The organism is Bacteroidota bacterium (assembly GCA_016721765.1).
Taxonomy (GTDB): domain Bacteria; phylum Bacteroidota; class Bacteroidia; order UBA4408; family UBA4408; genus UBA4408.
Genome location: JADKHO010000002.1, coordinates 807399 through 922741, shown reverse-complemented (window position 1 = coordinate 922741; position 115343 = coordinate 807399). Strand labels below are relative to the sequence as shown.

Here is a 115343-nt window from a genome sequence, read left to right as displayed (position 1 = left end):
TTTGAATCACTTTAAAGTGATGTTCCTCTTCGGGCGCAATAAATGAAATGGCTTCACCCGGGTTTTCTGCGCGACCGGTTCTTCCTATGCGGTGCACATAATCTTTTGGCGAACGGGGCAATTCATAATTTATAACATAGGGTAAAAAAGGAACATCAATTCCGCGTGACATAAGATCGGTTGCAACCAATACGCGCAAGCTTCCTGCTTTAAATTTGGATAAGGCATCCATACGTGCACCTTGGCTTTTTTTGCTGTGGATGGCAATTGCATCAAGCCCATTTTTTCTCAATTTATCCGCCACATTATCTGCTTTATACACAGATGAGGTAAATACCAACACCTGCTTCATTTCCTGCTTTTGAATCAGGAAGCGCAACAAGGGCCCTTTTTTTTCATCTGCAATAGCGTATGCGCTTTGCTTTATTAAATCGATGTTTTCAACAGGGACTTCTGTTTTAATGATCACCGGATTTTTTAACAGGATGTCTTTTATTGTACTTAAGTCAGGGCTCAAAGTAGCTGAAAAGAGTAGGTTTTGACGAATAACCGGAAGTAATGAAACAATGCGATTGACTTCTTTTTTAAATCCAAGATTCAGCATTTTATCCGCTTCATCCAGCACCAAAGTGCTGATTTCGGAAAGATGAACGGCATTGGAATCAACTAATTCCAGTAATCTTCCGGGCGTTGCAATTAACACATTAACACCTTGCAAGCCCATCATTTGGGGGTTGATTGATACACCACCAAATACTGCCATTGACTTAACGCGAATGGGAAGCGTTGAGCCAAAGGTTTGAAATACTTCTTTTACTTGCACTGCCAGCTCGCGCGTGGGAACAAGCACCAACACATTTATATGTCTGTTTTTAGATAAATTCCTTTTTTGAAGGCTATCTAAAATGGGTAAAACAAATGCCGCTGTCTTGCCGGAACCGGTTTGCGCAATACCCAATAAATCTTTCCCTTCTAAAATAGCCGGAATAGCAATTTGTTGGATGGGAAAGGCCTGAATAAGGTTTTTAGCTTCCAATGCCTTTAACAATGCAGAAGATAAACCTAAGGAGCTAAATGACATGGTTTGCTTGATTAGTGAAGCATGGATTTTTAAAGGAGGAACAGGAAAGTCATTTTATACTTCACTCATCCACATTAAAAATTCACCATTCAATATGAGTAAATGAATTAAGCGGCAACAGCGCTTTTGCTAACATTGCGATACAAATAGCTTGTGAATATGTGACGTCTTGCAAAACGCGCCTGTGTAGCGGAGTTTACAAGTTTGATATAAATGTTGCGTGGAATACTAAAATACTCGTACACACTGCCATCGGTGAAATTAACTTTTAAGGTTGTGCCTTTGTATTCGAAATCAGCGATACCACAGGTGTTAGTAGTGGAATTGTATTCTTCAGAATAACTAGCATGTGTTTCGGGTGAAACGCTAACTAAAAAGTGATATGCTTCGATAATGCTTTTGCTTTTGGATTCTGCTTCAGCAGCCTGCTCATCGCCTTCGCGAAATTTATCGGGATGCCATTGTTTCATTAAATTGCGATAAATCAATTTTAATTGACTTAAATCGGTTTCTTCGTTAATGTTAAATAATTTGCGCGACTCGATAATTCGTTTCATATACTGCTTTTTTAAAAGGGGCGCAAAGGTAGTATAAAAACTTGAATAATATAGAGTTGCGAAACTTTAAATCAAATTAATTTTGAAAGTAATAGCTTTCTACGCTTTAATTCTAAATGCAAGCGAGGCCTTATTACTAACTAAGGAAAGGGGTGTAAAGAGCCTATGCGATTTACCTTTCATGTTTAAATCAACTCAAAAAAATTGGAGTGTTTTAATCCAATTGAAGAATTGCAGGCTTATTCCACAATTATTTTTCGGTTGATTACAGATGTTTTATTTCTACATCGTACGAAATACATTCCCGATGAGCATGCGCTCACATCTATTTGGCTGCTATTTTCTTGTGAAACTGTTTCATTTATGAGTTTGCCGTTTAAATCAAAGAGTTGAATCGTCAACCCAGGTTCAGAAGCACGCACCGTTATAATATCTTTTGCCGGATTAGGATAAACCGCAAAATCCAACTCGTCCGTTTTTAGCGCAATATCATTTGCTATTCCAACCATATTAAATGCCCAAAGTTCACTACCGGCAGATGCATTAGTAGCGCTAAACATCAAATAGGTATTGTTAAGTATTGAGAATGAATTGGGATTTGCACTTGAAGTTCCTGGATAAATATCCAACACCATGCTTGTTCCAGCGGCAGTGCCATCACTTTTCCATATTTCGTAATTGGTATAAATTAGTGTAGCAGCTCTAAAATAGACAAATCCATTATAGCTAGCAAAGAAATAAGGATCTGAATCATTGGAAGAAACCCCGGTGAATATATCTTTTATCATCAGTGTTCCAGCTGTTGTGCCATCTGTCTTCCACAATTCCTTTCCATTAATTCCATTATCAGCGCCGAAGTAAAGCTGATTATTAAATTCGTAAAAATTACCCGGACTGCTTCCACTTGTGCCGAGGTTAATGTCTTTTAACTTGGTAGTTCCGGCGGCAGTTCCATCACTTTTCCAAATCTCATAATCGCTAGAAGAAGAACTGGTTGCAATAAAAAAGAAAAAGCCATTATGCACCCAAAATACATATAACGAATTAAGACCATCGCCGGTTCCTGCATAAATATCTTTAACAAGGGTAGTTCCTGCAGTAGTTCCATCCGTTTTCCAAAGCTCATCACCATTAGTTCCATTGTTGGCAGTAAAATAAAGCGTGTTGTTGAATTCATAAATATTGCCCGGACTGCTTCCGGTTGTACCAGGGTAAATGTCTTTTAGCTTCGTTGTTCCGGCAGTTGTTCCATCGCTTTTCCAAATTTCATAATCGCTTGCGGAGGAGCCTGTGGCTACAAAGTAGAAAAAACCATTGTGCTCCCAAATAACATATAAATTGTTTAAGCCTGTGCCGGTTCCTGATAAAATATCCTTTACAAGCGAAGTACCTGCTGCTGTACCATCTGTTTTCCAGAGCTCATCACCAATGCTTCCGTTATCGGCTGAAAAAAATAATTGGCCATTAAATTCAAAGAAAGTGTGAGGATAGCTGCCATTTGGGCCGATGCAAATATCTTTTAATTTAGAGGTTCCAAGCGCAGTTCCATCACTTTTCCAAATTTCAAAATCACTACTTGCAAGGCTTGTTGCAACAAAGTACAGATAGCCATTTTTCTGCCAACATGAAAAGAAATTGCTTAACCCATCACCGGTGCCAACAAGAATATCCCTTACTAGCGCAGTACCAGCAGTTGTTCCATCCGTTTTCCAAAGTTCCTTTCCATTTGTACCATTGTCGGCTGAAAAAAAGAGTTGATTGTTGAATTCAACAAAATTAGAGGGATAGCTACCGGCTGTTCCTGAATAAATATCATAAACCTTTGTTGTTCCCGCTGTAGTACCATCACTTTTCCATAACTCATTATCGGTTGAAAATGAACTGTAAGCAGTAAAGTAAAAAAAACCATTGTGCTGCCAGCATACCGTAAACGTATTAATTCCATTACCACTTCCTGACATAATATCTTTTACAAGCATTGTCCCAGCTGCAGTTCCATTAGTTTTCCAAAGCTCTTTTCCGTTGAGCGCTGTAGTTGCACTAAAGTAAATCTCACCATTAAATTCAAAAAAGGAACTGGGGTTACTGGAGGTGCTACCGGTATAAATATCTTTAATTAAATAAGTACCAGCTGTAGTTCCATCTGTCCGCCAAAGTTCATTGCCTGTTGCACTTTGGTTTGGAACAAAAAGATGCACTCCATTATAAAAATAAGGACTATAGCCATACGTAAGTCCATTTGCTGTACCGGGATTAGTATCCTTCACTAAATAGGGCAATTGAGCGGCGCAATTCATACATATAAAAAGCAGAAAGGATAGGCCATTTATTTTTAGATTCATATTTGAAAGCTCTAGTATTTTTTTTAAAAATAAATTAAATGTAGGAAGGAAGAGTTACCGTTAGATAGGTTTTTTTTACAATTTTGTAATGATTCGGTCTGACAAATTGTGATGGATTAAACACCTGTAAATCATTCACTTTCAAATGGAAATGAAAGGTATTTGAGATCATTTGATCGATTTTTATTTCGGTTGATTTAACTTCTTGAAATTTTGACTCGCCCTTTGAAATGAAAAACTAACAAAATAATAGAGAACAATTCTTGAACAAAATAATCTATGTTTTGTGCTTAAATTGATTTTGAAATAATGACCTGTGCTTCTCGTTTCAAGCGACTAAAAAGTTCCTCTTCAATTTTATGAAAATTTTCTTTGGAGTAATTTTTAGTAAAAATTCCATGCTCGAGATAATGAATGCTGTCGCAGAGGTGCAGCAAGGGATCAATGATGTGTGAGGAAATAAAAATTGTTTTTCCTTTTTGCTTCAAAGTTTGGATTATTATTTCGAGCACTTTATTGGTTTCCATATCCAATCCGTTAAAGGGTTCATCAAACAAGTAAATGCTTTTATCTTGTTTGAGTATGCCAAGTAAAGCCAGCTTCTTTCGCATTCCGGTTGAATAGGTTTCGATCAACTCATCAAGCGGAAGCTTAAAATATTCCTGTAGAGATACCAGATTGAATTCGGGATTGCTTTGCTTAAAAATAGTGAGGTACTCATTGCCGGTAATGCGCGAGTAAAAATAATTTACCGTTTCGAGGTAAGCGATATCCTTATAGTGCAAGGGTTTGCCGTTAAACAAAATTTGACCTTCTTGTGCCTTCACAGCAGCAGATAGCACATTAAATAAAGTTGATTTTCCGGCTCCGTTTAATCCTACAATTCCGTAAATGCGATGAAGTTCAAAGTCTTGATTAATGCTAGTTAGAACCGTTTTACCGGAATAACTCATGCTTAGGTTTTGAAGTTGAATCATGTTAAATAGGTTTGTAGGTTTGATTTGGCTCGCTGATAATAATAAAAGGTCATAAAAATGGGAATGGGTAGCAAGTACGGTAGAAGCGCGCAGAGTGAAATTAAGCTTAGCACAATGCTGCTGCCGTTTGCTTTTGTATTAGGCTGATAAAGTGCGTATTTATACACAATGGCACAGCACAGCAAAGCGACTTGGGCCACCAAAAAAAGTAAATTCAAAGTGGCGTACTCCAAATTAAATAAAGTATTTATGAGTACTATGGGTGCGCACAGCAAGAGCAACATTTTAGCATGCCGCCACATTTTTTCTTCAAGAAATAATCGTGCTCCGAGCTTTTCTACACGTAACACATGTAAATCTTCATTTTCGGTGTAGAAGCTAAGAGCGCTGCTTGTTATCAGCCACTGCAAGGCAAGCGGTACTATTCTGAACCATGAAAAACCAAGGGCAAGTGTATATAGGGGAATGAATAGATAATAGGATTTTCGAAAGCCGCTAATCCATTCAAAATCTTGTGCAGGAATTAATTTTGAAAGCTGCTTAAACCTCGTTTTAAACGGGATTGATTTTTTTAAAAAAGTAAGTAGAAATTGAGCGAAAGTTAATATGGGAAAACAATACCAATTATCGGTAACCAAGGCTGGTGCGGCAAATAAAAACGTGAAACAAATATATTCTACAAATAGCTCAAGACGCGGGTTTTGTAGGTGTGTGTAAACAAACGTTTTATCTTTTCGAATAAGTTGCAGGAGTAAACAAATCAAAAATAAAACACCTGTAAGCTGAAAGGCTTCCGGTATTTTTTGATAATTTTTGTAGGAGATGAATATCAAGAACCAAAGCAATCCAGGAAGTAATAAGGCAATGTACCCTAAATCACGAAACTCTCGTTTTAACTGATAAAATCGAATTTTCAGTAAGGTTGTCATGCTTGATGCGGAGTAATCGATTGAATTAATATTTGAAGAAAAAAGGCTTTTAAGAATTAGCACTAAGCAATTTTTAATAATAAAAGAATTGCTTTCCGGAGGGAAATTACATGTTTGTTGGTAAGCGTAACTATTAAAAAATGTAAAAAGGTGCTTGTTTAATTTTGGATGCGAAGAAAAATAACCACTAAGGACACAAGTAAAAACACAAAGGACACAAGAGTTTTTGTATACACTTTGGTAATTTAATTTGTATGCCAGGCTCCAAAGTATAAGAGGAGTGGCAAATAGTTCTTACGCTCTATTTTCCACTGCATGAATGGCTTTGTAAGTTTTAATAACACTATCTGGTGTTACCGAAATACTATCAATACCCAATTCCACTAAAAACTGTGCAAAATCAGGATAGTCAGAAGGTCCTTGTCCGCAGATGCCCACTTTCACATTGTTCTTTTTAGCAGTTTCAATGAGCATTTTAAGCATGCGTTTCACAGCAGGATTTCTTTCGTCATAGAGGTGTGCCACAAGCGAACTGTCGCGATCGAGCCCTAACGTTAATTGCGTTAAATCATTTGAGCCGATACTAAAGCCATCGATGTGTTTTCCAAATTCCTCGGCCATCATAATGTTGCTGGGGATTTCGGCCATCAAAAATAATTCTAATCCATTGTCACCTCTTTTTAATCCGTATTCGTTCATTACCTCTGTTACTTTGTGCAATTCTTCCACTGTTCTGCAAAAAGGTACCATCACCACCACATTTGTTAAACCAATTTCTTCTCTCACTTTTTTAATGGCTTTGCATTCCCAGCCAAATGCTTTTTTGTAGGCATCAGAGTAGTAGCGGGAAGCACCGCGCCAACCAATCATTGGATTTTCTTCGTGCGGTTCAAAATATTTTCCGCCTAATAAATTAAAATATTCATTGCTCTTAAAATCGGAAAAGCGCACGATGACTTTATTGGGATAAAATGCAGAGGCTATTTTACTTATGCCGTAGGATAACTTATGGATAAAAAAGTCTTCTTCATTTTCAAAGCCTTCAATTTTTTGAAGAATAGTTTTGGTGAGTTCTGCATCGTTTAACTCACGGTGTTGCATTAATGCCAAGGGATGCACTTGAATATAATTGTTGATGATAAATTCTTCGCGCGCCAATCCTACTCCTTTATTTGGTAAATGCGAAAATTGGAATGCAAGCCCAGGTGATGCAACGTTAAGCATAATGGCAGTTTTTACATCGGGTAAATTATGAAGATCGAATTCTGTTTTTTCAAACTGTATTTCACCATCGTAAACAATGCCTGCGTCACCTTCGGCGCAGCTTGCAGTAATGAGTTGATCTTGCATTAATAGTTCAGTTGCATTGCCACAACCCACAATAGCAGGAACGCCCAATTCGCGCGCTACAATTGCTGCATGACAAGTACGACCGCCTTTGTTGGTAATAATTGCAGAAGCTTTTTTCATAATAGGTTCCCAGTCGGGATCTGTCATATCGGTGACCAAAATGGAACCTGCTTGAAATTCATGCCCTTCTGAAAACACACGTTTATCTAGCGAGTACAATATATTTACCTTTCCGCTTCCGATGTTATCGCCAACAGCAATTCCTTTTAATATTTCTTTTTGATATCGATTTTCATCCGAAATTTTATATTCAATAATTTTGGAATGGTCTTTTTGAGAATGTATGGTTTCGGGTCGGGCTTGCACAATAAATAGTTCCTTACTTATCCCATCAATGGCCCATTCCACATCCATCGGTGTCCATTTGGCTCTTAAGTTGGAATAGTATTCTTCAATCGTCATTACCCATTTTGAGAGCTGCAATATTTGCTCTTTTGACAAAGCAAATTTTTGTTGTAGCGGTTTTTCAACACCAATAATTTTTACGCGTTCATTACCACCTTCTCCATACACCATTTGTTTGTCTTTGATGCCCAGTTTGCGTTCAATTATTGCAGGTTTTCCTTCTTTAAGCAGCGGTTTAAAAACAATGTACTCGTCGGGTGAGATAGTTCCTTGCACAATTAATTCGCCCAAACCATAAGAGGCATTAATCACCACCACATCTTTAAATCCACTTTCAGTATCCAATGAAAATGCCACGCCGGAAATGCCTAAATCGGAGCGCACCATTTTTTGTACACATACAGAAAGTCCAACCAAAAAATGATCGTAATGCTTGTGTTCCCGATAGCTGATAGCCCTGTCGGTGAAAGTGGAGGCAAAGCAATTTCGTACAGCGTCAATTAGTGATGCAGGACCTCTAACGTTAAGATAGGTTTCTTGTTGACCGGCAAAAGAGGCATCCGGCAAATCTTCGGCAGTAGCGCTGGAGCGGACTGCCACATCAGTTATTTCTTGGTTATAAGTGGCAGATAATTTATAATATGCTTGAATAATTTCTTCGCTGAGTTCTTTTGGAAAGCGCCCATTCTGAATCAATTGACGAATCTGTAAACCATTTCTGCGTAAGCTTTCGATGTTGTCGAAGTCGATTTCACCAATCAAAAACTTTATTTTATTTTCTAAATCATTGAATTTTAAAAATTCGCGGTAAACATTCACAGTGATTACAATTCCGTTTGGGATTTTAATTCCTAAGGAACTTAAATTTTTAAGCATCTCACCTAAAGACGCATTTTTACCACCCACCAATTCCACATCGTTCATACCCACTTGGTCAAGTTCCATTACTCTTGCTGTATTCATAGTTAAGGATTTTATTGAATTGGTTAAAATCGATTGATTGGTGTAAACGTAAGTGCTGAAGAAAGGTTTCCTTCCGGATCTTTTTTGAAACAGAAGCTATTCCAAAATTATAATAAAATCAATAATTGCACACTTATTTTATTCGGCACAATAAATAAGAAAGGTTTGATTTTTGTTTTTGACTGATTTCTTGTGCTTGAAGTATTTCCAACAATTCAATTTTGTAATATGGTGCATAATCAACCTAGTCAAAGCTTTTGCGCTGAGGGCGAAGGTGGCACCAGCAAGGTGCAGTGCTATTATTTGTCTTGATTTTTTGCTCCTGCTTATATTCTCTGCTTTTTTTGCACACCTCTTTTGCACTTTTGTATTGGTGCATTTTAGCATTTGCCAAAGCACTATTTCTAAAGCTTTCAGACACCCTATCGGTTCCCAATTTTATGGCTAACTCATTTTCGGCTATGGCTTGATTATACTGATGTAATGCAGCATTGGCAAGCCCTTTAAAATAATGTACATCCGCATTTTCAGGTTCCAAAGAAAGTGATTTATCAAAATCGGAAATGGCTTCTGTATAATTTTTTAATTTGCATTGTGCTATTCCACGGAGGTAATAATTATCGGGACTGCTACTGTCCATTCCAATTGCAGTGGTGAAATCTGCAACAGCTCCTAAATAATCTTTTGCTAAATGTTTTACCATTGCCCTATCAAAATAGGCTATAGAATCATTGGGATAGATTTTTAGTAAGTCAGTATAATTTTCAATTGCACCAACATAGTTTTTAGCATCTAAATTTTGGCGTGCTCGTTCATTCCATGCTTCTTTGCTTTGGCTTAGCGCGATAAAATGGCAAAGCAAGAAGAGTATCGAAAGAAGTAAATTCTTTGTTCGCACCTGAAGTAAGTTCATTCGGCAAATTTCAATTTTATTTTGGTTCAGAATGCAATATCTTTAGTATCAATTATAATCTACCAAATTAAAATGAAAAAATATTATCGTACACTATTTATTGGAATCGTTATCGCAACTAAGCTTCATGGTCAAGTGGAGCCTATAAAATTAGAAGGAAATGCACAAGGCACCACGTATCACATAACTTATTACGATAGTAAGCAACGAAATTTTGGTCCTGAGATTGAAAAAATTTTGCAGGATTTCGACAAGTCAGTTTCCACTTATTTACCCACTTCTATCATTTCTCGAATCAATTCTAACGAAGGGAAAGTTAAGGTGGATGCTTATTTTATGACTTGTTTTAATAAGGCCAAAGAAGTATGGTTAAATACAGATGGAGCATTTGATCCAACCGTTTACCCCTTAGTGAATGCTTGGGGATTTGGTCCTGGAAAAAAGCAAAAAATGGAGCAAGCAAAGATTGATTCTATTTTGCAATTTGTAGGTTTTGATATGATTGAATTAAAAGGAAATAGAGTGGTGAAAAAAGATCCGCGTGTAGCACTCGATTTTAATGCCTTTGCACAAGGATACTCGGTGGATGTAATTTCAGATTTTTTAAGTGCGCATACTATTGAAGCGTTTATTGTGGAGATTGGAGGAGAGGTGTATGCAAAGGGAAAAAAGCCCAACGGCGAAAACTGGACCATTGGAATTGAAAAGCCAATCGACAACCAACAAAGTGCAAATCCGCTTAAAGCGACAGTAAAACTCGAAAATTTAGCCATAGCCACATCCGGCAATTATAGAAGGTTTACTATTATTGATGGCATAAAATATGCACACCACATTGATCCAAAAACAGGATATCCAACTAAAAATAATTTGCTCAGCGCATCCATTTTTTCGAAAGAGTGTATTAGTTCAGATGCCAATGCCACTGGGGTTTTAGTTATGGGTTTGGATAGGGCAAAAATCTTTTTAAAAGCGCATCCAGAATTGCAAGCTTACTTGATTTATTCAGATGAATTTGGAAACTATCAGGTGTATGAAACACCGGGATTAAAAGCTATTTTAACGGAAACAACAGAGTAACATTATTTCAAGTTGATACAAATAAAGGCACTTAAACTCTTGTTTAATAATTAATTAGTTTCAATAAAATCGATTGAAGAATTACAAATAAAAAAGGCTGCTCCTAATTTAGGAACAGCCTTTATAGTTTGGGTTAAACTAAATTACTTATTTAAAATAACTTTTCGTTGGGTAGATTTTTCGCCGTTAAGAATGGTCACAAAATAAACTCCATTGGCAAAATTAGTTAGGTCTATTGTTTTTATTCCGGAAACGGATTCATCCACTTTTTCGTCATAAATAATCACTCCTAGCATATTTGAAACGCGAATGTTATTTGCTGTTTCATAGCTTACATTCACAATTCCTTCGTTAGCCGGATTTGGATATATTTTAATTTCCTGATTATCTACTAAACTCTGAACACCAAGTGTGTTGGGGATCCAGTCCAATACCACATTTGTAAAATAAGTATCATTTGTTGGCGTTTGATGATCGGGATTGGGTCCTTTGGTAAAGGTAAATGATTTGGTGATAGTGCCGCTGGTTCCGTGATTCCAAGTAGATTGAATCGTTACTTTATACACTCCATCGGCAACTGTTGTTCCATTTACTGCACCGTTAACCCCTTTTCCGTCCCAGGTAATGGTGCGGGTTGCGAAACTGCTTAAAGTGGCGCCGGTAGTTGCATCGGTAATGTTACAATTTGCAGAAGTAGCATTTCCTGCTGTTCCGCCTGCATTTACCGACCAAGTAGGCAAGTGATCTTTGGTAGAGCTGCCCACATTTCTTCTTTTAGTTTTGATAAAAGTACCGGCATTGGATTGAATCCAAACAGCCATTACATTTTTAGTTCCGGAATATCCGGGAGTTTTAGCAACCTGCGTAAAAGTGCAAGTTAAGGTTCCATCGGTTTGTGCGGTTAGATCCGCTGTGCATGCTGTGAGGCCAATGAGGGCAAGTAAAATTTTTTTCATCGCTTTTGGGTTATTTGTTTCTGATTGCGAAAGTATAACTAATAAATCCCATGAAAAATGATTTTTTTCCGAGTAGGATAAGTTGGAAGTTTTTAAGTGCAAGAAAAATTCATTTTTTTATTGCTTATTGTGCAAAATTCAAAGTTTAATTTATTGAAAATGCCGACCATATTTATTTACCTGTTTATTTTCAAAAATGCTAAAATTGGATTTGAATGAGAAAATGAAAAACAATATTGCAATTAAAATAGATACGGCAGCGGCAAGAAACGGAGCACCCGGAAAATAAATAGGAGTATTTTGTTTCGTGAAAAAATAAAAAAGGTTACTCATAAGCAAAGGAGATAAGATGTTGCATAAACTCATGATAGACGAAATCACACCTTGCAATTCTCCTTGTTCATTAGCAGGAATTTTTGTGCAAAGGATTGCTTGCAAGGTAGGTGATGCAATGCCGCCCAAGCAGTAAAATAAAAGTATAACATACAGCATCCAAGCTTCATTGGCAATAGAGAAAACCAGCATCCCAACAAAATAAAATACGAAGCCTGTGATGACTGATTTTTTTTCGCCTAACCGTAGCTGTGCTTGTTTTATTAAAAAGCTTTTTACTCCAGCCACCATCACTCCTACAAAAGCTAAGGAATAGCCAATGGATAAATCACTCCAATGAAAAACATATTTGGTGTAAAAAGGCCAAATGGCAGGCATTACCTGTACTCCAAGAAATAAAAAAAACAAAGAAAGTAAAAGCGGTTTTGCATTTTCGTGGTTGCGAAATTTTAGAAAAGCACCTATTGGATTTGCACGTTTAAATGAAAAACTTCTTCTGCTTTCCGCGGGAAGTGATTCCGGTAAAATAAAAAATCCATACAAAAAATTCAGAAAGGAAAGTATAGCGGCAGCAACAAATGGTACTCGGGTTCCCCATTCACTTAATACGCCTCCCAAAAATGGCCCAATAATAAAACCTAATCCAAATGCAGCGCCGAGCACTCCAAAGTGTTGCGCTCTTTTTTCAAGCGGGCTTTTATCGGCAACATAGGCGTAGGCTGTAGTTAAACTGGAGCCGCAAATTCCGGCAATAATTCTACCTATAAAAAGCAGCGTTAGTGTGTTGGCTATTGCCAGAAAAATATAGTTCACACCAAGGCCTAATAGGGAGATTAGGAGTATGGGTCTACGCCCAAATGTATCACTCAAGCTGCCAAGTATGGGCGAAAAAATAAACTGCATAATGGCGTAAGCAGCCATCATCCAACCGCTGTAAGTTACAGCCTTGTTCACGTCCATATGTCCCACTTCCGAAATCAATGTAGCAGCAACGGGATACACAATTCGAATGCCGATGCAATCGATCAAAACTGTAATAAAAATAAAGGTGAGCGGATTTTTTATCCTTTGCATCGCGCCAAATATATTGCAAAATAAATGGCACTTGCAAAACAAATGTTATCAGTGGAAAATAAATTTAGTTAAGTAGAGAAAAAGTACGCTTGCAAATTTTAGCGTTGGGCAACAAATTGGGATTAAACCACAAAGCACACAAAGTAGGCACAAAGGGCACAAGTCTATCAATAAAAATAAAATCCCCTTGAGTCCTTAGTGGTTAAATATCTTTTTATCCTTAAAATTAAAGCCAAAATTCAATTACAAAATTCAATTTACATCCTCACAATTTTACCAAGTGATATTTGCGATTTGCTTAATTTGATAAAGTAAATTCCGGGAGCAACTTCCATATCCACGTAAGTGCGTAGCGCATCAAATTTACCTGCAAGTATAGTTTCGCCAAGTGCATTTGTAATACAATAACTTTCGCCCAAAAGCGATAATGGACATTGTATGCTTATTTGTCGGGTCGTTGGATTTGGATAAAGAACTAACTCCGTCAAATTGGTTAGATCGGCTATTCCAACCGATGTAATTGCAATACAACTAGAAGTGTCGCTACATCCATTTTGTGTAACCTTCACCGCATAATTTCCATTGGCAGTTGCCGTATAATTTTGCGAAGTAGCACCCGAAATAGAAAGATTATTGCTGCAGTTCAACCATTGATAGCTAGCACCTGAAAGCGCTGCAGAAATAGTACTTCCGGCGCTTGTTACACTCACATTTGGTAGCGGATTAATGGTTGCTTGCACAGCACTTCGCGTGGAATTAGTACATCCGTTTCGACTCACTTCGGCATAATAGGTTGTTGTATTGTTTAGCAAAGGAGTGGTAAAATTGTTACCAGTATATAATGAAGTTCCAAAAATTGCTTGGTCATACCATTTAATAACAGCATTAGAAGGGCTTGGAACAGCAGTTAACGTGAGCACTCCGGCATCGCATGTTGTTGCGGGGGTGGTGCTCGATATGCTTGGTGTTGCAACCACAGTAGCGGTAACAGCAACCGGTGCAGTGCTGCAACCACTATTTATTCCTACCACATAATAGGTAGTTGTAGTGCTTATTGTAACCGCATATACCGGATTACTCCATAGCCAGGTCCCATTGGAGGTTTGCCATTGCACATTACCAGAATCGACAGAAGCACTCAATAAAATTTGAGAGTTGGCACAGCCACTTCCATCAACATGACTTAGTAAAATGGGAGTTCGGATTATTTGAAAAGTATGCACTTTTCGCGTAGCTGTTGTACACCCATTATCCGTAGCATCCAAATAAAAATTGGTTGTAACACTTGTAAAGGGAATAGAATAGCTATTTCCGGTATGCAGTAAATTGCCACCGGTAGGAGCATCATACCAATTTATCACACCTGCACTTGCAAGTGCATTAATTGTTCCTGTGCCAGGGTCGCATCTGTAATAAAGTCCTCCTGTGGTTACCGTAGGTATGGTATTAATGGTAGCGGTTACCGGTGTTCTTCCTGCTGTGCAAGCGCCCGACGGAACGGTAACATAATATGTCTTAGTAGCACTTAAGCTAGGTGTAGTAAAACTTGTTCCTGAAAACAAAACTGTCGAACTGCCGGCAGTGGAGTACCAATTTGGTGTACCCGAATTTGCACTCACCGAAAGGGTAACCGTTCCCGCACCACAGCGTGAGGCTGGAGTAACCGAAATAATTTGAGGCGCATTTAGGCAACTGAGAGTATATTTTGTCAAATAAGTGGATTCACCAATAAGAAATGTTCCACCTGCATTGTAGTCAATGTTCATGCCTTCGGAGGTTGTTATTGTTGCATAAAGCGCATCATTCACTATCGAAATGGTTTTAAAAAATTGCGAAGCAAAAACCTGTTTTGTTTTAATCCAATTTAAGTCACCATTGGCGGTATAGCTTGCAATGAAAGCATCCGGATTGGTTACGCTAAACGGAATTAAAATGTTTGTGCCGGCATTAAAATCAAAATCCACCGTATCTTTAAATTGACCTACAACATAAATGTTAGCACTTTTATCTAAAGCGAAATCAATTCCTAAATCGCCCATATTGGTGGCAGAGTATGAAGTTGCTTTAACCCAGCCGAGTATTCCGGCCGGTGAATATTTGGCTAAGAAATATTGATAGGAATTAGAATTATTATTAGTAGGAACAGCAGTAAATGCATTATTGGACGAATTGAATCCGGCATTTTTTGATGGGGTAGAACCGGAAACATAAATATTTTGAGCAGAATCTAATTGGCATTTTGCATTGCCTGCAATACCTGCAGCCCAAAGATAATTTGTTAACGAATCGTATTTGGCAATAAATCCCGAACCGTTATACATTCCTTGCGGAATTGCACTGCCCGACCCAAAATCAAAATCAACGGAACCTGAACTCACCGCTCCCGAAAGGATAATGTTTCCGGCATTGTCCACCTTGATACTTTCATAAGTTCCTGCAAAAAGCTTGGCAAAAAGGTAGTTTCCATTTAAATCGTAGGAGGCAAAAAAGCTTTTGGTGGAGGCGCTTGTTAAGTTGCTGATGGCTGCTGATGGGTCAAAATCAACAGTGCCAATGAATGTACCAGTCAAATAAATTTTATTGTGCGAGATATAAATTTTACGACCTTCTTCCACATCTGTGCTTCCAATTTGTTTTGCCCATAAAAAGTTTCCAGAAGAGTCATACTTTGCTATAAAAATATCTGAAACATTGGCGGGTGTGCTGGATAGAAATAGTGTATCCGCGCCCGGGTCAAAATCAACTTTGTACTTAAAAGAACCTGTGATGTACACATTTTGATTGTTGTCTGTTGTGATATCAAAAATTTGATTGCCATTGAATTGTTGAAAGAGCGTAAATGCCCACTTTACTTGGGAATTCGGACCATATTTGCAAATAAAGGAATTTGAAATTGCAAAAGGGGGACCTTTGTAAAAACTATTTTCTGTGTAAGGATCAAATCCAATAGCGCCATAAAAACTTCCTCCTAAGTACACATTTCCTAAAGCGTCGGTATGTTGCGCATTTATGGACTTATAAGTATATCCAATTTTATTATCTTCAATGGCGGATGCCCAGCTATAGTCGCCATTAGGTTTATAAGCTGCAACAAACGAACTGGTTGCCACGTGAGATACAATTCCGGCTGTTGTAGTAGGTGATGTATCAAAATCAACTGTTTTCTGAAAGAAGCCTCCAATAAAAACTTTTCCTGAGGGGCTCACATAAAGGGCATGCAGTTCATCGTCATAAAATCCACCATTCCCACCAAACCACTTCTCATAAATGGTAACACCCGTTTTACTTAGCTTTCGTAAAAAAATTTGTTGCCGGCCCGGAAGGGATTGATTTTCAAAAGGCCCTCCTACATAAATACTTGAATCGGCTGCAATAACTAATTTTTCGCCACCGGCATTTGTCAATGGAAGAAATGCTGATTCATAAACACCCGCAAGTGTGTATTGATAAATATAAACCGTTGCACTTGTAGTAGAGCTATTGGTTGAGAATCTTAATTTTCCGGATGCATCAATTGCTAAATCATAAACTTCCCTATCTTTCAGAAAAGCCCATATAAAATTGCCTTGATTGTCGTATTTCGCAACATAACCGGCTTGAGAATTAATAGGCATGATTAAATTATAAGTTCCAGCACCCGGATCAAAATCCACTGTTTGGTTCATGTATCCAGAAATATAAAAATTATCGTTGCTATCGAGGATTAATGCATCTACTTCATCGTACACCGAACCACCAATTTTTTTAGCCCAAACAAGCGCACCCGAGGGAGTATATTTTGTAATAAAAACATCTGAGAAATTTGTGGAAGCCGCTACAACATTAGTTGTTCCGGCACTAGGGTCAAAGTCGACTGTGCCGGCAAAATTTCCAACTAGGATAAGATCTCCATTCGAATCCAATTTCATTTTTTTGCCCCAGCCGTTGACTGTTCCACTCATCATTTTGGCCCAAATTAAATCTCCATTCGCATCATACTTTGCAAGGAAGATTCCTGTTGCATTGCTAGTACCAATAGGGGTTACAAAATTGGTATCGCCACCTCCATCAAAATCTGTCCGAGCGGAACAGAACCCTGTTAGATAAATATTTCCAGCTGCATCTAAAATCACATCATAAGGCTCGTCGTTAGTTGCACCACCCATAGTTTTTGCCCAAAGCATGGCACCTGCAGTATCATATTTCACCATATACATGTCATAGCCACCGCTGCTTGCCATGTAAAAAGTGTTGCTGCTCGGATCCGCATCCACTGTGCCTTGAAAGCTTCCAACTGAAATGATGTTTCCATTTGCATCACCTGTTATAGCAGCTGTGAAATCATCGCCACCGGTATCGCATTTTATTTTGTTTGCCCAGTTAACAGTAAGTTGAGCATAACTGAAGGAAGTGAATAAGGAAAATAAAATGACTGATTTAAGTAAAATATTTTTCATTGAATTAGTATTGATTTCTGGTAATTTAGTTTTTTATTAACTTATAATTTAGTTCTTCTTTTTCATTTTTTAGGTTTAAAAAATAAATTCCATTCGGCCACTCCAACGTTGCAATTTTTAAATTTTTACTCCCAACTGTTGTGTTTTGATTAAATATGATTTGTCCTGTTAAATCGAATATTTTTATGCTTGTGTTTTCATGCAGCTCCTGCATATTAAGTTCGATGCTATTTTGGAATGGATTTGGAAAAGCTATGTGCTGATTTTGTTGCTGCTGAGCAATTGACCAAACTCCGGATGGATTTTGTTGTAATTTCAACATAAAATTATCCTCTGTTCCAACCGGAGTCAAATTATTTACTGCGAAAGGCGAAAAATTGAAATCGAGTGTTGTGCTAAACAATCCACAAAGCACAATTCCACCATTGGCATCAATAGTTAAGGCTTCGCAATCATTAAAATCAGTATACCCAATAGTAAATCCCACGGTTGGCATTCCGGCACTGTTGTATCCACCTAAAAAAATATCAGCATTCACAAAACTATTATAAGCGCCTGCTACATATTGTCCACCGCTATAATTACCTGTGTAGTAAATGTTATCAGCGGCATCAATGGTCATGTCTTTTACGCAGGCATCAGGGAAAGTAACCATATTGTTAATTTCATTCCACCAAATGGAAGTACCTGTAGCCGGATTAATTTTTGCAATCACATATCCCTCTTCTGAAGTTAAATAATTGGCTTCGAAATCCATCCCAATTACAATTTCCCCTGTACTAAGTAACCCCATTGTTTTTATTTCGTCGTTATTTCCATACACCATATATGTTTGCGCCCAAGCAAAGCTGCCGGAAGAAGTTAATTTGAGAATATAAGCTCTTTCTCTTATTCCTGCACTTAAATAAAACGTTCCTGCACCCGGGTCAAAATCCAAATTGCTTCCAAAAAAGCCGCCGCCAATATAAATATTGGAATTGTTATCCACCACCATATCACTGGTGGAATACACAGGAATGGCATAAGCCCATGTTGCGGTTCCGGTATTATTTAATTTTGCTACAAAGCCATTAAATCCGCTTCCGCTTACGCTAATTCCCGAAAAGGAAACGGTGTCGTTATTAAAACTACCGCTTAAATAAATATTTCCGGAAGCATCTGCTATAATGTTTTCTCCATATTCATCCCCATTCCCAGCAAATCTTTTTACAATCGAAAAATTTCCGCCTACTGAAAGTCGAAGCATAAAAATATCATTAGATCCATTTGACGAAGTCAAATTTGTTGTGCCGCTGCCAGGATCAAAATCTACTGTACCGGAAAAAGAGCCGGTGATATAAATTTTTCCGGTGGCATCAATATAAATGTCACCAGCATAATCATCGCCAGGTCCTCCAATTATCCTCACCCAAAGTAAACTACCGCTGGCACTTATCTTTTCAATAAAAATATCCTGACTGCCTGAATTGGAGGTGTAATTTGCTGTACCTGCGCCCGGATCAAAATCTATCGTTCCACCAAAAAGCCCAACCGCAATATAGTCGCCGGCTGAAGTTGTTTTTATTTTCATAACCGCGGCATCGCCTCCATTATTCACCCACGAAAAGTCGGGTAGCTGACAGAAACCAAGCACAGAACTTAAAATTAAGATAGTAGTAATAATTAGTCTCATGAATTATACTTTAATTGATTGTATGATTTTAAGTTATTTTGCGCAAAGTGTGTACATCAAATGCACTTTATTAAGTAAAGCTAACACCATTAATACGCTAAGACAGCGTAGTCTCTTTCATGAATCAAAACTAAAAAATCTCAAGAAAATAGACTAACCGTTAAATAGGTTTTTAGCACAGAAATTTCTGTATTTATGAGTAATGGTTACTATCCTAAACAGCTAAATAATCTTATTTAATTGTTTGTTTTCACTGGATAAGTAAACATAAAAATAAATTTAATTGAGATTTAGAATGGAGGCGTTTTTTGTTTGCAATAGTGTTGGTTTTACTTAGGCATCGCCTTACTCTCCATCCAAAGCACAGAGTTACCGGTATCGTATTCATTTTCCTCCCAACTGCTATTTCCGGGATCAATCATCCATTTTCCGTCAACAACAAATTTGTATAAATACTTGCCGGGTTTCAAATGCACCGGAAAAACCCATTCGCCTTTTTCTTTTTGAAAATACATTTTATAACCGGGGCTCGCCCAATTATTAAAGGTGCCCGATACGAATACTTCTTTTGCATTCGGATATTTTTTCATTTTAAAAATATAATTCGGTTTCACCACACGTAAGGAATTTTGCTGATCACTTCCTCCCACCACAAAAGGATTATAAGGATCGGTAATCCAATTTCCATCTACAATAAATTTGTATTCGTAATTACCAGGAGGCAGCATGTAATCGATGTTCCAGCCATTGGATGTTTTTTCCATGGCCAGCTCAGCTGTGCGCCAATTGTTGAAATTTCCGCTTAGTATTACTTGGTGCGCATCTTTGTATTTCTTCAAGCTAAAACTTACCGTATCGCCGGTTCCTACAACCGAATTAAAATTACCTTCACCATCCGCCCTTACTCTTTTATTGGCAGGGTCATTTATCCAATTTCCATCCACAATAAATTTATAGGTATGCAAGCCATCTTGTAAAAATAAATTGGCAATCCAGCCGTCGGGTGTGGGCAACATTTTTAATTCATTTTCATCCCAATTATTAAAACTGCCGGCAATAACCACTTTGCGGGCATCTTTATTGCCTTTTAAATTGAAAGTAAAATTGGTTTGATAATAGGTCGAGTTATAGCCATCATGACCATCCTCTTCTTTTAAAGAGTTGTAACGATCTTCGGTCCAATTGCCATCCACGATAAATTTATAAAAATACTTTCCCGGATCCAGTTTTACTTGCAGCACCCAGCCGCTATCGGTGCGCTGCATAGGGTTGCCATACAAACTCCAGTCGTTGAAATTTCCGCTGAGGTAAACTTTTTTCGCGTTTTTATTATCAGGAAGCCAAAATAAAGCATAGCCGGCAACACGCTGTCGAACGGTAACTTTTTGTCCAAATTTATTTCTTCCGTATACCACTTCCGTGGGATAGCCCGGCGTTCCTTCTTTTCCGAAAGTTGAATTTATTCCCAGCGCAACCAATACCGCACTTTTCGACCATTCTTTGGTATTGTCCATGTCTTTCAACGGTCGCTCCAGCACACATAAATTGGCATCCACACTTCTTAATTTCCAGCCTTCTGTGGCAAGTTTGCCGAGTTTTTTTTGGCTGAATAAACTGTCGATAGAAAAGGAAGGTAAGGAATACAATCCGCAAATGCTTTCGGTTTGTACTTTTGAATAGCTACGCTGTAACTTAATCACCATCATGTCATTTTCGATCGAAAAAATTTCCTTGCTTTGCCCATAAACCGAGCTTATCCCGATAAGGAAAAAGGAAATCAACCGAAGTATGCTGCGCTGTGCCATCTTATTTTCCATAAAGGTACATACTAAATTCTTTCTTTTTAAAATTGATTCCAACTGTGCCGTTAAACATGAGTGGATATCCTAAAATTCCATCAAAGTAATTGTCGTAAATGCGCTGTAATTCACCTAACGGGGTGAGGTAAGTTTGCATCGTAGCAAAAGAATGCCCGCCAATTTCTGCCGCTTTAATGATTCCATTAATTACCTCAGCACGCTGGCCGCCCGAACCAACCAGCAAAGACCTGCGTTGCACAATAAAATCATCCAGCACTTTTTTATTCACTTTGGTGTTGAGCACATTTACTTCAGCTCCCGAATCAAAACAAAATCGAAGCGACTTTTCCTGAATCATTCCATCAATATAAATGATGTTGTTGGAAAGCATAAACGGAATTTTTACATCCGCCGTTTGGGGTGCATCTCCTTTGTAAAAGCGTTCCCCTTGTCGATCTAATTTATACAGTATCAAAGCGTCGCGACGAGTATCAATGAGCATTTCAAATTCCGTAAATAAATTGGTACCCATCAGTCCCAATACTTTCACCCCTTTGGAGTTTTCAATTTGGGCTAAATTGGTAATATCGGCTTCCACATTTTCGTAATACAATTCCTGCAGTTGAAATTTTTTAACTACGGTTTTTAAAACATCGCCTCCCTTACCGGTGATGCCACTGGCTACTTGATCCGTTTCGGTAAACCCTTTTCGGAAATAAGTTTTGTTTAATACTAAATAAGGCGCACCCGTATCTAAAATTAAATTCCCGCTCACCCCATTAATGCTGGCCTCAATCATTAATAAATTTTGTACGTGCTTTAATGGAATAGTAAGCTTGGTAAATTCACCTTTGGGCTGCGGACTGCTGCGGTTAAGATAGGGAGTGGGAGGGGCGTAGAATAGGGAAAATACTTCTTGCGAATACGCAGGTATTGAACACGTGCATGTAAAAATAAAAATGAAAATAGCGCGAAATATGCTCACGAAAAAGGTTTGCAGGTAAAAATAACGATAAAGCCGAGCTTGAAAAATCCTTTAACAAATTTTTGGGAGTATACCCTGTTAATTACTTTGTTTAAAGTAAGACTTTAATTCTTCTAAAGCGTCGCTCACATCCACTTACTTTTGTTACTTAAGAATATACTATACTATGCCTATCGGAATCGGAGAGATTGTTTTTGGAGCCTTTGTCCTCATTACCCTTGTTCAATTTTTGTATTACCTGGGAATTTTTGCCCGTTTTGCTTTTCGCAAAGAAAAAAATACTGCCGCTCCGCTTCATGAGGAGCCTGTTTCGGTGGTAATATGTGCCAAAAATGAAGCACAAAATCTGCAAAAAAATATTCCACTCTATTTTTCCCAAAACTATCCAAATTTTCAAGTTGTAGTCGTTAACGATTGCTCTGTTGATGAATCGGAGGACATCTTGGATGAGTTTGAAAAAAAGTATCCCGAACTTCACATCGTTAATTTAAAAGAAGACGAAATTCGCGAGCACGATAAAAAATTAGCGCTAACCTTAGGAATTAAAGGTGCCAAACACGATTTGCTTTTGCTTACCGATGCGGATTGTGTGCCGGCCAACGAAAATTGGATTCGTACCATGGTACGAAATTTTGATACCCAAACCGAAATTGTACTCGGCTTTGGAGCCTTAAAAAAATCGGATGGGTTTTTAAATAAAATAATTCGCTTCGATGCATTTTTCGTGGCTTTGCAATATCTTTCTTATTCTTTGGCGAGGCTTACCTATATGGGTGTTGGAAGAAACTTGGCTTACCGAAAATCCTTATTTTTTAAACACAAAGGATTTGCTTCCCATTATCACATCCAATCTGGCGACGACGATTTATTTATTAATGGTGCTGCAACTAAATCAAATACTAAAGTGGAGTTTAACAGCAGCAGCTTCACTTATTCCGAGCCCAAAAAAACCTTGCGTACTTGGATCAATCAAAAGAAGCGGCACATCACTACCGCCAAGTATTATAAGGCAAGTCATAAATTTTTATTAGGGATGTTTAGTTTGAGTACCTTTTTATTCTACAGCATTTTTGTAGCATTGTTGGTGCTCCAATTTCAGCTATATCTTACCCTTGCCGTTTTTATTTCACGTATGTTGGTGCAAATGATTATTTTTAGAAAATCAATGGTAAAATTGGAGCAAAAGGATTTGTGGTGGTTGTCATTTGTGTTTGAAATTTTGCTGATGTTGTTTTATCCTTTTATTTTCGTGTCGAACTTATTTGTAAAAAAGCATAAATGGAAGTAGGACCCAACCTGTCGGAGAAAGCATTATACGATTATAACTTAGTGCGCAAAGCACTGGATACAGGCGATCAAAAGGCTTATGCCGAACTGATGGAGCGTTACCGCGATTCGGTTTATTTTATGCTGCTTAAAATGATAAACAATAAGGACGATGCCGATGATTTAACCATTGAAGCATTTGGTAAAGCCTTTCACCGTTTGCACCAATATACACCTTCCTTTGCCTTTAGTACTTGGTTGTTTAAGATTGCATCTAATAACTGTATCGATTTTATCCGCAAGAAAAAAATGAACACCTTTAGCTTAGATAAGCCTTTCGAAAACGATGAAGGCGGAGAGATGCGGGTGGATGTGAAAGCCGATGTGCTTGATCCGGAAGAGAAGGTAATGAAGAAGGAAAAAATTCAGATGATGCGCGCCGTTGTCGAAAAACTTAAACCGCGTTACCGTAACCTAATTGAGCTGCGTTATTTTGATGAACTCTCATATGAAGAAATTTCGGATAAACTAGAATTGCCTATAGGTACTGTGAAAGCGCAACTTTTTAGAGCCCGTGAGTTTCTTTATAATTTCTTAAAGGATACGCAAGGAAAAATTTAATCGATCCGTTTTTTCATGAACGCAATTTTGGAAACCGAACGCATTCTGTTGCGGGAATTCCTTCCGGAAGATGCGCCATTCCTATATGAATTAAATGCCGATCCCGAAGTGCTTAAATACACCGGTGATGTTCGCTTCGAAAACCCGGAGGCCGCTGCTCATTTTATTTCAAACTATAACGATTACGCGTTACATGGAATGGGACGATGGGCCTGTATCCAAAAAAGTTCTTCAGCCTTCCTGGGATGGTGTGGTTTAAAACGCCATGTGAAAAGCAATGAAGTGGATGTTGGCTTTCGCCTGCTGAAAAAGCAATGGGGGAGAGGCTTTGCAACGGAAGCAGCCCAATCCTGTTTACATTACGGCTTTGGGTACCTGCAAGTGGAAGAAATAATTGGGCGGGCGCAAAAAGATAATGTGGCTTCTATTCGCGTATTGGAAAAATTGGGAATGAAGTTCAACGGTAATTTTGAATTCGATTTGCATCCCGGAGTAAAGTATAAACTTGGCAAAATTGAATTTTTTCAACAGCAAAAAATAAGAAGGGAATAAAGTTATTTGAGCCTGATTTAACAACATAAAAACCAATAAGAGAGAGTAAAAACATTAAATGCAACTATGTGCTTTCGCCTACCTATGTGCCTATGTGTTAAAAAAACAGCTCATTATTAAATCGAATTAAAAAATGATTACAAGCACTTTAATAGAATCCTATTTTCCAAACCTAACCGAACTGCAAAAACAGCAATTTGCGCAACTTCAGGGTTTGTATGAAGAGTGGAATGCCCAAATAAATGTTGTATCCCGCAAGGATATTGATTTGCTGCACGAACGGCATGTGCTTCATTCTTTAGGTATTGCCAAAGTAATTCAATTTAAACCCCAAACAAAAATTCTGGATGTAGGCACGGGAGGCGGTTTCCCCGGAATTCCACTCGCTATTCTATTTCCGGATTGCAGCTTTCACCTCATTGATTCAATTGGTAAAAAAATAAAGGTGGTAAAGGCAGTTGCTGAAGCACTTCAGTTAAAAAATGTATATGCCGAACAAATACGAGCGGAAGAGGTAAAAGATAAATTCGATTTTGTTGTAAGTCGAGCTGTTACCGCTTTTCCGGAGTTTTATTTTTGGGTAAAAAATAAGATAAAAATTACCGGACAAAATTCACTTCCCAATGGAATTTTGTATTTAAAAGGAGGAGATTTAAGCGAAGAGTTAAAAGACTTCAACTCAAAAATTAAAGAATTCCCGCTATCCGATTATTTAGAAGGCGAATTTTTTGAAACAAAAAAGGTAATTTATTTCAAGGCGAACTAAGTTTTAAAACTTAGCATTGGTGCGTTTGTGGTAATCCGCAATGCGGTAATTCAGTGTAACAAACATAAACATGTAGGTATCCTTGTAATTGGGATGCCCTCTGTCTTCACCTGCAGTTGTAGCGTTAGGATCTAATCCGGATGAGGGGTCTGAAAAATAAGCAGCTGCATCCCCACTGTTTGCTCGAATAGTTTCCTTATCATAATACACACCACTCACATCATCAATATAATCGGTAAACGTTTTGCGAATTCCGTATTCTATACCAATATTAATATTTTTTGAAATACCATATCTAAAACCTGCTCCAATTGGCATACAAAATGAAAAGCGTTTGTATTTATCAGGTTCTCCCGGTAAACCTTGACCTTCAGTTCCCATATCACGTAAATTGTACCAACGGCCGCGGTAATAACCCTTAGGATTAAAATGAAAAACGCCAACACCAAAAAATCCATAGGCTTGGAATAATATGTTTTTATAACCATGCGCTCGTTTAATATCGTAACGATGCCCTTCTCGGTAAACGGTTAATCCCGAAACCTCAGCTTGAGCGGATAATTCCCAAATATTTGATTTAAAACTTAAGTTGCGGTAATTGCGTTGTGGTTGTCCGGTTAAATTATCACTTCCGCTAACCAATCCGTAATATATACCGGCTTTAGCGGAAATACTTTGAGTGAAAAAATACCTGAACCCGGCAGAAATATCCGGCCTTGTGGTTGAAAATTCGATGTCTCTAAAAACGTGTGTACCAATTTGATTGGCACCTCCCAAGTCACCCAAAAAATTTGTAGCACCAATTCCAACAGAAATTTCTTTACGGTAGCGTTTCCAAGTCTGTGCTTGTGCCATCGACGAAATAAGTAATAGAAGGAGTAAAATTCGTTTCAACTTGCTTTGATTTTAGGTTATTCGGATGCTAAAATAGAAAAATCTTTTCAATCTATTCCATTACTCTGCCAAGCCTCAACTAATATTCGATAAAATGCAAAAAATAAGGGGCGGTTTTTATACCAATTCTAATAAATCAATCCCGCGCATCCAGTCGATGATTGATTACTACTTTTTGCATAATAGTTTGTTGTGTTACATGGTGCGTGATGATTACAAAATAAATCCCATTTGGCCAATCTGCCGTGCTAACCGTTAATTGCTTTTGGTCTTTATCTACATGGTAACTTTCATACAGTTTTAAACTGCTGTCGTTAATATCAATATCCGAATTGTTATTGCTGTTTTGAAGCAATTCTATATTCAATTTATCCCCGGCAGGGTTAGGATAAATGCGGTAGTCGGAATTTTGATACTTTGTTTGCGCTACCACTTTTAAAGGGCCGTTCTTGAGTGCCAATGCATACTCACCAAATTTTAAAGAATCGAGCGTTATACTTCCGGCTTTATCGTTCACATTGCCCATTAATTTGGTGAAATAGGGGTATTCTAACCAATCGGCTCCGGAATTTATTCGATACACCAATATCAAACTGTCTTCTTTACCGGTAATTAATAAATTGTCGAGATAATTATTTCCTGTAAAGGCGGAGCTCCGCCCATCGTAATTAATTTTGGCCGAAGCCACAAATCCGGGCTTAACAATACCATCCACCTTCCAATAGCGATTGGGCGAAAGTTTATAATGTTTATTAGCATCTTTCAACGAATCCGGAGCCACCCAATTGTGTTCAATTCTTAAGAATGCCGAATCTACAATGTTTTGCACGGTAATACTCATAAAGGCATTGCTAAAATTATTCAGGCCATTTACCTTTAACACCTTGCTCTCACTGCTAATGGCATCCGAAAGTTTTTGGTTAAAATTTACCGCAGTAAAAATAGGATTAAATGGAAGTGTATCCTGATAAGTAGAATCTTTGTCGTTTAGCAGTACAATACCCGAATGCTTGTTCCAAGCCGAATCCAAAAAGGTGATTTGAAGTGGAACATTGCTGTAGTAAGCAGGTGCGCCACAAAGCTTTTGTTTTACCGAAATACCTACCGCATAACTTAAAGCCGTTTTAGAAACTACCACCGAATCAATAGAAAAATGAGGAAACCCGGGAGCAAACACCCAATTGTCAAAAAAAGCATGAAGGTTTAATCCGGTTGCTAACTCCAACTCATCGCGCATGTCATAGCTCGTAACAGCTGTAAATTTTCGATTTGCCAGAAATGCTTTTAAGCCCACAAAAAACAATGAATCGCCCATGTATCCGCGCAACGCGTGAGCTACTGCTTTTCCTTTTAGATACACATGATCACCATAGGTAAATTCATGTGGAACTCCTGAAATGGCTCGATAGCCGCCTTCTTTTAAATGCGCAAAATGTAAAATCTCGGTTAGGTTATTCTTTACATAACTTATGTATTGCTGCTTTCCATATAAATTCTCCACAAATAAATCTTCCGAATAAGAAGCCATGCCCTCGTTAATCCACATGTCTTCGGCAGTTTTGCAGGTCACTAAATCGCCCCACCAATGATGCGAAAATTCATGCGCCATAATGTCCTCATAGGTAAGCGAGCCATTGGCAAAGGAACGGGGATAAGTTATGTTTGTGGCATGCTCCATGGCACCACTGTTAAACGGCACAAAGCTATATCCTACCTTGTTCCACTGATAAGGGCCAAAACGCTGCTCGTAAGTATCAAAAGCACTTTCAAGATTTACAAAAGATGCTTTAATGTTATTCGTATCAGTAGCTACTCCCTCGAGCTCAACCGGTACCGGCCCATTTATACCGCTAAACGTTTGATGTACTGTTTTGTAGGCCGAAATTGCCACACAAGCCAAATAGGTAGGAATGGTTTCACTTAAACGCCAGCTCCAAGTTTCAGTAGTATTTGAATTAAGGGTATGGTTTAGTAATTGACCATTACAAGCAGCTTTTTTTCCGGAAGCTGTAGTGATGTTGAAATCATAAGTACTCCGTTCCACAAAATTATCAAAACAAGGAAACCAAACGCGCCCATAATTGTGAGGATTAGCATCAAAACCAACACCCAAATTATAGGCATAAGTAGGTGTAAAATAAAAACCACCCCAAGCACTGGCATCAATTTGTGGTATGCCATGATAATATACCGTTACCGAATCCACATCATTTGCAGCTAATGGTCCTATCAAATTAATTTTTAATAAAGTGTCGTTATAGCTTATGTTTTGCTGCTGCTGATGTTGCACAACCGAATCTACAGTTAGTTTAAGCAAATCTAAATTCAGTTCAGATACGCCATTAAGTTTGGATTGAAATTTAACTAAACAATTTCCACTAATAATTCGAGTGGTAAAATTGGTGATGGAGAGATTAATTTGGTAATTCAAAATATCAATAGTATCACTACGGCTATTATTTGCACTTTGTTTGGCGGCAGAATATTGGTTGCTAAAAGGCAATGCACTAGTGTTTTTGGGCTGAGCAAGGCTATTAAAGGAAAGCGCAAGTAGGAAATAGAAAAATAAAAAATGGCGGTAGAACCTTAATTGCATGATGTTTTTTGTGCTAAACTATATTAATATTCTATTCCTGAAAAGTGATGAGTATAAATGAATTGAATTTGAGCGTCTTATAAACTAGCGACTCAAGTAAATGGTTTGCATTACCGTTTGGTGGGTGCTATATTGACTCAACACAATGGTGTAAGCTCCATTTTTCCAGCTACTTGTATTGAGGCTTATTTTAGTAAGATTTCCTTCTAAGTTCACTTGTTTTATTAGTTTTCCCTTTATATCACTTACTTTAATATCCCCATCTTTAAAATCGGCACTGGCATACTCCACAATTAGCAATTCATTTGCTTGATTGGTGTAAATTTTAAAGGGCTGCTTAGGAATAGAAGTACCTCTAATCATAGTCCCGGCCGAATTTCTAACTACTGCATCGCCAACTGTTGTGATGCTAGAGGTGCCTGTTTTTTTGGGAGCTGCACTTCCGTTGGATGCAGTCTCTTTTTGCTGTGCCGCTGCAGTGCAAAAAATTATTAAAACCAGTATGTGGGTATAAAATATTCTCCTCATTTTTAAAAGCTTATGGCAAATATAAGCCATAATGGAGGAATAATTTCGACCCCTTTTTTGAGTTATTAAAAAATTATTAACGATTCAGCACAATCTTTTGCATAATAGTTTGCTGGGTGGTATGTTGGGTAAGTACAATAACATAAATGCCATTTTCCCAACGTTGCGTGTTGACATTAATTTTGGTTTGATTTCCTTCCAATTGTACTTGTTTAATCGGTTTTCCATCATTATCACTAATGGCTATATCGGAATTTTTAAAAGCAGGATCGGTAAATTCTATCGTGAGTAATTCCTTGTCGGGATTGGTGTAAAACTTAAAAGGTTCCTTATTGGCTAAGGGTACCACGCTTCCTTTGGCGTCTTTACTTACGGCTGCTCCCACAATATCCACCTTAGATTGAGCTTTTGGGGTGGATGCTGGTTTAGGTTTAGCAGTGGTGTTGGTTTTGGGTTTGGCCGATGGAGTTGTTTTTTGTTGCGCTTGAACCGGCATATAGGCCAGAGAAATAATGCTTAAGGAACTAATGATTTTTTTCATGCAAATTGTGGTTTAATAAAATTCATATTCAGTAAACGTACTCGATTGCTTTAGTTCCAGCCCTGGACTTGGTTCCTCGTAATGAACTTCCTCCGTAACTAAATTAAAAGTGTTGTGCTTATACACGATTTTTGAAATAAGGTTTTCATTTTTATCAACAAGTCGGGTTTCAAGCAAATTGTCCTGATCGTCATAACTAAAAGTACTTGTAAATTTCTTTACGCCGGCATTCACCGTTTCCGTAATTTCCGTGATTAATCGTTTCTTTTCATCGAAGGTATGTCGGCTGCGTTGAACAATGTTTCCGGCTTTATTATATACAGTAGTATCCGGGGTTTTTCCGTCAAAATGATGGTCGTACAAAATTTTCAATTCCTGCTCCGTTTCTGAAGTATAGCGCAATTCTTCTTTCACATCGCCCTGCGCATCATAGCTAAACCGACAGCGTTCAATAATTTTTCCATCGTAATCAGTCACTACATTTTCAATTAGTTTATCACCTTCATACATCCAAACTTCTTTGTGCTCTACTTCGCCTTCGTTGCTTTCGGTGCGTTTTTCAATAAGTTTTCCGCTTGTATTATAGAGATAATAGGTACAATCTTCATCGCCTTCCTCTCCATAACTTTTATGGGTTTTTGTAATGCGTCCATTTACATCGTACTCAAAACGCAGTACTTCGGTTACTTCATCCTCGGCATAATGGCTTTTTTCTTGAAGCAGTTTGCCGGTTTCATTGTAAGTAAATTCTTTTTCCTCCACCGGTTCCCCATCTAAGGAAAAAGTAATTTCTTTAACGCGATTCCCTCGTTCATTTAATTCCCGATGCAAAATCAAATCTTTCTCGGTTTCATCGCGCTCGCTTTTATAAACTTTAAGTGATTTTATTTTGGGTTTTTCCATACAGTTAAATTAATTGGACATGTTATTCTTTGCAAACAGCTAAAAGGAATAAAAGCCCTAAATCTTTCAAAACTAATTTTTTAAATTAATACATAAAACAAACCTAATCTTTTTTAGGAAATATTTTAATAGTGCAGCAACGCCAAAACAAATCCATATCCCTCTCTGGAGAGGGCCAGGGAGAGGTAAACCGAAAATTGTAAATCGGAAAAGAAAACCATATCCCTGTCTGGAGAGGGTCGGGGAGAGGTTAACCGAATATTTATATCATTAACACAATTAATTTCCAAAAACTCTTAGTCAATTCAATCAACTCACAAGCCGGTTTGAATTGCTTCAAAACCGGCTTGTTTTTAGTCGTTTTTTTATTTACTCACCTTATTATTCATGCATTTCTTCCAGCATCAGCGCCTTAATATTTTTAACTGGTGCACTTCCATAACTCAAGAATTTTTCGTGGAAATTTTTTAAATTAAATTTATCACCTTGTTTAGCTTTAAGCTCTTCACGAAAATCAAAAATTTCGGAATAGCCTGTAAAATAGCAACACAGCTGAACTTGTGTTACCGAAACTCTTCTCCATTTATTCTCCGCTTCTGCTTGTTGTTGAAAAGCTTCGTTTACTAAAAATTGAATAGCATCTTCCTTTTTCATTTCCTTAGTGTGCACACTAATATCTAAAATAGTATTGCACACACTGCGCAAATGCCATTTGTAGTACATTAACCAAAACTCAGGAGTTCCACCACCATATCCATTTTCGAGCATCATACGCTCAGTGTATACCGCCCATCCTTCAATCATAGCATTGTTTCCGAATAAGGATTTAATTAAACTGGGCGATTGATTGCTGTATACCAATTGCGTATAATGTCCGGGAATAGCTTCATGTATGTTTAGGATTTGAAGTATGTAATAATTGTATTCGCGTAAATAACTTTCGGCCGCTTCTTTGGTATAATTAGCAAGTGTTCCAACATTGTAATAGGTATTTCCATTTTTATCGTAAGGCCCGGGGGCAGAGATAGAAGCACCTGCTACTCCTTGCATATAAGCAGGTTCTTTGCGCACCACCAAAGGTTTAGAGGGGTCAATGTAAATTAAATCTTTTTGCTTGATAAATTCCACCAAAGTGGGAATCTGTTCATCAATAGCAACTTGGAAAGAATCGCGCGAAACATGTTTTTCAGAAAGCTTGTCAATCATCATTTTCACCGTTTCTAAATCGCTTGATGGCATGGGTTTTTTATCCATGTATTTGGGCCATAATTCTTTACTGATTTTCAGCATTTCGGCCTGCACTTCTAATTTTCGTTTGCTTGCTTTATCAAACATTTGCTCATACGAATTGCTGGCTTGCATATCGTATTCAAATTTCTTTTTATACAAATCAGCACCTAAGCGGAAAGAGCGAGGAGTATCATTTTTTAAAGCCTTCAACCAGCTCACATAATCTTTCATGGCTGCAGCTGCTTCCTTCGCACGTGCAATCATTTCGGCTTTTTCAGTTTCGGAGAAGGAGGTCTTTTTCACCGAATCAATATAATCTGTTTCAAAAGTAGAAGTGGCTCCTTCATTTTGCTGTATAGCAAGTAAAGTGTGCTCTACCGTTGGATTTTTATATTTTGTTTTGCAGCTTCATAATACGCTTTAGCATTGCGCAACTTTAGAAATATGTTTTTTACGCGATTATCCAACTTGTCATAATTCCCTGCCAATATCTCTGCACTCGAACCGCTAATGTTATAAATACTTGGATTCCATTGATCGGCATGTAACTCCTCATTGTTAAATACACCTGATTTTAATTGATTCAACATCAATTCATAATCGGTTTTATTGTTGGATGAAAGTTGTTCAACTGAATAACCTTTTAAAGAATCGAGTTGTGCGTTTAAAAATTCCATTTCTGTTTTGCGACGGGCATCATCGTTCACCGTCATCACACTGTCGTAGTTATGGTAACCCACACCGCTTGCCCATTCGGGATAAGTTTTCCAAAGCTGTTCAACAAAATAATTTTTGTAATTGTCAAAAGCTTTGTCTTGTGAAGTTGTTGATGTAGTTTCTTTTTTATCGCCCGAATTACAAGCAAATAATAAAAGTGCACTGGCAGCAAAAAATAGTTTTTTCATTGGGGTTTAGTATTGGTTTTTAAAATGGAGGACTAATTTACACTTTTGTTGTTCTCGGCAAAAAAAGAGAACTTTGAAAAAATTAGTGAAACAGTTAAGTGAAAACAAGAGATTTTTCATCCGAATATAAGATTAAAGCTACCCGCAGCAGCGGTAAAGGGGGACAGAATGTAAATAAAGTTTCTACCAAAATTGAACTCAACTTTAATTTAGAAGACTCCGAATTGTTAAGTGACAAGGAAAAGGAATTGTTGCGTGAAAAGTGGAAGAATCGCATAGCACAGGATGGTTTTATTCGCATTGTTTGTCAGGAAGATCGCTCTCAACTAAAGAATAAAGAAAAGGCAATAAAGAAGTTTTATGATTTACTAGCCCGATCGTTGCAAAAACAAAAGAAGCGAATTGCTGTTGAACCCAGCAAAGCGATGGTGGAAGAAAGATTACAAGAGAAAAAGTTACTTTCGCAAAAGAAATCAAACCGAAAAAAAATCAGCGACCTGAATTAAGATTTTATGGAAAATATAGATTACGACATTATTATAGTAGGAGGAGGAATTGTTGGATTGGCTGCAGCGTATAAAATTAATACCCGTTATCCGTCCAAAAGGATTTTAGTTTTAGAAAAGGAAAAGGAAGTTGCTGCGCATCAAACCGGCCATAATTCAGGCGTAATTCACTCCGGTATTTATTATAAACCGGGTTCTTACAAAGCAAAAAATTGTGTGGACGGAAGACGTGAATTAGTTGCCTTTGCAAAGGAACATAAAATTGCACACGACATTTGCGGAAAGGTGATTGTGGCAACCGATCAAAGTGAATTGGCCCACATGAACAAAGTGTTCAATAATGGCAAAGCCAATGATGTAGAAGGAATTGAACTCATAGACAGCAAACGCATAAAAGAAATTGAACCCTATTGTGAAGGGATTTCAGGGATTTGGGTGCCGTGTACCGGAATTATTGATTATGCAGAGGTTTCACGAAAATATACGGAACTCATCCGATCAAAATTTGCAGGAAGTAAAGTGCTTACCGAGCATGAAGTTACTGCATTTGAAAAGCATGCAGAAAGTACCACAGTAGTTACTCCCAAAGGAAAATTTATCGGAAAATACATCATTACCTGTGCAGGTTTGCAAAGCGATCGCATAGCTAAAAAGGAAGGTACTGCTTCCGCTGCAGCAATAGTAGGCTTTCGCGGCGATTATTATGATTTATCGGAAAAGGGAATGAAAAAAGTTAAGAACCTGATTTATCCTGTTCCTAATCCACAATTTCCATTCTTAGGCGTACATTTTACCCGCATGATTCATGGCGGAACGGAATGCGGACCCAATGCAGTTTTTGTGTTTAAGCGCGAAGGCTATGGGAAGACCGATTTTTCATTAAAGGATACGGTGGATGCATTTACTTTTGGCGGCACTTGGAAATTTTTCCGCAAGCATTGGCGCTTTGGATTAGATGAATACAAGGGAGCTTTTTCTAAAAAATTATTTTTAAACCGCTTACATAAATTAATTCCAAGTCTCGAAATGGATGACTTAGTTCCGGGTCGCGCAGGAGTACGGGCCATGGCACTAGCGCCCGAAGGAGAAATGATTGATGATTTTAAAATCGAAAAAAACGGAAATGCCATTCATGTGCTCAATGCTCCCTCTCCGGCAGCTACTGCTTCTTTGGCAATTGGTTCGGCTATTGAGCAAATGGCAAGTGAGTATTTTCATTTAAACTAAATTAGATTTCAATTGCGAATTATGTAGTATAGATAGTTCAACTGCGACTTTTGAATTGTATAGCTTATTAAACCACAAAGCCCACCAAGAAAAACACAAAAGGCACTAGAACTTTGTAATGAATAAAAATTCCTTGTGAACTTCGTGAAACCTTAGTCTACTTCGTGGTTAAATTTCAAGAGCAACTTAATACTTGATTTGTAAATTTTATTTAAAAATGAAATATGATTAATCTACTTTGTTCACCCAATTGGAAATGAAGCTACTTTCATACAAGCACCTTACCGTTTCGTTTTTGTTTTTACTATTGATGCAGTCTACAATTGCTGAAAATACTGTTGCTGAATCTTTTTTGGCAACAGGTATTGGTCATTTCGAAAAGGGCAATTACGATTCTGCTAAAATAAATTTCAATTCTGCGGTGCAAGAAGCAAAAAAGGAAAGTGACAGCAAGTTACTAAGCAATGCCTACAATAATTTAGGAAACTGCTACGCCAATACCGGTAATGCTCCTGAAGCATTAAAAAATTATCAGCTGGCTGTGAGCATTGCCGAAAAAATTGGCGATAATGCCCGCATTGCTAAAACACTCAAGAATATTGGTACGGTGTATTCCGAGCAAAAGGATTTTAAAATGGCCAATCAGTTTTATGATCGTTCTTTAGCAATTGCTCAAAAAATACAGGATTCAAGCATCATAGCCGATATTTACAACAATCAAGGAGTTATTTTTGAGCAACAAAATAATTATGCAAGGGCTGCTGATGTTTACACAAAAGCACTTGCCATTTATCGCTCTGAGCACAACGACGACCGTATATCGATGGGCTTAAATAATTTGGGAATCGTATATAAATATTTGGGCAACTATCCTCAATCGCTTGCCAATTATGATGAAGCATTAGCACTCTCTAAAAAGTTGGGCGACCGATTTATGATCGCAGCTACTATAAATAACATGGGCAGTGTGTATGCACTTAAAGGTGAATATGCGCGCGCCTTAATTTTGTATATGGAGGCGCTCGACACAGCCAAAAAAATCAAAGCAACTGAAATCATTATCGAAAATTACGACGGTATTGCCTATTGTTATGAAATGCTTCAGCGCTATCCGGAAGCGTTAAAATACCGAAAATTATATGAGCAAGAGCGCAATGAATTTATAAACACACAACGCAGTGGCCAGCTAGCCGATATGCAAACCAAATACGAAACGGAGAAAAAGGAAAATGAAATTCAATTATTAAAGCAAAAGGAACGCATCAGTGCGCTAGAAATAGCAGAGCAAAAATTACAAATTCAAAAGCGAAATTATTTATTGTATGGCGGTTTGCTTTTATTAATAGGGCTTTCGAGCGGTCTCTATTTTTGGTATGGAAATCAAAAACTCAAAAATAAATTAGAGCAAGAACGCGCCATCAAACAAACGGAAGAGAATGAGCGCATGCGTATTGCAAAAGATATTCACGATGACTTAGGTTCGGGTTTGTCAAAAATTAATTTCTTAAGTGAAGTCATCACTCAAAAAGCCACACAATTTCCGGAGATAAAAAGCGGTAGTGAGGCAGTTTCTGAAACAGCAAGGAAAATGGTGGAAAACATGCGTGATTTAATTTGGGCGCTAAATCCTGAGAATACTACCCTTGCCAATTTGATTGCACGTATCCGCGAATACTCTTCTGAATACCTCGAAGATTTCCCTATCGAATTAAGAGCTTCCTATCCTGAACAAATAGCGCAAATGCCTATCAGTAAAGAAAGTCACAGAGGGGTTTTTATGGTGGTGAAAGAAAGTTTGAATAATATTGTGAAGCATGCTTACGCAGCAGAAATAAAAATTGTAGCTAAAATCACACCCGATAATTTTTCGATTAGCATTGAAGATAATGGTGTAGGCTTTGATACCACCTATTATGCAGCCGGAAATGGCTTACGTAACATGAAAAATCGGATTCAAGCAGCCGGTGGAAATATGAATATACAAAGCGAAATAAAAAGAGGAACACGCATCAGCATTACTGTTCCATTAGCAGCTGCATAGTTTTGCAATTACTACTTTAATGTTAGGAAATCAATCGTATTCGAAATTAATTTTGCCACATGATTAAAGTTGGAATCGTTGAAGACGAAAAACAAATCCGCGAAAGCTTAGCTACACTAATTAATGGGAGCGAAGGTTTTAGTTGCCTGGATACTTTTGAAACAGCTGAATTGGCTATCGAAAAAATTCCATTTATGAATTTGGATGTGGTACTCATGGACATTCACTTACCCGAAAAAACAGGCATCGAATGCATTGCCGCCATTAAGCCGAAGTGCCCGGGCACACAGTTTTTAATGTGTACTTCATTGGAAGATACCGAAACGGTTTTTAAAGCACTGAAAGTAGGTGCAACCGGCTACCTCACCAAAACAACCCAACCTGCCAAAATATTAGATGCTATTGCAGAAGTATTTAATGGCGGTTCACCCATGAGCAGCAGTATAGCACGAAAAGTGGTTGCCTCCTTTCAACCTGCCCAAAACAATGTCGAACTTCAAAAACTATCGACCCGCGAAAAGGAAATTCTGGATTTATTGGCTCAAGGCTTGCGCTATAAAGAAATTGCCGACAAATTATTTTTAAGCACCGAAACTGTTCGCACCCACATACGAAACATTTATGAAAAGCTGCAAGTAAATTCCCGCACCGATGCTTTAAATAAAATTTTCCCAAAATAGGTCTGCCTTTGCTTTAATTAATAGGCTATCTTTTTTTACAGGAAACCTATGTCCCTATGATTCTATGTGTTTCAAAAAAAAAAGAATTAAAACACATAGGCACATAAGTAACATAGATTTCACTTTTTTGTAGAATGATTTAAACACATTATTCTTTTACTATTTGAAACCTATGTCCCTATGATTCTATGTGTTTCAAAAAAAAAGAATTAAAACACATAGGCACATAAGTAACATAGATTTCACTTTTTTGAAGAATGATTTAAACACATTATTCTTTTACTATTTGAAACCTATGTCCCTATGATTCTATGTGTTTAAAAAAAAAGAATTAAAACACATAGGCACATAAGTAACATAGATTTCACTTTTTTGAAGAATGATTTAAACACATTATTCTTTTACTATTTGAAACCTATGTCCCTATGATTCTATGTGTTTCAAAAAAAAAGGAATTAAAACACATAGGCACATAAGTAACATAGATTTCACTGGGTTTTTTCAATCCACCAATCAATAATTCCACTAATCAGCTAATCGGCTAATTGGCTAATCGGCTAATCAGCACCGCAGCAAATCAACTAAAATTACTTTACTACTTTTTGGGGATTGCAGTGCTAATCAATCCTGCGCAGTTTTGTTGCCATCAAATTAACAGCAAAACCAAACAAATGAAAACAACTAAACGAATTACACTTTGCTTGGCAGCGAGTATAATTACAAGCGCTAGCATTGCACAGAACCTAACCGAAAAAATTCAAGCCCTTAGTAAAAATGCATCCAAAGGATATTTTTACGATGCCACACAAGATGCCGAAACCGGTAATATTGATGTTGTGTACAAATTCAAAGGCAAAAAGAAGGACGATAAGGCCTCTTACGAAACGTATTCTTTCGACAAGAATATAAATTTTCTTAAACAAGAAGAAACGCAAGTTTTAAAAAAGGACATTGCTGATAAGCCTGATTATACCAGCACCTTTGTGTATGCATACGTAGGCGGTAATAATTTTATGATTAACAGTACTAAGTTGCATCTAAGTAAACAAAGCTATAATTACACTTGGAACAAAGACAAAAAGGGCTACATCAGCAAACGCACCGAAGACATCGAAATTAAACCGCAGAATGAAGAGAAACGCACCTATAGCGGATATGCAAGTTATACCAATTCCGAAAATGGCGACCTTATGGTGCTCGCTACTTCGGTTACCAAAGGAGATGACGAATCGGCAACGAAAAACTTTGTGGTATTACATGTAAAAATAGACTTGAGCATTACTGAGATTCCACTAAAATTTGCAAGCCCTCAACAACTTGTTTATACTTGTCTAAAGGGCTCGGATGCTGCTAGCATTGATGCAGAGGATGAATCTGCCTTTGAAGGAGATATCAAATCGGCAGACATGGTTTACATTTTTGCGCCCACCTTCAATAAAAAAAATCCGGTGGATTATAAAAAGTATACCTATCTGCGAATGGACAAAACAGGTGCGATTAAGGAGCAGTTTACATTTGATGCACCTTCCCCAAATTTTATAATCACAGGAACTGGCGAAACAGCAGATGGTGCCTTGTATTTCTGTGGAAGTTATATGGATGATGACAAAACCTTTGATCAATTGTACAAGGAATATTCACCACTCGAAAATCCCTATTACCTCGAAGGCGCTAACTCACGCATGACGGTGTATGAAGCCAAAACTGAAAAAGTGAAAATGGATTTTTTCTCCGTGATGAAAGTGAGCAGTGGAAAAGTGGATTGGATAACCAATAATTCCATCAAAGAAATGGAAAAATTAATTCAAACTCCGCCAAAACAAAAGAAAGCACCCGCATACACCGGAAATCGTTTTAAAGTTCAAAATTTTGTGACTACGCCTAATGGAGATATTCTCATCTCCGGTCAATTATTGGGTCGCGTTAAAATCAGTTCATATAACAATTGGACAAACTCGGTAACTACTTATTCAGTAAAGGCATATAAAGATGTAGTGTGTTTGCAGCTTGGCGCAGATGGAAAAGTAAAGGCGCAATTTGGTGTGCATCCGGCTTCAGTGAGCGATAAAATGAATACCACCTTTCCAATCTTAGAAAATTTTTATGTGGGTAAAGATGGTCAAAGCATTTATTGGAACCTGCTCGAAACAAAGGTGGTAAAAGGTTATGCTAGCTTTTGGGATGCCTATGGTGGAAGTCCAAAATTGTATCCAAATTATTATCCTTCGATGCTAAAAATGAATTTAAGCAACAGCACTATCACTGAATACAATGTGTTTGGAAGTCGTAAATTTTTGCTCAACAAAAGTACTCCCTACATTTATAATGAAGCCGATAAATCAATAGTATATATCGGCAGCGACAAAAAAAATAAATTGTGGTTGGTGAAGTATGTAATGAATTAGTAAATACCACCCTGAATGAAAACAGCCTCTGTAATGGAGGCTGTTTTTTTTAAGATATTTAAACTTTTATTGTGTTTCAAAATCACTTCGTCCAATTATCAACTGTCAAACCTTTAATTCGCTTGAAATGCTTAGTGTTATTGGTCACAAGTTGCAAGCCACTCGATACAGCAGTTCCAGCAATTAAAGTGTCTGTGTGTCCTATTTCGGTGCCTTTTTTGCGAAGTTCTGCCTGAATTGCCGCTGCTGATTTTGCCATTCTTTGACTCAATGGAAGTAATTTGTTTAACACTACAAATTCTTCAAATTTTGTCAGTTGTTTTTTAGCGTCTTTATATAGAAGACCATTAAGAATTTCATAATAAGTAATTACACTTAAACTTATGTATCCAAATTTTTTCAAGTGTTCATCAACTTTTGCAATAACTTTCGGATTCCCTCTTAAAAATTCTGAAAGTACATCGGTGTCGAGCATTGAAGGTTTCATAACTCAATTTTTCGATCAAAAAGTTTTGATCTGGTTTTTTTAGTTTGACTAACAAAATCTTTGTAATCCTTATTGCTCATGTCATTGAATACTCCACCATAAGAAAGGATTTTCTTTCGTAAAGTTTCAGTCTGCTTCGCTAAGGGCGTAAGAGAATGAACAAACTGATAAAGATCTTCCAGTCTATTAGCAGGAACTTCTTTCATTTCTTTCAAAATTGCATTTAGTGTCATTGTCTTCCAATTATTTTACTCAAAGATATTTAAAAAAAGGATGTAGACTGTTTGCAGTATAACGATGATGGAATTGTAAAACTCCAATCTGGTGTGCCTCCTACTTTGGTTATAGAAAAAAATATATCCGAATTATTATTCTTCGATACGAAAAATGAATTTGAGCAACAGCAGCATTACCGAATACAATGTATTTGGAAGCCGCAAATTTTTACTCAACAAAAGCACACCCTACATTTATAATGAAGCCGATAAATCAATTGTATATATCGGCAGCGACAAAAAAAATAAATTGTGGTTGGTGAAATATGTAATGAATTAGTTTAAACCACCCTGAATGAAAACAGCCTCTGTAGCGGAGGCTGTTTTTTTTTACTAAAGTTTTCCCTTCAAATATTTTCCGGTATAAGAAGCTTTACACTTTACCAAATCTTCAGGAATACCTTCAAATACAAGTGTTCCGCCATCTTCGCCACCTTCGGGTCCTAAGTCAATTATCCAATCGGCACATTTAATTATTTCGGCATTGTGCTCGATTACTATTAGTGAATGTCCGTGTTTTACTAATTCATTAAAAGCAAACAATAATTTTTGGATGTCGTGAAAATGCAAGCCGGTAGTGGGTTCATCAAAAATAAATAAAATATTTTCATCGCTTGTTCCCTTGGTTAAAAACGAAGCAAGTTTTATACGTTGCGCTTCTCCGCCACTTAATGTATTGCTCGACTGCCCCAACTGTACATATCCAAGACCCACATCTGCCAAGGGTTGCATGCGGCTCACAATTTTTTTCTCCGTATTGCTCGGACGGGTTTCACTGTCAAAAAAAGCAATGGCATCATCCACAGTCATTTCTAAAATATCGGCAATGGATTTTTCTTTGAACAAAATTTCCAAGGTTTCTTGTTTGAAACGCTTACCGTTACAGCTCTCACATTGCAAGTGAATGTCGGCCATAAATTGCATTTCAATTTTTACTTCACCTTCGCCTTCACACACTTCGCAGCGCCCACCATCTACATTAAAAGAAAACTGTGAAGGTTTGTAACCACGCGCTTTTGCTAAAGCTTGTTCAGCAAATAATGCGCGAATTTCGTCGTAGGCTTTTACATAGGTTACCGGATTAGAGCGCGATGATTTCCCAATTGGATTTTGGTCAATCATTTCCACTGCGGTAATCTTGTTGTAACTGCCTTCAATTCGGTCGAGTAAACCGGTTTGTTCACCATAACCACCAAACATTTTTTTGAGTGACGGATACAAAACACGCTTCACCAAGGATGTTTTTCCACTGCCGCTTACACCGGTTACAACGGTCATGGTGTGTAATGGAAATTTTACATCAATATTTTTTAAATTGTTTTCGCGAGCACCTTTTACCAAAATATAATCATTCCATTTCCTACGATGTTCCGGCAATTCAATTTTTGTGGTGCCATTTAAATACTGGGCGGTTAAACTTGTTTTTTCTTTTTCAATTTGTTTCCAATCGCCTTGAAAAACCAAATGACCACCATGTGATCCGGCCAATGGACCAATGTCAATTAATTGGTCGGCAGCTTTCATTATTTCTTCGTCATGCTCCACAACTATTAAAGTATTGCCGAGATTGCGAAGTGAGTTCAATACTTTTATCAACTGCTGCGTATCGCGCGGATGCAGGCCTATGCTGGGTTCGTCTAATACATACATGCTTCCCACCAAACTGCTTCCTAATGAAGTAGCCAAGTTTATACGTTGCGATTCACCACCCGATAAACTATTGGATAAACGGTTTAGTGTAAGATAGCCCAAACCTACATCCACTAAAAATTGCAATCGATTTGCAATTTCAGTCAACAAGCGTTTACCCACTTCAGTATCGTATTTATCCAGTTTTAACTGTTGAAAATATACGACCGATTGTTTTACAGGCATAAGCACAATTTCGCTGATGGATTTTCCATTCACCTTCACATAAGAAGCATCTTTGCGCAAGCGTGTTCCATTACATTCCGGACAAGTAGTTTTTCCGCGGTAACGCGAGAGCATCACGCGATATTGTATTTTGTAAATTTGTTGTTCGAGGTATTTAAAGAAGTCGTTTAATCCTTGAAAATATTTATTCCCTGTCCACAAAACCTTCTTTTCTTTGGCGTTTAAATCGTAAAATGGACGGTGAATCGGAAAATCAAATTTATCGGCATTCATCACCAATTGCTCTTTCCATTCTTTCATGGTTTCGCCTTTCCAGCATGCTACAGCACCTTCGTAAATTGAAAGACTTTTGTCCGGAATAACCAAATCTTCATCAATACCAATAACACTTCCAAAACCCTCACAATTTTTGCAAGCACCCAATGGGTTATTAAAACTAAAAAAATGCGAGGAAGGCTCCGAGAAAGTAATGCCATCCATTTCAAACTTATTGGAGAACGAAAAAGTCTCCATCTTTTTTTTAGTGTTTTCATAAATCACATCAATCAAACACTCGCCATCTCCTTCAAAAAATGCTGTTTGCACACTGTCGGCAATGCGACTCATATTATCTTCATCGGCAGCATTGGCTACAAAACGATCAATGAAAATAAAAATATCGGAAGCTTTTAGTTTGTTGTCTTTCTCTTTTAACTTTAATAAACAATCTTCAATTTTAAGCACTTCCTCCTTAGCCTTTACACGTGTAAAACCCTGTTGCATCAGCAGCTGCAATTGTCGCTCGAGGCTATAATTTTGCTTGGGCAGAAGCGGAGAAACCAATATAATTTTAGTGCCATCGGGGAACGAACAAATCTTTTTCACCACATCGGCAACCGAATGTTTTTTTACTTCATCGCCCGAAATGGGGGAGTAGGTTTTACCAATTCGTGCATACAATAACTTTAGGTAATCGTATATCTCAGTTGTGGTACCAACTGTAGACCTTGGATTGCGGGAATTTACTTTTTGTTCGATGGCAATCGCCGGTGAAATTCCTTTTATATAATCTACTTCCGGTTTATTTATACGACCAAGGAATTGGCGGGCATAAGAGGATAAACTTTCAACATAGCGCCTTTGGCCTTCGGCATACAAAGTATCAAATGCCAAGGATGATTTTCCGGAACCGGAAAGTCCTGTTATGACAACAAATTTATTTCGTGGAATGGCAACATCAATATTCTTAAGATTGTGAATTCGTGCACCTTTTATAAGTATATGTTCTTTGGGCGATAGTTTTTCGAATGGGTCAACTGACATGGTAAAAAATTAGGGGGGTGAATTTACGCTTTTATTGGCTTGCTTGTATGTGCGCCCCTATTCATTTATGGAAAGTGTTTCGAATAAGCCAGGCATGAATCAAACTTAAAAAGAAACCTTCACTGAGTCTTTTTCCGCTAATGCATCCCGCAAACCATTTCCTACCAAAGTAAAAGCAAGTACTAAAAGAAATATAGCCAAGCCCGGTAAAATCGCCAAATAGGCTGCATCCACCACAATATAGCCATAATGATCTTTAATCATACTGCCCCAACTGGTCATGGGGGCCTGCACTCCAATTCCTAAAAAGCTTAATCCTGCTTCCATTAAAATAGCATTTGCAAAATTAGAAGCAGCAAGGATACTTACTACTCCCATAACATTCGGAAGAATATGCCTGAAAATAATCCTGAAATGACTGAATCCTAAAGACTTTCCGGCTTCAATAAATTCTTTTTCACGGAGGCTCATCACTTGTCCGCGCACTACACGTGCAATTTCGACCCACATGGTAAATCCTACTGCTATAAAAATTTGCCAAAAACCTTTACCCAAACTGAGTGTAATGGCAATTACCAGCAATAGAGTGGGAATACTCCAAACAACTTGAATTAACCACATTATTGCTTGGTCTATCCATCCGCGGTAATACCCGGCTATACTGCCCAAGATTAAACCCAACACGATAGAAATTAGCACCGATATAAGGCCTATCGCCATCGATATAAGCGTGCCTGACATAAGTCTGCTCAACAAATCCCGCCCAAAGCGATCGGTGCCTAACCAAAAGGTTTTTGTACGTAGGTTTTTGTTCAAAATTTTTTGCTGCATAGCTGCAATAGATTCAGTTTGGAGTGTCCCATCCGCAGTATAAAAACTACATCTGTTTTTTAAATCCCTCGAAACTTTGCTTTCGAAACGTAACGGATAAAGCACATCGGGGAGCGTGTAGCGTTGTACAATTCCCTTAAAATTGGGCACTCCAGAATATTCCACCACCACGATGTCTTTTCCATCAAAATAATACCTATCGATGGGAACCAATAAATAGTCGCTTTCCTGCCCCCCAAAAAACATTCTTCCCCAAAGGCCTGTCTTAGGTTGACTTGTGTTTTTACGGATGCTTAACAATTGAACCTTAAATCCGGGCGCTTTTGTGCTTAATTGCAAATTCATTTGATTGGCCATAGGTGTGGAATCGGGCCGAATTAGGGAACCTAAAATGCTTACACTGAGCGCTAAAACAACTACTAGCAATCCACACATCGCTAGCTTGTTTTTTTTAAAGCGCTTCCACGTCATTCCCGATAAGGATTGAGGATGCAGGGTGGCTGAGTTTGTTGTATTTAATTTAATTTCCTTGCTTTCCAACGGTATGCTTTTTTGAAACTCGCAATCCCAATTAATGGGATAAAAAATATATTGATGAGTTCAGTTGGGATTATTTTCCACAACATATTTGAATCTCCAAAGAAGTTTGCAATGGGATATAAAAAAATTAAATCTATTATGGTTTTGCTCAAAAATAATCCCAAAAAAAGTGGTAAAAAACTAAAATTGAAAATAGAAAGTATACCTGTTAAAAGCAGGAAGATATGCACTAAAATAACGAGCAATGACACCAAGGTAAGATAGCCATCGGCATACAAAAAACTCTTGGAAGCCCATCGCTTCCGCTGACTTAGTAAGGAAAGAAAATTGGACTGTGCTTTCGTTTTAACCAGCGCTTCATTTGATTTCAAAAACTTAACTGCTTCCGAAAAATTAGACTGAATAGCAAGCATTAAAAACATATCATCTCCCGAAGCAATGCTTTGTCCTTTTGTTTCTTGAATCACTTTGGCATAGGCTTTTTTATCCACAGCTAAATTAGCACCGTTGCAGAGTAAGGCTTTATTATAGTAAAGAGAGGAAGCACCACTGATCACCAAACTAAAAAAGTCGAGTTTTTCGAAGGCCTGAAGTATACCGGAATGTGCATCCTGCTCCACGATTACCGGACCAACAATCAACTTAGCGTCGGATTCGATATAAAATAAAACCATCGTCTGAATCCAAGTTGAACTAACCCAACAATCGGCATCGGTCATCAGCAAAAGGTCACCACTGCTAAGTTCAACACCTTTTTCGATGGCTCTTTTTTTGGGTGCAATTGTTTCGATTAATTCAGGAAGTTCAATTAATTGTATGCGCAATTGTGGATGGTTTTTGCAAAAATCTTTTACCAAAAGCGCTGTTTTATCTGATGAGTTATCGTCCACTACAATTATTTCGAAAAGCGCTGCAGGATAACTTTGATTCATAAGCGCGTTTAAGCAACGTTCAATATTTTTTTCCTCATTTCTTGCAGGAAGAATTACTGAAACAAGCGTGTTACAAACAGCGTCCATTGGTGCAATAAATTCGGCTGTTTTCCTCCATCCCAAACTCAAAAGAAGCACACCCGCTGCATACAGCAGTTGTAGTAGAATGCCTATAATTAGAAGAATTAAGAATGCGTTATTCATCATCCGTTTTAAAAAAACGAAGTTGGTACACAAAAAAGGAGCCGGCAACTGCGGGTAGGGCAATATTAATCATCCACAGTAAAAGTGAAGCAGTTAACACACCGGCACTGCTCATTCCAAAAGGACCAAATAAACTAATGGCCACCGATCCTCTTACGCCTAATTCGCTTAAGGCATAAGTAGGTATAAGTGAAATAAGAAAAAAATAAAGGGCAATTAACACAAACGATTCTTTCACACCAAGGCCTAAATCAAAAACTTTCATGAGCAAATAAAATTGCACTGAAAATACAATAAATCGAAATGCAGATAAGAGCACCAGAAAGCCTATTTCTTTTTTGGATAAGCTAAATTTTTCGGGATGATAGGGTATTATTTTTTGAATAAAATTCCAGCTTTTCCAATGCTTGGCAATGTATTCGACATTAAAAAACAGAAACATACTCATTGTTACTACACTGGCAAAAAAGCTAAATAGCAAGGTGGGGTTTATTGAAAATGCTTGAAATTCAATTAAATAGTAGTAAAATGCAAAAAGTCCGATACAAAAAGTGATTAACACTTGGCTAAGACTTCCCACAATGCTAAGCAGCATGGCATCGGCACGATTGGCATTTCGCAAGTAAAATATTTTACCGGCAAATTCACCGGCACGATTAGGAGTGATTAAACTCACCGCTACGCCGGCTAGCACTGATTTAAGGGATTCAAAAAATGTGATGGCTTCGAGTCGATGAATTAATTTTCGCCACTTCAGCGCTTCTATTCCCCAGTTTACAAAAACTAAGAGCAGTGTGTACAAAAAAAGTGTGGCTTTATCTTTATCGTTAAGTAAGAGCAAGGTTTGTTTCCACATGAGCACCACGTCTTGCGCCGAAATTTTGTAATAGAGGTAGGCGAATGACGCCAATAGCAAACAAATTTTTAAAATTCGACTGAGTTGTTTTTTGTTATTTGGAGAAAGCATAATGCGCATAAGATTCAGCAATAATCCGAAATAATTTTAATACACCCACTTATTAAGCATAACTTGTTAAAATCTATTAGGAATACTGTAATTATTTTCTTTAAATATTACCAAACTTTACTCGCTAAAGTAACCTTTACCGATTTATTAAAGTTTAAAGTATAATTTTAAGCGCTCAAACACGAATTTGAAAGAAAACACACATTCCGAATTTTACAGTATGCCAACTCGCGAAAGCTTCGCTCTAGTTAAGAAAATTGGAGTTTTTTCCTTTTTTCTTATTTTCATGATTTCTCCACTAACAAAGGCGCAAAACCCTGAAAATGCTATCGATAAACAATTTGAAGAAATCAGAAAAAAGTTGCGCATTACCATTGATGCGCATTTATTAAAAACTGCAATTGAGCAAGCGGCTCCCGATATGGAAGTGCTTAATCCGCTCTATAATACTTCGGCTTCTAAAGCAGCTATTGATTTGAATGAACGATTGTATTTAGCTGAAAAAAGGCAAAAAGCTAAGGATAAAGGCTTCCGAATTGTGGGTTCTTATGCCGATAATTTTAATGCAAATGCTTCGGACGAAATTGGCTATGTCTACAAACGCGTAGTGCAAACAGGTTTAGATTGGAGTATTCTCAACAACGGTTTAGCCGGAAATAGAATCAATTTAAAAGAATTTAAAGCCAATGCAGCTGTCGATAAATTGCTGATCGAAAAAAACCTCCGTAACAATAGTTCGGTGGAATTGGCAAATAACCTTGCCAGTGTTTTTACTCGCTATAAAATTCAAAAGCTCAACGATTTACTTGCCTTATTGAACCAACAAATCGAAATATCTAAAAAAATATACTACCTCAAGTACATTACTTGGGAGGATGTAACCGAGCTACTTACTAAAAAGGCTGAAGTAGAAACATCCCTCCGCAATTTTTCGTCGCAAGTTCGAATTACTCCATTCGATACCATTAATCCTGCTAATTTGCCAATTGTGGATGTGAATTTGGATAAACTGATTGCCGTTTACAAGGCCAATCAAAAAAATGATTCCATTTCCATACTTCGCGCTAAAGCAGCATATTATGCCAATAAAACAATTAAAGAGGTTGCTTTAAAAACATCTTTAAAATACAATTATTACGACTCGCGCGTTACTATTGCCGACCGTAATTTTATGTCGTTTGGAGCCAGTATTTCCATTCCATTTCCTTTGCAAAGCCATGTCAACAAACAGGTGTATAAAATGCAAATGGAGGAATTTGATTATGAAAGTAAGGAGAAATCAAACAGCGAAATGAATTTGTTGTTTTCGGATTATAACGAATACAAAGCCAAGCTGAAGCAATATTTAAAGGTGTATCAATCTAGGGCATTGTTGCAAAATAAAATTCGAATCGAAGCCAACAAGGAAGCACTGGATGATCCTTCCTACAGTCCCATTCGAATTGTAGCAATGATTGCCGATTTACTTACTTCCGAAATCGATTTGATTGATAAGGAACAAGCTACTTATGTTTCACTTATTGATATTTATAAGCATTTGCCCGGCGGCAAAGTCACCGACTTTATTGAGCCTGTAAATTTGGATGAGTTTGTGCCAAAGCGCAGCACCGACCGACGCCTTTATATTTGGTATCCAACATTTAAAGAAAATGACAATAATTTTATTTATCAATACATTAAAAATAATGAGATAAAAGGTGTGTTGATTAGTTTGGGCGAAAACCTTGAACTTAAATCAAAAGGCGAAGAGTTTATTCGCATGCTGAAATCAGAGAATATCGCTGTTCAACTAATTTTTACGAGTAAGGACTTGTTAGATCCCAATAATTCGAATGCACTTGTTGCTGCGCTTTCGGCTGCCAGTAAAATTGCCGGAATTCGAGGCGTGCATTTGGATGTGGATATTTCCAATTTTCCGGATTATGCAAGTAACCGTCAAAAATATGCAGAATATTACATCAACATGCTTAAAATTGCCCAGGTTTATTTAAAAGATAAAGGCTTACGCTTAACGGTTTCATTACCATTGACCTATGATCCGGGCAAGTTAGACAGTGTATTTTCGATGGTGGATATGGTTTATTTGTTTGCCAACGATAATAAGGAGGAAACCTTTATTAAAGGTAAAATTCAGAGTAAGTTTGCAAAACAAAAGGATAAAATCGTGGTTGTGTTGCGCACCTCCAATTTTTACGACCGTTTTACATTTGAAGATTATTTAGAACGGCTTTCAAAATCGATAAAAGTGAATAATTTTGCCATCAACGATTTAAAAGGATTGTTAATATTAGAAGAAAGAGTATTTAATAAGCTGGATAAATAGTAGCTTCGCCAATTCATCAGAGCTAAAACACACAAAAAGAAAGAATGAAGAACGCAAATTTTAAGCGAAAACCCTCTACTGTACGCATTTTAAAAGAAGAAAAGAAGAAAAAGAAAATCAATTGGGATAAAATAATCTACCTCACCATTCTGGTTTTTATACTTGGTTCTCTTGGGATTTTTGTTTTTAATCGTGTATTTTATATCAACGGTACCGGTCAGGTGCTTTTTCAAAAACTCGACATCCGCTTTGTAAACGATGTTCAACTCATCAAATTCGAATGCCACGAGGGCGACAGTGTGAGCGTGGGTGATTCTTTGTTTACCTATGTCGATCAAAACAATGCTTCAGGTCACTTAGTGCAAAGCCGAAAATCGGAAGTTGGTCCTAATTCACAATATGCACTCGAAAAAGAAAAGCTTGAGATTCAACAAAAAATTGAGTTAAAGCGCATTGAAACACAAGAGTCGCAAACCATGCTGGCACACTACTCCAATGAATTAACACAATTAAAAAAACAAGTTTACTTGGACGTTGTTTCTGTGGATAAACTTACTCCTTATATTAAAAACATCAACGAGCTTAAAGCAAAAATTGCTTCTTCCGATCGTGAAATTCAAACTTTGCAAAGCGCACTTTATCGCCTCCATAAAATGTCGGCCGGTTCTGATAGTACCCGAATGAACGATTCTATCTCAGATTCTAATCGCCCAATCGAAATTGTGCAATACTCTCCAATAAACGGTACTATTTCTCAAATTTTTAAAGAAGAATACGAAGTTTCGTTAAAAACGGATATTATCATGACACTTCGTAAAACTTCCAATCCTTTTGTGAAATGCTATTTTGATCAAGAATACATCAAGTACCTGCACGAAGGAACAAGAGTAGATATTTCCTTCCCGGATGGAAAAAGCAGTTATGGGGTTATAAAGCGCCTCTATTTCGATACCTATGAATTGCCCGATGAATTGAAAAATAAAACAGAACCTTTACAACGTAGTTTAGCCTGTGATATTTTGCCTGCCGATCCTGTGGAAGCCGAGAAATGGAAAGGATTTCAGAAAATGGATGTGGAGGTTAAAGTGAAAAGAAAATTCTATTAACCGTAAAAATTTTAATGAAAACACATATTAGCACAATTAAATACGAAGAACTGGATTTTTGTTATTTTAAAGACAACGAAAGTATTGATGTGCGTGCCATTATTGATTTTAATGCAGTTATCATCAATTGCAGCGATAAGGTACTGGCCAATCATGCAGTGCATAAAATTCGCTCCAATAACAATGAAGCGGTTTACCTGAAGCCCATTTTTGTATACAATAAAATTGATTATGTGGATCAGGTGATGAACGAATTGGTGGATGGCGTGATTTACAGTTTGGAACAATTAGGAAACTCAGCAGATACCGCTCGTAAAATTATATTAAAATCAAAAGATTTAGTGGAGGTGAGTTATGTTTCTTTCGAAACCTATGTAATCACAAAAAGCCTGCGGTACTTGTATTCTCGAAGTAAAACTACCTTAGAACCCATCCCGTATCGAAATTCAAAAATTGGGTATTATTTTCCTTCCATCAGCACCAATTACGAATCGCACGATGAAAATAAAGTGTTGGAAGTTTTAAAATTAGCCGAAGATGAAGGCTTGATAGTTGGCGATTTTTTCGAAAACATTTACCTCTGTAACAATTGTTTTGATGGCTTTTTAAATTACCGTGAAGTTTGTCCTGAGTGTGGCTCCTCTAATTTAAATTCAGAAGATTTAATCCACCATTTTCCCTGCGCATACATTGGACCGGCTTCTGATTTTACCAACGAATTCAATGCTTACGACATGCAATGTCCTAAGTGCAGCAAAATGTTGAAACACATTGGTGTGGATTACGATAAGCCTGCCGTTATCTTTACCTGCCACAAATGTAACAGCACGTTTCAGGATGTGGTAATTAAAGCCAAGTGCACCAGTTGCAGCACCGATACCGATGTGGAATATTTAGCGCCACGCGAAATTAAAAAATACCAACTTACTCCTAAAGGAAAATATGCTGCTATTTCGGGTGTTGCCAATACCAAAACCGATATGACGCGCATGCCCGGCACAGTTGATAAAGTTACTTTTGATGTGATGCTTCAATACGAAATAGAGCGTATGAAAGTAGCAGATATCGACAGTAATATTGCCTTTATACATTTAAGCAATTCGAAAGAATTGTATACCATGATTGGAAAAGATGCCCGTATGAATTTGCTTACTGATTTGGTTCAGGTAACCCGCAACAGCATTCGTTCTTCTGATATTATTTCATTCGATAGTTCCTCTACTTTGCTTTTTTCAATTAACGAGTCCAGTATAAAGGATGCCGAAAAAGTGGTGGAAAAAATTTCGAAATTGATTATCCAGTTAATAAAGGACAACTTCAAAAATTTTGAAGCAAAAATTTCTTACAAAGTGCATCCGCTCGATAGCACAATAAGTTACCAAGAGCAGCTTAAAATGCTTACATCCGATATTGTGAAGGAATGATTAGCTTATCCGATTTTATTGTGTATTGGGAAGGCGTAGGATTTTCAAAATTCCTGCGCCTTTTCTGGTATTACTTTATTGTGGAAGCTCCCCGTTACTTATTTATGGATTTTATTGTGTTGATGTTTTATTTCGTCAACAAACATTTAAAACGTAAAAAATGGGCCGATGCCAAACGCAGATTTTTTGAAGAACGACCACTTGTATCGGTTATTATTCCCGGAAAAAATGAAGGAAAGCACATTTACAAACTGGCCCGTTCGCTAAATGAGCAAACCTATAAAAACTTTGAGCTCATTATTGTCGACGATGGCTCGGATGACGACACTCCAATTATTTGCAAGGATTTACAAAAACACGGATTTATAGATTTGTTTTTGCGAAACGATGTGCGGGGAGGCAAGGCTTCGGCAGCCAATTTAGCTTTGCGTTATACTAAAGGTAAATACATCATACACTTTGACGCCGACTGCTCTTTTAATCGCGATGCCATCGAAAATGTGCTTACTCCTTTTTATTACAATTCTAAGATTGGGGCAGTGGGTGGCAATTTGGAAGTGCGCAATACCGACGAAAGTTTGGCTACTACCTTGCAAACTATTGAGTACATGAAATCCATAACCACCGGGCGAATTGTAACTTCTCACTTGGGGATTTATGCCATTATTTCGGGAGCATTCGGTGCGTTTCGTAAAGATATTTTGGACCAGGTAAATGGTTGGGACATTGGCCCGGGCTTAGATGGCGACATCACCATGAAAATCCGAAAGAAGGGGTATAAAATTCACTTCGAACCTACAGCTACAGGACTTACCAGCGTGCCGCGTAATTTTTCGATTTTGGCGAAACAAAGGTTGCGTTGGGATAAATCTATTGTGCGGTTTAGGGTGCGTAAACACCGCGATGTGTTTTTGCCTTCTGAGAGTTTTAGGTTGAGCAATTTTGTTTCGTCGGGCGAAAATATTTTGTTTAACGTAATTTTAAATTTCCATTGGTACCTCTATGGTTTAGATATTATTTTTAATTATTCGCAATTGCTGATGTACATTTTTTTGATGAATCAATTGATGTATACCACCAGTAATTTTCTGCAATTTTTTATGGCTTTAACTGTTGTCGAGAAGCCAAAAACAAAATTGAAACTTCTACCTTATGTGCCACTCATGGCCATTTACAACGGGTATTTTTTACGTATAGTGCGTACGATTGCACACACGCGTGAATTACTTTTCCGTTCCTCTTACAACGATCCTTGGAATCCGCCAAAATCAAGTAATCAGGCGCGCAGACTCAAAATTTAAATTTATTACCGGCATACAATGGAACTTTTTTCGGCAAAAAATATTGTAAAAAAATATGCAACGCATACCGCGCTTGACGATGTAAGTATCGCTGTTCCTGAAAAGAGTATTTTCGGCTTACTCGGCCCAAATGGAGCCGGTAAAACTTCGCTCATTCGCATCATCAATCAAATTACCGGACCGGATAGCGGTGAATTATTTTTTGCCGGTAAAAAACTGCTTCCTGAACACATCGAGCAAATTGGTTATTTGCCTGAGGAGCGTGGTTTGTATAAAAAAATGGAAGTTGGCGAACAAGTCTTATATCTTGCACAACTTAAAGGATTAAGTAGGAGTGAAGCCAGCCGAAAATTAAAATACTGGTTCGAAAAATTTGAAATTCAAGCTTGGTGGAATAAAAAAGTTGAAGAGCTATCAAAAGGAATGCAGCAAAAAGTCCAGTTTATTGTTACCATTTTGCATGAGCCGCGTTTGCTTATTTTGGATGAACCTTTTAGTGGATTCGATCCCATCAATGCCAACCTCATCAAAAACGAAATTTTAGAATTAAAGGCAAAAGGAACTACAATTATTTTTAGCACCCACAACATGGGTTCGGTGGAGGAATTGTGTGATGAAATTGCCCTCATCAATAAGTCAAAAAAAATACTCGATGGCAATGTTAAAGCCATTCGCAAAGCCAATGCAACCAATACTTACCAAGTTGAATTTCGAGGAAATATGATTGCATTTACAAACGCATTGTGGGCAGGTTTTGAATTGACCGAAAAAAGCCAACACGATGACATTTGTAAAGCTACTGTGAAAATGCTGAACAACGCCACTCCAAATGATGTATTGGCCACTATATTACCCCATGTGCAAGTGATTTCGTTTAATGAAGTTATTCCCACCATGAACGATATATTTATTTCAAAAGTTAACGCCGGGCAACAACAAACAGCTGCAGTAGGTTATACCGAGTAGCAAATAGTAAATGGAATGAGCAAAATTACCTTAATCATAAAAAGAGAATACCTCACACGGGTTAAAAAGAAATCCTTTTTAATCATGACCATTCTTGGACCCTTATTGTTGGCAGGATTAATATTTGCGCGGGTCTTGATGGAGCGCAGTGAGCAAGAAGTGCAAAAAGTACAAGTCATTGATGATTCAAAATTATTTGCAGGAAAACTCGAAAGCACTAAAAATTTAGCTTTTTATTTTTCGGATAAGAATTTATCTTCTGCACAAAAAGATTTTTACAACAACGATTACAACATAATTTTATTTATCCCCGAAAATATCCTGAGTTCCAATAAAATTCAGCTTTTTTATAAAAAGCAATTGGGCCTTTCGGCAGAAGATTTGCTTAAAAGTACCTTCTCAGCAAAGATTGAAGACTGGAAATTAATTGCTTCCGGTATCGATAAAGAAAAACTATCTTCTGTAAAAACATCCATTGTTTTAGAAACGAGTAAAATTGAAGAATCGGGCGAGCAAAAAAGCAGCAATACTGCAATGAATGCAGCCATTGGATTTATGGGCGCTGTACTTATTTACATGTTTATTTTCTTGTATGGAGCGCAGGTGATGCGGGGAGTTATTGAAGAAAAAACCAGTCGAATTATTGAAGTCATTATTTCTTCCGTAAAGCCATTCGAATTGATGATGGGCAAAATTGTTGGGATAGCATTGGTGGGGCTTACCCAGTTTTTACTTTGGATAATACTCACCTTTGCTATTTCAAGTGTTGTTTCCAAAGTGATGGTAAAGGATAAATACGATGCGACTCAAGTGGAGCAAACATTTAAATCCAACACACCCATGAATGCCCAGCAAAAGGTAATGGAGAAGCAGGATTTTGATTTGAATTCATTGTTGGGGAATTTTAATTTTCCGCTTTTAATTGGGGCTTTTCTTTTTTATTTCCTTGGCGGATATTTACTCTATGGTGCTTTGTTTGCAGCTATTGGTGCAGCTGTGGATAGTGAAGCGGATACACAACAATTTATGCTGCCCATTACCATTCCGCTTATTTTGGCATTTACCATGGCTCAGTCAGTTGTTTCCAATCCCGAGAGTTCGCAGGCTTTTTGGTTATCTGTTATTCCATTTACCTCACCGGTAATTATGATGGTGCGCATCGCCTACGGTGTTCCTGCTTTTGATTTAATTGTATCAATGATAAGTCTTGTGCTAGGTTTCTTAGGAACCACCTGGCTCTCCGCTAAAATTTACCGCACCGGAATACTTATGTACGGCAAAAAAGTATCCTACAAAGAACTATGGAAATGGTTGTTTTATAAAGGTTAAATAATCATTTTGGTAATCAAACCCGTCTAAAAAAACATAATCATCTTAATAAATCAGCATGCTATACCACCCCCTGCCCCCGCCAGCGGGGGATATAATAATTAGCAAAATCCACGTTCCTTGCCTTAAATCTTAAAAAATCATAATCATCTTAATGAATCAGCGTGCTATTCCACCCCCTGCCCCCGCCAGCGGGTGATATAGAAATTTGATGATACCTCGTTCCATCTCCTAAATCATAAAAAAATCATAATCATCTAAATAAATCAGCATGCTATTCCACCCCCTGCCCCCGCCAGCGGGGGATATAGAAATTTATCAGCTTATCAACCCATCAACACATCAGCTAATCAACCACGAATTTCCTAACTTTGCACCCTTTCCTTAAAAACAATGAGAATCGATATCATTACCATACTTCCCGATTTACTTCAAAGTCCATTTGAGCACTCCATTTTAAAACGTGCCATTCAAAAGGGCTTGGCGGAGGTAAATCTCATAAACCTGCGCGATTACAGCACGCAAAAGCAAAAAAGTGTGGACGATTACAGCTTTGGTGGAGGTGCAGGAATGGTAATGACAATTGAACCCATTGCTGCTTGCATCGAAGACCTAAAAAGCCAACGAAAGTACGATGAGATAATTTACTTGAGTCCCGATGGTGAATTACTTACCCAAAAGGTCGCCAATCGCCTATCCACCCTGCAAAATATTATCTTGTTGTGCGGTCATTATAAGGGAGTAGATGAGCGGGTGCGTGAACTGTTCATTACTAGGGAGATTTCTATTGGCGATTATGTGCTGTCGGGCGGCGAGCTAGGGGCTGCAGTACTTTGCGATGCGGTTATTCGCCTCATTCCGGGTGTGATTTCGGATGAAACTTCGGCACTTTACGATTCTTTTCAAGACGATTTATTAGCCCCTCCGGTGTACACCCGACCGGCCGATTATAAAGGAAATAAAGTGCCCGATATTTTACTTTCGGGCAATGAAAAGTTAATCGCTGATTGGCGGCACGAAAAGTCGCTGGAACGCACCCGACAAAGAAGACCCGACCTTTTAAAATAAATTTTAGATTTGAAATATTTTTTGTAATATTGCACTCCTTTTCAAAAAAGCAGTAATAATAAAATTAAAGCAATGGACTTAATTAAATTTGTAGACGAATTAGCTGAACAAAAAACTCACCCGAAATTTAAAGCCGGTGATACCTTGACAGTACATTATAAAATTATTGAAGGAACAAAAGAACGTGTTCAACAGTTCCAAGGCGTGGTATTGCAACGCAAAGGTCAAGGCGCTGCCGAAACTTTTACCATCCGAAAAATGTCGAATGGAGTAGGTGTAGAGCGTATTATTCCTCTAAACTCACCAGCTATCGATAAAATTGAATTAAACAAAACCGGTGTGGTACGTAGAGCTAAAATATTCTACTTACGTGATTTAACCGGTAAGAAAGCTAGAATTAAAGAAAAACGAGTTTAGTTATTCTACTAAAATAATAAAAAGCCGTACTAATCAGTGCGGCTTTTTTTGTGCTTTATTTTAAACAATTCGTATCCAAATATCCATCAGTCTGAAAATTGGATTTAGGCGTACTTGGCTAATCTACCAACTTGCCCCCGGATGAACCCTCTGTAAGTATTGCATTTCACACAATAAATGTCCCAAATGTTCGGAATGTATTCCATTACAGCCTCCTTTTATACTATTAACAGTTTCAGGAATATGCAAATTCGCATCTGCTACAATTTCGGTAATCAATTGTTTCCAATGTGCTTGCATGTCCATTAAATTCAAACTGATTCCTGCTCCAATTAATTCAGCATCCACCGCATTCATTTCAAAAAGGTCGTCGGTGTAAGGCCAAAGCTCATTTAGCGCAAATTGCGCGCGACTAGCACTTTCCTCGGTTCCATTCCCAAAACGTACTATCCAGTCGGCACTATGGCGTAGATGGTATTTTATTTCTTTTAACCCTTTTGTGGCTAAACTTTGAAAACTAGCGTCATTGCTTGTGCTGAGTCCTTCATACAGCAATTTTGCAAATGCCGCATACAGCAATTGTTTCATCATTGTAAACGCAAAATCACCATTCGGTTGTTCCACCAACAGATTATTGTAATATTCCCTTTCGGTTCTTAAAAATGCCAAATCATCCGCTTGAACTCCATTGCCTTTTATTGCGGCTGCATAGCCATAAAAATTTTCTGCCTGCCCCAATAAATCAAGAGATATGTTGGTGAGTGCTAAATCCTCTTCCAAAATAGGTCCACGGCTGCACCATTCTGCCAGACGCTGTGCCAGCACCATGTTGTTATCGGCTATGCGCAAACAATATGCATAAATTGCTTCTTTTGTTTTCATATTACATCACGAATTAAATATTGGTAGAACCTTTCGGCATCTTGTAAAAATTGGGTGTGCGGTAAGTTTTATCTTCTGCCGGATCAAAAAATTCCGCTTCATCGTCTCTATCTGTTGCGGCAATAAAATCGGTTGGAACCACCCACAAACTGCGGCCTTCGTTTCTTCGGGTATAAATATCGCGGGCATTTTGCAGCGCCATTTTTTTGTCGGAGGCATGAATGCTACCTGCATGTTCGTAAGGCTTTCCGCTTTTTTCTTGTACAAACACTTCCCATTGGGCCAATTGATTGTTCTGTTCCATTTTCGTTTTAATTAGGTATTAGCAAACTTTCTTTTTTTTCCATGTTTTTTTGATACGCAATCGCTGCTTCCCTCACCCAACTGCCTTCTTTATGATAGTGGATATGATGCGTCATGCGCTGATGGTTGCAAGGACCATTGCCTTTCACCACATTTTTAAATTCTTCCCAATTGATAGGACCAATTTCCCAATGCAAAGTTTCTTTGTTGTATTTCAGCTGCTCATCCGGAACCGTTAAACCAATATGATGGGCTTGCTCTACTGTGCGATCAATAAAACGTTGCCGTAATTTATCGTTGCTTTCGATTTTGATTTTCCATTTCATCGATTCAGCGGTATGCGGTGATTCTGAATCGGGTGGACCAAACATCATCAAGGATGGCCACCACCAGCGGTTCATGGCATCTTGTGCCATTTCTTTTTGTGCAGGGGTACCACTCATCATATTCCCCATTATTTCGTAGCCTTGTCGCTGGTGAAATCCTTCTTCCTTGCAAATGCGCAACATCGCTCTGGAATAAGGGCCAAATGAACATTTAGCCAACATGGTTTGATTCACAATTGCTGCACCATCCACCAGCCAGCCAATAGCACCCATATCGGCCCAAGTAAGCGAAGGATAATTAAAAATACTCGAATACTTTGCTTTGCCTTCCTGCAATTGCTGAATCATTTCGGCACGAGTAATGCCAAGCGTTTCGGCTGCCGAATAAAGGTACAAGCCATGCCCTCCTTCATCTTGAATTTTTGCAAGTAGTATTTTTTTTGCGCGCAACGAAGGTGCACGCAATACCCAATTCCCTTCGGGTTGCATGCCAATTACCTCGGAGTGCGCATGCTGCGATATTTGCCGAATTAAGGTTTTACGGTAATTTTCGGGCATCCATTCCCGCGGCTCTATTTTTTCGTCTGCATCAATTCGGGCTTGAAATGCATCTAGTTTTTCTTGGTCTGAAATTTTTATCATGACTCGCTTTTTTAATATTATAATGTTCCTCTGCGGGCTTGCTCTGCTTCTATGCTTTCAAATAAGGCTTGAAAGTTCCCTTTACCAAAGGATTTAGCTCCTTTGCGCTGAATGATTTCAAAAAATAAGGTAGGTCTGTCTTCTACCGGTTTTGTGAAGATTTGAAGCAGGTATCCTTCTTCATCACGGTCGACCATGATACCCATTTTTTTGAGTTCGTTTAAATCTTCTTCTATAATGCCTACACGGTCCTTAACAGTATCATAATAGGTTCCGGGCACATGCAAAAATTCGATACCTCGTTTTCGCATTTCCGAAATGGTAAACAAAATATCGTCGGTTGCAACAGCAATATGTTGGCAACCGGGGCCTTTATAAAAATTGAGGTACTCTTCAATTTGCGATTTCTTTTTACCGATTGCGGGTTCATTTATGGGAAACTTTATATAGCCATTGCCATTGCTCATTACTTTGCTCATCAAAGCAGTGTATTCGGTTGAAATATCTTTATCATCAAAAGTCACCAAATTCGCGAAGCCCATCACGGTACCATAAAATTCAGCCCATTTGTTCATGGCTCCTAGTTCCACATTACCAACCATATGGTCGATGTATTTTAGACCGGTTGTGCCGGGATGGTATTCCGTTTCTAATTTTTCATATCCTGGAAGAAAGATCCCATTGTAATTTTTTCGTTCAATAAAAATGTGAACCGTTTCGCCATAAGTATGAATGCCCGATCTGCGTATAGTGCCATCTTTATCCTGAATGGTTTCGGGCTGCAGATATGGAATAGCACCACGCTTTACAGTTTGTTCAAAAGCATCGTAGGCATCATTTACCCAAAGGGCAATTACTTTCACACCATCGCCATGCTTGTTCAAATGTTGCGCTATGGGTCCTTCACTATCGAAGGGTGTGGTAAGTACTAAACGGATTTTGCCTTGTTGAAGTACATAAGAAGTTTTATCGCGCAATCCGGTTTCCAATCCGGCGTAAGCTAAATCCTGAAAGCCTAAAGCTGTTTTGTAGAAATGCGCTGCTTGTTTGGCATTCCCCACATATAGCTCCACATAGTCGGTTCCATTTATAGGCAAAAAGTCTTGTGCCGTTTCAAATATTTTAGTGCTCTCGGAATAATTAAAATTTTTAACTGCGGTTAAATCGGCTGTATTCATGTGTGAAAAAATTAATTTTTATTTAATGTGGTCAAGTAATCAGCAATTCCGGCGGCAGTGGTTTGAAGTCCGGATTTTCCGCTTTCCCAATCAGCAGGGCATACTTCTCCGTTTTCTTCATTAAAATTCAAGGCATCAACCATTCTTAATGCTTCGTGTACACTTCTGCCTAAAGGCAAATCATTAATTACCTGATGCCGAACAGTGCCTTTTTTATCAATCAAAAATAAACCACGAAACGCAACAGGGTTGCCGCTGAATTGGATGTTGTTTTCTGCATCCAAGCTATAGTTCCCAGCCAATACACCGTATTGCATAGAAATCATTTTTGATAAATCGGCAACAATCGGATAAGTTACCCCTTTTATACCACCTTTGTTTTGATCGGTGTTGAGCCATGCCCAATGTGAGTATTTTGAATCTGTAGAACATGCCACCAAAACGGTGTCTCGTTCTTCAAAATCTTTTAAATGCTTCTGAAAAGCTATAAGTTCAGTGGGACACACAAAAGTGAAGTCCATGGGATAGAAAAAGAACACTACATTCTTTTTGCCTAGATATTGTTTGAGCGAAAAATTTTCTGCAAAATCATTTCCGTTTATTACGGCGTCCTCTGTAAACATCGGAGCTTTTTTTCCAACTAGTACTTTCATTTTTTTAGTTTTAAACTGTTTCTACTTTTTCTTTTTTACTTGCCCACGATTGGTAATAATCTTTAATATCAATTATCATCGCCTCTTCTGTGAGCATTACGGGGTTAAAGGGATCAATCATTACTGCCAATTCGTTGGTTTCTTTTTTGCCGATGCTTCGCTCGATGGCTCCCGGGTGCGGACCATGCGGAATACCGGCGGGATGCAGTGTTAGTTGACCGCGTTGAATGTTGTTACGGCTCATAAAATCTCCTTCTACGTAATATAAAATTTCATCCGAATCAATATTGCTATGATGATACGGAGCCGGTATGGCTTCGGGATGGTAGTCGTACAAGCGGGGAACGAAGGAACAAACAACAAAATTGTTACCTTCAAATGTTTGATGAATGGGTGGTGGCATGTGGATGCGACCGGTTATGGGCTCAAAATTTTTAATGTTGAATGCGTAGGGATAATGATAACCGTCCCAACCCACTAAATCAAAAGGATGATTCTCATAAATGTAAGGGAAAATGATACCCTGCTTTTTAATCATAACACTGAATTCTCCCACTTCATTGTGTGTTTCTAAATGCTCCGGACATTTAATATCTCGTTCACAAAAGGGTGAATGTTCCAAGTGCTGTCCAAATTCATTTCGGTATCTGCGTGGCGTATTTATGGGACCCTTCGATTCTATAAATAAAAAACGATTGTCGCTCGAATCCAGTTCCAATTTGTATACCGTACCTTTTGGGATTACTAGGTAATCGCCATATTCAAACGGAACAGCACCAAACATTGTTTTTAAAGTACCGGCGCCTTTGTGTATAAAAATCATTTCATCCGCCTCTGCATTTTTAAAAAAATAGGAGGCAGTTTTAGAAGGAGCAGCTAAGCCAATTTGAAGGTCATTGTTTACAAAAAGCGTTTTTCTACTTTTAATATAATCTTCTTCTGCCGGAATTTCGAAACCATTAAAACTCACATTTCGCATATTGGTTTCTACAGCAATTTTAGGTTTAACCGAATATGGGGTGCCTACTTGTCGCACCTGTGTAGGAGGAAACAAATGATACACCAAAGAGCTCATTCCGCTAAAGCCTTGTGAAGCCACAAGTTCTTCCTGATAAAGATTTCCATTTTCATTCCGAAACACGACATGGCGTTTCGATGGTATTTTTCCAACTTTTTGATAAAAAGGCATAATTTAGTTGCTTAAATTTTCATCAAAGTACGCCAGTGTAAAAGGAAAAAAATATGATTTTCATCAGATGAATAAAACAACGTATTTGAAATGCCCGATTATCATGAAATTTGAATGAAAATACCTACTTTCATTTTCTATTTCCCGGAGGTTAGAAATTAATAAACTTAAGAATGCTTAGCAAAATGTAAATTATAAATGCTCCATCCACATGAAAAAAAATAGCTTACTAATTAGTATTTGTATGGCTCTAGTAATACTTCAGGCCTGCCGCAATGATAAAGTGGAAGCAGGGTATGATGAAGCACTATACGACGAAGTTTCAGAATCAGGAGGATATACCTATTTTCAAAATGGGATGCTATTACCCGGCATTTCTCCGAGCCCGCATGGCGCTTTTAAACTACGCTTTAATGCTATTGCTCAATCTGTTTTGGATACTACTGGTAAAATTCCAATTGGAACTAAATTTCCTGATGACGCGGTATTAGTTAAAGAAGTTTATACCGGAACAAGTATATCTTTATTGGTGGTAATGAAAAAAAGTTCAAACCATGCAAGTGCCGCCAATGGCTGGTTGTGGGCTGAATACACTACCGATGGTTCCGCAGATTATAGTGTAAGTAAAAAAGGGGAAGCCTGCATCGGATGCCATAATGGAGCACCGAACCGGGATTTTACACGCACCTTTGATTTACACTAAAAACTCTTGCAAGCAAGGATTAATGATCGTTTAATGGCAGACCTCTTTTTTGATATTCTTTCCAATTGAGGTATTCAGGTCCTTTTCGGTGTTCTACCATGGTAATGCAATCGTTTACCGGGCACATGATTTTGCATAAGTTGCAGCCAACACATTCCTCTTCTTTAATGGTATAAGTGTTATAAGGCATTCCTTTGCGGATATCGATGGATTGATGTGAGGTATCTTCACAAGCGATGTAGCACAAACCGCAGTGTATGCATTTCTCCTGATCAATATTTGCAGTAATGTGGTAATTGATATCTAATTCTTCCCAATGGGTAATTTTTTTGATGGATAGCCCCACAAAGTCATCAATTGTTTTAAATCCTTTTTCGTCCATCCAGTTGCTCAATCCATCACACATATCAGTAACAATGCGGAAACCATGCTTCATGGCAGCGGTGCACACCTGAACGTTACTGGCGCCAAGTAGCATAAACTCTGCAGCATCTTTCCAGGTACTTATTCCGCCAATTCCGGAGATGGGCGTTTTAGAAGTTTTTTCATTTCTTCCAAGGGAAGTCAAAAATTTAAGTGCGATAGGCTTCACTGCCGGGCCACAATATCCGCCATACACACTCATTCCACCCACATTGGGATTGGGAACAAAAGTATCGAGGTCAACACCGGTTATGGATTGAATGGTATTTATTAAGGAAAGTCCATTTGTACCGGCAGCAATCACAGCCTCACCGGCAGGAACAACCGAATGCACATTGGGGGTAAGTTTTGTGATAACCGGAATTTCGGCATATTCCATTACCCATTCCACTACCATTTTTGCAATGCTTGGGTCTTGTCCAACCACTGCACCCATGCCTCTTTCCACCATTCCGTGGGGGCAGCCAAAATTTAATTCCAAACCATGACATCCGGTATCCTGAACTTTTTTAATCAGTTCTCTCCAACTTTCTTTGGTATTGTTTGCCATTAACGAAACAATCATGGCACGGTCGGGGAATTCTCTCAATACTTCACGAATTTCACGCAAGTTTATTTCAAGCGGTCTATCACTTATCAATTCAATATTATTAAAACCCATGGCTCGGTGCCCGCCAAAGTCAACAGAAGAGTAGCGTGAAGAAACATTTTTAACCTGGTCGCCCAGTGTTTTCCATACCACACCACCCCAACCGGCTTCGAAAGCGCGCATTACATTTATTTTTTTATCTGTTGGAGGAGCACTCGCCAACCAAAAAGGATTTGGAGATTTTATTCCTAAAAAGGAGGACTCAAGATTTGCCATAGTTTTAATACTTAGATGCGTGAAAGTAAAATTTTTGTTCAGTAAATCAAAAAATAAAAAACGCAAATGCAATTCTAATTTTAATACATTCGCAACCTAAGCAAGCCCAAAAATAGAATGGTACTTTTTTTATTTAAGCTTTTTTATCGCCTTAAAGGCTGGAAAACAGGAACTCCGCTTCCTCCCGATATTACCCATTGTATTGTAATTGCAGCGCCACACACCAGCAATTGGGATTTTGTATATGGCATAGTTTCTATCAATCTTTTTAAACTAAAAATAAATTATTTAGCAAAGAAGGAATTGTTTGTTTGGCCAATAAAAAATATTTTTTTGAAAAGCGGCGGTATACCGGTTGAGCGCAAAGGCAATCATCACTTGGTGGATTCAATGGTGGAGTTATTTAAAAGTAAAGACCGTGTAATTCTGGCCATCCCGCCGGAAGGAACGCGCAAACGGGTAGCAAAATGGAAAAGTGGTTTTTACCACATCGCCCTTGCCGCCAATGTACCTGTAGTACTGGGCTATATCGATTATAAAACACGCACTGCAGGATTTGGACCGGTATTGAAAATGACAGGAGATAAAAAAAGTGATTGGGAAAAAATTCGTGCTTTTTATGCTACCATTCAAGCTAAAAATCCGGAAGATTTTAATGTGGATGCAATATATTTCGAATAGGCTTATTTTTTTGTCTTGAATGCTCTTTGAATTGCCTTATACAAAAGCGTTGCTTCTTCTAGGTTGAGCTGCAAGCCCAAACCAATTTTTTGTCCAAAATAGGTAAAGAATACACTTTCATTCCCCCGCACCCAATAGGAACTTTGAAAGGAATCGCTAAATGAATTTTTACCAAATTCATAAACTTCCAGGTTCGAAATAGTATCGGTTGAGTAGGATTTAGTTTCCGCTTTTCCGGATACAATGCGACTGTATACTAATTTTTCGGAATCAATACTGATGTGTTCTACACCACTTTTTCGCCACAGATAGGCCGTTCCAATTTTAAATTCAAAATAGGCCCAGAATGCCATCCATACTGCCATCAGCAATTTTTCTTCACGACTCATATTGCTAAAAAATTGAGAAAAAACAATTATCCCGCAAAGGGTCCAAACAACTAGCCAAGCTACCAATAAATTCGATTTTAATGGATCACGAAGCGGCGTAATTTCAATATGTGTAGTTAAGTCCTTTGCGCTAACTTGAATTCGTGGTGTGGATTTCATGCAAACAAAAACTCTTTAAATTGTTGTGCATATTTTTGGATCACATCCGTATTTATGGCTTTTTCGGGCAAGACTCTCCCAATAATTTTTGCACCACTAAAATGGGTAATAATTTCTTCGGTAGGTTTGTGTGGAGCTCCATTAAAAACCAATCCTTTAATTGGAATATTGCGCACCTTCAGGGCTTCCAGCGAAAGCAAGGAATGATTGGTGCTGCCTAAATAATTTTGAATTACTACCACGGCTTCGCAATCGAATTTTTTAATCATATCGGCTACAAAATAATGGTGATTTAAGGGGACTAACACGCCTCCTGAACCTTCGATGATTATGCGATTGTTTGATTTTGGTAATTCAATTTTTTCGGCATCAAGGTGAATACCTTCTTGCTCGGCCGCTGCATGCGGAGATAAGGCATGTTTTAATAATATAGCTTCAGGGTGAACAAACACCTTTTCACTTTTTACTAAGTTTCGGACAGTGATAGAGTCGGTTCCGTAAAAACTGCCTGATTGCACAGGTTTCCAATAATCATATTGAAGCGCTTCTGCGAGTATGGCCGAAACAACTGTTTTACCGACATCTGTGCCAATTCCAGTGACAAAAATATTACGCATAGAACGAATTGATTGAGTAGTAGAATTATTGGAACGCAAGATATAAAAATAAGCTGATTATATAAATTGAACATCTCAAAAATTCGATTGGTGGTTGTAATTCCTAACTTTGTGTGCGTCAATTCCTATAAATCGATACCTTCGTAAAAAAAACACAACGCTCCAATTTTTCTATGCGAATTGCCATAATTGATTTAGGAACCAATACCTTTAATTTATTAATTGCTCACCTTTCCATAGATAATGGTTTTACAGTTGAATTCAGTGATAAGATTGCTGTGAAGTTAGGTGAAGGAGGTATTAATTCAGATACAATTTTGCCCCTACCTTTCGCGCGTGGAATTGCTGCAATTGGAGCTCATTTGGAAACTATAAAACGATTTGACGTCGAAACTATTCAAGCATTTGCTACCTCAGCTATTCGAAGTGCGAGGAATGGTGCAGCGTTTGTAAAACAAGTGAAGGATAATTTTTTGTTGGAGGTGGAGGTTATTGATGGTGATAAGGAAGCAACATTAATTTATGAAGGTGTGCGTATGGGTGTAACCTTAACGCACAACAACTCCTTGATTATGGATATTGGCGGTGGAAGTACCGAATTTATCATTGGCAATGCAACTGAAATTTTATGGAAGCAGAGCTTTAATCTTGGAGCTGCGCGCTTGCTCGAAAAATTCAAACCACATGATCCCATTTTGGAACAAGAAGTAAAAGCAATTGAGCACTATTTTAACACGCAACTTCAAAGCCTTTCAGTTGCCATAGAGGAACATGGTGTAACTGAATTGATAGGCTCTTCCGGTTCATTCGATACCTTTGCTGAAATGATTGGATTTAAATTTTATACGCCTATTGACCTAAACCGTCAAACCAGTTATGATTTTTGCATGAATGATTTTTATAGCATACACCAGCAGCTTTTGTTATCCAATAAAGTTGAACGACTTCAAACTCCCGGAATAATTGAAATGCGGGCTGATATGATTGTAGTTTCTGCGGTATTTACTAACTATATTTTAACACGATATTCCCTTTCCAACATGCGACTCAGCACTTATGCATTAAAGGAAGGAGTTATCGCAAATAGGATGCGCACTTTACATATAAACTAAGATACGATGTCGAAAATATTGATAATTGATGATGAAAAGCCCATTCGCAAAGCCTTACGGGAAATTTTAGAGTACGAAAATCATAAAGTGGAAGAAGCTGAAGATGGTGCTGAAGGTATTTCAAAAATTGAAAAGGCTGGCTATGATTTGATTTTATGCGATGTGAAAATGCCCAAAAAAGACGGCATTGAAGTACTTGAAAAAATTCAATCCTTGCAGTTGGATACGCCGGTTGTAATGATTTCGGGACATGGAAATATTGAAACAGCAGTAGAAGCAGTAAAAAAAGGAGCTTTTGATTTTATTTCCAAACCGCTCGATTTGAACCGCTTGCTGGTGACCTTGCGCAATGCCATGGATAAGTCCAGTTTAGTTACTGAAACAAAAGTCTTAAAGAAAAAGCTGAGTAAAAGCACCGAAATGATCGGTACTTCTGAAGCCATTGCTAAAATAAAGAGCATGATAGAGCGTGTTGCTCCTACCGATGCTAGAGTGCTCATTACAGGTGGAAATGGTACCGGAAAGGAATTGGTTGCCCGACTTATTCATGAAAAAAGCAACCGTTCAGCTGCACCACTCATTGAAGTGAATTGTGCAGCCATACCTTCCGAATTAATAGAAAGCGAATTGTTTGGTCATGAGAAGGGGGCATTTACTTCGGCTGTTACTCAACGAAAGGGCAAGTTTGAACAAGCCGAAGGCGGCACCATTTTTTTAGACGAAATTGGGGATATGAGTTTGAGTGCCCAAGCTAAGGTGCTGCGGGCCTTGCAAGAGAATAAAATTACGCGAGTAGGTGGTGAAAAGGAAATTAAAGTGAATGTGAGGGTAGTGGCAGCAACCAATAAAAATCTTCAGAAAGAAATTGCCGATAACAACTTTCGCGAAGACTTGTATCATCGCTTAAGCGTAATTCTTATTCATGTGCCTTCGTTAACTGAACGAAAAGAAGATATTCCCTTGTTAACAGAATATTTCCTTACGCGTTTATGTGAAGAGCATGGCATGCCTCAGAAATCAATAAGCTCAGAGGCAATAAAGGAATTACAAAAAATGAAATGGACAGGTAATATACGTGAATTCAAAAACGTAATTGAACGTTTGTTGATATTGTGCGATAAAACAATCAGTGATAAAGAAGTACTTGCTTTCGCAAGTCCATTGAAATAGTTTGCTTAATTATCGCAGGTAACTTCGCCCCCAACCATTGAAGCCTCAGCTTTAACATTATTTTCATAAGCAGTGCGTTCTTGCTTATTACCACAACTTTGAGGTACCTCAACAGTAGAATCTGCAGAAGCCCCGAATGGTCGGTAGGTATAAGAGCAGGTAGAACAACGTTTGCAAGAAGATGAAAACCCAGCAATTACTGAACAAACTACAAGAAGGAGGAGCGTTTTTTTCATTGTATACTATTTTGTTTCTGATATGAATGAATGCAAAAATAAAAATATATTTAACTTAATGAAGCATGTCCGCGATTTGCTTCTCATTTTATTTCTTCGCATGTAAAGTTTTTATAGTCTTTATAGGCGTCTTTATACTTGGTGAGGTTTTTTGATTTACCACAATATTCCTGTAAAGTTACCCTGGTACCAAAATTATTATCATAACTGCAACGGATGCATTTTTTGCAAGAACAATTTACAAGAACAAGAACCAATGAAAAAAAGATGTAGATTTTACGCGTCATGATTTGGAAGAATATTTAAGGCGGAAAATTATTAAAAAGTTTTTACAGTACCGCGCATAAAAAAACCCGCAATTAGCGGGTTTTTTTATTAAGCAATTAAAAATTACTTAGTTTTAACTGTTCCACCTGCATTTTTACAAGTAGTTTCATAAGCAGTTCTTTCTGATTTTTTACCACACACTTCAGATCCTTCAACACCACCGATAGAACATGTAATACACTTCTTGCAAGAAGAAAATGATCCTGCAACTAATACAGCAGCAATTGCTAATAAAGATAATTTTTTCATTTTGTTGATTTGGTTTAGTTTTTTGAAATATTTCAGGGACAAAGATAGGAGTATAAAATTCTCGGCAAAATCAAATTTGAATATATCTTACTAAATCTATTTACTTAAAAACTGGGTCACTTGCTCTTCAAAATAAGCTCCATTAAAGGTTTTATGGTCATTATCGAATTTTATAATACCATTTTCTATAAGAAAAACTCTTGGCCATCCGGAGTGAAACTGTTTTATAAAATCCTGTGATTGCATTAGTACGTAAGGCGCATTTGAATTGGTGAGGTCATAAAATTCTTTAATCTCAGTACTGTCCCCTAGTAAAACAAAATACGTAGGTGGCAATTTAATTCTGGACCTTGCGGCATTAATTTTTAAGGCTACTTCTACACAATGACTGCAGGCCATATTGAAGACAGCAACCAATTTTTTTCCTTCCTGTAAATTTGCTTTCGGATCACCTTTAAAACCTTTTATTACAGCAATATCGGCCATTTCACTGCCAATGGGCTTGGTTTCGTAAGAATAATCATATATTGGGAAAAGGAGAACAATCGTTGTTGAAGCTACAATAAATACGCTAGGCAATAACCATTTTAAATTCCAGGATTTTTTTTCAGTTTTAATAAAAATAAACGCTGTGAGCAGCATTAATGCTATGTTTTTAATTATAGATTCGAGCGGAGTCATGGGAAGTAGGGTTCCAAAACAACCACAGTTCCCTGAATTACCATCTTTTGCGATTGAATAAAAAAGATACACAGTGAAAATCAGTAGTAATAAAAATGTAGCCGGTAAAATAAATTGTTTTAAAAGGGAATTAAATAAAAGAGCAAGTCCTAAAAATAACTCCAGAATAATTAATCCTCTCGAAAGATATGGTGCCAGCTCCCAACCACTAATTCCTTGATATACAAAATTAAGTTCAAATACCTCAATTGGAAAGAGTTTGCTAATGGCCGAAAAAATAAATACTGCACCAAGTAGTATGCGTAAAATAAGTATCAAAATTTTCATTACTCGATTGAATTAAATTTCACGAACCATTAAACTTTCTGCAAAAGCCAGAAGGCTTGCTTTTTTTTCGGGATTACAATTCACCTCATTTAAATGGTGTATGGCTAATTGATAATATTCATTCATTTTGGCTTCAGCCATCGATTTTACTTGAAGCTTTTCGAAAAGCGATTTAACAGCTCCAATTTTTTCGTCTGCTACAAAAGTTGTTTTGCTTAACCAGGAGTTTAAGTCTTCTAAGTTATTGCCCTTTGCTTGTTCCAAGGCACTCAAAAGCAAAAAGGTTTTTTTGTTCGATAAAATATCTCCACCCACTTGTTTTCCGAATTTTTTTGCATCTCCAAAAACATCTAAAATGTCGTCCTGCAATTGAAATGCAATGCCTATATTTTTACCAAAATCATACAATGATTGCGCATTTGGTGAATTTGCTCCTCCTATGATTGCACCAATTTTTAAACTCGCGGCAAGTAGCACAGCGGTTTTTAAAGAAATCATGTGCAAATAATCGGCAATCGAAACATTTTTTTGTGTTTCAAAATTCATATCGAGTTGCTGACCTTCACACACCTCTATTGCTGTTTGGCAAAAAATTTCAAGAGCCGCCCTCAAATGTGCATCAGGTGTTTGCATAATAAGCTGATACGACTTCACAAACATTGTATCGCCCGATAAAATAGCTACATTACTGTTCCACTTTTCGTGCACCGTAGCTTGATTTCTGCGCAAGGGTGCCTTGTCCATTATATCATCGTGCAACAAAGTGAAATTGTGAAAAACTTCAATTCCCAATGCGGGTTGAATGGCGGTATCGATATTGCCATCAAATAAATCGCAAGCCATTAAGAGCAATACAGGGCGCATTCTTTTCCCACCTAATAATAAGGTGTAGGATATGGGTTCATACAATTCGGCCGGACTTAATTGAAGCGTTGCAGAATATGAATTAATTTCTGAGTTTATGCGCTTTTGCAGCGAAAGCAAGGTGTTCAAAGCAATGAAGTTATAAAGAGTATGGGTTATAGAATAAAATGATTGTTTTCAATTACAATTTTTAAACCTTCTTCCAAAGGCATTAAAGTATGATTCAACAATTTTTTCATTTTGGTAGCATCCGGCTTTCTGCGGGTCATATCGCCTTCTTCAAGGGCATGATGGTGCACAATTTTTGAGGTGGAATAGGTGGTTCGAATAATGGTTTTGGCAAGATTCAAAATACTTATTTCTTGTTCTCCACCTATGTTCACTACATCGTTTACGAATTTGTTGTTATAAAATGCGTGTGTGGTTGCTTCAATATTATCGTTGATATAACAAAAGGTGCGTGTTTGGCTACCATCGCCATATATGGTAATCTCCCTGTTTTTTAGGGCCCTTGAAATAAATTTAGATACCACAAAGTCTTTACTTTGTTTTGGTCCATAAGTATTAAAGAACCTAAAAATGGTGTATTCTAAACCATATTCTTTATAGTAGGATTTTAAGAACGCTTCTCCCACATTTTTTACAATTGCATAAGGTAGGCGCGAGTTGAGGGGGGTTGTATGTTCATTTTGAGGAAACTCCACCGGTTCACCATATACCTCTGAGGAAGAGGAATAATACACTCGCTTCACCCCAGTATTTTTAGAAAGGCTTAATATATTTTTAAGTCCTTCAATGTCATCCAGCACGCTTACCGGATTCTCCAATGTTCTTTTTACTCCAACTAAAGCAGCATAATGAAAAACATAATCAAATGAAAAGGAATAAAATACTCCGGAAATATCTCTGAAATTGTTTACATCACATTTAATGAACTTAATGTTACCGTGTTTGCTGGTAGGTAGCTTTTCAATAATCCCTGTAACCAAATTATCTACTATAACAATTAGGTTTTCTTTTTTTTCTGCCAATTTTTCGGCCAGTGCACTTCCAATAAATCCGGCACCACCGGTAACTAATATTTTTACAACGTCTTTCACTTCTATCCTACTTTTAAAATTATTCTTCGAGATTTAATAAATAAGTTCCATAACCACTTTTGGTTAATGGTTGTGCAATTTTAATCAATTGTTCTTTAGTGATGAATTTCATTCGATAAGCGACTTCTTCAATACAACCGATTTTTTGCCCTTGCCGCTCTTCAATCACCTGCACAAATTGGCTTGCTTGCATGAGCGATGCAAAGGTACCTGAATCTAACCATGCAGCGCCTCTTTGAAAGATGCCCACTTTTAATTTTTTATTTAGAAGATAATGCTTGTTCACATCGGTAATTTCATATTCACCGCGTGGACTGGGTTTTAAATTTTTTGCAATTTCGATTACTGTATTGTCATAAAAATAGAGGCCCGGAACTGCATAATTGGATTTTGGCTGTGAGGGCTTTTCCTCTATAGAGATGGCGGTATTGTTTTTATCAAACTCTACTACACCATATCTTTCAGGATCAGAAACCCGATAAGCAAATACTACCGCACCATCCGGATTAGCATTTTCGCGCAACATGCTACCTAATCCACGGTCGTAAAAAATATTATCGCCCAGCACGAGGGCTACTGAATCTTTTCCAATAAATTTTTCTCCAATAACAAATGCTTGTGCAAGCCCATTCGGAATTTCCTGAACGGCATAGCTAAAAGAACATCCCAATTGTGCGCCATCGCCCAGCAAACGTTCAAAATTAGGCAAATCGGTAGGAGTGGAAATGATTAAAATTTCTCTTATGCCGGCAAGCATTAAAATAGATAGTGGATAATAAATCATTGGTTTATCGTACACCGGCATAAGTTGCTTACTCACCGCCAAGGTTAGCGGGTGTAGTCGCGTTCCGGAACCTCCGGCTAAAATAATTCCTTTCATTCGGGTTTGTTTTTAGTTTTTTGGATTTCTAGATGATCCAACTCAATGTCTTCCTCTTCATCGTATATTTGGAAAAGTGGCTCTTTTGTAAATGCTTTCATCGTTAGTCTTTTTTCAAGCGAAAGTAAAAAGCAAGGAAGTAATATTAAATTGGAACAATAAGATACCAAAAGGGTGAGGGAAATTAAAATTCCCAATGCGGCAGTTCCACCAAAACTGGATGCCGAGAAAATCCCAAATCCACAAAATAATATAATCGCCGTATAAATCATGCTCACACCGGTTTCGCGAATGGTAAGGGACACAGTTTTGGAGATGCTGAACTGATGATTCTTCAGTTCCTGCTTATATTTTGTAAGAAAATACATATTACCATCGGATGCAATCCCGAAGGCAATACTAAAAATTAATATGGTGGAGGGCTTTAAAGGAATATGAAAATAGCCCATTAATCCTGCGGTTATAATAAGGGGAATAATGCTGGGTAAAACCGAAATAATCACCATGCGAAAAGAGGCAAAGAGTGATACCATCACCAGCGAAATCAGAAATATTGCCAACAAAACACTTTCCTGTAAATTCTTGACAAGGTAATTGTTTCCTTTTAAAAACATCAAACTATTTCCGTTTAATTTCACATCAAATTTTTGTGGGTCAAAAATAGAATCCACTTTAGGTTTTATTTCTCGCACCAGCTCTTTCATCCTTATTGAGCCAACATCTGCCATTTGCAGACTCACTCGGGTGATTTGCCGATTGCTGTCAATAAAAGCTTTAAACATGCCTTGCTTTTTTTGTTTCGAATTCACAAAGTAGCTCGACATTTTGCCCAATTCCAAGCCATTTGGAAGAATGTAATATTTAGGTTCTCCGCCTTTATAAGCTTGATAGGAAAATTTAATGGCTTCAACTACCGATACCGGTTTTGAAAATTCAGGATAGGTCTTTAATTCTTTTTGGAGTTTATTTATTTTGTAAAGTGTATTGAGTGAAAGTGCAGCGCCTTTTTTCTTGGTATCGATGGTTATTTCAAATGGTAAAACCCCATGATAATTGGCTTCAAAGTATTTTAAATCAACATAAATGGGATCTTTTTTAGGTAAATCATCCACCACATATCCTATCACTTTTATGCGACTCACGCCATAAAACGAAATCAATACAAGCACCACCACGCCAATATAAATGCGACGGCGGTAATGATGCACCCAATAATCAATGCCGGATAATATTTTAGTAATGCGCTTAGCATCCAAATGACTCGTATGCTTATCCTTTGGAGCCGGTAAAAAACTAAATATGATGGGTATTAAAAGCAGAGAAGTAAGGTAAGTCCCCATCACATTTAATGCAGTAACCAGTCCAAATTCAACCAAAATTTGACTGTGCGTGAAATAAAATACACCAAATCCAATCGACGTAGTAACATTGGCAAAAAAGGTTGAAACACCTATCTTTTCAACCATGCGTGAAAGAGCCTTTATTTTATTGCCGTGTTTGTTGATTTCGGCGTGGTATTTATTCAACAATAAAATGCAATTGGGAATGCCAATAACAATAATCAGTGGAGGTATTAATCCCGATAAGGCGGTAATTTTATACCCCAACAAATAAATAGTTCCAAACGACCATATCACCCCAATGATTATCACCAATAGTGAAAATACAACGGGGTAAAAGGAGCGGAAAAAAATCGAAAGAATGACAAGTGTCACTAAAAATGCCAAGCCAAGAAATAGCACCATTTCGGAGGCGATTTTTCGCGCAATATTGGTGCGGATATAGGGTAAACCTGAATAATGTAATTCTTCTTTATGTTTCAGTTCAAAAGCGCTGGTTCTAACTTTTATCGAGTCCACAATACTCAAACGGGTTTTGGTATTGAGTTTTACTTTGTCGAAAGTAATGGCCATTAAGGTAGCATGATTCTCTTTGTTGTAGATAATTCCACTGTAAAAGGGTAAGCTATAAATAACCTTTTTAATGCTGTCAACTTCCTCCTGCGTGGTGGGCCTTTTAGTGATGATAGGGTTAAACTGAAATTGTTCGAGCGAATCGTTTGCGGATAAATTAAATAGCCTTGCCACTGAAACTACTTCCTGAATTCCATCCACTTTTTTAATGCTGTAGGTGAGGTCGTACCAGTCGTTATACTTATCGAGTTTAAATAAATCGGTATCATCAATCCCAATAACCATCACATTTCCATCCTCGCCAAATTGTTTTTTAAACTCCACATAGTTTACTGCTGCACTATCGTTTTTAGGTAATAAATGCGCAAATTCGTAAGTAATTTGAACAAAAGAAGCTTGATAGGCAAAAAATGCAGTTATGACTGCAAAAACAGAAAGTATGGTTAAACGATTACGAAGCGTGATTCGAGCGATTGCTGCCCACATAGTGTTTTGGTGTGTTTTTTTGAGGAGTTAAATGTAAATAAATTATTTTGTTCAGCTAGTCTTTTCGCTTGAATCTAATTATTCAGCCATCGAAACTGATAAGAATCATTTCAGGTGGATGTGTATCTTCGCAGCGATTCATAACTTACTAATTGAAAGCAAAATTAATTGCAGGCAGGCAACTGCTTTCAAAACTCACCATACGCAAGGCTTTAAATGCTACAAAAGTGGTATCGAGTTATTATTTATCCCGACTACGTTCAATTCCTTTTCAATGGGGTTTACCAATTAGTTTAGCCATCGAGCCAACCACTTCGTGCAATTTACGTTGTCCGGAATGCCCGAGCGGAAAGCGCGAATTTACGCGGCCTACCGGCATGTTGGATAACGGATTTTTTACAAAAACAATTGATGAGCTAAAAGGGCATTTGTTGTACCTAACTTTTTATTTTCAAGGTGAACCCTACCTCAATCCTCGTTTTTTAGAAATGGTGAAATACGCATCCTCTCGTAATATTTACACTTCTACTTCCACTAATGCGCATTATTTAAACGATGAAAATGCCCGCCAAACTGTCCTTTCAGGGCTCGATCGCTTGCTTATTAGTATTGATGGCACTACTCAGGAAACCTATGAGTCCTATCGTATTGGTGGTACACTGAGCAAAGTAATCGAAGGCACTAAGAATATTGTGAAATGGAAAAAGGAATTAAAATCCAACACTCCGCACATTGTTTTCCAGTTTCTTGTTGTAAAACCCAATGAGCATCAAACAGAAGAAGTGCAAAAGTTAGCTGATACACTTGGTGTGGATGAAGTGAAGTTTAAAACAGCACAGGTGTACGACTACGAAAATGGTAATCCTTTGATTCCTGAAAACTCGATTTTTTCGAGGTATAGGAAGAATGAAAAAGGGAAGTATGAACTTAAAAATAAACTACAAAACCATTGCTGGAAATTGTGGCATTCGAGTGTCATAACTTGGGATGGGCGTGTAGTTCCGTGTTGTTTTGATAAAGATGCAAGCCATCAATTTGGTGTGCTTAAATCCAATTCCTTTAAAGAAGTATGGCAAAATGATGCTTACAATCGTTTTAGAACAGCGTTAATGAAGTCGCGCAGTGAGATTGATATTTGTAAAAATTGTACGGAAGGAACTAAAGTCTGGGCATAAATTATCGATACAGCACAATTGTACCAAATCGCATCGCATCACTTAAAAGCTTTTTCCCTAAGGGATTAACCGCTTTAATTTCCCGCACATACACACCCGAAGGTGCCGGATAATTCATATACGTACCATCCCAAGCTTGGTTGATTTGTGTACTTTCAAAAATCAATTCTCCCCAACGGTTGTAAATGCGCATTTCAAATTCCGTGACATTGTTCCCTAAGGCTTTAAAATAATCATTCATTCCATCACCATTCGGGGAAAAAGAATTTGGAATGTACAAGTTACCACAATCTACAGTCACAAGCACTTCATCGCTCCAACTGCATAAGGCATCCGAAACGGTTAAGGTGTAAGTGGTTGTAGATTCGGGTTTGGCAATTGGGTTTAAGACGGTGGGATCGTCTAATCCATCTGATGGCGACCATAAAAACGTTGTTCCACTGCTGCTTCCATTGAGTTTAGCACCATTGGTGCAATCCGCCAAAGTATCTTTTCCGGCATTCGCACTGGGGGCCGGAAGCATGCGAACACGAATAGTATCTTTTCCACTGCACCCTGCCGAATTAGAGGCAATCACCGAATATTTTCCACCTAATGTAACAGCAATTGTTGGTGTATTTTCACCAGTTGACCATAGAACAGTTGGATAAGATGCGGAGAGCGATAATTGCACATTTTTTCCTTTGCAAAAGACAGTGTCAGTAGCTAAAATGGTAACACTAAAGCCGGTCGAAAATCCAATGGTGGTAGCTAGCGAGGTATCTTTGCAACCGTTGCTGTTGGTAACAATAACAGTGTAATTTCCAGGATTACTAACACTCAAGGTGGATGCCGTTTCTCCACTCAGAAGTGCATTGTTGAATAACCAGGCATAACTGTTAAAACCGCTTCCTGCTGATAAACTGCTTGTTCCACCGGTGCATATAGTTGTTGGGCCATTTGCAGAAATAGTAGCAGTAGGCAAAGCACTCAGGGAAACGGTTACCGGTGGAGATGTATTGGTGCAATTTCCACTTCCAATTTTAACCGAATAAGAACCGGGCGTTTTTGCCCATAAGGTTTGTTGCGTTGCGCCCGGTATATTAACATTGTTCAGTTTCCACTGATAACCTGCGCCAACAGTACTGCTCAGTAAAACGGAGTCGCCCGGGCAAAAAGCTTGAGGAGCACTAGGACTAATTTGCGGAACAGGGATAGATGAAACTGTGATATAGCCGGGTTTTGTAAGTGTAAACGTACCGCAGCCATTCGTTCCTTGCAAGGTAACTGTATAACTACCGTTTGAGACATAACAAATAAAATTGGGGCTGTAAGCTGTTGAGCTCGAAATGGGTGATGCGCCTGCAAATGACCAAAGCCATGACGTTGCCGTTCCAGTACTTAAGTTGGTGTAATTCACACAATTGCTGGGACATATTGTGGTGTCGCTTGCTATAAAAGCAGGTACCAATGGAGCACCATTTGTGGCATTAATCGACATAAGTGGAGCACAGCGTTGTTCCCAAACTGATGAACCATCACATTTTCGAGCAACACTGCAACCATTTGTTCCGGGTGTAGGCAAGTGTTCAAAAGCCGTTGAAACGTTCGAAATATTGACATTCACATTTGAACAAGCACCAGGTCCACCCGAGCTTATATTCATTGGGAAATCTCCATTGCCCCAATACACTGCGTCTACAATTGCTCCGCTACCATTAAATAATACAGTCTGCTCATCACTGTTGCTGTAGGTTCCAATGAGCGTTCCGCTTGCGCAATTACAGGTTGCTAAATTAAGATCAACAGTTCCACCTGAATTAGGACTTCCAATTACATAGTAATCATTGGCTGCTAAAATTGTACCTTGAGGAATGGTTACTGTGAATTCACCGTCAGAAAGAACGAAACAGCCAATATTTACAGGTGTTGAGCAAGTGTTATACAATTCAGTCCATTCTTCGGTGCTTGGATTACAACTTCCATCACAACTGCCCGGACCATTAATTAATATTTCATTAATTACAATGCATTGTGCCTGAACAAGGCTGCCTCCTTTGATGAAACATAAAAAAAAGATGCACTGAAAAATTAATTTAACTCGGGTCATAATGTAAGGAACAAAGTTAAACTAAAGTTCACTAAAAGGGATGATTTTTCGGTGGATGAAATGACTTAAACTAGCGCAAAAAAAAATCCGATGAAAACTCACCGGATTTTTTTTGAAGAATTCAGTTTCGATTAATAGCTCAGCACAACACTGCCATTGCTGTTGCCACTCACCCAAGTTACTTTATAACCGTAGGAACAATTAGCATTATTTGGAACTCCGTTTTGATCCACTCCAAGTGTTAGAGTAAAATCGGAATTGTTAACATGGTGCACCAGCTCACCCGAAATAGGGCGCCAAAAACCGCAATACGAATTGGAAACCCAGGCTGAATTATAATTGGTTGTAAAAGTTTGAGAAAATCGATTTACTCCCCAAGCACTCACATTGCTATAGCCATTCAATGAAGTATCACCTAAACAGGAAAAGGTAGTTTTTGAACTCGCCGGAGCATAGCTGTATTCGGTAACGTGAGCTGAATTCCAAGTTGCAGTTTGGGCATTGTCGAATTTAACTTGAACATTAAATGCGCGCTCCTTGTATTTTAAATTTGCTGTGCCCAAAATAAATCCAAGCCAATTGTTGCCATTCACGTTGGTTATTTTTTTAACTCCATTAATGGTGATGGATTTGTTATCGCTTTGACGAACTACTTTATAATTGATAAAAGTTTCAGTTAATACAGCGCCCGGATCGCTCCAATGCACACCACTTGTTAACTGTACTTTAATTTGACCAGACCTAATTCTGGATGGACTTAAACAGGAGGTAACCCCATCGAAGTTAAAGAATAATATTTTTTGTGCTAGTTGTGAAGAATCCACTGTTACACCGCAGATAGGCGTACTAGCCGGACCAGCCATGCGTCCAAATGCAGGAATGTCTTTTATATACGCATTAATATTGTCACTAACCTCGTCAGATTCATTCTTATACTTATTGGCATCGTCGTTAAATTGCTGCGTTTGCGCATCTAATTCAGGTTCCGGATCACTGTCTTTCTTTTTGCAAGACGAAATAGTTCCAAGTATCAGCAGCACAGCTATACAAATGCTTGCGCGTTGCATGTTTTTGAAATTTAATTTTCGAAAGATGCTTGTTTGTTTTTGCACGTTAGATTTCATGTTTGTTGAGTTTTTGAGTTTCACAAAAGTAAACAATTTTAAGTTTGCAAGCGATTAGGATTCAGTAGTTTGAGTTAACAATTAAATCTCATTCTAGTTACATTAACTTAAATAATTCTTATTTATTGTAAGGAGGTTATTGTAAATTTTATCTTTTTTTATCCTGCATTTTTTCCAAGCCGTATAACTCGTCTCTTAATCGTGCAGCGCTAATAAAATCAAGTTCTTTGGCCGCTTTTTCCATTTGTTTACGTGTATTTAAAATCGCCTTTTCCAATTGTTCCAGACTCATAAATTGAACTACCGGATCTGCTGCAATATCAATCTCATTGCGCTCTTCATAAGCTTTAGCGGCACGGTCAAAATTAAAATGATTGTCGGCTACCTTGGTTTGACCCATGATGGATTCGCGCGATTTTACAATTTGTTGTGGAGTAATATTGTTTTCGATGTTGTAGGCCAATTGTTTTTCACGGCGGTAATTCGTTTGGTCAATGGTGCGTTGCATGCTGTCGGTCATTTTATCGGCATACATAATTACTTTACCATTCAAATTTCGGGCAGCTCGACCTGCTGTTTGTGTAAGTGAACGGGTACTGCGTAAAAATCCTTCTTTATCTGCATCTAAAATGGCAACCAGCGAAACTTCCGGTAAATCCAAGCCTTCGCGCAATAAGTTCACACCTATCAATACGTCAAAAGTTCCTAAACGCAAATCGCGTAATATTTCCACGCGCTCCAAGGTATCTACTTCGGAGTGAATGTAACGGCATTTTATATTGAGGTTGGTCATGTACTTCGCCAATTCTTCGGCCATGCGCTTGGTCAGCGTGGTTACTAAAACGCGTTCCTTTTTTTCAACACGTTGGGCTGTTTCATCCAGTAAATCATCAATTTGATTCACGCTTGGTTTTACTTCAATAATCGGATCCAGCAAACCGGTTGGGCGAATTAATTGTTCAACGATTACCCCACCACTTTTTTCCAATTCATAATCGGCGGGAGTAGCGCTCACATAAATGGTTTGTTGAGTGAGCGTTTCAAACTCTTCAAATTTTAAAGGACGATTATCCATGGCGGAAGGTAAGCGAAATCCGTATTCTACAAGGTTTTGCTTGCGCGAACGATCGCCTCCATACATCGCTTTAATTTGCGAAACGGTAACATGGCTTTCATCAATCACCATCATGTAATCTTCCGGAAAATAATCGAGCAAACAAAATGGACGAGTGCCTTGTGCGCGCCCGTCAAAATAGCGGGAATAATTCTCGATACCGCTGCAATAGCCCAATTCACGCATCATTTCAAGATCATAGGTCACCCGGTCTTCGAGTCGTTTTGCTTCCAGGTGTTTGCCAATTTCTTTAAAATAATCAACTTGTTTCACCATATCCTCCTGAATTTGCCAAATGGCTTTCAGCATGGTTTCTTTGGTAGTAACAAATAAATTGGCAGGGTTAATCACCACTTCGGTGAAAGCCTCTATTTTCATGCCTGTCATGGGATCAAAAGATTCAATTTCTTCAATTTCATCTCCCCAAAAAACAAAGCGATACCCAAAATCTGCGTAAGCTAAAAACACATCCACTGTATCGCCTTTTACTCGGAAATTACCACGGTTAAAATCTCCTTCACTGCGCGAATAAAGGCTACTCACCAACTGATGCAAAAACTGATTTCGGGTGATGACTTGCCCTTTTTTTATTTTAATGATGTTGTTGTTAAAGTCTTCCGGATTTCCCATACCATAGATACACGAAACACTCGAAACAACAATAATGTCGCGCCTTCCGGATAGGAGGGAAGAAGTAGTACTTAATCGGAGTTTTTCAATTTCATCGTTTATGGAAAGATCCTTTTCGATGTAAGTATTGGTTGTAGGTAAATAGGCTTCTGGCTGATAATAATCGTAATAGGAGACAAAATACTCCACTGCATTTTTTGGAAAAAACTGTTTAAACTCACCATACAATTGGGCGGCAAGTGTTTTGTTGTGACTCAATACCAACGTAGGTTTCCCGGTTTGCTGAATGACATTGGCAATGGTAAAAGTTTTACCGGAACCTGTAACACCGAGCAAGGTTTGTGATTGCGCCTCATTTCTAACTCCCTCAACTAATTGCTTAATTGCTTCGGGTTGGTCGCCGGTAGGTTTAAAATCGGATGTTATTTCGAATTCCATTTTGCAAAGTTAAGGCTTTGATGGGGAAATTTAGGTAGTTTTTAAATAGAACGCGGATTAAGCGGATTGTGCGGATTGGAGCGGATTTAAAATAGTGTATGGCTACTCTTTATTCCAAATTTTCCAAGATTCCTCTGCTTGTAAATACAGCATGGTGAGCCCATTTTGGGTAAGCGCACCCTGCTCTTTTCCTTTGCGGAGGAAGATGGTTTCGTTGGGATTATAAATCAAATCAAAAAGCAAATGTTCAGGTGTAATGTAGCTGTATGGAATAAAAGGGGCTTGCGATTCGTTTGGAGACATCCCAACCGGACTGCTATTCACAATTAAATGACAGGCTTTAAAATGGTTTTCATTTAATTCATCGTAGTTAAAAACGGGCGCTTTTATGGGCATATCTTTGATCATACCGTTTCGTGATACATAATAAAAATCGATACCCAATTCTTTTAAAACAGCAGCCACCGCCTTTGCTGCACCACCTGTTCCGAGTATTAATGCACGTTGGTGATTATTTTTTAGAAATGGTTTTAAGGCATTTGAAAATCCAAACACATCGGTGTTAAAGCCAATTAATTTGGGAGTTGCATTACCATTTCGGATAATTTGAATACTATTCACAGCACCTACTTTTTTTGCGGATGCATCCAGTTCATCCAAATACGGAATCACCGATTCTTTATAAGGAATGGTAACACTCAGCCCTAACAAATTGGGCTCACTTTTAATAAGCGATTCGAATTCTGAAATAGCATTTAATGGAAATACTTTATAGCTGCAGTTGTTCCAACCTTCCTTAACGAATTTTTCAGAAAAGTAACGCTGCGAGAATGAATGAGCCAGAGGGAAACCGATTATGCCATATACTTTATTCATTGATTGCGTAAGCTAGATTATGGATGCGGTAAAACGGGAACACTTATTTTTTAGCCAATTTAGCTTTCGCAAATTCAATAAGAATGGGCAGTATGGAAACGAAAATTATTCCAAGCGCAACCAATTCAATATTTTTACGAATCCAAGGAATTTCGCCTAAAAAGTAACCGGCAAAGAGCAAGCTAAAAATCCAAATAGCCCCGCCTAAAATATCAAAGGATAAAAACTTTTTATAGTTCATTTCAGCCACGCCGGCAACGAAAGGGGCGAAGGTGCGAACAATGGGTACAAAGCGCGCCATGATGATAGTTTTAGGTCCATGCTTTTCATAAAAGCTGTGCGTCTTATCGAGGTATTCCTGTTTTACTAAATTTTTACCGCGCAATTTTAATTGCAGCATGCGTAGGCCAATTTTACGACCCACCCAATAATTGGTATTGTCGCCAATTACAGCCGCTGCAAATAATAGAAACATCAGATAAGAAATGTTTAAGTATCCCAATCGTGCAAAAAGCCCTGCAGTAAACAATAATGAATCGCCCGGCAAGAAAGGCATCACCACTAATCCGGTTTCTATAAAAATTACTAAAAATAAAATGAGGTAAACAGAAGTATTGTAGTTCGCGAAAAGCCACTCAAAGTCAAGGTGGAGGATGTGTTTAAAAAGTTCTATCACTGTTTTATTTATTTCAAATATTTATTAATAATCAAAACCAAAATTTACATTTCCCAAATCCCAAAGCAACAATCCTAATTACCAAATCCCAAATCCCAAATCCTTAATCCTTAATCCTTAATCTTTGTACTTTGTACTCACTACTCAAATCTCACTACTCAAATCTCACTACTCAAATCTCACTACTCAATACTTATTCATAGAAGTATCAATTTCATTAGCCCAAGCAAGAATTCCGCCTTTTAAATTATAGAGGTTGGTAAAACCATGTTGCGTTTCTAAAGCCTGAACTATGGCTGCCGAGCGGGCTCCACTTCGGCAGTGAATAATAACGGGTTTGTCTTTTGCAATGCGGTCCACATTGTCCATTACATCTCCCATAGGAATAAGTTCACCACCTATTTGTGCAATATCGAATTCATGTGCTTCGCGGACATCAATCAGTTGAAAATCCTGATTTTCGTCTTTCATTTTTTTTAATTCGCTAACGGTTTTTTCTTTCATGATGTTAAATTTGAGTAAGCTCTGTAGCAATTACATTTTTTAAATCGGGTAGATCAGTAACGCAAATTTCGAAAATGATTTCATAATCCAATTTTTCGTAGTGATGTGAAATGAAATCCCGAAACCGAATAATCTTTTCCCATTCTATTTCAGGATATTTTTCTTGAATGTTTGGATTTATTTGTACGATTTTTTTACAATTTTCACCAATTGCTTGCAAACGAGTAGCGATTGCATCTAGCAATATTGTCCCATATTCCGAAGCTACAAAATCGTGGGCAGTTTGAATTTCCGAGAATCTTTTTTCGCATACATTTAAATGCGTTAAAATTGTTTCTATGGAGTATTTGTAACGATCATACATAAATTAAATCGTGCTGAATGAACTCCATAAATTGTTTGGATATATGTGGACCTTGACGAACGAGCTCAATTTTCGAATTTAATTTATTTTCAAGAAACAAATTTAATCCCATTAACAGATTATACGAAGGTTTAGTAAGCGATACTAAAATATCTACGTCACTATTTACTTTCTCTTCCCCTCTGGCATATGATCCAAATAATGCAATCTCTCTTACCCCAAAATGCTTTTGGATAAAAGTTTTTTCATTTTTAATGGTTTGCAGAATTATTTCTTTGTTCATAGCGATACAAATTTACAAAAAAAATCAGCTTTATTTCAGGATGAAAACAAGCAATATATTTTTAAAACCCTTCAAATACTCCTAATCCAAATAGTGCAAAGTCAAATTTAACCGGGTCTTTTGCATCAAATGTTTTTAAAGCAGTGGTGAGTTCGGCAGTTGCTTTCCAATCGTTTTGCTTGCGCAGAAGTATACCGAGCTTGCGCGCCACATTTCCGGAATGCACATCTAAAGGACAGGATAAAACAGCAGCCGGAATATTTTGCCACAATCCAAAATCAACTCCTTTTTTATCGTTTCGTACCATCCAGCGCAAATACATATTGATGCGTTTGGCAGCAGAATTTTCGGCCGGATTGGATACATGTTTTTGCGCACGTGATGGATGCGGCAATGAAAAAAAAGTATTTCGAAAATGAATAATGGCATTTTTTAAATCGGGTTCACTTTTGTGAAATCCTTTTGTAAATGCAGCTTCTAAACCTTTATGATTTTTGTAAATGTGCTGTATTGCCAAAATAAAATAAAGCATATCCTCCCCATTAAAAGTGCGGTGCACAAATTTTTTAAAAGTGGAATAGCTCTTTTTCGATTCAGAAAAATTCAAGATAAATTCATGCGGACTATTATCCATCAACTGCATCATTTTTTTTCCGTTGTTGATGATGGTAGTGCGCTGCCCCCAAGCAATAGTGGCCACTAGAAATCCTGAAATTTCGATGTCTTCTTTTTTTGTAAAACCATGTGGAATCGAAATGGGATCACTATCAATAAAATCAATGCGGTTGTATTGCTCGTATTTTTCTTCTAGAAATTGGTGGAGGTCGGTTCGCGAAAGCTTCATTTCGCGGGTTTCGAGTTTTTAAGTTCTTCTCTTAATTGTTTAGAAGTTTTACTGCTACCATCATGGCTCCAGCCCGGAGGATTAATGAGGTAAGCAATTTTAGTTTTTAGCGGAATATCTTTGCTGAGGTCGTTTTTAAGGGCTTTCCACTCGTGAAACACTATGTCCACCGGATGGTGTGGTTGTTCTAATTTTTTGGTGAGTCCAAATTTCATGGCTTCATCGCTGTTGTCTTCGGCTTGAAAAGTGCCAAATAATTTATCCCACACTATAAATACCATACCCATATTTTTATCCAAATATTTAATGTTGCTGGCATGGTGCACGCGGTGATGCGAAGGCGTTGCCATAAAATATTCCAAGAATCCTAATTTATCAATGTATTGTGTATGGATTAAAATTCCATAAATCTGCGTAATGGAATACATCAGCATGATGTCCATGCCTTTAAATCCCATCAGCGAAAGCGGTATAAAATAAATAAAGCGATAAAGCGGTTGAAACACCGAACTGCGAAAACCTGTAGTAAGGTTAAAGTAATCGGAAGAATGATGCGTTACGTGAACCGCCCAAAAGATGCGCGAAAAGTGGTCGACACGGTGTTGGAAATAAAAGGCGATGTCTTGAAATATTAGTAATAAAAACCAATAGAGTAGGGTATTAGAGATTGCGAAAAAATGAAAGGTAAAAAAATAATTGAGCACAAATAGGCAAATTCCGCGGAACAAAACATCCAATAAAAAATTGAGTGTCATCAGATACACGTTGGTGAATGTATCTTTTGTGGCGTAGAGCTTTTTGTTGTGAATGCTGCTCATGAGCATTTCTATCCCGATAAGGATAATATATACCGGAGTAGTAATAAAGATGAGCAAGGATTCTTTGAATTCTTCGATCATAAAATTTTAGCGGTGCAAAATTACTATTTTTAGCAAAAATAAATTATGATTTTTCCCCAAGAACTGCCAATTTATCTCAATTCATTAAAGCAGGCTGTGCTTATGGATGTGAGGAGTGAAGGGGAGTTTGAGCAAGGGCATATACCCGGCGCCATAAATTTGCCTCTACTTAACAACGAGGAGCGGGCAATTGTTGGAACAATTTATAAACAAAAAGGCAATAGAGAAGCGGTTCAAAAAGGATTTGAATTGGTGGGGGGAAAGTTTGCCGACTATATTTCGAAAGCTAAAACAATCGCAATCAATAATTCAATTTCGGTTTATTGTTGGAGAGGAGGGATGCGCAGCAACATTATGGCTTGGCTTTTTACTACTGCGGGATTTACAGTACATTTATTAAAAGGAGGTTACAAAAGCTACAGGACACATGCCTTGCAAAGTTTTGAAGCGCAAAGGAAATACCGGATTTTGGGCGGTAAAACCGGTTCTGGTAAAACTGAAATGTTGCATCACCTAAAAAATTGTGGCGAACAAATAATTGATTTGGAAGCAATTGCACATCACAGAGGCTCAGCTTTTGGCGGCATTGGTCAGGAATCGCAACCCAGCAATGAGCAATTTGAAAATGAATTGTTTTGGGAACTGCAGCATTTTGATGCAGCCAAAATTATTTGGTTGGAAAACGAGAGTCGACTCATTGGTAAAAATAAAATTCCGGATGCAATATATGCTCAGATGCGCGCTGCCAAGGTGGTTGAAATGCTTGTTCCTAATGACTTGCGTGTGAAGCGAATACTTACGGAATACGGCACTTTTTCAAAAGAAATTTTAGAAGAGACTACTCGAAAGCTTGAAAAAAAGTTAGGCAACTTGCGCATGAAACAAGCAATTGAAGCCTTACACAACAATGAAATGGAGATTTGGGCTAAAATGATGTTGGAGTATTATGATGATTTTTATGCTTATGGAATGACACAACGAGCACCTGAAACTATTGCTTATGTTGATATTCCGCATGAAGGTTATGCGGATTTGGTGCAAGCTATTTTAGATCAAAGAGAAATCACAAGCTGATTAATTGGAATTATTTGGGGTGGTTTTTTTAAACACATAGTAACATAGTAACATAGTTTTCACATAGTTTTTAATCGGCTAATCGGCTAATCAGGCAATCAGCTAATCAACAAAGCAGCAAATGGGAGAAGAGAAAATTAAGCTCACACAATTTAGTCATGGCGCAGGCTGTGGTTGTAAAATTGCGCCATCGGTGTTGGAAACTATCTTAAAAAACAATGAATCTCCATTGAATTTTAAGGATTTACTGGTTGGCAATCATGAACGCGACGATGCAGCAGTATTGGATTTGGGTGATGGCACGGCTTTAATAAGCACGACTGATTTTTTTATGCCGATTGTCGACGATGCTTTCGATTTTGGAAGAATAGCTTCGGCAAATGCAATAAGCGATGTGTATGCCATGGGCGGAACCCCTTTGCTGGCAATAGCTATACTGGGTTGGCCGGTAGAGAAAATTAATCCTGAACTTGCAGCAAAAGTATTGGAAGGCAGCAGAGAAATATGCCGACAGGCGGGAATTCCATTGGCCGGCGGGCATAGCATTGATAGTTTGGAGCCAATTTTTGGACTTGCGGTTAGTGGAAAAGTGCCCATCAAAAATTTAAAAAAGAACAGCACAGCACAGGCAGGTGATTTACTATTTCTTACAAAGCCTATTGGTATTGGGATATTGGGAACCGCTATGAAACGTGGTTTATTGAGAGATGGCGATTACAAGCGATTTGTGGATACCATGACTGAGTTGAACAGCATTGGTGCGGAATTAGGAAAGCTTGAAGGAGTGCATGCTTTAACGGATGTAACCGGATTTGGTTTGCTGGGGCATTTAATTGAAATGTGCGAAGGAAGTAATTTATCTGCAGAGCTTGACAATACTAAGGTTCCTTTAATTGAAGGGATTGAATTTTACATCAATCAGTTTTGTTTTCCGGACAATACCACTCGCAATCTGAATTCCTATAAAGATAAAGTAAGTGGTATGGATGGTTTGGAGTTTATAACACTCTGTGATCCGCAAACGAGTGGGGGTTTATTGGTGGCGGTTGCGCCGGATGCTGTTGCCGATTTTAAAGCTTTGCTGAAAAGTAAGTTGCCAAATCAAATGGAACTTCAACCCATTGGAAGAATGCTTGAGAAATCGGAAACTAGTGTGAAGTTGATTTAAGTTGGAAGTAAGTTGTGAGGATTCATCAAGGGCAAATATAACCACCATGAAAATATAGTGCCTCTGAATCTGTCCCCACAACTATTTCTTACAAGGTTCCTAAAAGGAATTATCTGTAAAAGAGTTTAACTTAAAATCGGATGCAAATAACTATCACAAATCTATATAATAAAATTGGATATTTCTGAATGAGAAAAATAATTATCTGAACAGGTTTTCCTCCGAAATTTTTGTTGGCAGAATAATTGCTAGTTTTGAAAACAAATTTAAAATTTATGAAAAAAATATTTTTTACCATTTCACTCTTCGCAACTATTTTAAGTAGTTCAGCACAAAACATAGGCACCATTTTACAGCAAGCCGGTTCCATTTTAAATGGTTCGGGTGTGAGCGTTAGCAATACGGATATTGTGAATGGGCTTAAAGAAGCTCTTACTGTTGGAGCAAACAATTCTTCGAAAAAAGCAGCTGCATTTAATGGCTTTTATCAAAATCCACTTATTAAAATACCCTTTCCTAAGGAAGCAAAAGTAATGCAGGATGTATTGTTGCAAGCCGGCATGAAAAAGCAAGTGGAGAATTTTACCCGCACCCTAAATCGTGCAGCCGAAGATGCCGCCAAAGATGCCGCTCCTATTTTTATTAATGCTATTACAAGCATGAATATTGCCGATGGGGTGAGTTTATTAAAAGGTGGTGATAATGCGGCAACAGAGTTCTTAAAAGGAAAAACAAGTGCAGAATTAAAAGCAAAATTTTTACCCGTGATTCAAAGTTCCTTGAAAAAAGTTAACATAACAAAGTATTGGAATCCCCTCGTTACGAAGTACAATAAAATTCCAATGGTTCAAAAGATGAATCCTAATTTGGAAGATTATGTTACTACAAAAGCGTTAGAGGGTTTATTTAAATTGCTTGCAGAAGAAGAATTAAAAATTCGTAAGGATCCTTCTGCACGTATCAGTGATTTACTTAAAAAAGTATTTGGATAGACTTCGGGTTTAGCGAATCGTTAATACATCTTTTTGCCATTCAATGGTATCGCTTTCGCAAGAAATATGGTGTTTTGTTACTCCTTTATCCGCTAAAAAATCGGCAGAAGTATGCACCGGAATTTGAATGTGAACATTTTCGGCCAAGTGTTCTACACCGTTAATCAGCACCCGCCAATAAAGACGGTTATCGTTACAATCGGTATTGTATCTTAATTTAATAGAGTACTTTTTCATAAGGTAGTGCTTTTATTATCAGCCGCAAAGGTAATCAGCTTCTAAAACAAAACAACCCGCTCAGCAAAATGCCAAGCGGGTTGTTACATTTAATTAGATACTATTAAACACCGGAGAATACATTCATTTCAACATCCGATTTCAAGCTTGGTTTTACGGTCATTACCGGAATTTTAGAGTGATTTACCACTTGTTGTGCAAAAGTGCCCATGAGTAAACCGGTTAACTCATCTTCCTGTTCGGTCATGATAACGATGAGGTCGGCATTCAGTTTTTCGGCATGCTTTAATGTTAAGCTGGCTATGTTTTCGCCTTTCATAATTTCGGTGGTGTGTGAAACACCATGGCGCGTAATGTATTCTTCCACTTGCTTTAGTTTGGCCATAAACTTTTGGCGAATGTCCTTATAATTTAAAGTAAGAATTCCGGCAATGTGAATTTTAGAATCGTAGTGTTTAGCAAGCTCCACCGCAAAGCGCACTTTTTGGCGGCTTGCAGGTGAATTATCGATAGGTAATACAATATCGTTAAATCCAACTTTGGTAGAATGCACTTGTACCGACATTACAGGACATTGCGCTTCGGTAACAACTCTGAAGGCATTACTTCCCATAAAGAATTCCTCAAAACCTGAAACACCGTGTGTTCCCAAAATAATAATATCAGAGTTGGTTTCGTTGGCAGCTTCCACAATTTTTTTAGCAATTTTACCTGCTTTCATTAGGATTTGCACATCGCCACCGGTTTGGTGTTTTACGCCTTCGGCCAATTCACTCAGTTTTTGACGTATCATTTTATCGTCATCTCCATCTTCTCCTTTTTTACGGATATCAATTTTAAACGAAAACTTTTCAACCACGTGAATTAAAACAATATCTGCTTTAAACAGTTTTGCCATAAAGGTGGCATGGTCAAGGGCAAGCAAAGCTGTCTCCGAAAAATCAACCGGAATCAAAATTCTTTTAATACTGAAATTTTCCATAAAGCGCTGGTTTTAGTTATTTATTCAATTAGGATTTACTAGGGGTACAATACTGAACATTGGAATCTCTATATTATTCATAATGCTTTGCGCAGATGCACCTATTCGGTTTGCTCTACCGGTTTCGTGTCGGGTTATTATCATCACCATTTCACTTTTAATTCGATGTGCATAATCGGCAACAATATCCGACATATTTTCGTGACCTTTAATGATGCGAATGATTTCGGCATTGCACACTATATTATTGAGTTCAATTTCTCTAACAATTCCTGCTAACTGATGCGTTGCTGCATTAACTCTTAATTCATCGCATTGCGGTAAAACTGAAATTAAATTCACAATTGCACCCTTCCAAGATTTAGCGAGTTCTATTGCTTTAATTACTTTTTGACTGAATGCTTTTGATAAATCGATGGGCAAAATAATGGATTTAAAATCGCCCGAGTTAATTTTATTTTTCACGGTAACAACCTGACATGGGGCTTGCTTTATTACTTCCATAGCATTGCTCCCGATGTGCTTGTTTTGATTTGATTTTATTTCGTTAAAACCCATTACAATCATATTACTGTTGTGCTGTTTTTGAGTTTTAATTATTTGATCCGCAACTTTGCCAATTTCGATTCTACAATAAACGATTTTTTTTGAAATTCCAAGTTCTGCTTCAACGAATTGTTTTAATTTATTGTCGATTTTTTGAAAAAGTGCTTCCTGTGAGGAAACTTCAAATAAGTGCTGGCTCGAGTTTTCGTCTTCAATTACATGAAGCAGTGTGATTTCAGCATCGTACAACTGCGCAATGCGGCAAGATTGGTAGAATGCAGCAACAGATTGTTCTGAGAAATCAGTAGGAACAAGTATCTGAAATTTTGACGAAGTCATTTATTTTAGATAGTTTTGAAGAGGTACAAATATAACGTAAATAAACTGCAATGAGCAAAATTCCAGAATCAGAATTAATAATAAATCCGGATGGAAGTATTTTTCACCTCCATTTGCATCCCGAAGATATTGGAAACACTATTCTTTTAGTAGGAGATCAAGGTCGTGTGGAAATGGTTTCTAGCTATTTTGACAAAGTAGAAGTAGTGAAACAAAACCGCGAATTTGTGACACATACCGGTAACTTTAATGGCAAGCGAATCAGTGCCATTAGTACCGGAATTGGTACTGATAACCTGGATATAGTAATTAACGAATTGGATGCATTAGTTAATATTGACTTAAAAACCAGGGAAATAAAACCGAATTTATCCTCATTAAATTTAGTGCGCATCGGAACATCGGGAGCACTGCAACCCGAAATTGCTGTAGACAGCTATGTGCTTTCTGAATATGGATTAGGAATGGATGGATTGATGAATTTTTATGCTGCTTCAGAACACTACGAAACAGAAATTACCGCCGAATTTATTAAGCAAACCGGATGGGCAGCTCCACTAAATACGCCTTATTTAATAAAGGGTTCCGAGCAACTTTTCGCGAAACTAAAAAAGGATTGCCATACCGGAATTACTGCAACTGCCTGCGGGTTTTATGGACCTCAGGGCAGAGAGTTACGCTTAAAGGCCGCTGTTGAGGGTTTAAATGAAAAGCTAACCGCATTTGATTATAAGGGATTGAAAGTCACAAACTTTGAGATGGAAACATCGGCTTTGTTTGGCTTGTCGAAGAGTTTAGGTCATCAGGCTTCTACTGTGTGTGCTATTATAGCAAACCGAATTCTAAAACAGTTCAGTAAGGATTATAAGAAGACGGTGAATAAGTTGATTGAAAAAACCTTGCAAGACCTCACGAAGTAAACGATATATTTCTTTATTTTAGTCGAAACAAAGCAACCGATTTTTATGACGAAGACGGAGGTGAATGCCCTGATTAGTTTGCTCGATGATCCTGACGAAAAAATCTTTAATGAAATTAAAGAGAAAATAAAATCAATCGGAGCGGAAGTAATTCCACTCTTGGAAAATGCTTGGGAAACTTCATTTGATTCCTTGCTTCAAAACCGCGTTGAGAATTTAATTCATACCATTCAGTTTGATGAAATTAAAAAGGACTTAAGTATTTGGAGTCAGTCGGGTGGACATGATTTGTTGGGCGGTGCCATCTTAATTGCCAAATACCAGTATCCCGATTTAAATGAAAAGCGCCTGCGCGCACACATTGATCAGATTCGCAACGATGTGTGGTTGGAATTGAATGCCAATTTAACCGCTTTAGAAAAGGTGCGGGTTATAAATCATATTTTTTTTGATGTTCATTCTTTCAGTGGTAACACACAAAATTTTCATGCACCTCAAAATTCCTATATTAACAATGTGATGGAAAGTAAAAAGGGAAATCCTTTATCACTTTCTATTTTATATACCATTATTGCGCAAGGTTTAAACATACCTATTTTTGGAGTAAATTTGCCCGAACATTTTATTTTGGCGTATATTGAGGAGAGTTCTCGATTGCCTATTCTGGCAGGGAATCCAAGCCCTAAGGTTATTTTTTATATTAATCCATTTAGCAAAGGTTCGGCGTTTAGCTACAAGGAAATTGATTCCTTTTTGAAGCAATTAAAACTAAAGCCCGACAAGATGTATTATGAGCCCTGCTCTAATGCGGACATGATTTCGCGTTTGATTCGCAACCTTATTTTTTCGTTTGAAAAATTGGGCTATCCCGACAAATCGAGAGAAATGCAAATTTTGCTTGGATGTTTGAGTGCATGATTTGCGGCTTTGTTCCTAGCGAATGATTTTTCCAATTGTTTGAAAGATAAGTTGAATATCTTTCCAGAAATTTTTCTCTTCAATGTATTTGAGATTCAATTCTAATTTTGCGGGAAATATGGTTTCGATGTAAAATTTTTCAGGGTCCTCAGCTTTCGCCAATAATTCGCTTTCATCGGAATACTTTATCGAAGCCAAATCCGTAATTCCTGGTTTAACCGATAGCACTTTTATTTGTGCAGCCGTATACAAATTCACGTATTTGCGCACTTCTGGCCGTGGACCTACAAAACTCATATTCCCTTTAAACACGTTAAATAATTGTGGTAGTTCATCCAGTTTATATTTTCGGAGGGTGTAGCCAATTTTAGTTACTCGATTATCTTTTGCGCCAACGGTGAGTAATCCAAGCTTATCAGCACCGCTGCGCATAGTACGAAATTTATAGATGAAGAAATTTTGGTTGTTTTTTCCAACACGTTCCTGCAAGTAAAAAATTCCTCCAGGCGAATCCAAGCGGATTAAAATTGCAATACAAATTAGTACGGGAGAGAGTAACAGTATCCCGAGGAGCGAAAAAGCAATATCAAAAATACGTTTGATCATTCAGTAAAATCAATCATTTACAAAGGTAAGAGAATAGGATACGCTTATTTTTGAAGAATGGCTTCCACGCCACTTATCAAAGCATTAGCAACTTCTTCCACTTGCTCATCTGTTAAATTATAAAAGACCGGCAAGGTAATTTCGTTTGCAAAATGAGCATAAGCATTGGGATAGTTTTTAATGTCGTAGCCTTGATTTTTATAAAAGCTCAGCATAGGCAAAGGAATAAAATGCACATTCACCGATACATCTTTATTGAAAACTTCTTGCATGATGGCATCGCGTTGTACTTCACTAATTCCGTTTATCCGCAAAGGATACAAGTGGTAGCAAGATTCGGTTTTATCAGTTGGGATTTCATGAACCGGTAAATTTGCCCAAGCATATTTAACGAGTTTTTGATTGTATAAGTTAACGATGTGTTTTCTTCTTTTTAGGGTATCGCTGTCGTATCTTTCGAGTTCAATCAAACCAATGGCAGCACACATATCTGTCATGTTGCATTTGTAGCCGGCTTCGACAATGTCATACTTCCAATTTCCTTTTTGCATTTTGGCTAATGCATCTTTGTTTTGGCCGTGAAGGGAACTGATACACAATTGTGCATAAATAGCTTCATTGTCGAAAGGGGCAGGTAAATTAAGGGCTACTGCGCCACCTTCGGCAGTGGTTAAATTTTTTACTGCGTGAAATGAAAATACGGATACGTCGGTTAAACTACCTGATTTCTTTCCTTTGTAAACCGCCCCAACCGAATGCGCTGCATCCGCTAAAACCAATATTCGACCGAGATTTTTTTGTTCTTCTGTTGCAGGTTTGAATTTACTTCTCACTTCCGCTTTTTGAACCAATGCATTTATGGCGTCAAAATCGCAAGGCATGCCTGCAAAATCAACAGGCATTATCACTTTGGTTTTGGAGGTAATTGCTTTTTCAATTTCGGCAACGGAGATTAAAAAATTAGTTGGGTTCACATCCACAAAAACCGGTTTTGCACCGCAATGCATCACCACATTTGCAGTGGCAGAATACGTGTAAGCCGGCAAAATTACTTCGTCACCTTCTTTCACGCCAAACCAACGTAACATTATCTCTAGCCCGGCAGTAGCAGAGTTTAAGCAGATGGTGGATTTATTTCCGCAGTATGCTGTGAGTTGTTTTTCGAACAGTTTTGTTTTTGGACCGGTAGTAATCCAGCCTGATTTAAGTGTTTCGACAACGGCATCAATAATTTTTTGGTCGATGCGAGGAGGGGAGAAGGGGATCATAATTTTTTTGAAGCGAAATTAATCAAATCTTTATTTGAGGTAAAAAATAAGAAGGATTGAAAAAAGGAAATAAAAATCACACCGGCTTCAGCTTCAAACATGGATTCGGTAAGGCAATTCAGCATGACTATCAAGCTAAAAGCGAGAAATAAATAATTTTTTTGTTTCCAAGAAACAACTATTGGAATAAAAAAATAGGCAAGTAGGGCAACAAAACCCACATATCCCAATGCAACACCGGTTTGTAAAAACTGATTATGTGCATTTAATTTATGTTCTAAAGCACCTGTGTATCCAAGTCTTTCATAGTGTTTAAACAGCTCATCTTTTACATCTCCTGTGCCTACGCCCAAAAAACCATTTTGTTTGAAAGCATCAGCTGCAGCATGCCAAACTAACACCCTCACGGCATTGCTTTCCGAATCACTCTTGTCAATATTGTCAGCCGAAAGCGTATGAAGCGTGTTTTGAATGCGCGCTTCCAATTCGGGAATAGATTTGATGAGTATGAATGTGCTACCAATAGTTAAAAGTAACAAGGCTATACCTGTTTTGTATCGACCGGTTTTAACAATAAAATGAATGCCAAATCCTATGAAAATTAAAACGGTTGAGAGCAATGCGAGTTTAGAGGAGAGTAAGAAAATTATTACAACTAAAAGGGCTATCAAAACGACTTTTAAGTATATTGGAAGTTTAAAAATTTGTGGAGAAAGAAGAAGTAAAATAACTAGGTTAATTGCCAAGCCAAAATAGCTGGGGTGCAGGAAATATGAAAAATCAACATAAAAAAAGTAATTGAGACCTTGAATAAAATAAAAATAACAAGCCCGCATCACCAAGAAAAGTGAAGCGCTAACAACTCCAATTAACAAAGCCAATAAAACGGAATTTCTTTCACCGGATCTCCAATTCGTTGTAGCAAAAATTAAAGGAAACAGGAGCAAGGAGAGTTTAGTTTGCAAATCGGCAAGGCCATAATGTATATTGGTGGTATAACTCATCCCAACTAAATAAAGCAAGTATGGCGCAATAAATAGAAGTAATATCGCTTTGCTTTCGATGGAAGTAAAACGTGTTTTAAAATTTCCTTCACTCAGCCAGTTAACAACTAATAAAATAATTATAACCGGTACCAGCAATTTAAAGGAAAGTAAAAAGGCAATGGCACAACACAAATAAAAATGCAAATTTTTATGCAAGGCACTTTTATTCATTTGTATGTTGATTTAAATAATTCCAAAATTTTTCAGCAATGATATCGCGTGTAAATTTTTGCTTTACATAGTTATAGCCATTTTCGCCGTAACTTTTTAGTAAGTGTTTATTCTCAAGGAGTGTAATTATTTTCTGCGAAAGGTCGAAGGCGTTTTCGGGTTCAAAGGCGAGTCCGCAATTTCCTTCGTCAATAAAAAGGGTTTTGGCTTCGCCTTCTACACCAAGTAAAATGGCTTTTTTCATAGCAAGGTTTTCAAAAATTTTGGATGGAATGGCGCCTTTAAAAAGATCTAATTTTTTGAGTGGAATAATGGATACGTCGCTTGCTTGAACTATTTCAGGCATTTCAATTTTAGTTACAGCATCAAAAAAGTAAACATTGCTTAAAGATTTTTCGGCTTTTAATGCAAGTAGTTTATCTTTTTCAGGACCACTGCCCACAAGAACAAATTTAATTTGAGACACATGTCTTAAAGTATCAGCAGCATTTAGTATAACTTCCAGGCCTTGGGCATGACCAATGATTCCGGCATAAATCAAAATAAAGTCATCCTCCAAAAAGCCTTGTTTCTTTCGCCAGTTTGAGCTACTGTTTTCAAAATTATAAAAACTTAAGTCTACCCCATTTGGCAGCCAATACACATTTTTTTTCGGAAAGCGTCCTTGTATATTGACAACAATTCCTTGCGTTTGACCGGTAATTAGAGAAGATTTTTTGTATAAGAACTCTTCTAATACAGTAGCTGCATTTAAAAAAGTTTTATTGGTTACAAGTCCTAATTTTTCAGCACTTTCAGGCCACAAGTCGGAAACATTAAAAATGAGTTTGGAGCCTTTTATTTTTTTTAAGAGGTAAGCAGAAATGCCTAGAAACAAGGGAGGACTTTCACAGAGTAAATAATCGTGCCTCTTAAGTTTAAAAAGTCCAATCCAAAAGGATGAAAAAACAAATGAAAAATAGTTTAAAAGGCGCAGCAAAATGGATTTGCTTTTACTCACAAAAATCCAAGCACGATGAACCCGAATATTCTCGATTTCTTCCTTACAATAGAATTTGCCTTTGTAATGGCTTTGAATCACCATTTGCGGATAATTGGGCATGGCAGTTAAAACTGTTATTTCGGCACCTTTACGTTGCAAACGAACAGCTAACTCAAAAAGTCGGTTTTGAGGCGCACCTACTTCAGGAGGAAAATACTGGGTGAGGATAACAATTTTCATAGCCTTTCTGAATCAAATACAAATAAGAGAAAAATTGCTCAGATATAAAATTTACCTGTTGGTAATATGTATTTCCTTATGTGGCTAAATTTTTAAGCAGACATGATAAATATCACGTAGAACTATTGATACGTAGTTTAATTTTATAGTCGAATTTAATAAAACCATCAGCACTCGTGTGTTTTTTACCCAAGCATCTAGTTTCTAAAGGAAAGCAATTTCTCCTCCAATCTTTTGTCACATTATTTTTAGGTCTATCGTCCTCAATTTTTGTAAAGACAGCCACTGCACAGTTTATCACTACACCAACAGCCACTTCACTAAGTGGTGAGAATACTACCAAAGCAGATGTATTCTCTTCATTAGGCGAATTTATTGAAAATGTTGGGCAATATGGAAATGATATGCCCAACTATGCAACTATGGGTAAAATTCAGTACGGTTATGAAGGCTTTGAAATGCCGGTTTTGTTTACGTCTAAAGGAATCATTCATCTGCAAAGAAAGCTTGTAGGCCCAAGTGAAGAGGAGCGAGAAGCAGCGGAACGAGAAGAAAAAAAATCGGGCAAGAAAGGCACAAAAGAGGAGGAGTTGGAACAATTAAAAGCCATAGACCGCACGGTGGTGATGGAGTGGTTGGATGCAAATCCGGATTGTGAAATTATTACTTCAACACCTGAAACGGCTTATCATACTTACGGTTTCTTAACTAGTAAGGCGAAAGGGTACAAAAAAATTACCTATGCTAATTTGTACGATGGAATTGATGTGGAGCTTTCTTTGGATCCAAGTAAAGCTGCCGGATTTGAATATAAAATTATAGCACAAGCCGGTGCGGATATAAGTAAAGTGAAAATGAAATATGCGGGTGATGTAAAAAAAATACGCATAAATGCTAATGGAGATTGCATCGTTAAATCGGATTTCGATAAGATTAGCATTACTGCTCCAATTGCTTTTTACAAAAATCAATCTATTGCCACTGAAACCCTTAAAGTGAAGTTCAATTTGAATGATAAAGTGCTATCCTTTGAATTTCCAGATTCTTATGATCACAGCAAAGCACTGGTAATTGACCCATTTGTGAGTTCTACTGCAACGCTAACCGGGGCAAATTTGGGTAAAGCTAAGGATGTTGATTTTGATTATGCAGGTAACGTTTATGTTACCGGTGGTGGAGATGGTACCGTATATAAGTTGGCAAAATTTGACGCAACAGGTGCATTGCAATGGACATTTAACGGTTCGATGACCTTGCCTACTTGGAGTTTTGGTACTTATTATGGGGGATGGGTGGTGGAAAAAACCACTGGAAATGTTTATCTCGGTCAAGGTTTTGCACCCGGCGGCGGATTTCGAATAATACGAATGAGTACTACCGGCTTGTACGATAATTATGTGAGCACAGCCAATCCAAGTTTTATGGAGAATTGGAAAATGTATTGGAATTGCAACTTTGGTTCAGCCCAATTATTAATTGCAGGTGGTGGAACAAATTCTAATATAAATATGGGGGTTTGCACACCACCCTCTACTGTTGTGAGTTCAAATAATGTTACGGGGATTGCATATTCCGGCTCCACAGGATGGGCGCAGGATATGGTGGATTTAATCATTGATCCTTTGAACAATGAGATGTACACCATGTATGCTTCCCTAATTGGGACTACTTCTCTTACAAATAAGATATATAAGAATACCGCTCCTTACAGTGGTGCTTCTGTTTCATGGAGTACTCCATCCGGGTACACCGCAGTGCAAGAAATTCAAAATAGGCCTTATTTGGCAGGACCTCAAATTGATAACTCAGCAAATATTCTGGCAGTTAATTCATCTTACTTTTTTTATTGGGATGGGAAAAATTTGAAGGCTTTTGATAAAGCTTCCGGCTCAGGAATTGGAACACCGATTACGATTGCGGCAAACGGCTCGTTGATGTGTGGAGGTATAATTGCAGATGAATGTAACAATGTGTTTGTTGGTTCAACCAATGGCGTAATAAAAGTATATAATTTTAATGGCAGCACTTTTAATGATGCCGCTGCCGCAGATATTGTCATTCCCGGTTTTGGAACTGCATCTGTTTACGATCTTGCATATTACGAATCACAAAAGTTACTTTATGCCAGTGGAAATGGATTTGTGGCATCGTTTGATGTGGCTTCTTATGCGTGTACAAATGTTACCTACAGTATACTCACCAATCCTAATTGTGCCACACTTTCGGTTACCTCATCAATAAGCCCTGCACCACCGGTAAGTGCCACTGTTACTTATACCTTGTATTCAGGAACCACTCAATTAGCATCCAATACAACAGGCACATTTAATGGTTTGAGTCCCAATGTGACTTATACTATAAAGGCATTTATTAATTTAGTTTGCAGTGGAATTGTTTCAGTAACCAATTTTACTTTACCCGGACCTACTATTGGAATTGTAAGTGTTAATACTACTTGTGGAAATTCAACCGGTTCTATTACAGCAAGTGGATCACTTGGAACCGCTCCATATAGTTATAGTAAAGATGGTGTTACATTTCAAGCAAGCGGGGTGTTTTCTGGTTTAATTGCAGGAATTTATACAATAACTGTAAAGGATGTAAATGGGTGTTTCAATACCAAGCAAGTTACCATTTTAAATTCGAATGGGCCAACTGTTACCTGCGTTAAAACAGATGCAATTTGTGGAACTAATAACGGAACTGCAACAGCGACGGGAGTAGGCGGAGTGGCACCGTTGGAATATAGTGTAAATGGAGGTGTAACTTATCAGAGCAATAATTTCTTTACCGGTTTAGTTGCGGGTACGTATACATTAACTGTTAAGGATGCAAACAACTGTTCCAATGCAGTGAATTTTACCGTTAATAATTTACCGGGACCACAAGTAACAGCAATACCTTCGGCTACATTTTGCAATAGTAATAATGGAAGCATAAATGCATACGGAAGCGGGGGAGCGTCACCCTTGCAATACAGCATAAACGGAAACGTTTACCAAAGCAGTGGTTTGTTTACCGGTTTGGCACCAGGAGCTTACACCGTTACGGTGAAAGATGTAAATGGTTGTTTGAGCACTATCGGTGTAAACATACCCAATTCACCGGCGCCTACTGTTTCAGGTGTTGCAACTGCTGCTACATGCAATAATTCAAATGGAAGCATAACTGCAACCGGAGTGGGAGGAACAGCTCCATTGCAATTCAGTGACGATGGAATTAATTTTCAATTGAGTAATTATTTTTATGGTTTAACAGCAGGTGTTTACACCATTACTGTTAAGGATGCAAATAATTGCACGAGCACTGCAAGTGTTACAGTTACCAATTCTTCGGCACCATTGGTTACAGTAACTTCCACTTTATCCTCCTGTGCCGCAAATACAGGAACTATAACAGCAAGTGGCTCCGGGGGTTTTGGAGCATTACAGTATAGTATTAATGGTATCACTTTTCAAGCAAGTACTTTATTTAGTGGATTAGGTGCCGGAATGTATACGGTATTGGTTCGAGACGCAAATGGTTGTTTGGCAGCAGCTATTGCGGTTATTGGAAATACTGCCGCACCTACATTAAGTTTGGTTGTAACACCAACTGCATGTGCAGGTAGCAACGGAATTATCACAGCCAACGGAGCCGGCGGAACTCCACCATTGCAATACAGTAAGGATGGGATTACTTTTCAAGCAAGTGGAACGTTTTCAGGCTTAAGCACCGGACCATATACCATTTTGGTAAAGGATGCAAATGGATGTACTGCCAGCGCGTCCGCAACCATGACCAATGTGGCGGGATTATCTGTTACTGCAAGTAATGTTTCCTCCGCTTGTTCATCTAATACCGGATTTATTAATGCATCGGGAATTGGAGGTGCAGCGCCATTGCAGTACAGCATTAATGGGGTTACTTTTCAGGCCAGTCCGTTGTTTACAAATTTGGGTGGCGGAACTTATACGATTACAGTTAAGGATGCAAATGGCTGTAAGGCAACCACAATAGTAGACCTCATTGTATCGGCTCAGCCTCAAATTTCTGCAACGGCAATTGATGCCAATTGTACTTCAAGCAATGGAATTATAAATGCAATTGGAAGTGGAGGAACAGCGCCACTTGAGTACAGCATTAATGGTATAGCTTATCAAAGCAGTCCTGATTTTTTAAATGTTGCAGCTGGCGTTTATACTGTTTATGTGAGAGATGCTGCAAATTGTATTCAAACTACTTCGGTTACGGTTAATAATGTGGGAGCTGGCCCAGGGATTACAAGCTTTACTTTAGTGGGCAAAGATGCTTATATCTGCAATGGCAGCCTTGGAAAAATAACAAATCCAAAGGTGAATGGTGCTACCTGCGGTTCTTGTAGCTATAGTTTGGATGGTGGTGCCTTTATTCCTAATGCAACACAATTGTTTTTAAATGTAAGTGTTGGCGTGCATACCGTAACGGCTATGGATGTAAATGGATGTACCAAAACAATATCCGTAACAATTGGAATTCCTGCAAATTCTACTGCATCTGCTGTTGTTACAGGAACTGCATGCAATACCAGTAATGGTCAAATTGTTCTTACCGGCATCGGTCCTAATTCGCCTTACCACGTGAGTATGAATGGTATTGGCGGACCATGGATTACATTCGATCCAAGCACTACGTTTACCGGGCTTGCTCCCGGTGCTTATACATTTATACTAGCGGATGATGAGAGTTTTGATATTGGTCCACCCATCGATCCGGGTGGATGCTTAGATACTATAACTGTTATAGTACCTGCCATAGGTGGTCCAACAATTGTTCTTTCTGAATCGGATGGAACGTGTGATTTAAGTGATGGAAGTATTTCGGCATTAGGAAGCACAGGAATCGCGCCGCTTATGTATAGTATTGATGGCGGTGCAAACTACCAAAGTTCGGAAGATTTTTATAATCTATCGGCAGGTACTTATACTGTAATTGTGCAAGATGGTAGCGGATGTGAAAGCTCCATGAATATTACTGTTGGTAATACAGGAGGACCGCAAGTCAGTGCCAGTGCGACTACAGCAACCTGTGGTAATTCAAATGGTACCATTACAGCAGTTGGTAGTGGAGGTACTGCCCCGCTTGAATACAGTATCAATACTACCGTTTTTCAAGCTTCTCCAAATTTTACGAATGTTAGTCCGGGCGCTTATACTGTTTATGTAAAGGATGCCAATGGATGTTATGGAACGGATGCAGTGGTAGTTACAAATACTGCAAAACCTAAAGTAACTGCATATGCAGTGTCGGCATCCTGCAATAGCAGTAACGGTGCATTGATTGCGGTTGGTACTCTTGGCACCGCACCTTATCAATTTAGTATAGATGGTGTAACTTTTCAAAGTAGCACCATGTTTAGTAATTTGGCAGCTGGCGCATATACAATCACAATTAAGGATGCAAGCGGTTGTTTAAGCACTACCATTGCTTCAGTTCCTAATATTCTTGCACCAACAGTAACCTTGGTTATGACACCCTCAAAGTGTTTTAATGCCAATGGATCTATTACTGCAACAGGAGTTGGAGGAGTGGCACCTTTGCAATATAGCATTGATGGGATTACTTTTCAAGCAGCAAACGTGTTTTCAAATTTACTTTCCGGTAGCTACACAATCACTGTTAAGGATGCAAATGGTTGCCAGAGCACCAAAAATATAATTGTTACAAATACCTTAGGGCCTCAGGTACTTACTGCAACTTTTGTGAATTCGAGTTGCGGTAACCCAAATGGAAGCATTACAGCTGCCGCTTCTGGTGGTGTGGGACCACTGAGCTACTCTATCGATGGGATTACTTTTCAAGCAGGAACCACATTTAGTGCACTTGCTGCCGGCACTTACACACTTACGGTTAAGGATGCAAATAATTGTTTAAAAACAACAACAGTAACTTTAATTAATTTACCGGCGCCTAGTATCACACTTAGTGCAAGTCCCTCATCCTGCTTTGCCAATGATGGCACAGTAACAGCCATACCCACTGGAGGAACTGGAGCTTTAACATATAGTAAGAATGGCGTTTTATTTCAAATTTCACCGGTGTTTACCGGTTTAGCACCAGGCCCTTATACAATTACAATTAAAGATTCAAAGGGTTGTACAGCTACAGCAACAATTAATGTGGGTAGCTTATCAGGTGTAGCCGTTAGCGGAATTGCAACACCGGTTGGTTGCCTTGGACCTACAGGAAGCATCACAGCAAGTGGGCTTGGTGGCGCAGCTCCCTATCAGTTTTCGTTGGATGGAATAACGTTTCAAGCGAGTAATGTGTTTAATGGATTGGCAGCAGCCACTTATACAATTACCATTAAAGATGCTAACAATTGCATTGCGACTTCACTTCCTCTAGCTATTTCTAATTCTAGCGGAGCAACAGTTACTGCAGTGAGCACAGCAAGTATTTGTGGAGGTTCAACTGGAACTGTTACAGCTACAGGTATTGGTGGTACTGCTCCCTACCAGTTTTCACTGGATGGAATAACTTATCAGGCAAGTAATGTATTTACAGGTTTAGCTCCTGCAGGTTATATTGTTTCAATAAAGGACGCATCCAATTGTATCAACACAAGTCCTGCTGTTATAGTTGCAAATTCGATTGGTGCTGTAGTAAGCGGAGCCATGTCTCAAACCACTTGCGGATTAAATAATGGAAGCATAACAGTAAGTGGTGTGGGAGGTGCTACACCTTATCAATATTCAATTAATGGAGTTACTTTTCAGGCAAGCAATATTTTTAATGGTTTATCGGTTGGAACTTATATTCTTACCATTAAGGATGCAAATAATTGTATTACGAATTCACCAGGTGTTAATGTTTCCGCAGCACCTCTTGGCACTGTTGCTGCAGCCGGTGTTGACCAGCTAAATCTTTGTGCAGTTACTTCCACTTCACTTACAGCGAATACAGCAACAGTAGGAACCGGACAATGGTCGATAGTAAGTGGCGCCGGCGGAGCATTTGCTTTAAATACAAATCCAACAACAACCTTCACGGGCACACTGGGAACAACTTATGTATTGAGATGGACCATCAGCAACGCGCCTTGTGCTGCAAGTAGCGATGATGTAACCATAACTTTTAATGCCAACCCAAGTGCAGCGGTTGCAGGCGCAGATCAGTTAACACTTTGCGGAACAACCACAGCAACATTAGCAGCGAATGTACCAACCACAGGAACCGGACAATGGTCAATAGTAAGTGGAGCCGGCGGAGCATTTGCATTAAATACAAATCCAACCACAAGCTTCACAGGCACACTCGGAACAACTTATGTATTAAGATGGACCATCAGCAATGCGCCTTGTGCTGCAAGCAGCGATGATGTAACAATTACATTTAATGCCAACCCAAGTGCAGCGGTTGCGGGTGCAGATCAGTTAACACTTTGCGGAACAACAACAGCAACTTTAGCAGCGAATACGCCAACTGTAGGAAGCGGACAATGGTCAATAGTAAGTGGCGCCGGCGGAGCATTTGCTTTAAACACAAATCCAACCACAACATTCACAGGCACACTGGGAACCACTTATGTATTGAGATGGACCATCAGCAACGCGCCTTGTGCTGCAAGTAGCGATGATGTAACTATAACTTTTAATGCCAACCCAAGTGCAGCTGCAGCCGGAGCGGATCAGTTAACCCTTTGCGGAACTACAACCACAACTTTAGCTGCAAATACGCCCACAGTAGGAAGCGGACAATGGTCGATTGTGAGTGGCGCCGGCGGAGCATTTGCTTTAAATACAAATCCAACAACAACCTTCACGGGCACACTGGGAACCACTTATGTATTGAGATGGACCATCAGCAATGCATCTTGTGCTGCAAGCAGCGATGATGTAAGCATAACATTTAATGCTAACCCAAGTGCAGCAGCAGCAGGTGCTGATCAGCTAACATTATGCGGAACAACTACAGCAACTTTAGCAGCGAATGCGCCAACCACAGGAACCGGACAATGGTCAATTGTAAGCGGAGCAGGAGGAGCATTTGCATTAAATACGAATCCAACAACAACCTTCACGGGCACACTGGGAACAACTTATGTCTTGAGATGGACCATCAGCAATGCGCCTTGTGCTGTAAGTAGCGATGATGTAAGCATAACATTTAATGCCAACCCAAGTGCAGCAGGAGCAGGTGCTGATCAGTTAACGCTTTGCGGAACAACCACAGCAACATTAGCAGCGAATGTGCCAACCACAGGTACCGGACAATGGTCAATTGTTAGTGGTGCAGGCGGAGCATTCGCATTAAATACAAATCCAAGCACAACATTTACAGGCACAGTAGGAACAACTTATGTATTGAGATGGACCATCAGCAATGCACCTTGTACCGCAAGCAGTGATGATGTAAGCATAACATTTAATGCTAACCCAAGTGCAGCAGCAGCAGGTGCTGATCAGCTAACATTATGCGGAACAACTACAGCAACATTAGCAGCGAATGCGCCAACCACAGGAACCGGATCTTGGAGCATTGTAAGCGGAGCAGGAGGAGCATTTGCATTAAATACGAATCCAACAACAACATTCACGGGCACACTGGGAACAACTTATGTCTTGAGATGGACCATCAGCAATGCGCCTTGTGCTGTAAGTAGCGATGATGTAACAATTACGTTTAATGCCAACCCAAGTGCAGCAGGAGCAGGTGCTGATCAGCTAACATTATGCGGAACAACTACAGCAACATTAGCAGCGAATGCGCCAACCACAGGAACCGGATCTTGGAGCATTGTAAGCGGAGCAGGAGGAGCATTTGCATTAAATACGAATCCAACAACAACATTCACGGGCACACTGGGAACAACTTATGTTTTAAGATGGACCATCAGCAATGCACCTTGTACGGCAAGCAGTGATGATGTAAGCATAACATTTAATGCCAGCCCAAGTGTTGCAGCAGCAGGTGCCGATCAGTTAACGCTTTGCGGAACAACTACAGCAACATTAACAGCAAATGCGCCAACCACAGGAACCGGACAATGGTCGATAGTTAGCGGAGCCGGCGGAACATTTGCATTAAATACAAATCCAACCACAACCTTCACGGGCACACTGGGAACCACTTATGTATTGCGATGGACTATCAGCAATGCACCTTGTGCAGCAAGTAGCGATGATGTAAGCATAACTTTTAATGCCAACCCAAGTGCAGCAGCAGCAGGTGCTGATCAGTTAACACTTTGCGGAACAACAACAGCAACATTAGCAGCGAATGTGCCAACCACAGGAACCGGACAATGGTCAATTGTAAGTGGAGCCGGAGGTGCTTTTGCATTAAGTATAAATCCAACCACAACATTCACCGGCACACTGGGAACAACTTATGTTTTAAGATGGACCATCAGCAACGCGCCTTGTGCAGCGAGCAGCGATGATGTAAGCATAACTTTTAATGCCAATCCAAGTGTAGCAGCAGCAGGTGCTGATCAGTTAACACTTTGCGGAACAACTACGGCAACTTTAGCAGCGAATGTGCCAACCACAGGAACCGGACAATGGTCAATTGTAAGTGGAGCCGGAGGTGCTTTTGCATTAAATACAAATCCAACAACAACCTTTACCGGCACAATCGGAACAACTTATGTTTTAAGATGGACCATCAGCAATGCACCTTGTGCAGCAAGTAGCGATGATGTAAGCATAACTTTTAATGCCAACCCAAGTGCAGCAGCAGCAGGTGCTGATCAGTTAACGCTTTGCGGAACAACAACAGCAACATTAGCAGCGAATGTGCCAACCACAGGAACCGGACAATGGTCAATTGTAAGTGGAGCCGGAGGTGCTTTTGCATTAAATACAAATCCAACCACAACATTCACGGGCACACTGGGAACAACTTATGTTTTAAGATGGACCATCAGCAACGCACCTTGTGCAGCTAGCAGTGATGATGTAACCATAACTTTTAATGCCAATCCAAGTGTAGCAGCAGCAGGTGCTGATCAGGTGTTAAATTGCAATGCAACTTCGACTTCTTTATCTGCTAATACCCCACTAGTTGGAACAGGAGTGTGGACGATAGTAAGTGGAACTGGTGGAATAATTACATCAGCAAGCAATCCAGTCACAGCATTTTCTGGAATTGTTGGTAATACTTATATTTTAAGATGGTCAATAAGCAATTCTCCATGTTTAACAAGTACTGACGATGTTAGTATCACATTCAATCAAGGTCCATCAATAACCACACTTGCCAGTAATGCCTCGTGTGGTGCAAGTAACGGTAGTATCACTGCATCTGGTATTAATGGTACTTTGCCCTATGTTTTTTCGATTGATGGTATTACTTTTCAAAATAGCAATGTCTTTAATGGCTTGTTGGCAGGATCATATACAATAATTATTAAGGATGCCAACAATTGTACATCAAGTTCAATTGTAACAAATGTAAATAACAGTGGAGCACCAAGTGTATCGGCTGTTGCCACACTTGCAAATTGTGGAACTGCAAATGGAACAATCACTGCGAGCAGTTTGGGTGGCGCCGTTCCTTATCAATTTTCATTGGATGGAATTACTTTTCAAAGTAGTAATTTATTTACAGGGCTATTAGCAGGAGCTTACACAGTAACTGTTAAGGATGCCAATAATTGTATTTCTGCGTCACCACTAGTTAATGTTTTAAACCCGACTGGTGCAAGTGTAAATATATTGCCAACAAATGCTAGCTGCGGATTAAATAACGGAAGTATTACCGCTATTGGTTTAGGCGGGCTTTTACCCTATCAGTTTTCATTAGATGGAATTACTTTTCAAAGTAGTGCAGTTTTTAGTAGTCTCCCAACCGGACCTTATACTGTAACAATAAAGGATGCGAACAATTGCATTTCAGCGTCAGCTACTCTAACTATAGTAAATTTATCTGGTGCAACAGTGAGCGCTATCGCAGTAAATGCAAATTGTGGAGCAAGTAATGGAAGCATTACAGCTACTGGTTTAGGAGGAGCAACACCTTATCAGTTTTCACTAAATGGTACAACTTTCCAAAGCAGCAATGTGTTTAATGGCTTGGCAGCAGCGGCTTATACCGTAACGATTAAAGATGCCAATAATTGTGTGGCAACTTCAAGTGTTGTAAATGTGAATAATATAAATGGAGCAACAGTCACCGCCATCGCAGTAAATGCAAACTGTGGTGCTAGCAATGGAAGCATTACAACTACTGGTTTGGGTGGAGCAACACCTTATCAGTTTTCATTGGATGGAATAACTTTCCAAAGCAGCAATGTATTTAGCGGATTAGCAGCAGCTGCTTACACAGTAACTATTAAGGATGCAAATAATTGTGTGGCAACTTCGAGTGTGGTTAATGTGAATAATATTGGAGGAGCTACCGTAAGTGCCATCGCAGTAAATGCAAACTGTGGAGCAAGTAACGGAAGTATTACAGCCACTGGTTTGGGTGGAGCAACACCGTATCAGTTTTCACTGGATGGCATCACTTTCCAAAGCAGCAATGTTTTTAGCGGCTTGTCAACAGCGGCTTATACTGTAACCATTAAAGACGCCAATAATTGTGTGGCGACTTCGAGTGTGGTTAATGTGAATAATATTGGAGGAGCTACCGTAAGTGCTATCGCAGTAAATGCAAATTGTGGAGCAAGTAACGGAAGCATCACAGCCACTGGTTTAGGAGGAGCAACACCTTATCAGTTTTCACTGGATGGAATAACTTTCCAAAGCAGCAATGTGTTTAACGGCTTGACAGCAGCGGCTTACACGGTAACTATTAAAGATGCCAATAATTGTGTGGCTACTTCGAGTGTGGTTAATGTGAATAATATCGGAGGAGCTACCGTAAGTGCCATCGCAGTAAATGCCAACTGTGGAGCGAGTAACGGAAGCATCACAGCCACTGGTTTAGGAGGAGCAACACCTTATCAGTTTTCACTGGATGGAATAACTTTCCAAAGCAGCAATGTATTTAGCGGATTAGCAGCAGCTGCTTACACAGTAACTATTAAGGATGCAAATAATTGTGTGGCTACTTCGAGTGTGGTTAATGTGAATAATATTGGAGGAGCTACCGTAAGTGCCATCGCAGTAAATGCAAACTGTGGTGCTAGCAATGGAAGCATTACAGCTACTGGTTTGGGTGGAGCAACACCTTATCAATTTTCATTGGATGGAATAACTTTCCAAAGCAGCAATGTGTTTAACGGCTTGACAGCAGCGGCTTACACGGTTACTATTAAAGATGCAAATAATTGTGTGGCAACATCAGCTGTTGTAAATGTGAATAATTTAAATGGAGCCACAGTCACCGCCATCGCAGTAAATGCAAATTGTGGTGCAAGCAATGGAAGCATCACAGCCACTGGTTTAGGAGGAGCAACACCTTATCAGTTTTCATTGGATGGAATAACTTTCCAAAGCAGCAATGTGTTTAACGGCTTGACAGCAGCGGCTTACACGGTTACTATTAAAGATGCAAATAATTGTGTGGCGACATCAGCTGTTGTTAATGTGAATAATTTAAATGGAGCCACAGTCACCGCTATCGCAGTAAATGCAAACTGTGGAGCAAGCAATGGAAGCATCACAGCCACTGGTTTAGGAGGAGCAACACCTTATCAGTTTTCATTGGATGGAATAACTTTCCAAAGCAGCAATGTGTTTAACGGCTTGACAGCAGCGGCTTACACGGTTACTATTAAAGATGCAAATAATTGTGTGGCAACATCAGCTGTTGTAAATGTGAATAATTTAAATGGAGCCGCAGTTACCGCCATCGCAGTAAATGCCAACTGTGGAGCGAGTAATGGAAGCATCACAGCCACTGGTTTGGGTGGAGCAACACCTTATCAGTTTTCACTGGATGGAATTACATTCCAAAGCAGCAATGTGTTTAATGGCTTGGCAGCAGCGGCTTATACTGTTATTATTAAGGATGCAAATAATTGTGTAGCTACTTCAAGTGTCGTAAATGTGAACAATGCAGGAGGAGCAACTGTTAGCGCCATCGCAGCAAATGCCAACTGTGGTGCTAGCAATGGAAGCATTACAGCTACTGGTTTGGGTGGAGCAACACCTTATCAGTTTTCACTGGATGGAATAACATTTCAAATTAGCAATGTGTTTAGCGGATTATCAGCAGCTGCTTATACTGTGACTATTAAGGATGCAAATAATTGTGTAGCTACTTCAAGTGTCGTAAATGTGAACAATGCAGGAGGAGCAACTGTTAGCGCCATCGCAGTAAATGCAAATTGTGGCGCAAGCAATGGAAGCATTACCGCCACTGGTTTAGGAGGAGCAACACCTTATCAGTTTTCACTGGATGGAGTTACATTCCAAAGCAGCAATGTGTTTAACGGCTTAGCAGCTGCGGCTTACACGGTAACTATTAAAGATGCCAATAATTGTGTGGCTACTTCGAGTGTGGTTAATGTGAATAATTTAAATGGAGCCACAGTTACCGCCATCGCAGTAAATGCCAACTGTGGAGCGAGTAATGGAAGCATCACAGCCACTGGTTTGGGTGGAGCAACACCTTATCAGTTTTCACTGGATGGAATTACTTTCCAAAGCAGCAATGTATTTAGCGGATTAGCAGCAGCTGCTTACACAGTAACTATTAAGGATGCAAATAATTGTGTGGCTACTTCGAGTGTGGTTAATGTGAATAATATCGGAGGAGCTACCGTAAGTGCCATCGCAGTAAATGCAAACTGTGGAGCAAGTAACGGAAGTATTACAGCCACTGGTTTGGGTGGAGCAACACCATATCAGTTTTCACTGGATGGAATTACTTTCCAAAGCAGCAATGTGTTTAGCGGATTAGCAGCAGCTGCTTACACAGTAACTATTAAGGATGCAAATAATTGTGTGGCTACTTCGAGTGTGGTAAATGTGAATAATTTAAATGGAGCAACTGTTACCGCTATCGCAGTAAATGCAAACTGTGGAGCAAGCAATGGAAGCATAACTGCAACAGGAATAGGTGGAGCAACGCCTTATCAGTTTTCATTGGATGGAATAACTTTCCAAAGCAGCAATGTGTTTAATGGCTTGGCAGCAGCGGCTTACACGGTTACTGTTAAAGATGCCAATAATTGTTTGGCTACTTCGAGTGTTTTAACAATTGGACAAAGTACGGCACCTACATTAAATGTAACTGGAACTACAACCATTTGTTTTGGACAATCCACAACCATAACAGCAACAGCGATTGGAGGAACAGGCCCTTATCAGTATTCTTGGAACAATGGGGTTTTACTTTCTTCTCAATTGGTTGTACCTCCTGTTACAACAGTATATTCCGTGCTTGTTAAGGATGCAAATAATTGTAGTTCAACAGTGCAATCAGTAACCGTATACGTGCGCCCACAACTGGCCTTATTGGGATCGGCAGATGATACTATTTGTGAGGGTGAAACTGCCCATTTACTAGCGCAAGCAAGCGGAGGTAATGGAGGACCTTATTCTTACAGTTGGAGTCCTTCTGTTAGTACAGCGAATTCAATTTCTGTTTCACCTATTAGCACGACCATCTATACAGTTTATGTAAGTGATGGTTGTACCACTCCCGCTATGAGTCAGCAAATTAAAGTAAATGTAAATCCATTACCGATAGTAAGTTTTACAGTTAGTCCACAAGATGGTTGCGCACCTCTACTAGTAAGTTTTGCAAGCAATGCTGCACCAGCAACAATTTATAACTGGAATTTCGGTGACAATGTTTTTGCAATTGGGTCATTAGCAACGCATACTTATGTGAGTGGCGGTGATTATACAATAAGTTTGACAGCAACATCCGATAAAGCTTGTACAAACAAATTAATAAAGAGCAATGCTGTGCATGTTTACAATCGTCCAATAGCAAAATTTACGGCCGATCCTTGGAAAGGAACCATGTCGAATGCACAGGTAAATTTCACTGATTTGAGTTCAGCTTCGAGTTCCTGGATATGGGATTTTGGTGATTTTGCCGGTAGTTCAACAGATCCTAATCCAAGTTATACGTATGCAGATACAGGGCATTATCAGGTTTCACTTATCATTTCAGATTCTCATAATTGCCTTGACACGAGTGAAGCAGAAATAATAATAGAAGGTGTTTTTACCTATTATCTTCCCAATTCATTTTCGCCCAACAACGATGGAATAAATGATTATTTTGAAGGACATGGCATTGGCATTAAAATGCAAGAAATGACCATTTTCGATCGTTGGGGAAAGCAGTTTTATTATGAAAAGTCACAGCATCCTAAATGGGATGGAAGATCGATATTTCTTGGCGATTTTTGCCCGCAAGATGCCTATGTGTATTTAATTGAGGTGGAAGATATTTTTCACCAACTGCATGAATATAGAGGTGTAATAACTTTAATTAGATAGAGCTTTTAGTTTCCAATTCTGCAATCGCTTCATTGAAATTTACAAAAGCGATTTGATTGGATTTAAGGTATTCTACAATCCACGCATACCAATCTATCCAGGTTTTAAAGCTGTGCGTGAAATAACGGTCATGAAAATCTATGCCAATATAATCCAGTTTTTCAACATGTGCTTTTTCAATGAGTACTTTTGAATTTTCTTTTGCTTGTTTTAAATTTTGTGTTTGCCAGCGCTTTCCTTTTTCAATCACCCAGCCGTCCATAATTTGAAATGGAAATTCCCACATATTTCCAATTTTATAGGGGTTTTTAAAAGCATGTTCTGTACTATCATATCGATAGCCAACTTGTTGCATGTAATGAAAAGTGTGTTCGTTTTTGCGCACATAATGCATGCGCGTACCAAAGCTTGATTTGCCTGACATTTCCTTAAAAAGAGAATATTCATACCCTATTTTTTCAAGGCTTTCAAATTCAATTCCATGAACAGCTATTTCGCCTCCGCCTTTCTGAATGCGCTCGATCCAGCTTTTCGAAACAGTTTGTGAATAGGAGAGTCCAAGTCCATTTTGTACACCAATAAAAAAGGAAGAAGGAATTTTATGCTCGGTATTAAATGCCATTAATTCGTCAATGTTTTGCCATTTGTTTTTTAATAAATCAAGTTTTCGCAAGGTAAATTCTGCCAATGTAATTTTACCGGTGGCTAATTCAATACAGTTTCGAATTAAAAATTTGGGTACAATTGTATCTTTAAACAAATGTTCCGTAACCTTTATGTGGTCAATATCGTGCGAAATAATAGCTTTCACTAGAATGCTTCTCGTTTAATAAATTTAAGCGCTAATTCTAAAGGAAGACTAGCTTTATTCAAAGTAAAATAAGGTACTAACTCCCCTCCAAATCCTCTGAAATATTTCTCTACTTGAGGTATCATCGAGCCTTCAAAATCGAATTTTTTAAGCCCTATTTTTTTTGCATGCAATATGCAATTCCAAAGCGCTAATACACCGGCTCCCTGATGTTTGTTGCCCGCATCGTAACCTCCCAAAAGATAGTATGCCGTGGTACTATCGTATATACAAAAACTCATGGCAGCTGCTTTTTCCTCCACATAAGCTACAAACGAGAAACTATTTTGCGCATCCGCAAACTCATTTAAAATAGCGGAAACAATAGCATCGTTCAATAGCTTTGATTTGCGTGAGTAGGTATTTTCTACCAGTTGTTTGATAATGTGGTTACCTGCGTTTTGTTTGATAGTAACTTTATCTTTTTCAGCTTTGTTGATGCTGTTTCGTTTGTCACTTGCTAAGTTTTTAAGAATTTCAAGTTCAGTAAATTCTAAATTTAGTTGATAAGTGTAATTGGGAATAGCTTTAAATTTTTTCCAAATAAACGGTTGAACATCGGTGCAAGTGGTGGGCAATGCAATAGTTAATAGGTGATAGGATTCCTTTTCTAAAAAATCTGCTACACAACTTAAAATGTTTTTTTCGAAGCTCAATGAATTTGCTCTATTCGAAGCTTGGTTGTCATAAAATAAACCGATATGTGGAGTAAACGGTGGATTATTGATATGAGATAAAATCTTTGCCTGTTTGCCTTTGTAAAGGTGAAATCCACCAATTAATTTGTTATCGTTATTGAAAATTCCATAAACGGTTATTGATTTTCCATATATTTTCAACCATGTCAATGAATTAAAAATACTTCCATGCAGCAATGCTAATTCGTTGAATTTTTCGAAATGGGTTTGACTAAGAATTTTTATTTCCACAAAAGTCAGTCTGCTATGTTTAAATAATTTTATTATAATGTTCAGCCATTTGATTTAAATTAATCTTCCAATCATAAAGTTCTTGCACTTTTTTTCTGCCATTCCTTCCCATATTTCTTCGAATTTCAGGATTCAAAAGAAGTTTTTCAAGGGCTTCGACGGTGCCTGACACATCATGTACTTTAACTCTATATCCGGTTATTCCCTCCTCCACAACTTCACGCAATCCTCCCACATCTGTAACAATTACAGGTTTTTCACATGCAGATGCTTCAATAACAGAGACTCCAAAACTCTCATATTCCGAAATATTTACAAATATATCAGCCGTATTAAAATACTTGGCAACTTCTGAAAAATTTACTCTTCCGGTAAAAATAACATAATCCTGAATTTCAAGTTGTATGCAAAGTGCTTCTAACTCTTGTCTCAATGAACCTTCACCAACCAAAAGTAAACCTAATTTTTTATCCGGA

General features: G+C 38.3%; 91 protein-coding genes and 1 pseudogene (2 of these 92 cut by a window edge). 30 read left to right on the top strand and 62 right to left on the bottom strand.

The annotated features are described in order from the left end of the window. From IPP32_12145 to IPP32_12115, 7 genes are all read right to left on the bottom strand, one after another. Positions 1 to 1081, bottom strand: partial view of a DEAD/DEAH box helicase gene (locus tag IPP32_12145; GenBank protein MBL0048834.1) — the 5' portion only. Its footprint begins 74 nt before the window's first position; the window shows 1081 of its 1155 coding nt (coding positions 1–1081); the start codon lies at positions 1079 to 1081; the stop codon falls past the left edge of the window. A gap of 107 nt (positions 1082 to 1188) precedes the next feature. Further along, positions 1189 to 1638, bottom strand: a complete 450-nt coding sequence (locus tag IPP32_12140) for a KTSC domain-containing protein (GenBank protein MBL0048833.1) — start codon at positions 1636 to 1638, stop codon at positions 1189 to 1191. 239 nt (positions 1639 to 1877) lie between these two features. After that, complete coding sequence (locus IPP32_12135) at positions 1878 to 3980, bottom strand: T9SS type A sorting domain-containing protein (GenBank protein MBL0048832.1); 2103 nt, start codon at positions 3978 to 3980, stop codon at positions 1878 to 1880. A gap of 290 nt (positions 3981 to 4270) precedes the next feature. Beyond that, positions 4271 to 4957 carry an ATP-binding cassette domain-containing protein gene (locus IPP32_12130; GenBank protein MBL0048831.1) on the bottom strand — a complete coding sequence of 229 codons (687 nt, stop codon included), beginning with the start codon at positions 4955 to 4957 and terminating at the stop codon, positions 4271 to 4273. Continuing rightward, a complete protein-coding gene (locus IPP32_12125; protein ID MBL0048830.1) occupies positions 4954 to 5886 on the bottom strand; it encodes a hypothetical protein in 933 nt (310 codons plus the stop codon). The genes IPP32_12130 and IPP32_12125 overlap by 4 nt, the downstream gene beginning before the upstream one ends. Positions 5887 to 6180: 294 nt before the next feature. After that, entirely contained in the window at positions 6181 to 8604 is a 2424-nt protein-coding gene (ppsA, locus tag IPP32_12120) for a phosphoenolpyruvate synthase (GenBank protein ID MBL0048829.1), read from the bottom strand. 244 nt (positions 8605 to 8848) lie between these two features. Continuing rightward, a complete protein-coding gene (locus tag IPP32_12115; GenBank protein ID MBL0048828.1) occupies positions 8849 to 9517 on the bottom strand; it encodes a tetratricopeptide repeat protein in 669 nt (222 codons plus the stop codon). A gap of 72 nt (positions 9518 to 9589) precedes the next feature. On the opposite strand from IPP32_12115, the gene IPP32_12110 reads away from it, so the two are divergent. After that, the gene (locus IPP32_12110) at positions 9590 to 10597 is read left to right on the top strand and encodes an FAD:protein FMN transferase (protein ID MBL0048827.1); all 1008 of its coding nucleotides are present in this window, start codon (positions 9590 to 9592) and stop codon (positions 10595 to 10597) included. A gap of 143 nt (positions 10598 to 10740) precedes the next feature. Here IPP32_12110 and IPP32_12105 read toward each other — a convergent pair whose 3' ends face one another. From IPP32_12105 to IPP32_12080, 6 genes are all read right to left on the bottom strand, one after another. Beyond that, positions 10741 to 11553, bottom strand: coding sequence for a T9SS type A sorting domain-containing protein (locus tag IPP32_12105; protein MBL0048826.1), 813 nt, complete (start codon positions 11551 to 11553; stop codon positions 10741 to 10743). 150 nt (positions 11554 to 11703) lie between these two features. Beyond that, positions 11704 to 12960, bottom strand: a complete 1257-nt coding sequence (locus IPP32_12100; protein ID MBL0048825.1) for a TCR/Tet family MFS transporter — start codon at positions 12958 to 12960, stop codon at positions 11704 to 11706. Between the two features lie 257 nt (positions 12961 to 13217). Continuing rightward, complete coding sequence (locus tag IPP32_12095) at positions 13218 to 17396, bottom strand: T9SS type A sorting domain-containing protein (GenBank protein ID MBL0048824.1); 4179 nt, start codon at positions 17394 to 17396, stop codon at positions 13218 to 13220. A 25-nt stretch (positions 17397 to 17421) separates the two neighbouring features. Beyond that, entirely contained in the window at positions 17422 to 19068 is a 1647-nt protein-coding gene (locus IPP32_12090) for a T9SS type A sorting domain-containing protein (protein MBL0048823.1), read from the bottom strand. 329 nt (positions 19069 to 19397) lie between these two features. After that, positions 19398 to 20873 (bottom strand): glycogen-binding domain-containing protein, encoded by a 1476-nt coding sequence (locus IPP32_12085; GenBank protein ID MBL0048822.1) that lies wholly within the window; start codon positions 20871 to 20873, stop codon positions 19398 to 19400. A gap of 1 nt (position 20874) precedes the next feature. Further along, a complete protein-coding gene (locus tag IPP32_12080; protein ID MBL0048821.1) occupies positions 20875 to 21852 on the bottom strand; it encodes an aspartyl protease family protein in 978 nt (325 codons plus the stop codon). 166 nt (positions 21853 to 22018) lie between these two features. On the opposite strand from IPP32_12080, the gene IPP32_12075 reads away from it, so the two are divergent. From IPP32_12075 to rsmG, 4 genes are all read left to right on the top strand, one after another. Beyond that, entirely contained in the window at positions 22019 to 23140 is a 1122-nt protein-coding gene (locus tag IPP32_12075) for a glycosyltransferase (GenBank protein ID MBL0048820.1), read from the top strand. After that, positions 23131 to 23739 (top strand): sigma-70 family RNA polymerase sigma factor, encoded by a 609-nt coding sequence (locus IPP32_12070; protein ID MBL0048819.1) that lies wholly within the window; start codon positions 23131 to 23133, stop codon positions 23737 to 23739. Before IPP32_12075 ends, IPP32_12070 begins: the two co-directional genes overlap by 10 nt. 15 nt (positions 23740 to 23754) lie before the next feature. After that, positions 23755 to 24291: a GNAT family N-acetyltransferase gene (locus tag IPP32_12065; GenBank protein MBL0048818.1), complete on the top strand. Its 537-nt coding sequence runs from the start codon at positions 23755 to 23757 to the stop codon at positions 24289 to 24291. A 133-nt stretch (positions 24292 to 24424) separates the two neighbouring features. Next, positions 24425 to 25057 (top strand): 16S rRNA (guanine(527)-N(7))-methyltransferase RsmG, encoded by a 633-nt coding sequence (gene rsmG / locus IPP32_12060; GenBank protein MBL0048817.1) that lies wholly within the window; start codon positions 24425 to 24427, stop codon positions 25055 to 25057. A gap of 3 nt (positions 25058 to 25060) precedes the next feature. Here the strand turns inward: rsmG and IPP32_12055 are convergent, their stop codons facing one another. The 6 genes and pseudogenes from IPP32_12055 to IPP32_12030 form a co-directional block, all read right to left on the bottom strand. Continuing rightward, positions 25061 to 25951 (bottom strand): outer membrane beta-barrel protein, encoded by an 891-nt coding sequence (locus IPP32_12055; GenBank protein ID MBL0048816.1) that lies wholly within the window; start codon positions 25949 to 25951, stop codon positions 25061 to 25063. A gap of 136 nt (positions 25952 to 26087) precedes the next feature. Beyond that, positions 26088 to 28547, bottom strand: a complete 2460-nt coding sequence (locus IPP32_12050) for a T9SS type A sorting domain-containing protein (protein MBL0048815.1) — start codon at positions 28545 to 28547, stop codon at positions 26088 to 26090. A gap of 84 nt (positions 28548 to 28631) precedes the next feature. Further along, positions 28632 to 29075 (bottom strand): hypothetical protein, encoded by a 444-nt coding sequence (locus IPP32_12045; GenBank protein MBL0048814.1) that lies wholly within the window; start codon positions 29073 to 29075, stop codon positions 28632 to 28634. Positions 29076 to 29151: 76 nt separating this feature from the next. Continuing rightward, on the bottom strand, positions 29152 to 29616 hold the full coding sequence (locus tag IPP32_12040) for a T9SS type A sorting domain-containing protein (GenBank protein ID MBL0048813.1): 465 nt from the start codon (positions 29614 to 29616) through the stop codon (positions 29152 to 29154). Between the two features lie 12 nt (positions 29617 to 29628). Beyond that, a complete protein-coding gene (locus tag IPP32_12035) occupies positions 29629 to 30519 on the bottom strand; it encodes a hypothetical protein (protein MBL0048812.1) in 891 nt (296 codons plus the stop codon). Positions 30520 to 30900: 381 nt separating this feature from the next. Continuing rightward, positions 30901 to 32654, bottom strand: a pseudogene (locus IPP32_12030) (DUF885 domain-containing protein). A 98-nt stretch (positions 32655 to 32752) separates the two neighbouring features. On the opposite strand from IPP32_12030, the gene arfB reads away from it, so the two are divergent. The 5 genes from arfB to IPP32_12005 all read left to right on the top strand — a co-directional run bounded on the left by arfB (position 32753) and on the right by IPP32_12005 (position 39513). Continuing rightward, positions 32753 to 33160 carry an aminoacyl-tRNA hydrolase gene (gene arfB / locus IPP32_12025; GenBank protein ID MBL0048811.1) on the top strand — a complete coding sequence of 136 codons (408 nt, stop codon included), beginning with the start codon at positions 32753 to 32755 and terminating at the stop codon, positions 33158 to 33160. A gap of 6 nt (positions 33161 to 33166) precedes the next feature. Continuing rightward, positions 33167 to 34387: an L-2-hydroxyglutarate oxidase gene (gene lhgO / locus IPP32_12020; protein MBL0048810.1), complete on the top strand. Its 1221-nt coding sequence runs from the start codon at positions 33167 to 33169 to the stop codon at positions 34385 to 34387. A 256-nt stretch (positions 34388 to 34643) separates the two neighbouring features. Next, entirely contained in the window at positions 34644 to 36428 is a 1785-nt protein-coding gene (locus IPP32_12015; protein MBL0048809.1) for a tetratricopeptide repeat protein, read from the top strand. 59 nt (positions 36429 to 36487) lie between these two features. Continuing rightward, positions 36488 to 37108, top strand: a complete 621-nt coding sequence (locus tag IPP32_12010) for a response regulator transcription factor (protein MBL0048808.1) — start codon at positions 36488 to 36490, stop codon at positions 37106 to 37108. A 671-nt stretch (positions 37109 to 37779) separates the two neighbouring features. Further along, positions 37780 to 39513, top strand: coding sequence for a hypothetical protein (locus IPP32_12005; GenBank protein MBL0048807.1), 1734 nt, complete (start codon positions 37780 to 37782; stop codon positions 39511 to 39513). Positions 39514 to 39595: 82 nt separating this feature from the next. Here the strand turns inward: IPP32_12005 and IPP32_12000 are convergent, their stop codons facing one another. After that, positions 39596 to 40000 (bottom strand): type II toxin-antitoxin system VapC family toxin, encoded by a 405-nt coding sequence (locus tag IPP32_12000; protein ID MBL0048806.1) that lies wholly within the window; start codon positions 39998 to 40000, stop codon positions 39596 to 39598. Then, complete coding sequence (locus IPP32_11995; GenBank protein ID MBL0048805.1) at positions 39997 to 40233, bottom strand: hypothetical protein; 237 nt, start codon at positions 40231 to 40233, stop codon at positions 39997 to 39999. Before IPP32_11995 ends, IPP32_12000 begins: the two co-directional genes overlap by 4 nt. A 154-nt stretch (positions 40234 to 40387) precedes the next feature. Between IPP32_11995 and IPP32_11990 the strand changes: the two genes are divergently transcribed. After that, positions 40388 to 40555, top strand: coding sequence for a hypothetical protein (locus IPP32_11990; protein MBL0048804.1), 168 nt, complete (start codon positions 40388 to 40390; stop codon positions 40553 to 40555). Between the two features lie 53 nt (positions 40556 to 40608). On the opposite strand, the gene uvrA is transcribed toward IPP32_11990, so the two are convergent. From uvrA to IPP32_11970, 4 genes are all read right to left on the bottom strand, one after another. Beyond that, positions 40609 to 43452 (bottom strand): excinuclease ABC subunit UvrA, encoded by a 2844-nt coding sequence (gene uvrA, locus IPP32_11985; GenBank protein MBL0048803.1) that lies wholly within the window; start codon positions 43450 to 43452, stop codon positions 40609 to 40611. A gap of 105 nt (positions 43453 to 43557) precedes the next feature. After that, positions 43558 to 44754, bottom strand: coding sequence for an ABC transporter permease (locus IPP32_11980; protein ID MBL0048802.1), 1197 nt, complete (start codon positions 44752 to 44754; stop codon positions 43558 to 43560). 44 nt (positions 44755 to 44798) lie between these two features. After that, positions 44799 to 45962 (bottom strand): glycosyltransferase, encoded by a 1164-nt coding sequence (locus tag IPP32_11975; GenBank protein MBL0048801.1) that lies wholly within the window; start codon positions 45960 to 45962, stop codon positions 44799 to 44801. Continuing rightward, positions 45952 to 46869: a flippase-like domain-containing protein gene (locus tag IPP32_11970; protein MBL0048800.1), complete on the bottom strand. Its 918-nt coding sequence runs from the start codon at positions 46867 to 46869 to the stop codon at positions 45952 to 45954. The genes IPP32_11975 and IPP32_11970 overlap by 11 nt, the downstream gene beginning before the upstream one ends. A gap of 343 nt (positions 46870 to 47212) precedes the next feature. On the opposite strand from IPP32_11970, the gene IPP32_11965 reads away from it, so the two are divergent. From IPP32_11965 to rplS, 8 genes are all read left to right on the top strand, one after another. Continuing rightward, entirely contained in the window at positions 47213 to 49249 is a 2037-nt protein-coding gene (locus IPP32_11965) for a hypothetical protein (GenBank protein ID MBL0048799.1), read from the top strand. A 44-nt stretch (positions 49250 to 49293) separates the two neighbouring features. Further along, positions 49294 to 50355: a hypothetical protein gene (locus tag IPP32_11960; GenBank protein ID MBL0048798.1), complete on the top strand. Its 1062-nt coding sequence runs from the start codon at positions 49294 to 49296 to the stop codon at positions 50353 to 50355. A gap of 14 nt (positions 50356 to 50369) precedes the next feature. After that, positions 50370 to 51779 (top strand): hypothetical protein, encoded by a 1410-nt coding sequence (locus IPP32_11955; GenBank protein ID MBL0048797.1) that lies wholly within the window; start codon positions 50370 to 50372, stop codon positions 51777 to 51779. Further along, the gene (locus IPP32_11950) at positions 51776 to 53080 is read left to right on the top strand and encodes a glycosyltransferase (protein ID MBL0048796.1); all 1305 of its coding nucleotides are present in this window, start codon (positions 51776 to 51778) and stop codon (positions 53078 to 53080) included. The genes IPP32_11955 and IPP32_11950 overlap by 4 nt, the downstream gene beginning before the upstream one ends. Positions 53081 to 53098: 18 nt before the next feature. After that, positions 53099 to 54046: an ATP-binding cassette domain-containing protein gene (locus tag IPP32_11945; protein MBL0048795.1), complete on the top strand. Its 948-nt coding sequence runs from the start codon at positions 53099 to 53101 to the stop codon at positions 54044 to 54046. Between the two features lie 15 nt (positions 54047 to 54061). Further along, a complete protein-coding gene (locus IPP32_11940) occupies positions 54062 to 55375 on the top strand; it encodes an ABC transporter permease (GenBank protein MBL0048794.1) in 1314 nt (437 codons plus the stop codon). Between the two features lie 393 nt (positions 55376 to 55768). Next, on the top strand, positions 55769 to 56443 hold the full coding sequence (trmD, locus tag IPP32_11935; protein ID MBL0048793.1) for a tRNA (guanosine(37)-N1)-methyltransferase TrmD: 675 nt from the start codon (positions 55769 to 55771) through the stop codon (positions 56441 to 56443). A 72-nt stretch (positions 56444 to 56515) separates the two neighbouring features. Further along, the gene (gene rplS / locus IPP32_11930; GenBank protein MBL0048792.1) at positions 56516 to 56860 is read left to right on the top strand and encodes a 50S ribosomal protein L19; all 345 of its coding nucleotides are present in this window, start codon (positions 56516 to 56518) and stop codon (positions 56858 to 56860) included. Between the two features lie 123 nt (positions 56861 to 56983). On the opposite strand, the gene paaC is transcribed toward rplS, so the two are convergent. Genes paaC through IPP32_11900 form a run of 6 tightly spaced genes read right to left on the bottom strand, consistent with a single transcriptional unit; the run spans position 56984 to position 62033 of the window. Then, positions 56984 to 57742, bottom strand: coding sequence for a phenylacetate-CoA oxygenase subunit PaaC (gene paaC / locus IPP32_11925; GenBank protein MBL0048791.1), 759 nt, complete (start codon positions 57740 to 57742; stop codon positions 56984 to 56986). A gap of 13 nt (positions 57743 to 57755) precedes the next feature. Then, a complete protein-coding gene (gene paaB / locus IPP32_11920; GenBank protein MBL0048790.1) occupies positions 57756 to 58046 on the bottom strand; it encodes a 1,2-phenylacetyl-CoA epoxidase subunit B in 291 nt (96 codons plus the stop codon). A gap of 7 nt (positions 58047 to 58053) precedes the next feature. Further along, positions 58054 to 59013: a 1,2-phenylacetyl-CoA epoxidase subunit A gene (gene paaA / locus IPP32_11915; protein MBL0048789.1), complete on the bottom strand. Its 960-nt coding sequence runs from the start codon at positions 59011 to 59013 to the stop codon at positions 58054 to 58056. Between the two features lie 17 nt (positions 59014 to 59030). Beyond that, on the bottom strand, positions 59031 to 60191 hold the full coding sequence (gene hppD / locus IPP32_11910) for a 4-hydroxyphenylpyruvate dioxygenase (GenBank protein ID MBL0048788.1): 1161 nt from the start codon (positions 60189 to 60191) through the stop codon (positions 59031 to 59033). An 11-nt stretch (positions 60192 to 60202) separates the two neighbouring features. After that, complete coding sequence (locus IPP32_11905) at positions 60203 to 60844, bottom strand: peroxiredoxin (protein ID MBL0048787.1); 642 nt, start codon at positions 60842 to 60844, stop codon at positions 60203 to 60205. Positions 60845 to 60854: 10 nt separating this feature from the next. Continuing rightward, positions 60855 to 62033, bottom strand: a complete 1179-nt coding sequence (locus tag IPP32_11900; protein MBL0048786.1) for a homogentisate 1,2-dioxygenase — start codon at positions 62031 to 62033, stop codon at positions 60855 to 60857. Positions 62034 to 62244: 211 nt separating this feature from the next. Between IPP32_11900 and IPP32_11895 the strand changes: the two genes are divergently transcribed. Then, positions 62245 to 62736 (top strand): cytochrome P460 family protein, encoded by a 492-nt coding sequence (locus IPP32_11895; GenBank protein MBL0048785.1) that lies wholly within the window; start codon positions 62245 to 62247, stop codon positions 62734 to 62736. Positions 62737 to 62755: 19 nt separating this feature from the next. On the opposite strand, the gene preA is transcribed toward IPP32_11895, so the two are convergent. Continuing rightward, positions 62756 to 64024, bottom strand: a complete 1269-nt coding sequence (gene preA / locus IPP32_11890) for an NAD-dependent dihydropyrimidine dehydrogenase subunit PreA (protein MBL0048784.1) — start codon at positions 64022 to 64024, stop codon at positions 62756 to 62758. A gap of 117 nt (positions 64025 to 64141) precedes the next feature. Here preA and IPP32_11885 point away from each other — a divergent pair, with 117 nt between their 5' ends. Next, a complete protein-coding gene (locus tag IPP32_11885) occupies positions 64142 to 64705 on the top strand; it encodes a 1-acyl-sn-glycerol-3-phosphate acyltransferase (protein ID MBL0048783.1) in 564 nt (187 codons plus the stop codon). A 2-nt stretch (positions 64706 to 64707) separates the two neighbouring features. On the opposite strand, the gene IPP32_11880 is transcribed toward IPP32_11885, so the two are convergent. Both IPP32_11880 and bioD read right to left on the bottom strand, forming a co-directional pair. After that, positions 64708 to 65253, bottom strand: a complete 546-nt coding sequence (locus IPP32_11880; protein ID MBL0048782.1) for a hypothetical protein — start codon at positions 65251 to 65253, stop codon at positions 64708 to 64710. Continuing rightward, the gene (gene bioD / locus IPP32_11875) at positions 65250 to 65870 is read right to left on the bottom strand and encodes a dethiobiotin synthase (protein MBL0048781.1); all 621 of its coding nucleotides are present in this window, start codon (positions 65868 to 65870) and stop codon (positions 65250 to 65252) included. Before bioD ends, IPP32_11880 begins: the two co-directional genes overlap by 4 nt. A 173-nt stretch (positions 65871 to 66043) precedes the next feature. On the opposite strand from bioD, the gene IPP32_11870 reads away from it, so the two are divergent. Then, positions 66044 to 66982, top strand: coding sequence for an exopolyphosphatase (locus IPP32_11870; protein ID MBL0048780.1), 939 nt, complete (start codon positions 66044 to 66046; stop codon positions 66980 to 66982). A gap of 6 nt (positions 66983 to 66988) precedes the next feature. After that, positions 66989 to 68152: a sigma-54-dependent Fis family transcriptional regulator gene (locus IPP32_11865; protein MBL0048779.1), complete on the top strand. Its 1164-nt coding sequence runs from the start codon at positions 66989 to 66991 to the stop codon at positions 68150 to 68152. Between the two features lie 5 nt (positions 68153 to 68157). On the opposite strand, the gene IPP32_11860 is transcribed toward IPP32_11865, so the two are convergent. From IPP32_11860 to IPP32_11825, 8 genes are all read right to left on the bottom strand, one after another. Beyond that, positions 68158 to 68388, bottom strand: a complete 231-nt coding sequence (locus tag IPP32_11860) for a hypothetical protein (protein ID MBL0048778.1) — start codon at positions 68386 to 68388, stop codon at positions 68158 to 68160. 83 nt (positions 68389 to 68471) lie between these two features. Further along, positions 68472 to 68675, bottom strand: coding sequence for a hypothetical protein (locus IPP32_11855; GenBank protein ID MBL0048777.1), 204 nt, complete (start codon positions 68673 to 68675; stop codon positions 68472 to 68474). Positions 68676 to 68778: 103 nt separating this feature from the next. Continuing rightward, positions 68779 to 68964 carry a hypothetical protein gene (locus IPP32_11850; protein MBL0048776.1) on the bottom strand — a complete coding sequence of 62 codons (186 nt, stop codon included), beginning with the start codon at positions 68962 to 68964 and terminating at the stop codon, positions 68779 to 68781. Positions 68965 to 69060: 96 nt separating this feature from the next. Then, a complete protein-coding gene (locus tag IPP32_11845; GenBank protein ID MBL0048775.1) occupies positions 69061 to 69972 on the bottom strand; it encodes a hypothetical protein in 912 nt (303 codons plus the stop codon). A gap of 12 nt (positions 69973 to 69984) precedes the next feature. Continuing rightward, complete coding sequence (locus IPP32_11840; protein ID MBL0048774.1) at positions 69985 to 70965, bottom strand: polyprenyl synthetase family protein; 981 nt, start codon at positions 70963 to 70965, stop codon at positions 69985 to 69987. A 26-nt stretch (positions 70966 to 70991) separates the two neighbouring features. Then, a complete protein-coding gene (locus IPP32_11835; GenBank protein ID MBL0048773.1) occupies positions 70992 to 71936 on the bottom strand; it encodes an NAD-dependent epimerase/dehydratase family protein in 945 nt (314 codons plus the stop codon). Between the two features lie 19 nt (positions 71937 to 71955). Continuing rightward, positions 71956 to 72816, bottom strand: a complete 861-nt coding sequence (gene rfbA / locus IPP32_11830) for a glucose-1-phosphate thymidylyltransferase RfbA (GenBank protein ID MBL0048772.1) — start codon at positions 72814 to 72816, stop codon at positions 71956 to 71958. Beyond that, on the bottom strand, positions 72813 to 75215 hold the full coding sequence (locus IPP32_11825) for an MMPL family transporter (protein MBL0048771.1): 2403 nt from the start codon (positions 75213 to 75215) through the stop codon (positions 72813 to 72815). Before IPP32_11825 ends, rfbA begins: the two co-directional genes overlap by 4 nt. 152 nt (positions 75216 to 75367) lie before the next feature. Between IPP32_11825 and IPP32_11820 the strand changes: the two genes are divergently transcribed. After that, the gene (locus IPP32_11820) at positions 75368 to 76390 is read left to right on the top strand and encodes an SPASM domain-containing protein (GenBank protein ID MBL0048770.1); all 1023 of its coding nucleotides are present in this window, start codon (positions 75368 to 75370) and stop codon (positions 76388 to 76390) included. Position 76391: 1 nt separating this feature from the next. On the opposite strand, the gene IPP32_11815 is transcribed toward IPP32_11820, so the two are convergent. From IPP32_11815 to IPP32_11770, 10 genes are all read right to left on the bottom strand, one after another. Beyond that, positions 76392 to 78479, bottom strand: a complete 2088-nt coding sequence (locus IPP32_11815) for a gliding motility-associated C-terminal domain-containing protein (protein ID MBL0048769.1) — start codon at positions 78477 to 78479, stop codon at positions 76392 to 76394. A 131-nt stretch (positions 78480 to 78610) separates the two neighbouring features. Then, positions 78611 to 79603, bottom strand: a complete 993-nt coding sequence (locus IPP32_11810) for a hypothetical protein (GenBank protein MBL0048768.1) — start codon at positions 79601 to 79603, stop codon at positions 78611 to 78613. Between the two features lie 148 nt (positions 79604 to 79751). After that, positions 79752 to 81785, bottom strand: coding sequence for an excinuclease ABC subunit UvrB (gene uvrB, locus IPP32_11805; GenBank protein MBL0048767.1), 2034 nt, complete (start codon positions 81783 to 81785; stop codon positions 79752 to 79754). 102 nt (positions 81786 to 81887) lie between these two features. Further along, positions 81888 to 82661: a shikimate dehydrogenase gene (aroE, locus tag IPP32_11800; protein ID MBL0048766.1), complete on the bottom strand. Its 774-nt coding sequence runs from the start codon at positions 82659 to 82661 to the stop codon at positions 81888 to 81890. 43 nt (positions 82662 to 82704) lie between these two features. Continuing rightward, a complete protein-coding gene (locus IPP32_11795; GenBank protein ID MBL0048765.1) occupies positions 82705 to 83358 on the bottom strand; it encodes a VTT domain-containing protein in 654 nt (217 codons plus the stop codon). Positions 83359 to 83523: 165 nt separating this feature from the next. After that, positions 83524 to 83841 carry a rhodanese-like domain-containing protein gene (locus tag IPP32_11790; GenBank protein ID MBL0048764.1) on the bottom strand — a complete coding sequence of 106 codons (318 nt, stop codon included), beginning with the start codon at positions 83839 to 83841 and terminating at the stop codon, positions 83524 to 83526. Between the two features lie 4 nt (positions 83842 to 83845). Then, entirely contained in the window at positions 83846 to 84205 is a 360-nt protein-coding gene (locus IPP32_11785) for a DUF86 domain-containing protein (protein ID MBL0048763.1), read from the bottom strand. Further along, positions 84198 to 84488 carry a nucleotidyltransferase domain-containing protein gene (locus IPP32_11780; GenBank protein ID MBL0048762.1) on the bottom strand — a complete coding sequence of 97 codons (291 nt, stop codon included), beginning with the start codon at positions 84486 to 84488 and terminating at the stop codon, positions 84198 to 84200. Before IPP32_11780 ends, IPP32_11785 begins: the two co-directional genes overlap by 8 nt. Positions 84489 to 84549: 61 nt before the next feature. Next, the gene (locus IPP32_11775; protein MBL0048761.1) at positions 84550 to 85332 is read right to left on the bottom strand and encodes a TIGR02757 family protein; all 783 of its coding nucleotides are present in this window, start codon (positions 85330 to 85332) and stop codon (positions 84550 to 84552) included. Continuing rightward, positions 85329 to 86231: a sterol desaturase family protein gene (locus tag IPP32_11770; protein ID MBL0048760.1), complete on the bottom strand. Its 903-nt coding sequence runs from the start codon at positions 86229 to 86231 to the stop codon at positions 85329 to 85331. Before IPP32_11770 ends, IPP32_11775 begins: the two co-directional genes overlap by 4 nt. A gap of 45 nt (positions 86232 to 86276) precedes the next feature. Here IPP32_11770 and mnmH point away from each other — a divergent pair, with 45 nt between their 5' ends. The 3 genes from mnmH to IPP32_11755 all read left to right on the top strand — a co-directional run bounded on the left by mnmH (position 86277) and on the right by IPP32_11755 (position 89465). Beyond that, on the top strand, positions 86277 to 87305 hold the full coding sequence (mnmH, locus tag IPP32_11765; protein ID MBL0048759.1) for a tRNA 2-selenouridine(34) synthase MnmH: 1029 nt from the start codon (positions 86277 to 86279) through the stop codon (positions 87303 to 87305). Positions 87306 to 87426: 121 nt separating this feature from the next. Continuing rightward, complete coding sequence (gene selD / locus IPP32_11760; GenBank protein MBL0048758.1) at positions 87427 to 88473, top strand: selenide, water dikinase SelD; 1047 nt, start codon at positions 87427 to 87429, stop codon at positions 88471 to 88473. A 275-nt stretch (positions 88474 to 88748) separates the two neighbouring features. Next, entirely contained in the window at positions 88749 to 89465 is a 717-nt protein-coding gene (locus tag IPP32_11755) for a DUF4197 domain-containing protein (GenBank protein MBL0048757.1), read from the top strand. A gap of 9 nt (positions 89466 to 89474) precedes the next feature. Here IPP32_11755 and IPP32_11750 read toward each other — a convergent pair whose 3' ends face one another. The 3 genes from IPP32_11750 to IPP32_11740 all read right to left on the bottom strand — a co-directional run bounded on the left by IPP32_11750 (position 89475) and on the right by IPP32_11740 (position 91569). After that, positions 89475 to 89702 carry a hypothetical protein gene (locus IPP32_11750; protein MBL0048756.1) on the bottom strand — a complete coding sequence of 76 codons (228 nt, stop codon included), beginning with the start codon at positions 89700 to 89702 and terminating at the stop codon, positions 89475 to 89477. Between the two features lie 103 nt (positions 89703 to 89805). Further along, positions 89806 to 90684: a universal stress protein gene (locus IPP32_11745; protein ID MBL0048755.1), complete on the bottom strand. Its 879-nt coding sequence runs from the start codon at positions 90682 to 90684 to the stop codon at positions 89806 to 89808. Positions 90685 to 90708: 24 nt separating this feature from the next. Then, a complete protein-coding gene (locus IPP32_11740) occupies positions 90709 to 91569 on the bottom strand; it encodes a universal stress protein (protein ID MBL0048754.1) in 861 nt (286 codons plus the stop codon). A gap of 50 nt (positions 91570 to 91619) precedes the next feature. Here IPP32_11740 and IPP32_11735 point away from each other — a divergent pair, with 50 nt between their 5' ends. Further along, positions 91620 to 92489, top strand: a complete 870-nt coding sequence (locus IPP32_11735; protein ID MBL0048753.1) for a nucleoside phosphorylase — start codon at positions 91620 to 91622, stop codon at positions 92487 to 92489. A 45-nt stretch (positions 92490 to 92534) separates the two neighbouring features. Further along, complete coding sequence (locus IPP32_11730) at positions 92535 to 93407, top strand: transglutaminase family protein (protein ID MBL0048752.1); 873 nt, start codon at positions 92535 to 92537, stop codon at positions 93405 to 93407. Between the two features lie 15 nt (positions 93408 to 93422). Here the strand turns inward: IPP32_11730 and IPP32_11725 are convergent, their stop codons facing one another. The 4 genes from IPP32_11725 to IPP32_11710 are packed head-to-tail and all read right to left on the bottom strand — an operon-like array spanning position 93423 to position 97720. Further along, complete coding sequence (locus IPP32_11725) at positions 93423 to 94013, bottom strand: sugar transferase (GenBank protein ID MBL0048751.1); 591 nt, start codon at positions 94011 to 94013, stop codon at positions 93423 to 93425. 44 nt (positions 94014 to 94057) lie between these two features. Continuing rightward, positions 94058 to 95281 (bottom strand): DegT/DnrJ/EryC1/StrS family aminotransferase, encoded by a 1224-nt coding sequence (locus tag IPP32_11720; GenBank protein MBL0048750.1) that lies wholly within the window; start codon positions 95279 to 95281, stop codon positions 94058 to 94060. Further along, positions 95278 to 96498, bottom strand: a complete 1221-nt coding sequence (locus IPP32_11715) for an O-antigen ligase family protein (GenBank protein MBL0048749.1) — start codon at positions 96496 to 96498, stop codon at positions 95278 to 95280. Before IPP32_11715 ends, IPP32_11720 begins: the two co-directional genes overlap by 4 nt. Next, positions 96491 to 97720 (bottom strand): glycosyltransferase family 4 protein, encoded by a 1230-nt coding sequence (locus IPP32_11710; protein ID MBL0048748.1) that lies wholly within the window; start codon positions 97718 to 97720, stop codon positions 96491 to 96493. Before IPP32_11710 ends, IPP32_11715 begins: the two co-directional genes overlap by 8 nt. A 176-nt stretch (positions 97721 to 97896) precedes the next feature. Between IPP32_11710 and IPP32_11705 the strand changes: the two genes are divergently transcribed. Next, on the top strand, positions 97897 to 113088 hold the full coding sequence (locus IPP32_11705) for a gliding motility-associated C-terminal domain-containing protein (GenBank protein MBL0048747.1): 15192 nt from the start codon (positions 97897 to 97899) through the stop codon (positions 113086 to 113088). Here the strand turns inward: IPP32_11705 and IPP32_11700 are convergent. The 3 genes in view from IPP32_11700 to IPP32_11690 are tightly spaced (at most 19 nt apart) and all read right to left on the bottom strand, a layout consistent with a single transcriptional unit that may run on beyond the window. Continuing rightward, positions 113081 to 113899, bottom strand: a complete 819-nt coding sequence (locus tag IPP32_11700) for a hypothetical protein (GenBank protein MBL0048746.1) — start codon at positions 113897 to 113899, stop codon at positions 113081 to 113083. The genes IPP32_11705 and IPP32_11700 overlap by 8 nt on opposite strands. Then, positions 113899 to 114867, bottom strand: a complete 969-nt coding sequence (locus tag IPP32_11695; protein ID MBL0048745.1) for a GNAT family N-acetyltransferase — start codon at positions 114865 to 114867, stop codon at positions 113899 to 113901. Before IPP32_11695 ends, IPP32_11700 begins: the two co-directional genes overlap by 1 nt. Before the next feature lie 19 nt (positions 114868 to 114886). Next, positions 114887 to 115343, bottom strand: partial view of a glycosyltransferase gene (locus IPP32_11690; protein ID MBL0048744.1) — the final stretch only. Its footprint extends 641 nt past the window's final position; only the last 457 of its 1098 coding nucleotides appear in the window; the start codon falls outside the window, past its right edge; its stop codon occupies positions 114887 to 114889.

Bases quoted from the DNA above. Each gene is read 5' to 3' on its own strand.
- IPP32_12065 (MBL0048818.1), top strand. From the start codon at position 23,755: ATGAACGCAATTTTGGAAACCGAACGCATTCTGTTGCGGGAATTCCTT.
- IPP32_11780 (MBL0048762.1), bottom strand. From the start codon at position 84,488: ATGAACAAAGAAATAATTCTGCAAACCATTAAAAATGAAAAAACTTTT.
- rfbA (MBL0048772.1), bottom strand. From the start codon at position 72,816: ATGAAAGGAATTATTTTAGCCGGAGGTTCCGGAACGCGACTACACCCG.
- aroE (MBL0048766.1), bottom strand. From the start codon at position 82,661: ATGAATAAAGTATATGGCATAATCGGTTTCCCTCTGGCTCATTCATTC.
- IPP32_11940 (MBL0048794.1), top strand. From the start codon at position 54,062: ATGAGCAAAATTACCTTAATCATAAAAAGAGAATACCTCACACGGGTT.
- IPP32_12075 (MBL0048820.1), top strand. From the start codon at position 22,019: ATGCCTATCGGAATCGGAGAGATTGTTTTTGGAGCCTTTGTCCTCATT.
- IPP32_12125 (MBL0048830.1), bottom strand. From the start codon at position 5,886: ATGACAACCTTACTGAAAATTCGATTTTATCAGTTAAAACGAGAGTTT.
- IPP32_12045 (MBL0048814.1), bottom strand. From the start codon at position 29,075: ATGAGGAGAATATTTTATACCCACATACTGGTTTTAATAATTTTTTGC.
- IPP32_11755 (MBL0048757.1), top strand. From the start codon at position 88,749: ATGAAAAAAATATTTTTTACCATTTCACTCTTCGCAACTATTTTAAGT.
- IPP32_12000 (MBL0048806.1), bottom strand. From the start codon at position 40,000: ATGAAACCTTCAATGCTCGACACCGATGTACTTTCAGAATTTTTAAGA.
- IPP32_12115 (MBL0048828.1), bottom strand. From the start codon at position 9,517: ATGAACTTACTTCAGGTGCGAACAAAGAATTTACTTCTTTCGATACTC.
- lhgO (MBL0048810.1), top strand. From the start codon at position 33,167: ATGGAAAATATAGATTACGACATTATTATAGTAGGAGGAGGAATTGTT.
- IPP32_11885 (MBL0048783.1), top strand. From the start codon at position 64,142: ATGGTACTTTTTTTATTTAAGCTTTTTTATCGCCTTAAAGGCTGGAAA.
- IPP32_11990 (MBL0048804.1), top strand. From the start codon at position 40,388: ATGAATTTGAGCAACAGCAGCATTACCGAATACAATGTATTTGGAAGC.
- paaC (MBL0048791.1), bottom strand. From the start codon at position 57,742: ATGAAAACAAAAGAAGCAATTTATGCATATTGTTTGCGCATAGCCGAT.
- IPP32_12110 (MBL0048827.1), top strand. From the start codon at position 9,590: ATGAAAAAATATTATCGTACACTATTTATTGGAATCGTTATCGCAACT.
- IPP32_11725 (MBL0048751.1), bottom strand. From the start codon at position 94,013: ATGATCAAACGTATTTTTGATATTGCTTTTTCGCTCCTCGGGATACTG.
- paaB (MBL0048790.1), bottom strand. From the start codon at position 58,046: ATGGAACAGAACAATCAATTGGCCCAATGGGAAGTGTTTGTACAAGAA.
- IPP32_11745 (MBL0048755.1), bottom strand. From the start codon at position 90,684: ATGGAAAATTTCAGTATTAAAAGAATTTTGATTCCGGTTGATTTTTCG.
- mnmH (MBL0048759.1), top strand. From the start codon at position 86,277: ATGATTTTTCCCCAAGAACTGCCAATTTATCTCAATTCATTAAAGCAG.
- IPP32_11750 (MBL0048756.1), bottom strand. From the start codon at position 89,702: ATGAAAAAGTACTCTATTAAATTAAGATACAATACCGATTGTAACGAT.
- IPP32_11850 (MBL0048776.1), bottom strand. From the start codon at position 68,964: ATGAAAAAATTATCTTTATTAGCAATTGCTGCTGTATTAGTTGCAGGA.
- IPP32_12140 (MBL0048833.1), bottom strand. From the start codon at position 1,638: ATGAAACGAATTATCGAGTCGCGCAAATTATTTAACATTAACGAAGAA.
- IPP32_11735 (MBL0048753.1), top strand. From the start codon at position 91,620: ATGAGCAAAATTCCAGAATCAGAATTAATAATAAATCCGGATGGAAGT.
- IPP32_11950 (MBL0048796.1), top strand. From the start codon at position 51,776: ATGATTAGCTTATCCGATTTTATTGTGTATTGGGAAGGCGTAGGATTT.
- IPP32_11995 (MBL0048805.1), bottom strand. From the start codon at position 40,233: ATGACACTAAATGCAATTTTGAAAGAAATGAAAGAAGTTCCTGCTAAT.
- preA (MBL0048784.1), bottom strand. From the start codon at position 64,024: ATGGCAAATCTTGAGTCCTCCTTTTTAGGAATAAAATCTCCAAATCCT.
- IPP32_12040 (MBL0048813.1), bottom strand. From the start codon at position 29,616: ATGAAAAAAATCATTAGTTCCTTAAGCATTATTTCTCTGGCCTATATG.
- paaA (MBL0048789.1), bottom strand. From the start codon at position 59,013: ATGATAAAAATTTCAGACCAAGAAAAACTAGATGCATTTCAAGCCCGA.
- IPP32_12105 (MBL0048826.1), bottom strand. From the start codon at position 11,553: ATGAAAAAAATTTTACTTGCCCTCATTGGCCTCACAGCATGCACAGCG.
- uvrB (MBL0048767.1), bottom strand. From the start codon at position 81,785: ATGGAATTCGAAATAACATCCGATTTTAAACCTACCGGCGACCAACCC.
- IPP32_11980 (MBL0048802.1), bottom strand. From the start codon at position 44,754: ATGACGTGGAAGCGCTTTAAAAAAAACAAGCTAGCGATGTGTGGATTG.
- IPP32_11775 (MBL0048761.1), bottom strand. From the start codon at position 85,332: ATGAAGCTTTCGCGAACCGACCTCCACCAATTTCTAGAAGAAAAATAC.
- IPP32_11810 (MBL0048768.1), bottom strand. From the start codon at position 79,603: ATGAAATCTAACGTGCAAAAACAAACAAGCATCTTTCGAAAATTAAAT.
- IPP32_11715 (MBL0048749.1), bottom strand. From the start codon at position 96,498: ATGAATAAAAGTGCCTTGCATAAAAATTTGCATTTTTATTTGTGTTGT.
- IPP32_11770 (MBL0048760.1), bottom strand. From the start codon at position 86,231: ATGATCGAAGAATTCAAAGAATCCTTGCTCATCTTTATTACTACTCCG.
- IPP32_12095 (MBL0048824.1), bottom strand. From the start codon at position 17,396: ATGAAAAATATTTTACTTAAATCAGTCATTTTATTTTCCTTATTCACT.
- IPP32_11860 (MBL0048778.1), bottom strand. From the start codon at position 68,388: ATGAAAAAAACGCTCCTCCTTCTTGTAGTTTGTTCAGTAATTGCTGGG.
- IPP32_11740 (MBL0048754.1), bottom strand. From the start codon at position 91,569: ATGACTTCGTCAAAATTTCAGATACTTGTTCCTACTGATTTCTCAGAA.
- IPP32_12100 (MBL0048825.1), bottom strand. From the start codon at position 12,960: ATGCAAAGGATAAAAAATCCGCTCACCTTTATTTTTATTACAGTTTTG.
- IPP32_11865 (MBL0048779.1), top strand. From the start codon at position 66,989: ATGTCGAAAATATTGATAATTGATGATGAAAAGCCCATTCGCAAAGCC.
- IPP32_12010 (MBL0048808.1), top strand. From the start codon at position 36,488: ATGATTAAAGTTGGAATCGTTGAAGACGAAAAACAAATCCGCGAAAGC.
- IPP32_11720 (MBL0048750.1), bottom strand. From the start codon at position 95,281: ATGATCCCCTTCTCCCCTCCTCGCATCGACCAAAAAATTATTGATGCC.
- IPP32_11895 (MBL0048785.1), top strand. From the start codon at position 62,245: ATGAAAAAAAATAGCTTACTAATTAGTATTTGTATGGCTCTAGTAATA.
- IPP32_11855 (MBL0048777.1), bottom strand. From the start codon at position 68,675: ATGACGCGTAAAATCTACATCTTTTTTTCATTGGTTCTTGTTCTTGTA.
- hppD (MBL0048788.1), bottom strand. From the start codon at position 60,191: ATGAATACAGCCGATTTAACCGCAGTTAAAAATTTTAATTATTCCGAG.
- trmD (MBL0048793.1), top strand. From the start codon at position 55,769: ATGAGAATCGATATCATTACCATACTTCCCGATTTACTTCAAAGTCCA.
- IPP32_11960 (MBL0048798.1), top strand. From the start codon at position 49,294: ATGAAGAACGCAAATTTTAAGCGAAAACCCTCTACTGTACGCATTTTA.
- uvrA (MBL0048803.1), bottom strand. From the start codon at position 43,452: ATGTCAGTTGACCCATTCGAAAAACTATCGCCCAAAGAACATATACTT.
- IPP32_11975 (MBL0048801.1), bottom strand. From the start codon at position 45,962: ATGATGAATAACGCATTCTTAATTCTTCTAATTATAGGCATTCTACTA.
- IPP32_12015 (MBL0048809.1), top strand. From the start codon at position 34,644: ATGAAGCTACTTTCATACAAGCACCTTACCGTTTCGTTTTTGTTTTTA.
- bioD (MBL0048781.1), bottom strand. From the start codon at position 65,870: ATGCGTAATATTTTTGTCACTGGAATTGGCACAGATGTCGGTAAAACA.
- IPP32_12035 (MBL0048812.1), bottom strand. From the start codon at position 30,519: ATGGAAAAACCCAAAATAAAATCACTTAAAGTTTATAAAAGCGAGCGC.
- IPP32_11785 (MBL0048763.1), bottom strand. From the start codon at position 84,205: ATGTATGATCGTTACAAATACTCCATAGAAACAATTTTAACGCATTTA.
- IPP32_11955 (MBL0048797.1), top strand. From the start codon at position 50,370: ATGAAAACACATATTAGCACAATTAAATACGAAGAACTGGATTTTTGT.
- IPP32_11845 (MBL0048775.1), bottom strand. From the start codon at position 69,972: ATGAAAATTTTGATACTTATTTTACGCATACTACTTGGTGCAGTATTT.
- IPP32_11965 (MBL0048799.1), top strand. From the start codon at position 47,213: ATGATTTCTCCACTAACAAAGGCGCAAAACCCTGAAAATGCTATCGAT.
- IPP32_11825 (MBL0048771.1), bottom strand. From the start codon at position 75,215: ATGTGGGCAGCAATCGCTCGAATCACGCTTCGTAATCGTTTAACCATA.
- IPP32_11905 (MBL0048787.1), bottom strand. From the start codon at position 60,844: ATGAAAGTACTAGTTGGAAAAAAAGCTCCGATGTTTACAGAGGACGCC.
- IPP32_11870 (MBL0048780.1), top strand. From the start codon at position 66,044: ATGCGAATTGCCATAATTGATTTAGGAACCAATACCTTTAATTTATTA.
- IPP32_11945 (MBL0048795.1), top strand. From the start codon at position 53,099: ATGGAACTTTTTTCGGCAAAAAATATTGTAAAAAAATATGCAACGCAT.
- IPP32_12070 (MBL0048819.1), top strand. From the start codon at position 23,131: ATGGAAGTAGGACCCAACCTGTCGGAGAAAGCATTATACGATTATAAC.
- IPP32_12090 (MBL0048823.1), bottom strand. From the start codon at position 19,068: ATGAGACTAATTATTACTACTATCTTAATTTTAAGTTCTGTGCTTGGT.
- IPP32_12005 (MBL0048807.1), top strand. From the start codon at position 37,780: ATGAAAACAACTAAACGAATTACACTTTGCTTGGCAGCGAGTATAATT.
- IPP32_12085 (MBL0048822.1), bottom strand. From the start codon at position 20,873: ATGGCACAGCGCAGCATACTTCGGTTGATTTCCTTTTTCCTTATCGGG.
- IPP32_11710 (MBL0048748.1), bottom strand. From the start codon at position 97,720: ATGAAAATTGTTATCCTCACCCAGTATTTTCCTCCTGAAGTAGGTGCG.
- rplS (MBL0048792.1), top strand. From the start codon at position 56,516: ATGGACTTAATTAAATTTGTAGACGAATTAGCTGAACAAAAAACTCAC.
- rsmG (MBL0048817.1), top strand. From the start codon at position 24,425: ATGATTACAAGCACTTTAATAGAATCCTATTTTCCAAACCTAACCGAA.
- IPP32_11815 (MBL0048769.1), bottom strand. From the start codon at position 78,479: ATGACCCGAGTTAAATTAATTTTTCAGTGCATCTTTTTTTTATGTTTC.
- ppsA (MBL0048829.1), bottom strand. From the start codon at position 8,604: ATGAATACAGCAAGAGTAATGGAACTTGACCAAGTGGGTATGAACGAT.
- IPP32_12050 (MBL0048815.1), bottom strand. From the start codon at position 28,547: ATGCAATTAAGGTTCTACCGCCATTTTTTATTTTTCTATTTCCTACTT.
- IPP32_11880 (MBL0048782.1), bottom strand. From the start codon at position 65,253: ATGAAATCCACACCACGAATTCAAGTTAGCGCAAAGGACTTAACTACA.
- IPP32_11900 (MBL0048786.1), bottom strand. From the start codon at position 62,033: ATGCCTTTTTATCAAAAAGTTGGAAAAATACCATCGAAACGCCATGTC.
- IPP32_11790 (MBL0048764.1), bottom strand. From the start codon at position 83,841: ATGAAAGAAAAAACCGTTAGCGAATTAAAAAAAATGAAAGACGAAAAT.
- IPP32_12130 (MBL0048831.1), bottom strand. From the start codon at position 4,957: ATGATTCAACTTCAAAACCTAAGCATGAGTTATTCCGGTAAAACGGTT.
- IPP32_11730 (MBL0048752.1), top strand. From the start codon at position 92,535: ATGACGAAGACGGAGGTGAATGCCCTGATTAGTTTGCTCGATGATCCT.
- IPP32_12135 (MBL0048832.1), bottom strand. From the start codon at position 3,980: ATGAATCTAAAAATAAATGGCCTATCCTTTCTGCTTTTTATATGTATG.
- selD (MBL0048758.1), top strand. From the start codon at position 87,427: ATGGGAGAAGAGAAAATTAAGCTCACACAATTTAGTCATGGCGCAGGC.